The sequence below is a fragment of the Microbacterium esteraromaticum genome (genome assembly GCF_900163815.1).
Lineage (GTDB): Bacteria > Actinomycetota > Actinomycetes > Actinomycetales > Microbacteriaceae > Microbacterium > Microbacterium esteraromaticum_B.
Map to the genome: position 1 here is coordinate 281,271 of NZ_FUKO01000019.1, position 115,343 is coordinate 396,613.

The window sequence follows — 115,343 nt, forward strand, 5'->3', positions numbered from 1 at the left end:
TCGCGCCCCCGCCCCGGTCGATGAAGACATCGATTCCGCAGTCAGCACGTTCATCGCGCCGTCACCGCACGAAGAGCTCGACCGCATCGCCGGAGTGATGCGCGGTTGGCATCTCAGCGAGGGCATCAGCTGGGAGAACATGGCGGTGATCGCCCACGACACGAGGCAAGTGACGCAGCTCGAGACCGAACTCGCTGCTCGCGAGATTCCCACCAGAGCGGCGGGGGTGCAGCGTCCGCTGGGCAGCGAGACGGTGGTCCGCGACATCGTCGGCATCATCGATCTCGCTCTCACCCCGGTGGCCGAGCGCACTCCGCAGCAGTTGGAAGAGGCGCTGCGCACACCGTTCGGCGGGATGGACGCGATCGGGCTGCGCCGACTACGCGCGAGGCTCAGACACCTCGAGCTCGAGCAGGGCGGTTCCACCCCCGCGCGCGAACTGCTGCGCCAGGCGATGGCCCAGCCGACACATCTCACGCTCATCGACGCCCCGGAATCCCGAGTCGCCGAGCGCTTCGCCAATACGCTCGCCGCTGTCGGAGCGGCTGCCGCCGAGGGGGAGACGATCCACGACCTGCTCTGGCGAGTCTGGGATCAGGCGCGCGCCGTCGACGGGCGTCGTCTGCATGCAGCCTGGCGAGAGACAGCGCTGCAGGCCGCCGGCGCGGAGACAGCTCGGGCCCTGGATGCCCTGGTATCGCTGTTCGACGCGGCCAAACGCTTCGTCGAGCGCACCCCCAACGAAACGCCGGATCGTTTCGTTCGCGACATTCTCGACAGCGAAGTTCCCGAGGACTCGCTATCGACTCCTGATCGCCCCGGTCGCGTCACTTTGCTCACACCCGCAACGGCGCTGGGCACGGAATTCGAGGCGGTCGTCGTCGCCGGGGTGCAAGACGGCATCTGGCCGAATGTGCGGCTGCGCGGCGGGATGCTGCAGACCTGGCGCCTTGCAGATGCCATCTCCGCTGCGCGCGGGGGACACCCCGCCACCATCCCCGACTCGCTGGATCGACGTCGCAGCGCACTGCACGATGAGCTGCGCCTGTTCGTCAGAGCGATCTCGCGCGCGGGCGCCCGACTGCTCATCACCGCTGTCGATGACGATGACATGACGCCGAGCCCGTTCTTCGCCTTTTTGCCGAGGCCCGGCCCGCCTGAGCAGCATGCCTCTGCCGAGCATCCGCTCACCCTGCGCGGACTCGTCGCACGCCATCGACGTGTGCTCACCACGGTGCGCTCCGATTCCCCGCGTGCGACCGCTGTGCGCGCGGATGCGGCTGCGCAACTGGCCGTTCTCGCGCGCGAGGGGGTTGCCGGTGCCGACCCGGCAGATTGGTATGGCGTGCGTCCGGTCTCCACCGACGCGCCGCTGCGCGACCTCACTGTCGCCGGCGCTCGAGTGTCGCCATCGAAGATGGAGTCCTTCGAGGAGTGCGGATTGAACTGGGTGATCGCTTCGCTCGGGGGCGACACGGTGATGCCGCCGACCGCCGGCATCGGCACGATCGTGCACGAGGCGATGGAGCGCGTTCCAGACGGAGAAATCGAGCAACTGCGCACGATCTTGGCCGAACACTGGCCCGAACTCGACTTCGAGACCGAGTGGATCGGCCGCAAGGAGCGCCGCCGGGCTGACGTGTTCATCGACCGGCTGCACGCCTACCTCGCAGCTGTCACGGCAGACGGTGGTCGGGTAGTCGGAAGCGAAGCGAAATTCGCGTTCGCCGTGACCTTCGATTCAGGAGAACCCGGTGAAGAACGCTCCGGTGATGACCACAGCGGAGTGGAACAGGGGGTCGAAGCAGCGGTTCCGCGCGTGCACGCTATCGCCGCTGCGGGTGGCGAGAGTGCGGATGCTGAGCTCGGCCCGCACGCGGTCGTGACCGGCTACATCGACCGGGTCGAGGCCTATCCCGCGGCCGCAGGAGAGGACGCGAATGGGCGTGCGCGAGGGTGGGAGAAGATGACGGCCGGTGCGGATGGAGACAGAGTGGTCGTGGTCGATCTGAAGACGGGCAAGCGAGATCCCGAATCCGATTCGGGCGTGCTCGATCATGCACAGCTGGCGGCGTACCAGGTCGCTGTGCAAGAGGGGCTGATCGACGGCGCAGACCCGGCAGCGCTCGCCGGTGCGCGCCTGGTCATCGTGTCCAAGACCCTCGCGAAGAGCGACTACCGCATCGCACACCAGCACACGCTAGACGACGATGCACGCACGGCGTTTCTGCGGCGGGTGGCTGATGCTGCGCGAGGCATGTCGGCGTCGAGCTTCACGGCACAGGTCGAGATGCACTGCGCTGACACGCAGAGCCACGTCAAGCCCTGTCGCATCCACACGATTGCGGCGGTGAGCGCGTGATGCCGTCCGCCGTCACCACCGGCGTCGACGTGTCGACCACATGGGCCGGGACGCTGAACATCTCCGCCACCGACGTCGCCGCGGCTCTCGCCCAACCCTCGCCGACCCCGGCACAGCAGCGAGTCATCGAAGCGCCCCCGACGCCTGCACTCGTCGTGGCGGGTGCGGGCAGCGGTAAGACCGAGACGATGTCGGGTCGGGTGGTCTGGCTCGTTGCGAACGGTCATGTTCGCCGGGACGAGATTCTCGGCCTCACGTTCACACGGAAGGCGGCGGGAGAGCTCTCCGAGCGGATCGCCGCGAGACTGGCCGTGATCGACGAGTTCGGGCGCCGCGGTCTGCTGCCGCACCTTCCCGAGATCATCGCGGCAGGTGCGCTGCGCCGTGTCGACGACGCGGCGCCCGGACGACAGCGCGAACTGGTGCGCCCGCACGTGCTCGATGAGCTCGCGGAGAAGTACGACACAGGCTGGAATCCGGCGGTGCCTCGGGCCGCGCAGGAGCTGCTCATTCGGCCCCGCGTATCGACCTACAACGCCTTCGCCGACGGCATCGTCCGCGAGCATGCGGCCCGCATCGGGCGCGATCCCGACGTGGCGATGCTCAGTCAGGCCGCATCGTGGATGCTCGCCCGAGAAGTGGTGCTGCGTTCCGATCTGCCAGAACTCGAAGGCATCGACTACGCGCTCGGCACCATCATCGACGCCGTGCAGCGCCTCGCCGGAGAAACCCTCGATCATCGCGTCGACCTCGAGCGAGCCGTGCACATCGCCGCCGAGCAGGCGGCGGCGTTCGAGCCGTACCGCAGCAACAAAGACGTTGATAAAGCCGCAGCCAATCTGCTGAGTCTGCCCGTGCTCGCTCAGCTCGTGCGCGACTACATCGCAGAGAAGCAGCGGCGCGGTGTGCTCGACTTCGCCGACCAGGTCTCCGGCGCCTATGACATCGTCGAATCCTCACCCGACGTGCGCGCCGAACTGCGCGAGCAGCATCGCGTCGTTCTGCTGGACGAGTACCAGGACACTTCGGTCATCCAGACGCAGTTCCTCGCCGAGCTGTTCCGAGACTCCGCGGTGATGGCCGTGGGCGATCCGCACCAGTCGATCTACGGCTGGCGCGGTGCCAGCGCTGACAACCTGTATGCGTTCTCGCGCTCATTCGCGCGGACAGAACCCGCTCAGACCTACACCCTGATGACGAGCTGGCGCAATGATCGCCGCATCCTAGATATCGCGAACCGCGTACTCGAGCCGCTGCAGCGGCCCGGTCTGGACGTGCCCGAACTGGAGCCGCGTCCGGCAGCAGGAGCGGGCACCGTCGACGTGCGGTATGCGTTCACGGTCGATGGCGAGGCGGCCGACGTCGCCACATGGTTCGCCGAGCGTCGCGCCGCGCACGATGAACAGGCAGCAGGACGGCCGCATACCGGCGCCATCCTGTTCCGCTCGAAGCGGCACATGCAGACTTTCGCAGCGGCCCTCGCCGGGCGCGGCATTCCGCATCGCATCCTGGGGCTGGGCGGACTGCTGTCGACGCCCGAGGTCGTCGATGTCGTCTCCACGCTGCGCGTGGTGCACGACCCCACCGCGGGGTCGGCGCTGATCCGGCTTCTCACGGGCCCCCGCTTCGGCGTGGGGGTCGCCGATATGGCGGCGCTGTACGACCTCGGTCGCACGCTTGCCGAACGCGACCCCGCCATGTCGCCGCTGCCGGACGAGGTACTGGCACGACTGCGCTCCTCCCGCGGCGCAGACGAAGCGGTATCGATCATCGATGCGGTCGACGTCGTCCGCGCCGTGCGTGATGAGTATCGGATGCTGGCTGGCATCACCGCTGAGGGGCGGGCCCGCATCCGCTGTGTGGGGGAGATGCTGGAACGGCTCCGCCGCGCCTCTTCGCAGCCGATCCCGGATCTCATCCGGCTCATCGAACTCGAGCTGCGGCTGGATATCGAGCTCGCAGCGAATGAGACCCGAGGCCCCGCACGCGTCGCTGCCACACAGCTGCGCGCGTTCTCCGACGAGGTGCGCGCCTTCCTCGCGGCCGACGACCGGGGCTCCATCGGGAGTCTGCTGGCCTGGCTCGACAAGGCAGAGAGCACGGATGAGCTCATGCCGCGGCCCGAACCGCCCGAGCCGGGTGTGGTGCAGCTGCTCACGATCCACGGGTCCAAGGGGCTCGAATGGGATGCCGTCTCAGTGGTGCGCCTCGTCGTGGACGAGTTGCCCGGTCGGGCCTCCGACACCTCAGGCTGGTTCGGCTTCGGCGTGGTGCCGTTCGCGCTGCGCGGCGATCGCGATGCCCTTCCGCGATTCGAGTGGGATCCCGCGGCAATCGCGGCAGACGAGCCGGACCCCGGCAAGCAGCACCGTCTGGTGCAGTCGTCGTTGAGCGCTGGCATCACCAAGGCCCACCCTCACGGCGGGGCGCTGACTCGGTTCAAAGGCGCGTACCGCGACTATCAGCAGCAGGAGGAGCGTCGCCTCGCGTACGTGGCCTTCACTCGTGCCCGCACCGACCTGCTGCTCAGCGGATCGCACTGGGCCGGGCAGAAGAAGCCTCGTTCGGCCAGCCCGTATCTCGTCGAGGCGATGGAGCAGCTCGGTCTCGATCCGATTGCTCCGGTCGATGAGGATGAGAATCCGTATGACGGGCCCGGCGAGACTCTCACCTGGCCGCTCGATCCGCTCGGCGGTCGGCGCGCGGTCGTGACCGCAGCGGCCGAGGCGGTGCGCACGATCGCGGCGGCAACGGAACCGCCGGCACCGTCACCGGAGCTTGCCCGACTGCTCGCAGAACGTGCCGCTCGACAGCGCGGTACCGACGCCGCAGCCCCGACGAGGGTGCCCGCTTCCCGCTTCAAGGACTACGTGACCGACTTCGACGGTACGCTCGCGGCGATCGTGCGTCCGATGCCGGAGCGACCGTATCGGCAGACGCGTTTGGGCACCTTGTTCCACGCCTGGGTGGAGCGGCGGAGCGAGCTCGTCGGCGTCGGCACGCGAATCGATGAAACACTGTGGGAGCTCGACGATGACGAGCCGGATGCCGCTGATGTCTCACCGGCAGATGCTGCGGATCTCACTGTTCTGCAGGACATCTTCGAGCGAAGCGAGTGGGCTGCTCTGCAGCCGCTCTATGTCGAGATCGAGATCGACTTCGCGCTGGGAGCCACCGACGTGGCCGACCGGTCCGAAGGCGACGGGCATATCGTGATCTGCAAGCTCGACGCGGTGTACCAACGCGACGGTCGCATCGAGATCGTCGACTGGAAGACCGGAAAAGCGCCCCGAACAGCGCAAGAACGCGAAGAGCGGATGCTGCAGCTCGCCCTCTACCGGCTCGCATACCATCGTCGATTCGGCGTGCCCCTCGATGAGATCGACGTCGTCTTGTACTACGTGGCCGACGACCTCATCATCCGTGGTGACCGGATCTACTCGGAGTCGGAGCTGGTCCAGCGCTGGAGCGCCGCGCGCGCGGCTCGCTGAGCCTCATCGGCGGATTCCATGTCGCTCGGCTCGCGCTCATCGGGAGCGGCCGCCGAGTCGGCAGGTGCAGAGCCGGTCTCCGGGCGTGAAGAACCGCGCACGCCGGTGACGTCGGTGAGATCCTGCGTCGGCTGCTCCCACGCGGGATGGTCGCCCGCATCGGCATCCGCATCGGCATCCGCATCCGCATCGGCGGTTGGGCCACCGTCTGCCTCAGTCGCCGTGTCCTGATCATCGGCACGATCTTCGTCCTGCCAGAGATCCTCCGGGCGATAGGCGTCGGTCTGCATCGAAGTATCGATCGTTGTCGCAGCGGTATCCGGAACGCGATCCAGCACGTCGAGAGCGGAGTCCACGCCGCCGGTGTACGAGGCGATGACACGCAGGTCGTCGTCGCGCAGGCCTTGGGCAAGAGACTCCAGCAGCGCGGCCGCATCATCCACGATGTCGCTCCTGCGCAATTCGTCGCCGTGCACCAGCCAGCGCGCGAACTCGAGTTCGGCGTGCAGTCGCGCTCGCACCTGCAGCGCATCATCGGCTGCGCGCGACGATGCAGCGACGTAGGCTGCGTGCACATCTGCAGCCGCCTCCGGTGCACCCGACAGCCAGCCGAGATCGTCTGCGGGGTCGCCGACGTTCAGCCCACGCCACCCGAGTACGCCGACCACCTGCGGTCCCGCATCCGGATCGTCTTCGAAGAGGAATGACTGCGACTGCATTCCGCCGAGCGTGACGGCGGTCTCGAATCGCCACAGGTCATCTTCGGCGGCGGCATCGCGCCACCGGACGGTGAGGCGGGCGGGCACCCGACCTGTTGCCGCAGCACGGTCGACGAGTCGAAGGATCTCGGTGCGCACGTCGTCGGCATCCCGCACCGCCAAGCCCGCGGCGCGGACGACCGAGACCGGCAGTGCGTGCACGGCGGCGATCGCTGCGCCGATCGAGGTGGCGGCTCCGCGGCCACCGGGAATCTCAGCAGCATCGACCTGGAAGCCCGGCATCAGATCGGTGACCATCGCACGGCCATCGCCGACACGCGTCTCGCCGATGTGCGTCGGCACCTGGAAGGGCAGCATCTCACGGGCACCGGGCGTGAGCGCACGCAGCGCGAGTGCCTCCTCGGCCAGCTCACGGGCAGCGGCGTCATCGTCGGCGACGCGGATCACGAGCTCGCGACCGTCGGTGAGAGTGGCGACGGCGGAGTCGAATCTCCCGTCGCCGTCCGAGGTCAGTGAGCGTGCGCCCACGACCTCCGCCCCGGGCAGTGCAGCCGTGACCGCCGCCACTAGAGTGAAAGGAGAGCGTGCCATGTTCTCCAGGTTAGGTCTGCACCCGCGAGGGGGCGCCCACGCCACGCCCTTGTCTCGGTTAGTTTCGCGCAGGCAGAGGGGATGAGCGGCACGAGAGCGGGAGAAACGCATGACGGCGGAGCCGGATATCCTCGATCGCGCAGCCGAGCTGCGAGACGAAGACGGGCTCATCGACCGCTTGCGCAGCGATGCGAGAACCCGCGTGATCGTCGTCCGCGGCGGACGACTGCGGGTGGAGTCGGATGCTCTGGTGCGCAGCGACCCTGCCACCGTCGGCGATGCTGACTGGGCTCTCCTGGGACGAGACCGCGACGGCGCGCCCCTTCTGCTGGCCTCGGTCGCTGTTCAGTGCGACAGCATCGACACGGCACCGGAAGAGACCTGGCTCGGGTTGCGTGACGTCGGCGGCCGGCTCGATGCACACGAATCGGAATTGTTCGTGTCGGCGGTCGCGCTGGCATCCTGGCTGGTCGACACCCGCTGCTGCACGGCATGCGGCACCGAGCTGCAGCTGCGGCAGGCGGGGTGGTCCCGGCATTGCACGCGCTGCGACCGCGAGCACTTTCCACGCACCGACCCTGCGGTGATCGTCGCTGTCGAGAGTCCGGACGGCGAACGACTGCTGCTGGGCGCCAACGCGAACTGGCGCGGACGGCTGTATTCCTGCTTCGCCGGCTTCGTCGAGGCGGGGGAGTCGCTGGAGACGACCGTGCATCGGGAGATCGCCGAAGAGGCAGGGGTGCAGCTGGGGAGCATCCGCTATGTCGCCTCGCAGCCGTGGCCCTACCCGCGCTCGCTGATGATCGGCTTCCGCGCCACTGCCGTCGATGAGCACACCGAACCCGACGGTGTGGAGATCATCGACGTGCGCTGGCTGACCCGCGACGAGATCGGCCGGTCACTGGCTGGAGATGGTCCGGTGGGCCTGCCGGGGGAGGCCTCGATCGCGCGCCGACTCATCCGGGAGTGGTACGAGGAGCGGCCGTGAGCGCGCTGGATTCTCTTGACGACAGGCAGCGTGAGGCGGCATCCGTCCTGCGCGGTCCGGTTGCGGTGCTTGCTGGGGCGGGCACCGGAAAGACCCGGGTCATCACGCACCGCATCGCGCACGGCGTCGATACCGGCGCATACACACCCTCTCGCGTGCTCGCGGTCACCTTCACGGCCAAAGCCGCTGGAGAGCTCCGAGGTCGCCTGCGGGAACTGGGTGTGCGCGGAGTGTCTGCGCGCACCTTTCACGCCGCGGCACTCGCGCAGCTGAACTTCTTCTGGCCGACGGTCGCCGGAGACACCGCTCCCAAGATCATCGACAACAAGGTGCGGATGCTGGGGCAAGCCGCCGACGCGATGCGCCTGCGGCCCAGCACGGCGACCCTGCGCGACATCGCCAGCGAGATCGAATGGCGCAAGGTCTCGATGCTGTCGATCGAGCAGTACGCCGAACAGGGGCGGCCGGTCAGCGGCATCCGCCCGGAACAACTCCTGGAACTGCAAGCCTCCTATGAGGCGCTGAAGGACGAGCGTCGTCAACTCGACTTCGAGGACGTGCTGCTGGCGTGCGCGGGCATGCTCGAGGCCGAGCCCCGCGTCGCCACCGCGGTGCACGAGCAGTACCGGCATTTCACCGTCGATGAGTTCCAGGACGTCTCGCCCCTGCAGAACAGGCTTCTCGAGCTCTGGCTCGGCGATCGCAACGACATCTGCGTGGTCGGCGACGCCAGCCAGACGATCTACTCCTTCGCCGGCGCTCAGCAGCGCTACCTGTTGGAGTTCGAACGCAACCATCCAGGGGCGACAGTCGTGCGGCTCGAGAAGAACTATCGCTCGCACGCGCCCATCCTCACTGCAGCCAATGCGCTCATGCGCGGCCGCGCTGGCGCGCTCGACCTCGCCCCTGCTGGAGACGAATCGAACGCCGAGCCGCCGACGGTGACCGCGTATGACAGTGAGCGCGGTGAAGCCGACGGCATCGCCGACACGATCGTGCGGCGGATCGCCGCTGGCACGTCTCCTGCTGAGATCGCCGTGCTCTACCGGGCGCATGCTCAGTCGGCCGTGCTGCAGCAGGCGCTCGCCGCGCGCGGCGTCGCAACCACAGTCCTCGGCGGCACTCGCTTCTTCGACATGCCAGAGGCTCGACAGGCCGTGCTGGCGTTGCGAGGAGCTGCGGTCGCTCCATCCGACGTGGGATTCCTGCCGACGGTGCGCGACGTGCTGCGCGGGCTCGGACTGACAGAGGAACCGCCGCAGGCAGGCGGCGCGCAGCGCGACGGATGGGAGGCGCGCCGCGCGATTCTGCGCCTGGCCGAGGAAGCCCCGGACGGGACGACGCTGCGCGAGTTCGCCGACGACCTCATGGCCCGCGCAAAAGATCAGCACGAGCCGACGCTGCACACGGTCACGCTCTCGACGCTGCACGCCGCAAAGGGACTGGAATGGCCGCATGTACTGATCGCCGGCTGGACCGAGGGCGCGCTGCCGATCTCCTACGCGACCACCTTCGAGCAGATCGATGAGGAGCGGCGACTCGCCTACGTGGGCATCACGCGGGCTGCGCGAACGCTGGCTGTCTCGTGGTCGCGATCGTCGGGACGCGGGGAGCGGGCGCCGTCTCGCTTCCTCGCAGAGATCGGGACGACAGCTCGAGGCACGGGCATTCTGCGTGATGTCGCACCGACCTCCAGACCTGCCGCCCGTCGGGCCTGATTCGCACCATCAGCCCCGAGCCCGGAGTCGGCGTGCGCAGCACGCGGGCGACGAGGCTCGCCGCGCGTGCCACGTGTGCTGAGGTGATCGTCACCCGCTGACCCACCAGCTGAGCGTGCAGCAAGGGCCATGCCGGGTCTCGTCGACGCTCATGGGCATCTCGACACGACAGACATGGCGTCTCGCCGGGGATGACGAGTGGCCCGACCACCGCCGCCTCCTGCTCGAAGCCAACAGGAAGATGCGGAACGTCGTCGCGCAGATATGGCGCCAACTGCAAGGCTGCGGCTGCCCCTGCGACCACGACGACCGCGATGGCGTCGGCATCGCCCCGTGGTGCCTGGGGAATGCCCTCTTCGTGCAATGCCACTCGCATCCGTTCCTGAGCACGGCCATCGGCGACGTTGACATCATCGACCCAGATCGCGGGCGCGGCCGGTGCATCCTCGATGAGCACGGTGCGCAGGTCAGCCAGCATCCGCCGGGCAGCTTCTCGAGGAGCGCCGACGCTGTGTGCAATCACGTCGAAGGCCGTGCGCCGGATGCCGGAGCGCAGACGCATCAGCAGCGGCTCCACCCAGCGGCCATTCGCATCGACACGAAGGACATTCTCGAGCCCGAACTGCACCGTGGACTCATCGCGCCACAGCAGGGGGTATCGCGGGTCCAGGCGAGTGATCGTCGGCGCGGTGAGCGGGCTCATTCCCCGAGTCTGACCGCGCAGCGGACGCCGTGGGGCGCCGCTGCGCGATCTGTGGATGGATTCCCTGAAACGCTCGATTGTGCAGAGGGAATGCTCGGTCCGTGGTTACCGGTCAGACGGGCTGGTCGCCTTCCGGGCGGTCGTCGTCAGACTGGTCGTCGGTCTTCTCGCCCTTCGGCGCATCGTCGTCGGCTGGCGTCGCGTCGTCGGCTGGCGTCGCGTCGTCGGGCTGGACATCTTCGTCCGCTGCGCCGCCGAAGTCATCCCCATCGAGCAGGCGCGCCAGCGCCTCGTCGAACTCGTCGGCGACCGGAGCCTCACCGCGCTGCATCGCCTGCAGCCGTTCGATGAGCGCAGCCGGGTCATCGATATCGGCGGAGCCCGGCATCAGATCGGAGTAGTCCCACAGCGTGTCGCGGGCCGCGATGCCCACGGCATCCGTCACTGCCCGCCACATCGCCGAAGCCTCACGCAGGCGTCGCGGTCGCAGCTTCAACCCGACCAGCGCGCCCAGTGCGTCCTCTGCGGGGCCGCCGACTGCACGGCGCCGGCGCGCAGCCTCCGCCAGGCGTGCGCCATCCGGCAGGCGTGCAATGGCCTCACCGGTCACGACATCCACCCAGCCGTCGATCGTCGCGATGAGGTTCTCCAGACGGGTGAGCGCGTCGCGCTGCGCCTCGGTCTGCGCTGGCAGCAGAGCACCGCCCTCGATGGCGGCCCGCAGCTCTTCAGGGTTGCTCGGGTCGAGCCGGGAAGCCATGTCCTCGAGCGCATCGATGTCGACGGTGACCCCGCGGGCGAAGTCGGTGATCTGCGACAGCACATGCAGGTGCAGCCACTTGGCGTGCCGGTACAGCCGGGCGTACGCGAGTTCGCGCACCGCCAGGTAGAGCGCGATCTGATCTTCGGGAATCTCCAGTCCTTCACCGAAGTCGGCGATGTTCTGCGGGATCACCGCTGCGGTTCCCGGCGGCAGAACCGGAATGCCGACGTCACCGCCGGAGACGACCTCGAGCGAGAGCCGGCCGAGAACCTGACCGAACTGCGAGGCGAACAGTGTGCCTCCGAGTCCGCGCATCAGCTGGCCCGCACCCTGCACCATTCCCTGCATCTCTTCGGGCACCTGCGACTCGAGCGCATCGGTGAGCGCATCCGCGATCGAGGTGGAGACGGGGCTTGCGATCTCCTTCCACACCGGAAGCGTCTTCTGCACCCACTCGCCGCGGGTCATCGCCTGCGGCGCGGAGGAGAGTTCCGAGATCGTGGTCGCTTCGCTCAGCCACAGGTTCGCCAGGCCGAATGCATCGACCACCGACGAGCGAGAGCCGTCCGTGATGCCTTGGCCCTCTCGGTTCGCGATGTGCAGTGCCGACCGCTCGGCGTTCTGCCATGGGTCGCCGCTGAACATTCCCTGCATCTGCGACATGAACCCCGCCATCTGCGTGGGGTCGATGGACATTCCGTCCATGTTCGAGAGCGCGTCGCGCAGTGCCTCGGGGTCGATCTGCCCCCCGGACATCATGCGTCGTAGCATCTCTTCGAAATCCGACGGATCCTGTTCGTCATCTGCCATGCGATCGCCCTCTCAGCATGCCCGTAGCGTGTGCGCTCTACGCTAGTCACACGATCCTGTGCTCAGACCCTGTGAGCGCGGATCGCTCTACGCCGCTCGCGAACGCCCGGAGGACCCGTGTCATCACGCCGCAGTACCGGCACGGTTGTCGGCCTCAGCGCTCTGAGTGTCTCGCTGATCGCCCTCGTCGGCCTCACCTTCGTGCCGACCCAGTACGTGATCCAGCGACCCGGCCCGGTGTTCGACACGCTGGGCACCGCCATCAGTGCCGACGGCGACAAGGTTCCGCTGATCGAGATCGATGGCGCGAAGTCGTACCCCACGGGCGGAACTCTCGATCTGACGACGGTTCAGGTGGTGGGAAACCGCCAGCGCACTCCCACCTGGTTCGAGCTGGCGCTCACCTGGTTCGATCCCACGCGCGCTGTTGTGCCGATCGACACCGTCTTTCCCGAAGGAGTGACCTCAGAGCAGCGTGAGGAGCGCAATGCCGCACTGATGGTGGACTCGCAGCACGAGGCGACAGCGGCAGCCCTTCAGGAACTCGGCTACGACGTCGGAGCGACCGTCAAGGTCGTCGAGGCGATCGCGGATACCCCGGCGGCCGGCAAGCTCGAGGCCGACGACACGATCCTCGCGATCGATGGCGTTGCGGTCGACTCGGCCACCGTGCTGCGCGACACGATCCAAGAGGCGAAGGGCGCCGAGGTCGCGCTGAGCGTGGAGCGAAACGGCGAGACGCAAGATGTCACGATCACGCCGGAGGAGACCACGGATGCTGCCGGTGAGCCGGTCTGGCTGATCGGCATCTCGCTGACCACGGAGTACGACTTCCCGATCGACGTGCAGCTGCAGCTCGACAATGTGGGCGGTCCCAGTGCGGGAATGATGTTCGCGCTCGGAATCGTCGACACGCTGACACCAGGCAAGCTCAACGGCGGGAAGAACGTGGCCGGCACCGGCACCATCGATGCCGCAGGCACGGTGGGCCCGATCGGCGGCATCCGTCAGAAGCTATACGGCGCGCGGGATGCCGGGGCGACGATCTTCCTTGCTCCGGAGAGCAACTGCAATGAGGTCGTCGGCCATGTTCCCGATGGGCTGCAGGTGTTCAGCACCTCGACCCTGGAGCAGTCGCTCGACATTCTCGACGTCATCGCCGAGGGTGGGGACACGTCGAAGCTGCCGGTCTGCACGGTGAAAGCGGGCTGAGAAAGCGCCGCCCTGCGCGAGCAGGAAAGCCCTGTTCAGCGCTGAGCGTACCTGGGGGCCGCACATAGCTGGCCTGCCTAGGATGGAACGGTGACCTCGAACTCTGCGCCCCCTCCGGCCACAGCCCATCCCTCTCGGCGGATTCTCGCAATCTCCGTGGCGATCATCGCCGCGCTGATCGCGGCGTTCTTCGTCTTCGCGTCGCTGTATACGGAGTTCCTCTGGTTCGACCAGCTGAACTTCGCATCGGTGCTGACCACGCAGTGGATCGCTACGGCGACGATGTTCGTGGTCGGGTTCCTGGGCATGGCGCTGCCGATCTTCCTTTGCATCCAGCTGGCCTATCGTCTGCGGCCGGTCTACGTGCGGCTGAGCTCGCAGCTCGACCGCTACCAGGAGGTCATCGAGCCGCTGCGACGCCTCGCCATGTGGGGGATGCCGGTGTTCTTCGGCGTCTTCGCGGGCTTCGCCGCCGCAGGCAACTGGAAGGTCGTCTGGCTCTGGGCCAACGGGGTCGCGACCGGAACCGTCGATCCGGAGTTCGGCGTCGACACCGGCTTCTACCTGTTCGCGATGCCCTTCTACTCGATGCTGCTCGCGTTCGTCTCGGCCGTGCTGCTGCTGAGTCTCGTGATCACCGCGCTCGTGTCGTACCTGTACGGATCGGTGCAGATCGCCGGCCGCGAGCTGCGCATCTCCAAGCCGGCGCGCATCCAGCTCGCGGTGCTGGCCGGTATCTATCTGGCGGTTCAGGCGGTGAGCTTGTGGCTCGATCGCTACCTGACACTCGTGCAGCCGGAAGGCCGCATCACCGGTGCGGCGTACACCGGTGTGAACGCCACGATCCCCGGCCTTGCGATCCTCTCGATCATCGCGGCCGTGGTCGCCGTGCTGTTCTTCGTCACCGCCATCATCGGTCGCTGGCGCTTCCCGCTGGCGGCGACGGCGCTGTTCATCGTCGCGTCACTGGTCGTGGGCATGGGCTACCCCTGGGTGGTCACCACGTTCCAGGTGAAGCCGAACGAGAACTCGTATCAGGCGCAGTACTACGACCGCAGCATCGCCAGCACCAAGGAGGCGTTCGGCGTCGCCGACATGGATGTCACGCCGTTCAAGGCGGTCACCGACACCGAGCCCGGTCAGCTGCGCGCAGATGCCGAGACGACAGCATCCGTTCGCATCATGGACCCGGCGATCATCGGACCCACCGTGCGCCAGCTCGAGCAGTACCGCTCCTACTACCAGTTCTCTCCTGAGCTCGACATCGACCGCTACGAGATCGACGGCAAGACGCAGGACACCGTGGTCTCGGTGCGCGACCTCGACCTGGCCAAGCTCGGCGGCGGAGACAACTGGAACAACCGCGCAGCTGTCTACACGCACGGCTACGGCCTGGTGGCGCTCGCCGGAAACGAGCGGACCAGCGATGGCGAGCCGGTGTTCCTCGAGCGCGGCATCCCGTCCTCCGGCTTCCTCACCAAGACCGAGAAGTTCCAGCCGCGGGTCTACTTCGGCGAGACCTCGCCCGAATACTCGATCGTCGGTGCTCCGAAGGACAGCAAGCCGGTCGAGATCGACTACCCGCGCGGTCAGGATGGCGCGAGCGATACGAAGACCACGTTCGAGGGCAATGGTGGGCCGCGCATCGGCAACACCTTCCGCAAGCTGCTGTACGCGATGAAGTTCCAGTCGGAGCAGATCCTCTTCTCGAACCTCGTGAACGAGGACTCGCAGATCCTGTACGACCGTGACCCGAAGCAGCGCGTGCAGAAGGTCGCTCCGTACCTGACCCTCGACAACGACCCGTACCCCAGCGTCGTCGACGGCCGCATCGTCTGGATCATCGATGGGTTCACGACGAGTGCGACCTACCCGTACTCGACGACGGTGAGCCTGCGGGATGCCATTGCCGATTCGCGCACTCCGGCATCCGTGGTCGCGTTCGACAACATCAACTACATCCGCAACTCCGTCAAGGCCACCGTCGACGCCTATGACGGCTCGGTGACCCTGTACGCCTGGGACGACGAGGATCCGATCCTCAAGGCCTGGCAGAACGTGTACCCGTCGACGGTCAAGCCGTACACCGAGATGTCCGGTGATCTGATGAGTCACGTGCGCTACCCGACGGACCTGTTCAAAGTGCAGCGCTCGGTGCTCGGCGTCTACCACATCGATGATGCGAGCTCCTTCGCGCAGGAGGACAACCGCTGGCAGACGCCGCAGGATCCACGCACGAAGGATAAGGTGCAGCCGCCGTACTACCTCTCGATGAAGATGCCCGGTCAGGATGACCCGCGCTTCTCGATGTTCTCGACGTTCATCCCTGCGGATGGACAGGGTGAGAGCCGCGAGGTGCTCATGGGCTATCTCGCCGTCGACTCCGATGCCGGCTCGAAGGCAGGTGAGAAGTCTGACGGCTACGGCAAGCTCAGACTGTTGGAGATCGATACGGCGACCACTGTGCCCGGCCCCGGCCAAGTGCAGAACACGTTCGACTCCGATACCTCGATCGCCGACAAGCTCAACGTGCTGACGCTCGGTAAATCGGACGTCCGGTATGGAAACCTGCTGACGCTCCCTGTCGGTGGCGGACTGCTGTACGTCCAGCCGGTATACGTGCAGTCGTCCGAGGGCACGAAGCTGCCGAACCTCCGCAAGGTGCTGGTCGCCTTCGGTGATCGCGTCGCGTTCGAAGACACCCTCACCGAGGCTCTCGATGTGCTGTTCGGGGGAGACGCCGGTGCCACGGGTGGCGATGACGACGTGACGCCGACCGATCCGGATACTCCGACCGAACCCGATGAGCCGACGACGCCGGATGAGGGCGGCACCGATGTGCCGGGGCCCGGCAGCGAGATGGCGCAGGCTCTGCAGGACGCCAAGGAGGCGCTCACCGCGCGCGAGGCGGCCCTGAAGTCCGGTGACCTGGAGAAGTTCGCCGCGCAGGACAAGAAGCTCACCGCAGCGATCGAGAAGCTTCTCGCGCTGGAGGACGAAGCCGGCAAGTAATCGGCTGAGCTGTGCAAGAGGGCGTCCCTGAGGGGGCGCCCTCTTCGCGTTGCACGCCGGCGGTCGCTCCGGGGCTATCCGCCCCGCTCCGCAGAGGATGTGGGGACACAAACAAGAAGACCCGGTCTCAATGAGACCGGGTCTTCTTTCACTGGTTGCGGGGGCAGGATTTGAACCTACGACCTCCGGGTTATGAGCCCGGCGAGCTACCGAACTGCTCCACCCCGCGGCACGTTGAATAGCCTAACACGGCTCACAGGGGAGGGCGAATCGAGGCAGGATGGAGGCATGACAGCATCCGCTCTGCCCGTCGCCGTCTGCCAGTTCGCACCCGGAGACACTCCCGAAACCAACCGCGCAAGAGTCGCCGAGCTCGTCGCGGATGCTGCGCGGCGCGGCGCGAAGGTCATCGTGCTGCCGGAGTATTCGAGCTACTTCACCAACCCGATGGACGCGCGGCTCGCAGATCACGCCGAGGAGATCGACGGCGCGTTCGTGCAGGCTCTGCAGGCTCTCGCCCACGAACATGCGGTGGTGGTCGTCGCCGGCCTCGTTGAGCGAGCCGACGCAGGCCGCGTCTTCAACACGGTCGTCGCGGTATCGGATGCCGGAGTGCTGGCCGTCTACCGCAAACAGCACCTGTACGACGCGTTCGGGCAGAGCGAATCGGATTGGATCGCACCCGGACCGCTCGGCGAAGCGTCGGTGTTCGAAGCGGCTGGACTTCGGTTCGGACTGATGACGTGTTATGACCTGCGCTTTCCTGAGGTTGCGCGCACGCTGGCGGATGCCGCGGTCGATGCGATCGTCGTGCCAGCTGAATGGGTGCGCGGCCCCCTGAAGGAGCACCACTGGACGACTCTGCTCGCGGCGCGGGCCATCGAGAATACGGCGTACGTCATCGCGGCAGATCATCCGGGCCCGATCGGCGTCGGACTGTCGCAGATCGTCGATCCACAGGGGCTTGTCGTCGCGGGAGCCAGCTCGGGGGAGGGCATCGCCATGGCATCCGTCGATCCGGTGCTCATCGCGAGCGTGCGTGAGACCAATCCCGCGCTGCGTCTGCGGCGTTACGGGGTCGTTCCGCGAGACTGACTTCCGAGCGGCAACAGGTGCTAACTCAGCGCACTGAGTCGGCGGGCGGCCTCTTCCAGGACATCGACTCGTTTGCACGCCGCGAAACGAACGAGACCGGCGTAGTTCGCGCGGTGCTCGGGTGTGACGAATGCGGTGATCGGAATTGCCACGACTCCCGCGCGTTCCGGCAACTCACGGCAGAACTCCGCGGCATCCGATCCGCCGAGCGCGGTGGCATCCGCGACGGTGAAATACCCGCCCTGCGGCGCGTGTACCTCGAACCCCGCGGAGCGCAGGGCTGACCCCAGTAGCTCGTGTTTTCGAAGCACCGCAGCAGCAGCATCCGCGAAGTAGGAATCCGGCAGCCGCAGCCCCACCGCGATCGCCGGCTGAAATGCGGAGCCGTTGGCGTAGGTGAGGTACTGCTTCACCGTGAGAACGGCCGTGATGAGTTCGGCGGGGCCGTGCACCCAGCCGATCTTCCAGCCGGTCACCGAGAACGTCTTGCCCGCGGAAGAGATCGTGAGCGTGCGTGCTGCAGCCCCCGGCAGAGTCGCGATCGGGGTGTGCGGCTGGTGGAAAGAAAGGTGTTCGTAGACCTCATCTGTGACGATCGTCGCGTCGTGTCGGTCGGCGAGCCGGACGACCTCGCTCAGCACCTCCTGGGCGAACACCGTGCCGGTGGGGTTGTGTGGGTTGTTGACCAGGATGATGCGGGTGCGATCGGACACCGCGGCCGCGAGTTCGTCGAGGTCTGGCTGGAAGTCGGGTGCTCGCAACCGCACGGTGCGCAGCTTCGCGCCTGCCAGTGCGACGGCCGCGGCGTACGAGTCGTAGTACGGCTCGAAGACGACGACCTCGTCGTCTGGAGAGTCGAGCAGCGCGAGCAGTGTGGCGGTCAGCGCTTCGGTCGCGCCGGCGGTGACGATCACTTCGCGGTCGGGATCGACGGTCAGCCCGTAGAAGCGCTGCTGGTGCTCGCTGATCGCCGCGAGCAGATCAGGGATGCCGCGGCCGGGCGGGTACTGATTCGCACCATGCGCGATCGCCTCGCGCGCGGCTTCGAGTACCTCGAACGGCCCGTCTTCATCGGGGAACCCCTGCCCGAGGTTGATCGCTCCGGTTCTCGCCGCGAACGCAGACATCTCTGCGAAGATGGTGGGCGCAACCTCGCCCTGTGGAGAGAGAAGGCCTGCCCCTGAGGCGGTGCGCCGCCAAGCGCCGGGAATGTTATCCATGCAGAACAGGCTAAGACCATAGGAGAATTGCATCCGCACCATATCAAACGCACAGCCTCGGTTGTCACGCTGTTAGGGCGTTGTAAGGAGCAGATCATGAACGAGAACAACAACCACGGCGAAGCCTCGAACCCCGAGGTGCCGAACGCCAGTGCGACTCCGTCGTCCCCCGAATCTCCCCGGGCATCCGCTCCGGATGCTGGCGCGCAGACGCCGGGCAGCCAGGGCGCTCCCACATGGCAGCCTCCGTACGGCGCACCTGCCCAGCAGGGAAGCGCTCCAGGCTATGTCGCGCCGCAGCAGGCAGGCCAGCCTGTCCAGCCTCCGCACCCGGCGCAATCCGGCGCATCGCCGCAGCCGACCCACCCCGGGTACAGCCAGTGGGCCGCGCAGGGCTCGCCGACTCAGCAGTACGGCTCCGCTCCGCAGCCTCCCTCGGGCCAGCCGCTGCACGCTACGTCCGGACAGCCGGCGCTGGGCACCGCGTTCGGGCAGGCCGCGTACGCCACGCAGCCGACCTCTCCGCTGGATCCGTCGCTGCTCACGCCGACCCAAACCCATGCGTCTGAGACGCAGAAGAAGTCCGGTGCGCCGGTGAAGATCGCCGGCCTCATCCTGGCGGCGGCCCTCGTGGGCGGTGTCGCGGGGTTCGGCGGCAGCGCGATCGGCAGTGCAGTGTTCAACCCGCCGACCTCCCAGTCGGCATCCGGCCCCGAGGCAGTGACCGTCAACAACCCCGGTTCGGTCAACGAGACCACCGCGATCGCTGCGGACGTGCTGCCCTCGGTGGTCACGATCGAAGTCGCTGGCAGCAAAGAATCGGGCAGTGGCTCGGGCGTCGTCCTGAACAAGGACGGCTACGTGCTGACCAACACCCACGTCGTCACGCTGGGCGGCGCTGTCGCGGATCCGACGATCCGTGTGACCACGTCCGACGGGCGCATCTACACGGGCACCGTTGTCGGCACCGACCCGATCTACGACCTCGCTGTCATCAAGCTCAAGGGAGCGAAGGATCTCAAGCCGATCGAATTCGCTGATTCCGGCAACCTGAACGTCGGCGACACCGCGGTTGCGGTGGGAGCGCCGCTCGGCCTCGCCAACTCCGTGACGACGGGCATCGTCAGCGCGCTGAATCGGAGCATTCAGGTCGCCTCGTCGGCTCTTCCCGAGCAGGGCACTGAAGACCAGCAGCCCGACCAGCAGGGCGATGGTGGTGAAGGGTCGCAGGGCGGACCGTTCCAGTTCGATATCCCCGGCATGGGCAGCCAGCAGGCCAAGCAGTCGATCTCGATCGCCGTGATCCAGACCGACGCCGCCATCAACCCCGGGAACTCCGGCGGTGCGCTCGTCAACAGTGAAGGCCACCTCATCGGCATCAACGTCGCCATCGCGACCGCGGGCGGCTCATCGTCGTCCAGCGAGTCCGGATCGATCGGTCTCGGGTTCTCGATCCCGTCGAACATCGCCAAGCGAGTGGCCGACGAGATCATCAGCGACGGCTCGGCGACCCACGGTCTCCTCGGCGCCACCGTGCGCGACGCTTCCAGCATGCAGGATGCGACCGTTGCCGGTGCTGTGATCGTCGACCCGACGCCGGGCGGAGCCGCAGCCAAGGAAGGGCTGAAGAAGGGCGACGTCGTCACCGAGTTCAACGGCGTGCCGATCACCAACGCCAGCGACCTCACGGCGCAGGTGCGTGCGGCTGCGGCGGGCAGCAAGGCGACAGTCACGTACGTCCGCTCCGGCAAGTCCTATACGGCGGATGTCACTCTGGGCGAACTGAAGCTCTGATCTCGCTTTCGCGTACCGATTCGGACGTCACCCCGCGATAAGCTCGCGGGGTGGCGTCCTTCTCGTTCGGAACCGGCAACGCGGCGAAGCTGCTCCGGATGCCGATGTATGCCATCGGGCGCATAGGAACGCTGATCGTGCCGCGTGGCCGCACCTGGGTATTCGGATGCGGTGCCGGCATCGGCGACGGAGCGCTTGCGCTTCATCGCGAAGCGACCATGGCCGGGCACCGCACACTGTGGCTGGTGCGGTCGCCGCGAGAGCAGGCCGACGCGCGAGCACTCGGCATCCGCACGCGTAATCGTGATGGCCTGCTCGGATGGTGGGCGACCGCTCGCGCCGGGGTCATCGTTGTGACGCACGGGCTCGGCGACGTGAACCGCTACGCCAGCTCCGGCGGCTTCGTGGTGCAGCTCTGGCATGGCATTCCGCTCAAGCGCATCGGCCTGGATTCTCCGGTGACGGTGCAGGTGCCCGCGGGCATTCCCGCAGCGTCGCTGGTGCGACGCCTCCTGACTTCCGCATACCGGGCAGCCGCTCAGCGCATTCGCGTGCTGCCCGCCGCATCGCATCGATCGCGAGGTCGTCTCGAATCGGCGTTCGGTCTCGGCGATGACCGCGTGGTCGTCACCGGTGAGCCGCGCGTGGATGTGCTGTCAGCGGGCGGCGCGGCGGAGCGACGTGCCGCAGCATCCGCTCTGCTCACCCGCACCGGCCCTCTGCTGCCGTCGCAGCGCACGCTGCTGTATGCCCCGACCTGGCGCGACGGGGCGACAGACCCGGCCGTTCCGCGCGCTGCCGAATGGGTGCGGATCGTGCGGATGCTCGAGGAGCACGACGCCATCCTGTTCATCCGCTCCCACCCGCTGGGCGAGGGCGTGTATTCACCGCCGTGGTCGAGCGGAAGGGTGCGGATGCTGAGCGCTGACCTGCTGCCCGATGCGACACCTGCTCTGCCTCGAATCGACACTCTCATCACCGACTATTCGTCGATGGCATACGACGTCGGACTGCTGGCCATGCCGGTGGTGTACCTTGCTCCGGATGCCGAGGAATACGGTCAAGAGCGGGGTTTCTACGGAAGCTACACCGACGTGGCCGGCGACGACTACGCACGCAGCTGGGAAGAGGCCATCGATCAGCTCGACCAGCTGCTCGGTGACGCCGGATCGATGGCCGCGCGTGCGGCACGCTCCACCGCACTCAGCGCCCAGATTCACGCATACAACGATGGCCACAACACCCGACGGGTATACCAGGCGATCCGCGCGAGAGGCATCTCCGCGCCGAAGGGAGAACGATGACGACTGCCCGGATCGATGAACACGCCGAGACGCTGATAATCGCAGGAACGGGGGAGCGGCCAGCATCCGCTGTGCTCGAGGGGCCACGTGCACGCGTGGTCGCGAAGCTCACCGGCGGCGGCAAGACGTGGAAGGCGACGTTCGTGCTTCGTGCCTCGCGGTGGGGCGGTGCTGACCTGCCGCTGCCTTCGGGAGCGTATGAACTGACTGTCGCGGGCATCGACCTGTCCGGTATCGAGATCGCGCCGACCCTGCTGCCGATTCTGCGCATCGAGGTGCAAGGGAGCAGCGTCGAGATCGCCCCGCCGCTCGCACCGGTCTACGAAACGCCCGAGGGCCAGCGCACCCTCGAGCAGCGGTACGCGTCGCAGATCGGCGCCGGCGAGAACGCGGTGTTCTTCGAGAGCTTCTACGGGCAGACTGCTGGCTGCAACCCGCGGGCGATCGATCGCGTCATCGCCGAACGGGCGCCCGCCGTCACACGCTACTGGAGCGTCACTGATCTCTCTGTAGAGATCCCCGAGGGGGCTGTCGCTGTCGTCGAGGGCGGGCCGGAGTGGTGGCGGGCACGAGCAGAATCGCGGATGCTGATCGTCAACGACTGGCTGCGTCGTCGGTTCGTGCGCAAACCCGGCCAGCGCGTGCTGCAGACCTGGCACGGGACCCCGCTCAAGCGTCTCGCGCTGCACCGCCCGGGTTTCGACCCGAGGCGCATGGCGGCGGTGGTCAAGGAATCGCGCCGATGGGATGTTCTGCTCGCGCAGAACGGATACGCGGCGAACATTCTCAAAAAGGCATATGCGTTCTTCGGAAAGCCGATCTGGACCGAGGGATACCCGCGCAATGACCTGTTCACCACCGGGGACCCGGCGCCGATCCGCGAGGCGCTCGGAATCGGCGAACAGGAGCGGGTGCTGCTGTACGCGCCCACGTGGCGCGATGATCGCTCAGAAATGGTCGACTTCATCGACCCGCAGGAACTCGCGGCCCAGACTGACTCGGTCGTGCTGGTGCGAGGGCATTCGCGCACGATCAAGCCCGGTCGGGACCACACCGGGGCGCGGGTCATCGACGTCACGGGATTCCCCGAGACCGCACGCCTGCTGTTGATCGCGGATGCACTCATCACGGACTACTCCTCGGTGATGTTCGACTTCAGCGTGACAGGACGGCCGATGTATTTCCTCGTGCCGGATCTCGAGCACTACCGGGGCGAGCTGCGCGGCTTCTACTTCGATCTCTCTGAGCGCGCGCCCGGTCCGCTCGTGCACACGCAGGAAGAACTCGTCCGGGCCTTGGAAGAGCCGGAAGTCGCGGTCGCCTACCGCGAACGGTACGCCGCGTGGGTCTCGCAGTTCAACAAGCTCGACGACGGCGACGCCGCGGAGCGCGTGGTCTGCCGCATCCTCGATCAGGGCTGGCTGACGCCCTGAGCCAAGCCGCGATGCTCAGGGCAGCGGTGTGTTGCGATCGCCCAGGCGGGACGCATCGATGGTGTCGCCCGCGCCGCGCATGACTCCGGCGAGGAATCCCATTCCCCAAGAGATGTGCATGGTGGGCAGCGCTGCCATGGTCCACAACCGCTCGCGCATCCCCTTGCCACCGGAGACGCCGACCGCGACGATCAGAATCGCGTAGGCGAGCAGGGGCAGGTAGACCAGTGACGCGACAACACGCGCGATGCCGGAGAGCACGCCGGTCAGTTGCAGTAGTCCGACGACTGCAGCCAGTGCCGTCACGATCACCAGCGCGGGTGGCGCGAAGAAGCGCAGCCCGTTGCTGCGGCCGAATCGACGCACGAGTTCGCCGCGCCAGGCGCCGGTCGCACGGAACTGCCTGGCCAATCGCCACCAGCTCTCACGCGGCCAGTAGGTCACCGAAAGCTGGGGATCGAACCAGACGAGGTGTCCAGCCTGACGAATGCGCAGATTCAGCTCCCAGTCCTCTCCTCTGCGGATTGTCTCGTCGAACAGGCCGACCTCATCGAGAACGTCGCGACGCATCACTCCCAGATAGGCGGATTCTGCTGCGCCCTCACGATCACTGCCGTGGTAGGCGCCGCCGCCGAGCCCGATCGGGGAGTTGTACAGCCTCGCGACAGCGCGTTGGAAAGGTGTGCGCCCTTCGGCGCGCATGACGCCGCCGACGTTCGCGGCCCCCGTGCGGTTGAGCGTGGCCAGAGCCAGGCTGGCGTAGCCGGGGGAGAGCTCGGAGTGCGCATCGACACGGATGATCGTGGGGTAGCGGCTCGCGCGGATGGCAGCGTTCAAGCCGACGGGAATGTGAGCCGCCGGATTGTCGACGAGGCGCAGTCGCTCATCGCCTGCGGCCAGCTGCTGTGCGAGTTCGGTCGTTCCGTCGGTGGAGGGGCCCAGCGCCAGCACGAGCTCCGTCGGACCATCGATGTCCTGTGCGAGCACCGACCGCACAGCATGTTCCAGGTAGTCGCGTTCGTTGAGCACGGGCATGACGAACGACACTCCCTCGGCTTCGGTCCTGTCATTCGCGCTCATCCGTTGATCATGTCATGCGGGCGTGGGTGCAAATGCGAAGGGTATGCAGGATCGCGTGCCAGTCGATCCATAGTGAGAGCGCACGGTCGGCCAGTATTCTGGAGGGATGAGTGTCGTCTCGGATGGAAAGAAGGCATATCGGCTGCTGCGAAAGGCGCTCGCGTCACGCTCAGCGGTGCAGCGGGTCCGACGAACCCTCTCCGGGCAGGGGCCGCACCCGGAAGGTCGTTTCCAGGTCGCGGTGTACTTCGCGGACGGCGACGTGAACATGTACCAGATGCGCCAGTGGTATCGACCGCTGGCTGATCTCGCCGAGCGGTGGCCGGTGGTTGTGCTGGCGCGCAGCGCGACCGCGGCCGAGAAGCTTCTGGCGGAAGACGGGCCGCCGGTGGCTTTCGTGCCCACGGTGCGCAACCTCGAGAAGTTCCTGGCGAAGCAGGATATCCGCGTGGTGCTGTACGTCAACCAGAACACCCGCAACTTTCAGATGTTCCGCTACGGTCGCCGCTGGCACGTGTTCATCAACCACGGCGAGTCCGACAAGACGTACATGACGACGAACCAGTACAAGGCGTACGACTACGCGCTCGTCGCCGGTCAAGCCGCACGCGACCGCCTGACCCGCACCCTCTGGGACTATGACATCGAGCGCAAGACGATCGAGATCGGGCGCCCGCAGGCCGACCACTACTCGGGTGTGCTGCCGTACACGCCCGACGAGCGGATGGTTGTGCTCTACGCCCCGACCTGGGAGGGTGATCGGCCTTCGGCGCACTACGGCTCGGTGGCGACGCACGGTGAGGCGATCGTCAACGGGCTGCTCGGCACGGGCCGGCATCGGGTGATCTACCGGCCGCATCCGCGCAGTGGTGTCGTGGACGATGAGTACGGTGCCGCGCATCGACGCATCCTCGCCGCGATCGCGCAGGCCAATGCCTCCGATCCCGCGGCTCAGCACTTTTACGATCATGGTCCAGAGCTCGGCTGGCAACTCGCGTCGGCTGACGTCGCGATCGTGGATATCTCCGCGATGGTCTATGACCGCTTGGCGGCGGGCAAGCCGCTGCTGATCACCCGTCCTGCCGACGAACGGGCATCCATCGATGTGAAGGGCTACCTGTCGGCCTGCGAATGGCTCACCGTCGGCGGCGCCGCGAACATCGTCGGTGAAGTCGATCGCGTCAGCGTCGATGACGATGCCGTGGCGCGACTGCACACCTGGGTGCAGCACTACTTCGGCGACACCACACAGGGCGTCGCGACCGCGAAATTCCACGCAGCGATTGAGCAGCTCATGCAGAAGTGGGATCAGTGGCATGTGCGCGATGCCGACGACATCGATGTGGATGATGATGACGACGATGATGACGATGCAGATGACGAGGACTGAATGGAACTGACGCGGACGGCATCCATCGCCTCGCACGTGCTGGTTCTCGGTGAGTGCGGCTCGACGAACGCAGAACTGCGTGGCAGGGGAGCGGATGCGGCGGCCTGGCCGCATCTTTCGGTGCTGCTCACCGACAGTCAGACCGCTGGTCGGGGTCGGCTGGATCGGCAGTGGACCACTCCGCCGGGTACGGCGCTCGCCGTCTCGGTGCTGCTTCGCGAACTTCCTGCAGAGATGGAGGCGCGCGGCTGGCTTCCGCTCGCAGCTGGAGTCGCAATGACCGGTGCCGTCGCAGACCAGCTGCCCGGGCGAGACGTGGGGCTCAAATGGCCCAACGACGTGCTCGTCGAGGGGGACAAGATCTGCGGCATCCTCGCGGAGGTCGCGGGGGATGCCGTGATAATCGGCACCGGCGTCAACACGGCGATGACGGCCCCGCAGCTGCCGGTGCCCACGGCGACTTCGTTCGCGGTACTCGGCGTCGAGGTGGACGTCGACCGGCTGCTCGCGGACTACCTGATTCGTCTCGACGGTTTCGTGCGCGCGCTGCGAGGCGAAGAGGACGCCGTCGCCTCGGACCTGCATGCTGCAGCCGTGGCGTGCTGTGTGACCCTGGGGCAGCAGGTGAACGTCTCGCTGCCGGACGGCAGCATCCTCAGCGGACGAGCCCAGCGCCTCGCTGATGACGGCCGCCTCGTCGTCGATGACGGCACCGAAGAGCACATCATCTCCGCCGGTGACGTCGTCCACGCGCGACTCGCCTGACTTCCCGGAGCCACCTACTGGGTCCCGGAGCCACCTACTGGGTCCCTGCGCCTGTCGAAGGGTGCTGCCCAACCCGAAGGACGGCGCGCCGACCATTGTTCCTACATCGCGCAGGCACAATGAAGGTGTGACCCAACCCATGACTCTGGGAGGACGGCCGATGATGCCGCCCCCGGGCGCTCCCGTCGAGGAGCTTCTGGTGGCGCGGTTCCGCGGGCATGCGCGCCGGCTGTTCTGGTCGGCGCTGGTGATGATCGGCGTGTGCGGAGCGACAGCGTTCTTCTACGACAACCTGCCGACTGGTTTCGAGAACTGGATGCTGCTCGCCGCTGCCGCGTTCGTCGTGATGCTGCTGGTCGTCTTTCCGTTTCTCGTATGGTTGTCGCGCACGTACACGGTGACCACACGACGTGTGATCGTGCGCGATGGTCTTGGCGCGCGCCGCCGACGCGAGCTGTCGCACACCCGTGGGTATTCCATCGCCGTTCGTCGCGGGCTCTTCCAGCGGATGTGGGGTGCTGGCACGATCGCACTGAGCAACGGCGTCGATGCGCCGCTGCGCCTGTTAAATGTGCCGAATGCCAGTCTCGTGCACGAGGTTCTCGCTGATCAGATCGAAGTGAATCAGATCCTCGCGCACCGCGACGAGCACTCCAACTTCTCCGCGTGAGCACGGCCCGGTGATCCTGCGTCGCCGAGTGCGCGAGAATAGGTCTGACGAAAGGGGTCGCGGATGACGGTGCGCGTAGGCGTGATCGGCGGAGGACAGCTCGCCAGGATGATGATTGCTCCGGCGGTGGAACTCGGCATCGAGTTGCGGGTTCTCGCTGAAGGCGAAGGCATGTCCGCGCAGCTGGCTGCCACGGCCATCGGCGACTATCGCGACCTGGAGATCGTTCGCGAGTTCGTGCGCGGCGTGGATGTCGTCACGTTCGACCATGAGCATGTGCCGCAGGAGATCATGCGGGCGCTCGTCGCGGACGGCGTGCAGGTGCATCCAGGACCGGATGCCCTGCAGTACGCGCAGGACAAAATCGTCATGCGTGCGCGCCTGGCCGAGCTGGGGGTTCCGCAGCCGGATTGGGCAGCCGTGCAGAACGCCGACCAGCTGCAGGCGTTCATCGACGATCACGGCGGTGGAGCCGTCGTCAAGACGCCACGTGGCGGGTACGACGGCAAGGGTGTGCGCGTGGTGCGTGCCGGCACGGATGCCGCCGACTGGCTCGCCGAGCTTGCGGAAGGCGATGCCCTGCTGGTCGAGGAGCTGGTCTCGTTCACTCGTGAGCTCGCGCAGCAGATCGCGCGGCGCCCGAACGGCGACATGATCGCGTATCCCGTCGTGGAGACCATGCAGCGCGACGGTGTGTGCGCTGAGGTCATCGCGCCGGCGCCGGCGACAAGCGGACGACTCGTGCAGGTCGCCGAGCAGATCGGCTGCCAGATCGCGGCGGGGGTCGGGGTCACCGGGATGCTGGCTGTCGAGCTGTTCGAGACCGACGACGAGCGCATTCTCGTCAATGAGCTGGCGATGCGCCCGCACAACAGCGGCCACTGGAGCCAGGACGGCTCGGTCACCGGTCAGTTCGAGCAGCACCTGCGCGCTGTCGCGGACCTGCCGCTCGGTCGCACCGAGCCGCGCTCGCCGTGGACGGTGATGGTGAACATCCTCGGTGGCCCGCTCGATGGGGCACTGGAGGATCGCTTCGCACAGGCGATGGCCGAGTATCCGGAAGCAAAGATCCACACTTACGGCAAAGCACCGCGCCCCGGCCGCAAGGTCGGTCATGTCAACGTCACCGGGGATGTCCTCGATGATGTCGTCTATGTCGCGCGTGCCGCGGCTGCGCACTTCGACTGAACGCTCGGGGCGTGCCGTTGCGACGTTCTCCCAGCGGCGGGCCGTAGCCTGTCAAGGTGACTGAGCCACTGCACTCCTCGAGCGCGCCCCTGGTCGGTGTCGTGATGGGTTCCGACTCCGATTGGCGGGTCATGAGCGACGCCTCCCAGGCGCTCTCCGACTTCGGCATCCCGCATGAGGTCGAGGTCGTCTCGGCACATCGCACGCCGGAGAAGCTCATGGCCTACGGCCGCGAGGCGCGCGGGCGCGGCATCCGAGTGATCATCGCCGGCGCCGGCGGAGCCGCGCACCTGCCGGGGATGCTGGCATCCGTCACTGCGCTCCCTGTTATCGGCGTGCCCGTCCCGCTGGCATACCTCGACGGCATGGACTCGCTGCTGTCGATCGTGCAGATGCCCGCCGGTATTCCGGTGGCGACGGTCTCCATCGGCGGGGCACGCAACGCGGGGCTTCTGGCCGCGCGCATCCTTGCTACCTCCGATGCCGGTCTCGCCGATCAGGTCGAGGCATACGCAGACGAACTCGAAGCGCAGGTGGAGCAGAAGAACCAGCGGTTGAAGGACTCGCTGTGATCTTGGCGGCTCCGCGCGCCTCCTCAGAGCGCGCGCGCCCGCTCGTCGAGACGAAACCGCTGCGACACCCGGATGCTGCTGATCCTGCGCTGATGGGACGGCGCGCGTGGTGGCTGGTCGTGTGGAACGTACTCGTACCGGGCTCCGCGCAGGTGCTGGCCGGAAATCGTCGACTCGGCCGCTTCGGGCTCGGTGCGACGTTGCTGGGCTGGTTCTTGATCGTCGTCGCCGCAGGGCTCGGCCTTTTCGCACGCGGCGTGCTGGTGTCGATCTTCACCGGCGCACTCTCGTGGATCGTGCTGACGCTCGTGCAACTGCTGCTGATCGGCTACGCCGTGCTGTGGGTCGTGCTGACCATCGATACGGTGCGGCTGGTGCGGCTGGTGAAGGTGCCGCCGATCTCGCGGTGGGCCGTACCAGTGGCATCCGTGCTCGTGCTCGCGCTCATCGGATCAGGAGCCGTCTACGGATCGACGGTCGCCGCGTCGAGCCGGGGGGCGCTCGGCACGATCTTCGGAAACAGCGGGCCGAGCCTGCCGCCCAGCGACGGCTATTACAACATCCTGCTCCTGGGTGCGGACAGCGGCGACGGACGCGACTCGATGCGTTTCGACAGCATCTCGGTCGTGTCAGTGAATGCCGCCAGCGGAGCGGTGACGATCACCGGCATCCCGCGCGAGCTTCCGCACGCACCGTTCAGCGAGGGCAGCCCTATGCGCGAGCTGTACCCGGATGGGTTCCAGGGACACTCCAGCGACACCTGCGGTTGGAATCCGTGGATGAACCTCGTGCGCTATGCGGCCGAGGTGTGCCGTGAGGACGAAGGTGCCAGCCTGTATCCGGATGCCGCCGCGCACGGTTCCGCCCCCGGCATCGAAGCCACGAAGGACGCCGCGGAGGGCGTGCTGGGCATTGAGATCCCGTACTACGTGTTCGTCGACATGAACGGGTTCGCGCAACTCGTCGATGCGCTCGGTGGTGTGCAGATCGAGGTGACTGAGCGGCTGCCGAAGGGTGGCGGACCGGCATACAAGGATCAGCCTGCCGCGGACTGGGCGATCGGCTGGATCGAACCCGGACTGCAGCACATGGATGGCGATACCGCGCAGTGGTACGCGCGGTCACGTTATACGACCAGCGACTGGGACCGCATGAAGCGTCAGCGCGAGCTTCAGGTCGCGATTCTCGACCAGTTCACGCCGGAGAACGTGCTGGCGCGGTTCAACGAGCTCGCATCTGCCGGCACGGTGCTGATCGACACAGATCTGCCCAAGGACAAGCTGCCGGAGTTCTTCGACCTGATGCTGAAGGCGAAGAAGCAGAAGGTGACGCAGATCGAGTTGACGCCCGACAACGGCGTCAGCGAGACGGACCCGGACTACGGGGTGATCCATGAAATGGTGGCTGTGGCGCTGCATCCGCCCAAGAAGGAGACTCCAGCCGAATGAGGGATGCTGATCGGCCCCGCCTCGGGGCGATCGTCGCCGCCGCCGCTACGCTGATTTCATGAGTGTGCAGCTGCGGATCGTGCTCGATCAGGCGGTACAGGTCGTCGACGCTGATCAGGCCAGAGCCGCGATGTCGTTGGCGGCTGGGTTGGTCGCGACGGCCCCGCGCGGATGCGTCGTTTCCGCGTTGACGCCCACGGGCGCTGACCTTCAGATTCCTGGTCTACAGAATGTGCGAGCCCTACACCTCGCGCGACGTGAACTCGCGGCGGCCTGGCAGGTGGGACTCGCACCTGGGGTCGGTGGCGGATTGATCCATGCGCCGAGTCTGATGGCGCCACTGGTGAAACATGATCGTGCGCACGACAGCGACCAGACGACCGTCACGGTGTGGGATCTGCGCGCGTGGGAGTCACCGGAGACTCTCCCGAAGTCGAGCGTGACCTGGCAGCGGGCGATGCTCAAGCGGGCGGTTAAGCATGCGGATGCTGTGGTCGTGCCCACACACGCGATGGCTGAGAAGCTGTCGGACATCACCCGACTGGGCGCACGGATCCGCGTCATCGCCGGCGCGGCACCGCAGGGGTTCCAGGTGCCCGATGACGCCGTCCTGCGCCGCGAAGACCTTCAACTGCCTGAGAACTATGTAGTCGTGACTGGCGATGGTGATTCGCTGGCGGCGGGCTTCCGTGCTGCGGCACGAGCCGATACGGCTGTCGTCATGATCGATGCTGTCGAAGGAACCGAACCTGCTCTGGCGGACGCCGCGTCGGCTGCCGGAGTCCCCGAGCGGCGCGCGCACATCCGTGGCGTGCTTGGAGACAGCGATCGTGCCGCGGTGCTCGGTGGTGCGGCGGCGGTTGTTGCGACGTCGACCGCGAGGGCGTGGCCGTGGCGAGTGATCGAGGCGATGTCGCTCGGTGTTCCGCTGATCGCAGTCGACTCTGGAGTGCATCACGACGTGATCGCCGACGGGGGAGTGGTGGTGGATGCCGGGGAGTTGGATGATGCGCTGGCGGATGCTTTGGGGTCCGGCGAGAACCGCCTTCGGGTGCTGGCATCCGACCGCGCGCGAGCGTTCTCGTGGGCGAGTTCAGCGGAGCGCGTGTGGGCGCTGCATGCCGAGTTGTAGAGACACTGCAGAGGATCGTTGGTTTGCTATGCCGTTGCCACAGTGGCATCATTCTGCATCTTCCGTCACACTAGTCACATGTCTTTGCATGGTTCGCGGTCCCGACGCGCCTTGAAGTCGGCCCGGTGGGCCGCCACCATCACCGCCGTAGTCGCGCTGATCTTCGGCACTGCGGTGCCTGCATCGGCGGCATCCGCACCCGTCGCTGCGAGCTCTGTCGGCGTGTCGTCCACGGTGACAGCGGGTGTTGCGGGCGGACCGGTCAAGACATCACTGGCGGGGTTCAATCCCGGCAACATAATCAGTGATGCGGTGTTCACCGCCAAGTCGTCCATGACGGAGGCGCAGATCCAGGCGTTCTTGAACTCCAAGGTGAGGACGTGCCGGTCCGGCTACACATGTCTGAAGGACCTAAGGATCTCGACGAGGACACGGAGCGGGGACGCGTACTGCAACGGCTATGCCGGTGCCTCGAGCGAGTCCGCCGCGCGCATCATTTACAAGGTCGCCCAGTCCTGCGGTATTAATCCCCAGGTGCTGATCGTCATGTTGCAGAAGGAGCAGGGGCTCGTCTCGCACACCTACCCCAGCCCGGGGCGATATGGCATCGCCATGGGGTTCAATTGTCCGGATACAGCGCCTTGCGACCCGGGTTCTGCAGGTTTCTTCACACAGATGTATGGGGCGGCTCGTCAGATGCAGCTGTACATGGAGGGCAGGTACTTCACGTGGTATGCGCCTGGTAAGACTTGGAACATCCTTTACAACCCGAACACGTCATGCGGTCGAGCTCCCGTGTACGTCGCCAACAAGGCGACTTCTGCTATGTACTACTACACGCCGTATCAGCCGAATGCGGCAGCTCTCGCCGCCGGATACGGGGAAGCCAAACCCTGTGGTGCCTACGGAAACCGCAACTTCTACAACTACTTCACGGACTGGTTCGGCTCGACGCAGGCTGCCGCTAGCCCGAATCAGGGCCTGGTGAAGGTCGGACCTGCCGTGTGGCTGCTTTCCGGCGAAAATCGATATCACGTGACTGCGGTCGCTTATGCGGAGTACAAGCGGGTGTTCGATTCACCGGTGAACGTTGACGCCAATGTTCTGACCCGATACCAGGAAGGGTCGTTCGCGGATCTGTATGTGAAGAACGCGTCGAGTGGTACTGTGGCCATGCTGCAGGATGGGCAGACGCATCGCTTCGCCTCCTGTGGGCTTGTTTCCGACTGGGGCGGAGCCTGCGGCGCCGCTCTTGTCGTACTCACAGACGACGACTTTGGGAGATTCGCGGTTGGCGCGGAGATGACATCCTTCGGGCGTCTGACGACGGGCGGCCGAATTCACGAACTGGCCGGTTCGAAGATCACGCCGCTGTACGACAATGCCGTCGCTAAGCAGCGCAATGGTGGAGAGATACCATACGCAGCCGTGTTGCCAGCAGCGGCGAAGACCGCGAAGGCGATCGACAAGCAGGTGCGATTCTTGCCGGGCATATTTGTGAAAGCCTCCGACGCCCCCGAAGTGTGGTTGCCGGATGAGGACGGCGTACTTCACCATTTAGTATCGTGGCCTCTCGCTGCTGAACTCGGGCTGCCGAGGCAGGTAGGGACGGTAGTTCCGGCTGTCGATCTCACCGGGTACAAGGAAACGACCTCATTGAGCGTGTTCGTGCGATGCGCGGGGAAGGACTATGTGGCCGCCGGTGGCAAGCTGAGTCCGCTGTCAGATGATGTCCCACTCGGTTTCACGACCACAGCACTTACCGATGTAACATGCTCCTACCTCGATCTGACTGGACCGGCTTTGCGCGGTACGGGTGTTTTCGTCCGTTTCGGGGCCTCGAGTGAGGTCTATCTGCTCGCCGGAGGGCAGTATCGCCCGATACCTACCGACGCGCAGCAGCGTGAACTCAACGGCGGCATCGCGCCAACGATACTCACAGCTGGATCCGCGTTTAAGTCACGCGTGTCGATCGGGTCGCGCTATCCCGCAACTGGGACATTCGTCCGCGTCAACGGAACACCCGAGGTGTGGCTCGTTGATTCCGACACGCTGATCCACCTTCCTAACTGGGCTACGGCAGTCGAGTACGGTCTACCATCCCGTGCGGACGTCGTCGCGTCATCGGCCATCGCAGGAATGGAGAAGCGGGCTTCGCTCACACCGTTCGCGAAATGCGGCAATTCGACTTTCGTGGCTGCCGGCGGCAGGCTTCGCGCGGTACCTGAGGCGCGGGTTGCCGGAGGTTCCGTCACCGCGCTCTCTTCGAAAGTCTGCGCTGGACGCATCGGCGGTACAGCAGTCGATGCGCCGGTATTCCTCAGTGATGGGTTACGGACGTCGGTTGCGGTCGGCGGGGGGTTCTCGGCGCTGCCGGACGCTACGGCCGTCAGCAGGGCGGCAGCGGGCACGCCGGTGATCCTGCATCGGGTATCCGCTGCCTATCTGTCGGCTCTACCCGCATCGGACGTCCCTGGCGAGGGCGCCCTGGTCAGGTCATCTGCTGAGTCGGCCGTGACTCTGATAGATGGAGAGTTCCGCATGCACCTGCCGAACTGGGGTGTGGCAGCGGATCTGGGTGTATTGGGGCGCTATCAGGTGGTAGCGCCGGAAGCCATCGCGTCTCGAGCGGTCGGTGGTCCCGCGGTGGGCATCTTCGTCACCTGTGGATCGCAAACTTATACGGCGTCTCGCGGTGAGTTGTACCCCGTTACAAAAGCCGCGATCGGGGGATTTGTGCCGCTTCCGCTGTCCATCGCCACGTGCAAGACCCTTCAGGTGCGTGCTGGATCGCCGGATACAGGCCTGCTGCTCACATCCAGCGACGGAATCGTCTATGCACTCACAGGGGGGAAACTTGTGCCTGCGGCGCGTCCGAACCCCGCAATCCTGTGGCTGACCGTGGATACTCGGACGATCGATGGAATGCCCACGGGGTGATGCGCACGGACTCTCAGGTTGCCCGGACAATATTGGATATACTTTCCGAGTTGCTTTGCGGGTTAGCATGCCGCACACTTGAATAGAAGGGCGGATAAGTTGACGTTTGGTGCGCCCATCGATCTGAGCGGATTCGAGGTCCCCGGTAGAGGCCGAGGCCTGCTCGACGTTTTCACCCGCGGATACCTGTTGCGCCTTCTCATTCGCAAGGGAACCGCCACCCGATACCGCAACTCGCTTCTCGGGTGGATATGGTCCTACGTCAAGCCGGCGGCCCAGTTCGTCATCTATTACTTCGTGATGGGCGTCATCATGAACCAGAACAGGGGAATCGAGAACTTCCCGATCTACCTGTTCGCTGGCGTCGTCGCCGTCAACCTGTTCAACGAGGCATTCGGCAATGCGACGTCGTCGATCGTGGACAATCGTGCCCTCGTCAAGAAGATCTATCTTCCGCGGGAGCTGTTCCCGATCGCGTCGATCATCATCGCGTTCGTGCACTTCCTCCCGCAGGTGGCGATTCTGCTCATCGTCTGCCTGGTCGTCGGCTGGCAGCCGACGATGATGGGCCTCGCAGGGGTCGTTCTCGGCATCGTGATCATCCAGATCTTCTCGCTCGGTCTCGGCCTGTTTTTTGGGGCGATGAACGTCCGGTTCCGCGATGCACAGAACTTCGTCGAATTGATCCGCATGTTCTCCACCTGGACCTCTCCGGTGCTCTATCCTTGGATTCTCGTGCAGGGCGCTCTCTCCAACCACGATTGGTTGTTCACTCTTTACACCTGGAACCCACTGACGGTCGCGGTGGAGCTGTTCCATCAGGGCTTCTGGGCTCCCACAACCGGAACGGGGGACACCACGGACAGCATCATGCCCGACTTCGGCGTCGCTCTGCTGGCTGCCCTGGTGCTCTGTGCGGCCATGCTCGTGATTGGGCAGACGACGTTCCGCCGCTTCGAACGATCTTTTGCGCAGGACCTGTGATGTCGCCTCATATCCCTCAAATGGTCGCTCACCCGAGCATCGTGGTGAGCCATGTCTCCAAGCGCTTCCTGAAGCGCAACACTCACTCGTTCAAAGAAGCCTTCGTCGGCTGGATTCGCGGCAAGAAGGTCCGGGCCGACAGGTTCAGCGCGCTGGAGGACCTGAGTTTCCAGGTGGGACAGGGTGAGGCCGTCGCCGTGATGGGCTTGAACGGCTCGGGTAAGTCGACCACGCTGAAGCTCATTTCGGGTGTGCTCGAACCCGACGACGGCAACGTGTACACGCGGGGACGAGTCGCCGGACTCATCGAGGTCGGTGCAGGATTCCACCCGGAGCTTTCGGGGCGCGAGAACGTCTATCTCAATGCCGCGATACTCGGAATGTCGAAGGACGAGATCGACAGTCGCTTCGACGAGATCGTGGAGTTCTCCGAGATCGGCGAGTTCATCGATCAAGAGGTGAAGCACTACTCGTCCGGTATGTTCATGCGTCTGGCGTTCTCCGTGGCCATCCACGTCGAGCTCGATATCTTGCTGGTCGACGAGGTGCTGTCGGTGGGAGACGCACCGTTCCGTGCGAAATGCGCGGCGAGGATCAAGGAACTGTCCGCCGAGGGGGTCACGATGCTGGTCGTCAGCCACAGCACGAGTATGGTCAAGGAGATGTGCGAGCGCGGAATCGTCCTGAAGAAGGGCACGAAGATCTTCGATGGGCCGATCGACGAAGCGGTAGAGGTTCTGGGCGTCTGATGCAGGTCGACAAGCAACGCATAATCTTGGATCCGTTCACGATCCAGGACGCAGACGTCGTGGATGTCCGGATGGACGGACATCGCGTCTGGTCCGCGCGGGTGCCTTACGCGGAGGACGGCGTCATCGCCCTGGACTGGCCGAAAGCACTGCGCTCGAGGCTCTCAGGCGCCACCTCACTCACGATCGCGGATTCGGCCACGGGGCGCGAACTGGATGCACGCGAGATCCGGTTCGGTCGTTCGCGGCAGCGGCTGGAGCTCACGGACGCCCGCGGACGCTGGCTGGCGATGACCAAGTGGAATCGTCTCGGGCCGGTTCTCGAAGGACGCGATGAGGAGATCGGTCGCCAGCTTCTCGAAAGCGCCCGCCGGCTCGTCGACGACCTGCAGGCGGGCGACTACGAGGTCTATATCGTCGGGGGCACGCTGTTGGGGATCGTCCGCGACGGCGGACTGATGCCGCACGACGATGATGTCGACCTCGCCTTCTACTGCCGGGCCGAGAATCCGATCGACGTCGGCCTGACGTCCTACAAGATGGAGCGTTCGCTTCAGCGGCGCGGCTACACCGTCGTTCGCCACAGCCTGGCGCACCTCGAGATCGAGTTCTTCAACGACGCCGGGGAACCGGATCACTACGTCGACATCTTCACGGGATTCTTCCACGAAGGTCTGTACTGCCAGCCGTTCGCGCTCCGCGGGCCGGAGGTGTCCGAGTCGGATCTGGTTCCCGTCCGTCCGTACACGGTCGATGGCATCGAACTTCCAGGGCCCGCTGTCCCCGAAGCGTGGCTCGGATACGCCTATGGAGAAGGCTGGCGAGTACCGGATCCGACGTTCAAGTTCGAGACACCGCGCCCGACCCGCCGACGTTTCGAGGCGTGGTTCGGCGTGTTCAACAGCGGGCGCGTCTACTGGGACAAGTCGTATCTGGAGAACGAGGACTCGCGCGGGTTCGGTGATGCGCGGCGACCCATCAGGATGTTCCTTCGGAATGTGCCGCCCGACGCTCGCATTCTGGACCTGGGCTGCGGCGACGGTCGCTGGTCGGTGGAGCTCGCAAAGTCCGGACACAGCGTCACCGCGGTGGACTATAGCCACGAAGCGCTACGCCTCGCTCGAGCACACGATGACGAAGGCCTCGTGGACTTCCGCTATCTGAACGTCAACGACTCCGCTTCGCTTCTCGAGTTCGGAGCACGGATGCTCGGCACCGGCGATGAGTGGTTTGTGTTCGCCCACCACTCCGTGCAGGCGCTGCCCAAGGCGGGCCGCCGAGGACTCTACCGTTTCCTCGAATTGGTTCTTCGCGGGCAGGGCTTTGCCGAGATCATCAGCGACTCGACTTTTTCGAAACACTATGAGCACGGTCGCCCCTCCACATGGCATCTGCCGACGGAATGGCTCGAGGACGAGATTCAGGACTGCAGCCTGGCGCTGAACACTCTTCGCCAGGGCTGGCGTATCGACACAGGTCAGGTTCGAAGGGTGGAGACGGTGCGAATCGCCGCCGGTGGTCGCTCTACATCGAACCGGAGGGAGAACTCATGAGGGAGCATCTGAGGAGACTGGCGCGTAAGGTCGCCCCCGGGGCGTACGCCGCGCTAGTGAAGGTCAATAAGCTGGATCTCGACGCGATCGAGGCCGGTTCGTCCGCCGACCTGGTTCTCAAGGTGGCGGAGCTCGAAAGGCAGATCTTCGAGCTCCGTCAGGAGAACCGACGGGTGGCGGAGCTGTACGACCTGGTCTTCGCCAGGCTGCAGGAGGACAACCCTCTCAAGGCATGAGGTCGCGCGGCTCAGCCGTGGCGTCGACCCGTGTGAGACGTTCTGCCGAAACTGCGTAGCCCGTACACCCCACGTGAACCCGGAACGCGTTCTCCGAGGCGGATGCGCATGCTCGCACGCGGTGCGGCCTCGAACTCGAGAAAGCCACGGCCGGACTCGACGTGGAGCACCGCGTCGATTGTGCGCCACCCGCTGCGATCGGTCGTGTGGGCGTTGCGCGGGCGGCGGAGCAGAGAACCGAGCAACGCAGCGGCACGGTGGACTGTGCTTCGCGGGTCGATATCGACCCTGGTGCTGATCCGGGTGTCGACATCCGCGGTTAGGCCCGACAGTTCGATCCGAAGCGTCGTTCCGTCGCGCGTCGGCGCACCGACAGGCTGCAGCAGTCGGACCAGGGTGGACTCGGTCTGATCGAAGTCGAGGATGACGACGCCATCCTGGCGTGCGTACACGGCCATGGCGCCGTCTGCGTCGACATGCACTGCGGGGCGCAACGTCTGCGAGCGAGCCAGCCGATACTGGGACGAACCGGGAAGTGCGCAACGTGCGCCGAGCTCCCACACGGAACGCTCCAGAGGCTGTCCCATCGCGGCGGAAACAGGGTCGACGGTCGCGTGACCCCGCACACCCCAATCGACACCAGTCTTGGCGAGCCATGGGACGCTCTCCGAAGGGACCGCCCACGCCACCTTCGTCCTCACCGATCGAACGAGGAGACTGAGGCTCGAGGCGCGGATCTCATCCGTCATGTCGAGTAGATGGCTTCCAACCACGTCGCCGTAGCGGGGATCGATGTCCCTGAACAAGCGATCGCCTTGACGTCGAAGTCGATAACTGTTTCCGTTCGCGTCTGTCCAGTCGGCCATCGTCTTCAGCCGAAAGGCGCCCTGCTCCCACTTCACCTCGGTGATCCGAGGGCGACCAGGGATGTTCGGATCGTCGACAGTCAGGCGTTCCAAGAGGTGCCGATAACCCCGCCTCAAGAGAATCGCCCGCATTCGCCCACTGGTGCTGAGGGCCTGATCGTAACGTTCGGGGAAGTGCAGCGCCTGGATCCTCCGGGCGCGTTCGAAGATCATCTTCTTCTCGTCGGGAGCCCGCAGTGCATAGCGGTTATTGAAGGTATCGATAAGACGTGAACGGTATTGATGCTCCATCAGTACCGTTCTCTGGGCGAGGAGATGGTCGGAGGTGAGATCGCCCTCGATGGCGACGACCATCTCCTCGAGCCAGCGCCACCATTCCGTCTGCGACCTAAGGAACGACGTCGAGCCGCTTCCTTTCGTGGTGCACCAGTGGTAGTACGGGGTGCCCGCCATTGTCGAGATGACTTCGGCGTACTTGGCGACCAGCACGTTGAAGAAGACATCCTCCCAGAGCACGCGGCCACCCTCGCGGAACCTGATTCCGTGTTGATTGAGGAACTCCCTGCGGTACAGCTTGTGGGGGTTGGTGGGAGAAAGGCAAAACTGTTCGGTGCGGTCGAGCGTCTGCGGCATGTCCATCGGGTACGAGTCGAGAGCCCAGCCGATGTCCGTCGTCCTGGCTTCCTTGCCGTTCAGCGCATCGGCACCATGGGCCTTCGCGAACGCGTAGGCGTCACGGAGTGCGTTCGGGTACAGCTCGTCGTCGTGGTCCATGTAGGCCACGTACTCGCCGAGCGCCAGATCGGTGCCCACGTTGCGAGGTCGGCACGGCCAGCCGGAGTTCTCGATCCGCTCCAGGCGGACGTTCGTCCGATCCGCCTGGATGCGGAGCAGCCGGTCCCAGGTCTCGTCCGGTGAGCCGTCATCCACGAAGATCACCTCCCAGTCCGCAGCAGGAAGCGATTGCGCATCCAAGGATGCGACCAGGCGATCGAGACCACCGCCCGACTTGTAGGTTGCGACGACGACGCTGACCTTGAGCGTTGAGGGCCCGGTCATGTCCGGTCGTTCTCCTCGATGATCAGACGCGCAGTCCCGAGATCCTGAGGAGTGGTGATCTTGATGTTGTTGACGTGCCCGGGCAGAATGCGGGCCCGGGTACTGGTGTACTCATGAACCAGGTCGGCATCATCGCTGACCCGCTGGTACCGATCGGCTACGGCGGACTCGTAGGAGGCGCGAAGCAGATCACGCCGAAACGCTTGAGGCGTCTGCCCCAACCAGGAATGCTCACGATCGAGGGACCCCTGAATGAACCCCTCGTCATCGACCAGTTTCACCTGAACAGTGCTGGGCATGCCGAGCATGGCCGAGCCGTGGTCGATCGCCGAATCGATCACCTTCATGATGAGGTCTTCCGTGACGAAGGGGCGCACGCCATCGTGCACGACGACGATATCGCCCGTGGTCGCCTCCAGACCGTTCATCGCACTGATGTGACGCTCCGCGCCGCCAGGAACAAGCGACACCGGGAGTGCAGCATCATCGATGAGTATGCGCCGGTAGACCTCTTCGTTCTCACTGCTGATGGTTACGATCAGCTCGTCGACCGCCGGCACGAGCATCGCCCTCACCGTACGCTCCAGGATGGTGATTCCGCCGAGTTCGACGAGCAGTTTATTGCTGCCGAACCGCGTTCCCTTTCCCGAGCACGTGACGATGGCGGAGACTTTGTGGTCACGGTACATCAGCGAGTCCCTTCGTCGATTGTGCGCATACCCTGGACGAACCGACTCAGTTGCGCGATCTCCGAGTCCCTGCTGCACAGGTACTCGCCTTCGCCGCCGAATAGTGTCGAGTGCCTGGTGGTCATGTTCCGCGTGTACTGCTGCGCGAAAGGCGATTCTGGTTCAGCGGGAATCTGGCCGGAGAGGTCGAGACCGAACACCTCACGGGCGAGTTCAGCATTGGTGATGGGAGGCGTCGCGACATTCAGGGATTCCAGTCCGGAAGTCAGCGCCGTACTCACATCTCGCCACAGGTTTCGCACGTCGTAATGCTGGTAAGCCGTCTGAGGGCGGATGTACTCGACGCGGTATTCGTTCGCCAGATCGTAGACGACGCCCTTGCGCAGTCTGGATCCGTAGAGTTGAGGCAGGCGGACCACCAGCGTGTCGAACGCCGCTTGCATACGGCGTTCCTGGTGGAGACGGTTCGCTCCGTATGGCGTCAGACCGGAAGCGCTTAGCGGCATCTTCTCATCGGGTGCGCCACCCGCGGGATATACGCAGACCGTGGATATCAGCACGAGCTTGCGGACCCGGGCCTTCTCGACGAGATCGATCAGGGCGTCGATCTCGGCGAGATCGTCAGAGCCATGGTTGTTGATCCGGAATGAATCGGCACGACTGGCTGCAACGACGACGAGGTCGTACTCGCGGCCGACGATGTCCTGGACGTTCGAGGTGTTGTAGAGATCGTCGAACCCCTTGGCGTCGAGAAGGTTCGATCCGACGAAACCTGTGTGGCCGAGTAGCGCGGTGGACATCTCAGTCCTCTCCTGTGAACTCATATGCATGCACGGCTCCATCCTTCCACGAGATCATCGCGACTTCGTGAAGGCACGGTTGCATGAGGCTCTGCTTGGACAGAATCGTGGTCAAATCCGGGTACGCATCACGGAGACTGCACGGATTCGCATCAATCGTGATCACGTTGTATCCGTTGCTGGTGATGTCGATGCCGGGCGCATCGCGCCAGGTGGCGCGGATGCGGCTTCCGCCGCGGTTCCAGGCGTTCTCGGCCGAGCCGGACGGATCCAGGCGCAGCCACTCGGAGCGGACCGGGCCGGACAGCTGCTGCCCCGTGAGCGATGGCATCCCGTTGGCGAGCATCATGGCATCCATGGCGCGGAAGTCGCTGGCCCACACAGAACCGTCGGCTCTCGCGTCGGCAGCGGCCGCAGAGATGTATTCAGCCGGCGCCGAGTCGCGATACGAGCCGACTCCGGTGGAGACGGCGACGGCACCGGCGACCTGGACGAAAGCAAGTGCGGCGACCACGGCGCTGGCCCACATGCTGCGGGGCCAGCGCAAGGCGATGTATACCGCGAGTGCGGTGCCGACTCCTGCCGCCCAGACCCAAAGCGTGGACATGTCGGGGACGGCCAGCCGCTGAAGCAGCGAGGACGCATACAGCGTCACCGTTCCTGCGACGACGGCTGTCACCACGATGCGACAGTTCGAGAGCTGCAGCTCGGGGATCGCCAGGCAGATCGCGAGCACACCGATGATCCCGACGACTTGGGCAGCCCGGAGTGACGGAACCTGCGCGAAGACCGGGAGGCCGGCGCTTAGATCGCCGAACGACAGCACAGACCAGGAGAGCCAGATGAGCCCCCAGACGAGAAGCAGGCTCACCGGAAGCCATCCGCGCCAGGAGCGCCCGGTGAGGTGCGGCCAGATGCGGGTGATCAGCAGCGCGAGCACGACGAAAGATATCGCCCAGGACATGGCGAGCTCGCTGTGGTTGCCGATTCCCGTCAGCGCCTTCCACTGCGGAGAGATCTCGCCGTTTGAGGCTGCGTGGGATGCAGAAGCGCCGAACATCGCCTCGAAAGGCGTGGGACTGGACGGAGTCCTGCGATCACCCGGATAGATCGTCCCGGAAAGAGCCGAGACGCCTCTGCTGACGTCGAGGAACGCGCCTAAAGCGAGGCCGAGCGTTGCGGCTCCGACTGATCCCGCGTATCCCCAGCGGACAGCGACCCGAGTGCTTCGGTCGAGCAGAATCCTGAGTACGCTGACGACGAGCAGCGGAAATCCCAGGATGAGGGACCAGATCAGGTAAGCGGACGGCATGCTGGCCAGGAGGGTGGCGGACAGGACGCCGAAAGGCACGGTTCTGAGGATCTGGCCATTACGAACACGACGGAAGCCGGCCAGAAGGAGAGTACACCCCGCGAGGGTGAAGCCCATGATATTCACCGGCTGAAGGGACCACCACGCGACCGACGGCGACGTGGCAATGATGAGTCCGGCCAGCCAGCCTGCCCGGCTGCTGAAGCCCAGCTGGCGGAACCAGATGGGCAGAGCCCAGAGGAACAGGAACGTCGGCAGCCACCAGTGCAGGCTGAACAGGAGCGGTTCGGGCAGGAACCCGGCGAGGCGGAGAATCGTGCCGTCGAGGAAGACGATGGAGCCGAATACTCCACCCTCGCTGTACCGCATGGCGAGGCCGGCCTGCTCGGCGAGCGGCGAGAGTGATGGCAGCCCATGCGTTGCCATGATCGACATGTAGAGAGGGCTGCCGGACAGGTATTCATCCCATCGGATCTCCTGAGGAGTGCCGAAGAGCACACCCGCACGACCGCCGACGGTCGGCTGCAGATACTCCTGCGTGATGTTTGCCGTCGTCGTGCCGGTCAGCACCAGCACGATGAACAGGAACAGCAGCAGGACGCGCGCCCATCGATCGTCATCGCGCAACCAGTGCAGGAACCGATCAGAGCGGATGCTCCGTGCGGCCCTCATCCAGAGTTCTCAAGGTAGACGGACAGCGCAGCCGATCCACCCGGTGAGTAGCCGGTTTCTTCGATCTTGCTGAGATCCAGCGTACTGTTCCGCGGCCGCACCGCGATCGGGCCTGACGCGCTCGAGTAGTAGGCAGCTGTACTCACGGGGCTGACGCGCGCGGGGTCGTGTCCGGTGGCCTCGAACACCGCCTCAGCGATGTCCGCCCAGCTGACGGTGTCACCACCGCTGGTCAAGTTGTACGTGCCGTACGGAGCGTCGGCATCAAGGAGATGGCGGATGCCGCGCGCGAGGTCCGCAGTGAAGGTGAGACGCCCGAACTGGTCATCCACGACCTTCGGATCGATGCCGCGTTCGGCGAGGGACACCATCGTCCGCACGAAGTTGTCGCCGTCGCCGATCACCCAGGACGTGCGGACGATGTAGTGTCGCGGTGCGGTCGCGACAGCGAGGTCGCCGGCCGCCTTCGACTGGCCGTAGACGCCGAGCGGGGTCATAGGGTCATCCTCGCGGTAGGGGCGCTCAGACGATCCGTCGAAGACGTAGTCGCTGGAGACATGGACGAGGATGATGCGGTTCTCTGCGGCGATGCGAGCCAACGATGCGGGTGCGGCTGCGTTCGCGGCCCAGGCCGACAACCGTCCTTCGGCCGTCTCAGCCTCATCGACGGAGGTATGTGCTGCGGCGTTGATGATGACGCCGTAGTCGCGCCATCTGCGGGCGGACTCCAGGCCACGTGCGGTGACGTCGAGGTCCGCGCGACTCATGTATTCGATGTGTCCTGCATCTCCGAACTCCGCGCGCAGCGACCGGCCGAGCTGACCGTTCGCACCCAGAACGAGGATTTTGCGGGGTGCGATGGGAGCCACGGACGCGAGGCGGGGATGATCCCTGTCCTTGTTCGAGATCTCGACCTGATCGAGCGGGATCGGCCATTCGATCTCCACGGTCTCGTCAGCAAGATTGAGGAATGCGTAGTCGGTGCCTTCCGCAGCCCAGTGATCGTTGACGAGGTAGACGTATGCCGTGTCCGCTTCAAGCGTCTGGTAAGCGTTCCCGACGCCTCGCGGCACGAAGATCGCGCGTGAGGGATCGATCTCGGTGGTGAACACCGTGCCGAATGTCGGACCCTCGCGCAGATCCACCCAGGCACCGAAGATGCAGCCGGTCGCGACCGAGACATACTTGTCCCACGGCTCGGCGTGGATGCCGCGCGTGGTTCCCATAGCATCGTTGAACGAGATGTTGTTCTGCACTGGCCCGAAGTCCGGCAGCCCGGCGGCGACCATCTTCTCGCGTTGCCAGTTCTCCTTGAACCAGCCCCGCCTGTCGCCATGGACGGGAAGATCGATCACCGTGAGCCCGGGGATCGTCGTCGGCGCGGAGCTGAGGGTCTTGCCGAAGTCGATGCTCATTGCCTCTTCTCCGCATAGAAGGCTTCGGTGGCCTCCTTGGCTGGTGCCCACCAGTTCTCGTTCTCCCTATACCACTCGATGGTTGCGCGCAGCCCTGCTTCGAAGTCGCCGTACTGCGGCATCCAGCGGAGCTCTTCGCGGAGCTTGGTGGAGTCGATGGCATAGCGCAGATCGTGTCCCGGTCGGTCCGTCACGTGATCGTACGCATCGGCTGGTTCGCCCATTAGCGTGAGGATGAGCTCGATGACGGACCTGTTGTCCTTCTCGCCGTCGGCGCCAATTAGGTAGGTCTCACCGAGGCGTCCCTTCTCGAGGATCGTCAGCACAGCAGAGGAGTGATCATCCGCGTGAATCCAGTCCCGGACATTGTGACCGGCTCCGTACAGCTTCGGGCGGACGCCGCGGAGCACGTTCGTGATCTGGCGTGGGATGAACTTCTCGACATGTTGGTACGGGCCATAGTTGTTCGAGCAGTTCGAGATCGTGGCTCTCACCCCGAACGAGCGCACCCACGCGCGCACCAGCAGATCGGAGCTCGCTTTGGTTGAGGAGTACGGCGAAGACGGGTTGTACGCTGTCTGCTCGGTGAAGCGCTGCGGATCATCGAGTTCCAAGTCCCCGTACACCTCATCCGTGGAGATGTGGTGGAACCGCGTATTGTGCCGCCGGACGGCCTCCAGCAGTGTGTAAGTTCCGATGATGTTCGTGTCGAGGAAAGGACGCGGATCGTGCAGGGAGTTGTCGTTGTGCGACTCCGCTGCGTAGTGCACGACCGCGTCTGAGTCGGCCACAAGTGAGTCTACCAAGGCGGAATCCGCGATGTCACCCTCGATGAATTCGACCCGATCCTCGGGAAGCCCCGCCAGGGACTCACGATTGCCGGCGTAGGTGAGCTTGTCCAGGACGGTCGCTGTGTGATCCGTGCGAGCGATCACGTGGTGCACGAAATTCGAGCCGATGAATCCGGCGCCGCCTGTGATCAGCAGATGGGTCATGAGCGTCCTCGCTTCAACAGGTCGAGCAGATAGGAGCCGTACCCAGATTTGACCAGTGTGTTGGCGCGTTCCCGAAGCTCATCGTCGTTCAAGAACCCCTTGCGCCACGCGACCTCTTCCGGCACCCCGATCTTCATGCCCGTGCGTCGCTCCATCGTGCGGACGTACTCCGCGGCATCGAGCATCTGATCGAAAGTGCCGGTGTCCAGCCAGGCGGTGCCCCGGGGCAGCACCTCCACCTGCAGCCTTCCACGCTCCAGGTATGCCCGGTTTACATCTGTGATCTCGAGCTCACCTCTCTCGCTCGGTTCCAGAGTCTTGGCGATCTCGACCACGTCGTTGTCATAGAAATACAGTCCGGGCACCGCGTAATTGCTGCGCGGCTGCTGCGGCTTCTCCTCGAGCGACACTGCAGCGCCGCCGACATCGAACTCGACGACTCCGTATGCGGACGGCTCCGCGACCCAGTATGCGAATACAGCGCCGCCATCCACCTCTGCGTAGCGCTCGAGCTGCGTTCCCAGCCCCGGGCCGTAAAGGAGATTGTCCCCGAGCACCAGAGCCACGCTGTCGGCTCCGATGAAATCAGCACCGATCGTGAACGCCTGAGCCAGTCCGTCCGGCGACGGCTGCTGAGCGAACGACAGAGAGATGCCGAACTGCGAGCCGTCGCCGAGGAGCCGTTCAAAGTGCTCTGCATCGTGAGGTGTTGTGATCACCAGCACCTCACGCACGCCTGCGAGCATCAGAGTCGACAGTGGGTAGTACACCATCGGCTTATCGAACACCGGGACCAGCTGCTTCGACACACCGAGTGTGATCGGATGCAGACGAGTCCCTGAACCTCCCGCAAGAATAATGCCCTTCACAAGAGAATCCTCTCATGCGGGGCGCGGAAAGCCGATTCACGCGGTGCCAGTGCGGCGCAGCAAAGACACCAGATGCACCGAGATGCCCGCTATCGCAGGGACGACTATGGCGATGCTCACCTTCAGCAGGATTTCGAGCGGAAACAACAGACACAGCATCGTCAGCGCCGCGGCGACGGCCCAGCCGATGAGGTTCGCGGTATGCCGTCTCGCGGCGATGAGTGCGGGACCACTGATGCACATGATGGCCACGAGGCCGCCACTGAGCACGATGATCGCCATCATCCCGGGCGAGACCTCGAACCTGCCCGCGGAGACCAGCTGGATGATCCAAGGGCCGATGAGGGAAGCGAGCCCGGCGAGGACGACGATCCCCACGAGCGCGAGCAGCAGCAGGCGCACCACGATCCTCGGAGCGGGGTGCGGGCGACCGCGGAAGATCGCCGAGATGAGAAAGCTCTGCAGGGCGATCACCGGGACCACGATCGGGGCGCGCGTGAGTGTGATCGCGAGTATCACTGCGCCCAGCACTGCCTCTGCCGAGGATCCCTTCGTCAGGCCGATGAGCAGAGGGAGCCCACTGATCATCGCACCCATACACGCCGCAGCCGCGACAGTCCGCAGGATGTTTCCGACCAGCTCCATGAACGAGACATCGAGGATGTGGCCGCCGGTGATGCGGCTCCTCACGATCAGCCACACCGCCGCGGGGGCCAGCACGAAGGGAAAGCTGATCACGAGCGCGAGCACCTCGATCGGCATCTGGAAAGCGAATGCGAGCGTCAACGCCGCGGCGCGGAGAGTCGCATCGAGGATCACCAGTGCGGCCACCTGGCGCCAAAGCGCGAGGCCGTAAAGGACCCCGGTGAGCACCGTGGTAATGAGGTATCCAACCAGTGCGATCCCCACTGCGCCGGACAGGGCCATAAGATCACCGGGTACGACCGAGAGCGCGAGTCCCGCCCCGGTGAGCAGTCCGATCAGGACTGCGACAATCCCAGCCCCCCATGTGAATGACCGTAGTGGCGAATCGACGATGCGCTCGAGCGCGGGATGTACGGCGCGACTGATCTCCTGCTGTACGCCGGACATCGCGGAGCCGCACAGATACACGGCAGACCACAGGACGGAGAACGCGATATACGTGCCGCGGTCCACGAGCAGCGCGGGAGCGAGCACCTGCACGGCATAACCGAGTATCCCTGCGACAGCGGTCGCCAGCACTACCCATCCGAGACCGCCGCGTACACCCTGTGCGGGAGGCGTCATCGGCTGTTCCGACCGACGGCGGATGGCCATCGCCAGACACGGCACTGTCGATCAGTGATGTGTGAGGCTGTGGCAAGGCCGAGCATGCATCCATCGTTTCACATCGTTCGGACTGTCAGCCGTCGCGCCCTATCCTTGGCGTGGCAACGTCGAAGGGATGCGCCTACATGGAATTGATCGGCCTGGTCTGCCCAGCCCTTGCGCTCGTCGGCTGCTACGCCGGACTCGGGCTTCCGCTCGCCATGCTGATCGGGCTGAGAGGGCTCTGGGCCGCCGCTCTCACACCGCTGCTGGCCACATCGGTGATCGGCATCTCCGCCACTGTCGCGGGTTGGGTCGGGTTCCGCTGGTCCTTGCTGCCACCCGTCATCGTCGCCCTGATCATCGCCGCCGGAATCGTCGTCGTCAGAGGCCTGAGCGGCTCCCGAGGCACGGTCTGCTTTCCCGCGCGCCACAGATGGTGGACGTGGGGAGTCGCAGCCGTGGCGGGGATCGTCCTCGCTGTCGCCGCAGGCAGCGTAATCGGACGCCCGGAGGCGCTTTCGCAGACGTTCGATAACATCTTCCACCTGAACGCCATCCGGTACGCGCTGGACACCGGGGATGTCTCGCCATTGGCGATCGGCCGGATGACCAGCTTCGAAGCGACGCCGCAGTTCTACCCCACGGGATGGCACTCGACCGCAGCCCTCGTAGTCCAACTGTCCGGATCCAGCATCCTCGCTGCAGTGAACGCGCAGACCATCATCATCGCAGCGGTGATCTGGCCTCTTGGAGCGATCCTGCTCTCACGCGTGCTGATAGGGACCACTCCAGCCGTGATCGTCGCTGCGGGAGTCGTGGCGGTGTCCGTGCCGGCGTTCCCTCTGCTGATGATGGACTACGGGGTTCTCTATCCATACCAGCTCGCGCTGGCACTGCTGCCGGCGACGCTTGCGGTGACGGCCTGTCTGCTCGGCATCGGAGACCGCGGATCGGTGACACCAGGCTACTGGGGGCTGCTGCTCGTCGGAGCCCTTCCAGGAATCGTCATCGCGCACCCGGGTGGCTTCGTGGGTTGGATGGCGTTGTCCTTGCCGATGGTGCTGGCATTCGCAGCCGAGCTGTGGCGACGAGCCCCTGGGCGAGGGATCCGAGCGTGGATAGTGGCGATGCTGCTCGCGTACGCCATCCTCGGCATCCTGCTGCTGCGTGTTCTGCGCCCGCCGCTGTCCACGCGAGGCTGGCCCACGGTGACCGATTTGCCGACGGCGGCGATGCGAGCCCTGATGGTCCAGGTGGGCTATCCGTCCGCAGCCTGGCTCGTCGGTCTGTCCGTGTTGATCGGCCTCGCCTGGGTGCTGCGCGAACAGTCGTCGAGAGGGTTCGTCGTGGCAGGCATCTGGCTGGTGGGGGCGACATTGTTTGTCGTCGTGTCGGCGGTCATCTGGCAGACGCTGCGAGATGCGCTCACGGGCAGCTGGTACAACAACTGGCCGCGGTTGGCCTCCCTGTTCGTCATCGCTCTCGTTCCGCTCGCGGCGCTCGGAATCGCACGCACGGCTGAGGCGGTGCACACGATATTGAGGCGGATGGCCGTTCCTGCTTACGGTCGCTTCGCGGTCGGCGTTCTCGCGACGGTGCTCGCGGTGCCTGCGTTCGCTTCTCAGGCGCTGCCCGATGCGGAACAGCAGGCAGCCGAGTCATTCGCCTTGGGGGCTGACTCCCCTCTGCTGAGCGTGGACGAGCTGACGCTCCTGAAACGGCTCGACAAGCACGTGCCCACAGGTGCTGTAGTGGCGGGCAACCCCTACACGGGCACAAGTCTCGCATTCGCGATCGCGAACCGCAGGGTGCTCATGCCGCATGTACTCATGGAGAGTGCGCCGGATGTGGATGTGATCAACGAGAACCTCGATGACGCCGCACGCGTGCCGCAGGTGTGTGAAGCCGTCGATCGCCTGGGCGTCGGTTACGTGCTCGATTTCGGGGAGCGCGAGGTGCATGGCGGGAGTCATCCGCTGCCGGGACTGCAGGGGCTCTCAGGCTCAACGGCCGTACGTCTCGTCGACAGCGAGGGCTATGCGAGACTGTATGAGGTGGTTGCGTGCGGTTGACGAAACGGAGAGGGACCTGATGACGGCGATGGACGATCGGGTTCTGGTTCTGGTTCCGGCGTGGAACGAGGAACACAACGTCGGCAAGACCGTCCGTGAGATCTACGCCGCATCAGCTCAATACGACGTCGTCGTCATCGACGACGGCTCGACCGACGACACCGGCAGTGTCGCGCGCCAAGCCGGGGCGACGGTGCTCGGGCTTCCTTTCAACCTCGGAGTGGGCGGAGCCATGCGCGCGGGATTCACCTACGCTCAGCGACACGGATATCGCCGGGTCATTCAGGTGGACGCCGATGGGCAGCACGACCCGGAAGACATCGCGAACGTGCTCGCCGGTCTCGACCACGCCGACATCTCCATCGGCGCGCGCTTTGCCGACACCGGCACCTACAGTGTGCGCGGGCCGCGCAGGTGGGCGATGGTCGTATTGGCGCGCGTGGTCTCTCGGATCTCCAAGGCGCGTCTCACGGATGTCACCAGCGGCTTTCGGGCGGCGAACACCCGGGCGATAGATCAGTATGTGCGTTACTATCCGGCCGAGTATCTCGGCGACACCCTGGACTCGCTGGTGACAGCCGTTCATGCCGGCCTCACGGTCACGCAGATCCCTGTCGCGATGCGGCCCCGGCAACATGGACGGCCTAGTCAGGGCGCGTTCGGTGCGACGGTGTATCTGATGCGCAGCGTGTTCGCGCTGGGTCTCGCGATCCTGCGCCGTCCGCGAAGCAGAGAGGAAGCCTCCGCATGATCGTCGTGCTCGGCGTGATTGGGGCGCTCAGCATCCTCACGATCGTCACCTGGATGCTTCTCACCCGACGACTCCGCGAGAAATACGCGGTGCTCTGGATCGCTGTTGCGCTCGCTGTAATCATCGTCGGGATCTTCCCCGATCTGCTCCTGAGGCTCACGGAGTTGCTGGGCGTGCAGCTACCCTCGAATCTCCTCTTCGCGATGGCGATTCTGCTCCTCTTGGGAGTCGCTCTTCATCTGTCCTGGGAGCTTAGCTCCGCTGAGGACGAGGTTCGTCGTCTCGCAGAGGAGACTGCCATCGCTTATACGAACGTGGAGCAGCTCGAGGATCGCGTCTCCGCCCTCGAGGATCAGTACCGCGCCGCGGGCGACTGAATCCGGAGATTCACCCGCCGAAGATATGGCGCAGAGCGGAGCGCCGTCCTGCCTGTGTACCGCGCCGCAACACGGCGGGCAGTTGCGTGAAGGCGTGAAGTCGGGCGAAGACCCTGATCCTCGCCGCCCGCGCGGCTTTGCGCCAACCGGCCTCTCGCGACCGTGTCGCAGCTTCGTCAAAGAATCTTCGATCGTCGGCGAACCTCGATCCGTCCAGCAGAGACCTCTGCGAGGCGCTCGCTCCATGGCGTCGATACGAGAAGACCGTCTCCGGCATCGCGACCAAGGAGCCGCCGTCGAACACTATGTCGAGAATGATCGCGAGATCCAGGATGACCGGAAGATCGTCCCGGAAATCGTGTCGGCGTATTGCGGCAGTCCGGAACACCAGGGACGGCCAATACAGCCAATTGCCGCGTAAAAGACTCGACGCGAGGGCCTCGCCTTGCAGGACGACGTCTCCGTGAGTCGCCTTCGGACGCAGGATACGCTGCTTTACCCAGTCGACCGGGGGCTCGCTCGGCTGTCCTTCTCCGTCGACGACGACGACACCGGGTTGAAAGATATCGGCGTCGGGGTGCCGCTCGATCCGAGCGTGGACTGCGCGAACGTAGCCCGGGTGCAGTAGGTCGTCGCTACCGAGGACTACGAGGTACTCGGCTTCAGCAGCCTCCACGCTCGCCCGGAAGTTCTCGACTATCCCCAGATTGCGTTCGTTGCGTCGATACTGCACACGGGAATCCTGCACGGCTTCGAACCACGGGGCGACCGAGTCGTCGGGGTATCCGTCATCCAGGACCAACAGCCGCCAGTCGGGGTCGTCTTGGCGGAGCACGGAGGTCACGGTCTCGAACAGAAGTCGAGGCTCGCCCCAGAACGGCAGCATAATGTCGATGGTCACTGCACCAAGCATACGAATCCGGCGTGCGCCGCGCACGCCGATAGGATTAAGCCATGGATCTTCTCGTAGTCGGATCGGGTTTCTTCGGCCTCACCGTCGCTGAGCGTGCGGCAGCAGCCGGACGCAAGGTGATCGTCATCGACCGTCGCCCGCACATCGGCGGCAACGCCTACAGCGAAGCGGAGCCTGAGACCGGGATCGAGGTGCACCGCTACGGTGCGCACCTGTTCCACACGTCCAACCCGACGGTGTGGGAGTACGTGAACCGCTTCACGACCTTCACTAGTTACGTGCACCGGGTCTACACGCACCACAAGGACGTCGTGTACCCGATGCCGGTGAACCTCGGCACGATCAACCAGTTCTTTCAGGCGGCCTACTCGCCGAGCGAGGCGCGCGCGCTCATCAAGGAGCAGGCGGGCGAGTTCGACGTGAAGACCGCGCAGAACTTCGAGGAGAAGGGCATCGCCCTGGTGGGGCGCCCGCTGTTCGAGGCGTTCTTCCGCGACTACACGGCCAAGCAGTGGCAGACCGACCCGCACAAGCTCTCCGGCGATATCGTCAGCCGCCTTCCGGTGCGCTACACATACGACAACCGGTACTTCAACGACACGTGGGAGGGTCTGCCGACCGAGGGCTACACGGCATGGCTGGAGCGGATGGCCGATCACCCGAACATCGATGTGAAGCTCGGCGTCGACTACTTCGACGAGTCGCAGCCGCTCAACAGGCGGGCCACCGTCGGACAGCTTCCGATCGTCTACACCGGTCCCGTCGACCGCTACTTCGACTATGCAGAGGGCGCACTCAGTTGGCGCACCCTCGACTTCGAGCAGGAGGTGCTGAATACCAGCGACTTCCAGGGCACCAGCGTCATGAACTACCCCGATCTGGACGCGCCTTTCACCCGCATCCACGAGTTCAAGCACTTCCATCCCGAACGCAAGGAGATCTTCGCTCAGGATAAGACCGTCATCATGCGGGAATTCTCGCGCTTCGCGAACCGAGACGACGAACCCTACTACCCGGTGAACACCTCGGCCGACCGCGACGGTCTGCTGGCCTACCGCGAGCTCGCCAAGGGCGAGCAGGACGTGCACTTCGGTGGGCGCTTGGGCACTTACCAGTACCTCGACATGCACATGGCCATCGGCTCCGCGCTGTCGATGTGGCGCAACGACCTCGCCGTCCAAGACGACTGACGCACGGATGAGCAGGTCTTCAGTCGGAGCCCCTGGCACGCCACAGCGCTACGCACATTCCTTATGGCTGCTCTCGGCCCGCGATCTGAAGGTGCGCTACTCCACGAGCGTGCTCGGCTACTTGTGGTCGGTGCTCGACCCACTCGTGATGAGTGCGATTTACTGGTTCGTCTTCACCCGTGTGTTTCAACGCGATGTCGGCGAGGACCCATACATCATCTTTCTGATCAGCGGCCTGCTGCCATGGGTGTGGTTCAACTCCTGCGTTTCCGACTTCACGAAAGCCTTCAAACGTGACTCCAGACTGGTCCGCTCCACCGCGATTCCGCGGTCCATCTGGGTAACTCGCATTGTGCTGAGCAAAGGGATTGAGTTCCTGTTCTCGCTGCCGGTGCTCGCCATATTCGTCATCATCAACATGTTGGTCGAGACGGATACTGCCCAGCACGCGCACATCGGGTGGGGAATTCTTTGGTTGCCGGTGGCAGTTGTGCTGCAGACGATTCTGCTGGTCGGCCTGGGGCTGCTCGTCGCTCCGCTGTGCGCACTGTACGCCGACCTCGAGCGCACCACGGGACTCATCCTGCGTGCGCTGTTCTACGCCACGCCGATCATCTACAACGTCTCGAATCTGCCCGGCGTGTTCGAGACGCTCGGCGCCTTCAACCCGCTTGCGGGAATCTTCACCCTGTACCGGATGGCGTTCTTTCCCGACCAGTGGCACGCCTTGACGGTCGTCATCAGCGTTGTCATGAGCCTGCTTATTCTGGGGTTGGGAGCTTGGGTCTTCCGGAAGCTCGAACGTCCTGTCCTTAAGGAGCTGTGATGTCGGCTGCCATCGAGGTGAACGGACTAGGGGTGCACTTCCGCCGCAATCGGCGTGGACGCCGAAGCTTCAAGGATCTGTTCGCCGGGGCATCCCGACGGTCGCGTCCGGAGGAGTTCTGGATCCTGAGGAACGTGAGTTTCTCGGTGCAGCCTGGAGAGTCAATTGGCGTCGTCGGACGGAACGGTCAGGGAAAGTCGACGCTGCTCCGGCTGGTCGCAGGAGTTCTGCTCGCCGACGAGGGCGATGTCGAGGTGCACGGAGGGGTGGCGCCGCTCATCGAGCTGACCGGCGGCTTCGTCGGTGACCTCACTGTGCGCGAGAACGTTAAGATGACCGCCGGTCTGCACGGGATGTCCCGGGCCGAGGTTGCCAGACGCTACGACGACATCATCGCCTTCGCCGAACTCGCCGGGTTCGAGGACACGCCCTACAAACACCTCTCCAACGGCATGAAAGTACGGCTAGCGTTCTCGGTCGTGTCGCAGCTCGACGAGCCCATCCTGCTCGTCGACGAGGTGCTTGCCGTCGGCGACAAGGCCTTCCGCGAGAAGTGCTATAAGCGAATCGACGAGCTGCTCGCCGAGGGGCGCACTCTGTTCTTCGTCAGCCACAACGAGCGCGACTTGCGTCGATTCTGTACTCGTGGCCTCTATCTCGACAGAGGTTCCCTCGTGCTCGATGCGAGCATCACGGAAGTTCTCGATCGTTACAACACCGACTACAACAGCTAGGTTCAGAGTCCGGCGACGGCTCGGAGCGCTTCGACGCTGGCGCGAGCGGAAACCATGGCGTCCGCTGAATCGGCGCCGCTCGATACAGCGGTTCGCAGAACTTCCAGGTGCTGCGAGTAAGCGGTCAGGTGATCTTGCCAGTCCGTGCCGATCGACGCGGGAACTTGGGCGTCCGCCAACCTTTGTGCGTCACCGCGCAGTGAATCGACGATCGAGGCAGCCTCCTCGGGGCCCGAATCGGTGAGAAAACTGAGTCCAGTCAGGGCATCGTCGAGCCAAGGTCGCACCTGCTCGCGGAATCCCGACAGATCGGGCTCCGGGGGAGTGGGTGGTGTCTCGACAGGAGCAGGCTCCGGTGTCATCGGTGGCGTCGACGATGCCGATGGGATCGCGGTAGGCGTCGCGCTGGTTGTCGTAGTGGGGTCCGCGCTCGGCGCGCCTGGACGCAGGAACAGCCAAAATGCGACAGTTGCGATCAGGACGGCCACGACGGCAAGTCCGACGATCAGCCAAACGCGGCCGCGCCTGGGCTTCTCATCCGAGTACGCCCAGACGTACTCGGGCTGTGGATCGGTCATTTTGCCTCCAATGCCGGCATCGGCCGCCAGCTGTTGTCGCGCCCGATCCTTCCACCGTCGCGGAGGCCTCGGATCAGGTTACTGGTGCCGCGTAGGGTGCGCTCGACGAAGACCAGCCGGATGAGTTCCTTGAAGAAGGTGGCTGTGGTCCCGAGTCCGAACAGCACCGGATTGTATGTGTCGTGCACGCGATAGTAGTGCTTGATGAACGCGCGATTGCGCATGATGTAGTACCGGTACGCATTGCTGGAGGCGTTCATGTGCCGGATCCCCATGTCCCACTGTCTGATTTCGCGGGTGCGGCGCAGCACGAACTCATCGACGATCACCGCTGTGGTCAATCGCGAGGCCAGCCAGCCGTACATCTGGTCATCCCAGTAGATGAAGAACCGCGGGTCTGGCAGCCCGATCTGCTGCACGATCGAACGGTGGATGAACATGCCCTCGAAGCATCCGCTGTTCATCTCCCGGTAACCGGAAGCATCGAACTTCGACGGCGCGAACGGGATCGGGATGGCCATCCGATCGGCAATGCGGTACTGCCAATAGAATTCACTGCCGTCGTAGTCGTAGCGGCGTCCCTGGATGCTCTTGAAGCGGCGCGACCAGTGGCCCATCCGGGCGAGTCCGTCCGGGAGCACTTCGACGTCGTCATCCATCATCCAAATCCACTCGGCACCCAGATCGTATGCCGTGCGCATCCCCTCGCTGAATCCCCCCGATCCGCCGGTGTTGGTCGCGAGACGCCGATACACGATCTCGGTGCCGATGTCCGCTCGGAATGACTCGACGACCTCTGTGGTGTCGTCGGCAGAGGCGTTGTCGATGATCACGACCCGTCCGGGCTTCGGGTCCATTGAGCGGATACTGGTGAGCAGCCCGCTCAGCAGGTGCGAGCGGTTGAAAGTGACGATGACGATCGTCGCGGACGCGGGATCGAACTCAGCGGGGGTCATGCCTGCTCCTCGAAGGTCTTCTGCCAGGAGGCGTCCGAGACGAGGTCCGGAAGCGCCGCGCGGTACTGACTCCGTAGCGTGGGCCAGTTGCGCCGCAGGCGCCGATGCAGCAGGAACGAGTCGCGCAGCATCCGGCGGTATTGTGCGCGGTCCCGAGTGTAGACGTTCTTGCCGGACCCGTCAGCCGCGCTGACCAGTGCGCTGTCGAAAGAGGGGATGCGCCACCACTGCGCGTCGCTCTTGCCGAACTCGACCTCCGGACGCTCGACGTTCTCAGGGGCGGGGGAGTGCAGCCAATGCAACAGCAGTGTGCGAACAGTGAAGAGGCGCAGGCGCAGTCCGGTCGGGCTGTCGAGCTGGTGCGATTTCAGTGGCGGAAAGACCTGTCGTCCGCGCCGTGAGTGCAGCACTGTGCTCGGGTCGCGGTGCACCACGGTCTCGGCGAATGCTGCTGCGAGTGTGCGAGCTTCCGGCATCGCCGTGGCGAGGTTCCTGCGCATGTGCTCGGGCCCCGAGAGGACATCCCGCAGGGCTTTCGCGCGCAGGGCGACGGGGTAGTACTGCATCATCATCAGATGCTTGAGATCCACGCGCAGGCTGTGCTTGAGCAACCGTCCGCCCTGCGGTGCGTTCGAATGCAGCAGTGCCGCCACGATGCGGTTGCGGGCGTGGAAGTACGCCTGCCAGTCGATGGTGTCGTCCTTGTTCACCCAGGAGACGTGCCAGAGGGCGACTCCGGGCAGCGACACGGTCGAGAACCCCGCTTCGCCGGCGCGCAGACAGAACTCCGCATCATCCCACTTGATGAACGCGGGAAGGGACAGGCCCACTTTCCGGATGGCGTCGAGAGGAATCAGACACATCCACCAGCCGTTGTAGTCGGCGTCCATGCGCATGTGCAGCAGGGGGGACTGGCGCAGATTCGCAACGCCGAAATCGTGCGGCATTTTCTCCTGGTACAGGTTGCGCCACATGAACGGAACCTCGTCCACGACCTCGGCCCAGCCGTGCAGCTTGGGGCGATCGAGCAGATCGAACATGTGGCCGCCGACGAGCACCGGAGTCGTCGCGTACCGCGCGAAGACGATCGAGCGGCGCAACGACTCCGGCTCGAGGCGCACATCATCGTCGAGCAGTTGCACGAAGTCGCTCTCCGAGCGCTGGAGCGCTTCGTGCATCGAACGGGCAAAGCCACCGGAACCGCCGAGATTCGGCTGACGGATCACCTGTAGCGTGTCTCCGAGTTCCGCCGCAACCAGGTCGTACCCGTCCTGGTCCGCGACGAGCTGCGTTCCCTGATCGACAAGGAAGATGCGGTCCACGAACTCCAGAGCGTCCGGCGAGTTCGCCAAGGCGCGCAGCGTGTCGATGCAGTAGTCGGGCTTGTTGTAGGTCGTGATGCCCAGAGAGGCTTTGCCGTCGCGCGCGGGCTCCTGCTCGGTCGTCCACTCCGCGCCTTCCAGGATGACGTGCTTCTCATCGGCGACAACGTCGAACCAGATCCATCCTCCGTCGCTGTACTCGGTCAGCGAGAGGTTGAATGAGGTGCTGGTGTCGCCGCTCACCTCACGGGTGTCGATCCGCTGGCGCACGCCGGCGCCATTTGAACGGTAGATCAAGACGGTAGCCGGGCCGCTGGTGTGCACCGTCAGGGTGATCTGGCGGACGCTCGTCCAGTGTTGCCAGTACGAGGCGGGGAAGGCATTGAAATATGTCCCCAGTGACACGCGTCGTCCCGACACGACGCGCGCGCGATTGCGGCCGAGTATATTGCCCAGGTGGGCACGATTGGAAACCCGCACCGGCTCCTCATCGATTACCGACCAGGTCTCCGGGGCGGCATACAGCGGGAGCAGATCGGGGTCTCGATCGAGCGGAAAGACGACGTTCTGCAGCACGTGGGTCACGAGGTGACAGCATACCGGTGACTACCTTGGGAACGTCGCAAAGCGAGTGCGTGGTGCCGCATATCCGTTTGCAGGGTCGGGCGTGAGCATGGGACGGATGAAGGTAATGATCACCGGCGGCGCCCGCTATATCGGATCCACTGTGGCGAGCGCGTGCCTCGACGCCGGGATTCGGGTGGTCGTCCTCGATGATTTATCCACGGGACGAGCAGAGTTCGGTGCCGAGCGCAATCTGTATCGAGGCGATATTGCCGATGCAACACTCCTGGAGCGCATCGTCAAGGAGCATCCTGATATCAATCTGGTGATTCACTGCGCTGCACGAATTGTCGTTCCTGATTCCGTGGCTGAGCCACTCGACTACTACGACGTCAACGTCGGACGCACACTGACGATGGTTCGCCTACTCGCCGCTCTCGGAGTCTCTCGAGTGCTGTTCAGTTCGTCAGCGGCCATTTATAGCGGGGATTCGGGGGGAGGCGTCGACGAGGACGCAGAGATCGCCCCCGGCAGCCCCTACGCGAGCACCAAATGGATGGTCGAGCAGATCCTGCGGGATTCGGCGCAAGCAGGTAAAATTCGTGCCGTCGCGTTGCGCTACTTCAACCCGATCGGTGCGGACCCGCGGTTGCGCACGGGGTTGCAGAGCCTGGCGCCGTCGCATGCTCTCGGGAAGATCATGACGGCCCGAGCCACCGCCACACCATTCACACTCACAGGGACCGATTGGAACACTCGCGACGGATCAGGTCTGCGGGACTATATCCATGTATGGGATTTAGCGCGCGCACACGTCGCGGCCGTGCAGCGTTTTGATGGGATTGTGAATGCTGATGACCCTTATTCGGCGATGAATATCGGGACTGGCCACGGTGTCACTGTGCGTGAACTCGTATCAGCGTTCGAGGCGGTGACCGGCGAGCCGCTCGAGGTCATTGAAAGTGGTCGCCGCCCAGGCGACCAGGCGGGAGCTTTTGCGCTCGTAGGTCGTGCCGAAGCCGGACTCGGCTGGAAGGCAGACCGCTCGGTGGAGGACGGCGTGCGTGACGCACTTGCGTGGGCCGAGAAACTGAAAACGCTGAACCGATCCTGAGTTACGTCTCAAACCGTTCGTGTCCGAGCGTCGGGATCGCACCCGTGTGCGCCGCGTCCATGCTCTCGCGCCAAGATCGGCTCTGCCCGGCCCGCAGCGCGCACAGCACCAGCAGCACCCAGCCGATGCCGGTGAGAGTGAAGCTCTCGAACATCGACTCCACCGCGAGCGTCACCAGCACCAGCGGCGTCCACGCATAGACGACCGAGCGTCGCACACTGGCGACCAGCCACGACCGCACGAGTGCGACCCCGCCGAGGGCGGCGAACAGCGCAAGACCGATCCACCCCAGTTGCAGCAGAGTGTCGAAATACGCGTTCAGTGCCGACTGGTGGTGATCGTCGAGCAGGAAGTTGATGTAGATGAACGGGTAGTCACTGCCCACCCAGGGCCCGAACCAGCCGTACCCGGTGACCGGCTGTTGCGCGATGAAGTCGAGCAGGGCGTTCCACAGATCGGCGCGGGTCGAGAAGTCAGAGCCGGCATCCAGAATGCGGATGATCTGATGCCGCAGCACGAACGCGATGACCAACCCCGCCGTCACGAGTCCGCCGAGCACCCACTGCACCGTGAGTCGGTTGGTCGGCTTCGCATGTCGCACGATCGTGAGCGCGACCGTGGCGATTCCGACAGCGGCGGCGAGCACGACCACGGTCGGTGAAGCGGACAGCAGCGCCAGGAAGCCACCCAGTGCGATCGAGAGCACTCCGACGACACGGTTGATCGACTGAGTCCGCCATTCGATCACGAACGTGATCAGCGCGATCACCGCGATGAAGCCGAGCATGTTGCGGGTGCCGAAGATTCCCTGCACCGGCCCGCCGTTCGCGAGATCTCCCGCGATATCCAGCACGGAAAGCGGCGTATCGAGCAGGATGCCGGAGAGGATCTCCAGTGCCAGCGAGAGGCCGAGCAGCCAGCGCAGCGTATCGCCGATGGCGCGCACAGTCTGCAGCGTGTCGCGCACATGGCCGATCGTGATCGCGATGACAGCGTATCCGAGCAGAGTCGCCCAACCCGCCAGCGATTGCGAGCGATCAGAGCTCCACATGACGCTGATCAGCGCAAGCGCCAGAAAACCGAGCAGCGAGGTCGGTGCGAAGCGCAGCAGCGACAATTCGGCGCGACGTGCGATCAGCATCGCAGCACCGATGAGTGCGAGCAGGATGATGATCGTCGTTAACGTCGTGGTCGACGTCAGCCGCTCGATCGCGAACGAGGCGAACGCCGCAGTCAGGCCCGTGAGCGCATAGGCGCGGGCGAACTCCGCCGAACCGATCAGCGAGACGACGTAGCGCCGGGGCGTCATGGCACCTGCCGCGCCCTCGGTCCGTGGGAGATCACCGGCGTGCGCTCACTGACGCCGACACCCACCAGCGGAACCGACTTCATTTTGAAAGACAGCAGGATCAACAGCAGCCAGCCCCACAGCATGATCGGTGCGGACTCGGCCAGCCCTTCGACCAGCAGCACCGCCACCAGAAGAATCGGCAGCAGCGATACCGGCGAATACGTGCGGCTGGCATCCAGATCCCACCGTGGACGATCCACAGCGAAGAACCACGCACGCCACGTGACCGCGAGCCAGGCGATGGCAATCAGGGCCACGCCGACGATGCCCAGCTGCAGGAACACGTCGAGCCACATGTTGTGGGCATGGAACACCGTCAGCCCATGATTGAGGATCCACCCCTGGAACGCCGGATCCCATGGCACCCATGGCGAGGAGAAGCCGTTGCCGAAGACCGGACGCGAGATCGCCCTCTCCCAGACCGCCTGCCAGATCTCGATGCGACCGGTGAGGTCGGAGTCTTTTCCGAACAGCCCGAGCAGGCGATCACGCAGAACCACTCCGGCGATGACGCCGAGCACTCCGATGGCGGCGAAGACCGTGTAGACGAGGCGGCGCTGGTCGGGTTTCTGCGCAGCGCGAGCGATCAGAGCAGCGGCGAGAACTGCGAGCACGACGGCCACGCTCAGGTAAACGGTCGCAGACGCGGCCTCGACCATCAGCACGACGGCCAGCACGGCCCAGCCGATGAGCAACCCGCGGCGACGTGCGCGAGCCGCGTACAGCACGGCGAAGATGATCAGCGCGAACAGGCACATCATCGCCATCTGATGCGCATTGCCGACGACGCCTTGAATGCGGCCCTCGTTGAAGAGGTTGCCCCGCACCCAGTACAGGTGCGGGTCGATCTTTCCCTCAGGCGCGTCGACGAAGTTCGGCAGCAGCGGATGCCGGAGAATCAGCACGACCCACAGCTCGATCGCCAGCGACAAGCCCAGGATCAGCTTCATCGCTGTGGACAGCGCACGAACGATCTCGTCCCAGGTGAGCACCGTCGCCACGAGCATGGCCGTCACGGTCACGGCCAGCAGCAGCATCCAGGTCAAGAGGGTCGCAGCCGGCCAGCGCGACCACAGCGTCGATACCCCCGCCAGTGCGGCGTACCCCAGAGCCACCCAGGGCAGGCGGCGCCAGCGGAATCGAATCGGATCGCGCACGATCACCGGAATCCAGATCCCGAGTGCGCCGAGAGTCAGCACGACGATGACGATTACGGAGCCGACCGGGCCCACGAGGTTGTACACGGCGGTGTGCGCGAAGATCGCGAACAGAGTGAGCACGCTGTAACCGCGCACCAAGAGGTGACCCGTCGTCTCGCGCGCGGGGGCGGCGGGTGGCGCTGCCACCGGATGTCTGGAGTACACGGCCATCGGCTTCAGGCTACCGCGCCGCGTGCCCCTCGCCGCTGAGAGACACCGCACGACCTACGCTGGGGGCATGCTGCTCTCGATCACGAATGAGCCCCGCGATTACGCCTGGGGGTCTACAACGCTGATAGCCGGTCTCGAAGGACGCGCGCCGTCTGCCGCGCCCGAAGCCGAAGTATGGTTCGGGGACCACCCCTCCGACCCGGCGGATGTCGCCGGCGGCGGAACGCTCGACGCGCATACCGGCGGCAAGCTGCCCTATCTCTTGAAGCTGCTGGCCGCGGCCGCACCGCTGTCCATCCAGGTGCACCCCACTCGCCCGCAGGCCCAGGAGGGGTTCGCCCGCGAGAGAGGGATGGATGCTGCCGACCCCACGCGCAATTATCGGGACGCTAATCACAAGCCCGAGCTCATGGTCGCGCTCAGCGATCGCTTCGAAGCGCTCAGCGGGTTGCGCCCGCTGGTCGACACCAAGCGGCTGCTGGCGTCCTTCCCCGACACGAATGGTGTGATCGCGCTGCGCGCGCGCCTCGATGTCGGATCGGATGCTGATGCACTGCGCGAAACACTGGCATGGCTGTTGTCCGGTTCTGCCCAGGCCGAGGTCGACGACATCATTGCAGCCCTCGGCGAGGCGCAATCTACCGAGTTCGGGGAGGCCCTCTCGGCCATTCGTCAGATTGCCGAGCACAACCCCGGCGATCCTGGCGTGGTCGTCGCACTGCTGATGAATTTCATCGTGCTGCGACCCGGCGAAGCGATCTTCTTGCGCGCAGGCCTTCTGCACGCCTACGTGTCAGGACTCGGCGTCGAGATCATGGCCGCGAGCGACAATGTGCTGCGCGGCGGGCTCACCCCGAAGCACATCGACGTCACCGAACTGCTCGCGATCGTCGACACCGAGCCTGGCGCGGTCCCGGTGCAGAGGTCTTCCGGCGCGATCACGACGTATGACGTGCCGGTGGCGGACTTCGCGCTGCGTCGCGTGCAGGTGGACGGAGAGCAGCGACTGTCGGTCGCGGGCCCGGCCATGGTGCTGGCCACCTCGGGAGTGGTGGCTGTGTCGACCGCGGGGGGACACGCGCTGCCGGTGAAGATCGGAACCGCCGTCTTCGCCACCGCCGATGAGCGCGAACTGGTCGTGCGCGGACAGGGCGAGATCTTCATCGCCGAGCCCGGTCGTTCTTGAGCTCTGTCGGCGGAGTCCACTGCGCGACACGCCGGTAACGCGCCAATGAACCTTAAATCTGCCATTGAGGGTTTACCATCTGCGACTTGACCACAGCGAATGACACGGGTGTAATTAGGTGAAAGCACGGCCCGTGGGGGGCAAAGTCAGGGGTTGGGAGATCAAGATGACGGGTTATCGTTCAGACGTTCCCGAAAATTGGTTCGTCGATCCAGTTAATCTCGGCGTACCAGGCGTTCGTCGAGTCGAGGCAGAAGACGGCGGTGCACTGGCCTGGCAGGCCGATGCACTGTGCGCACAGACGGATCCAGAGGCGTTCTTCCCCGAGAAGGGCGGCTCCACCCGCGACGCGAAGCGCATCTGCACGACGTGCGATGTGCGCGGCGAATGCCTCGAGTACGCGCTGAACAACGACGAGCGTTTCGGGATCTGGGGCGGACTCAGCGAACGCGAGCGCCGCAAGCTCAAGCGCCGCGCGAGTTGACCGCGGTTTTCGGCCGGTCGAGTTTCTCCGACCGGCCGAACGCTTCGCGGCAGCGGCTCGACGCGGTGGCTGATTCTTGGTGGGCGCGCCGAGCCCACTGACGGACAGCGCGCATCAGCGGCTTAGGCTGGCTGTTGCCATGCCAGCCCGAGTCCATGCCATCATCGTCGCGCGTTCCGGTGAATCAGCCAGCGCACAGCTCGCCCGAACCCTTGAGGCTCTGCGCGCGCAGAGCATCCCTCCTGCGGCGATGACCGTGGTCGTGCAGGGCGATGCCTCTCGCATCCGCAGCCTTCCCGGCATCGGGCACGCGGTCGAGGCGATCATCGAAGCGCGTCCCAGCACCAGCTACTCAGAGTCGGTGGCGCTCGCCGCGCCTCGCGTTGCGGAGGGCCGCTCTGTCTGGCTGCTCGCTCACGACACGGTTCCCGAGCGCAATACGCTGCGACAGCTCACCGGCGCACTGGAGCGCTCGCCTTCCGCCGCGATCGCCGCACCCAAACTCGTTCGCGCCGACGACGATCGCGAGATCGTCTCTATGGGCGTCAGCATGACCCGCTTCGGGCGGACGGTCGAGTTGGCCGCCGAGGAACTCGATCAGGGTCAGCACGACTCCACCGAAGACGCACTCGGCGCAGACGTGCGCGGCCTGCTCATCCGCGGGGAGGCCCCACGGGTGCTGCGCCCTGACACCGCACTGGCCGGAGCCGATGAGGGCCTCGATCTCGGTGTGCGGGCGCGCCTCGGTGGCGCTCGCCTCGTGCTCGTCCCGAAGGCGCGCATCGGAGTGCGCCCCAACGGCCCGGCAGCCGTGCCGCTGAGCCCGGTTGCGCGTGCATGGGCGACCCGTCGCGCGCAGCTGCACCGTCGGCTTGCGTATGCGCCCGCTCTGGCCGTGCCGCTGCACTGGCTGAGCCTGCTTCCCCTGGCGCTGTGGCGCTCCATCACGCATCTCATCGCCAAGCGCCCAGCCGAGGTCGCACCTGAGTGGGGGGCGGCTCTCGCAACGATGCTGCGCCTGGGTGCTCTTGCCCGCTCGCGGTCTGCGATCCGCTCATTCCGCTCTGCTTCCTGGGCGAGCATCGCCGCGCTGCGGGTGACGCGAGAACAGCTCAAGCAGCGACTCGACGACGGCCACGGCAGCGAACGCGGTGTGGTCAGCGAACTGAACTTCTTCAGCGGCGGCGGCGCCTGGGCGGTGCTCGCGGCGCTGGTCGTGAGTGTTGCCGCATTCGTGTCGATGCTGGCCTGGCCGGCGCTCGGTGGCGGAGAGCTCCTTCCGCTGCAGCAGACCGTTGCAGCACTCTGGAGCGACACGACCTGGGGGCTGCGTGACGTCGGCCTGGGCATCATCGGTCCGGCTGATCCCTTCGCCGCGGTGATCGCCGTACTCGGCACGCTCTGGCCGGCTGCGCCCTCCTTCTCTCTCGTGCTGCTGTGGCTTGCGGCACTGCCGTTGGGTGTTCTGGGCGGCTGGTTCGCCGCGACCCGCATCACCGACCGGGCGGGTCTGCGCATCCTCGGTGGCGTGCTCTGGGCTCTCGCGCCGACGTTCCTCACCGCCCTCGTGCAAGGCCGCCCCGCCGCAGTTCTGCTGCACCTCCTGCTGCCGTGGGTCTTCCACTCCGCAGTGGTGGCACACCGCTCGTGGGGGGCAGCCGGAGCCGCGTCGCTGCTCACTGCCGCGGCCCTGGCGTGCGCTCCATCGCTTGCACCGGCTTTCGTTCTGCTTTGGGCGCTCTCGCTGATCATCATGCTGACCACCGGTCGTCTGCGGGGCGCTGCCCGGCTGTTCTGGGTGCTCATTCCCAGTGCGGTGATGTTCGCACCGCTGGTCATCTGGCAGCTCCGACATGGCAATCCCTGGGCCCTGCTCGCCGATCCGGGTGCGGTCAGCATCCTCGACCAGGCCGGGGCGGATGCTGCCGGTCGCGCTGTCATCGCATCCGGTTTCCCCTCACCCGACCGGGCTGGCTGGGAGTGGTTCGCCGGCACCGGGTTCTCGGCCTGGGTCTCCCTGCTGCTCGCACCGGTCGCCCTGCTGGCGCTGATGTCCGCGCTGTCGCCGCGCTGGCGTGCTGGCTTCGCAATGCTGGCCACCGGACTGGCAGGTCTCGCGACGGCGCTGGCCGCTGCGCGCGTGGTCGTCTCTTTCGCGGACGGCATCGGTGTTGCCATCTGGCCGGGAACCGGCCTCAGCCTGGCCTGGCTCGGCGTGGCGGGGGCGGCGCTGGTCACACTCGACACTGTTGTCGCCGCGGCGCCGCTGCGGATCACCGCCGCCTTCGTCGCCGGTGTCGCAGTCGGCGTCTGCGCACTGCCGGCACTGCTGGCGGTGAACGACGGCAACACGGAGTTGCAGAACGGGCCGAAGAGCACGTTGCCCGCTCTCGTCGCGGCGCAAGCAGGCTCCGATTCCGACCAGGCCACGCTCGTCATGACCGCGCTGAACGACGGCTCGCTGTCGATCGATCTGGTCTGGGGCAGCAGCGCCACGTTGGGCGCGCAGTCCACTCTGCACAGCACCGCGACGCGACCCGCAGGCACAGATATCTCCGTCACCGCCGTCGATCTGCTCTCGGCGCGCAGCTTCGACGCCGCACAGGCGCTCGCTGACCACAGCATCAGCTTCGTTCTGCTCGCGCAGACGGCAGATGAGAAGGATCGCGCGCGGATGATGCGTGAGCAGGCCACCACCGCGATCGATCAGCGCTCGGGCTTCGTCAAGGCCGGTGACACCGCTCGCGGGACGCTGTGGCGCGTCGACGACGCTCTTGCGGAGATCACCATCGCCGAGCGCGCGCAGCCGAGCGACGGACAGCAGGCGATTTCGCGGACAGTCGCGCTCGCGCAGGCCATCATTCTGCTCGCCGCCCTGTTGCTGGCCATTCCCACTCGTGCGTCGCGCCGCGCCGCACGCGCGAAGTCGCGGGTGGTCGGCAGAACTCCCGAAGAATCGCTTGCCTCACGCAGCCTGCGAGCTCGAAACGATGACGACGAGTTGGCGGAACCCCCAGCGGCAGTCAGCGAGCCGCGTGCCGAGACCGAGCAGAATGCCGATGCCGACTCTCCACCCGCGACCGCAGAGCCGCAGGAATCAGCACCGGAGCGTGGCACAGCACTAGAGCGTGACACAGGACAGGCCGACACCGAGCCGGCCGACACGGAACCGTCGTCGAGCGGCACGGAGGGGGCACGATGAAGCAGCGGACGATTCATCTGGCCGCCACCGGTGCTCGCGTCGCCACGGGGGCGGTGGTGGCAGCCGCGTGCGTCCTTGGCGTCGTCGCGGCGGTGGCCGCTCCCTGGCCCGAGGTGCAGAGCACATCGGCGCATACGACGGTGACTCCCGTGCCCGGTGACGCACTGGTGGTGTGCAACGGCTCTTTTCGCATCCTCGGGCGTGATTCCAGCAAGGCAGGCTCGATGTACTCCGCGGGCGCCCCAAGACTGCGAGTCGACGGCGCTGCCGACGATGCGGATGCGACGGACCTGAACATGCCCGACATCACTGGCGGCGCGGGAGCACAGGCGATCATCGCCAAGGTGAAGGATCGCGAGGCGCCGCTGATCGCAGCATCCGAATCGATGCAGCTGTCCGATGAAGACGCCCGCGGATTCGCTGCGGCTCCTTGCCGCGAAGCCTCTATGCGGAGCTGGCTCGTCGGGGGAGACGTGACCACCGGTGCGTCAGACATCATTCTGCTTTCGAACCCCGGCAGCGTGCCCGCGACCGTTGACCTCAGTATCTACGGCGAGAAGCGTGCCGCGTCGACCGTGGTCGTGCCGCCGATGACCCAGATCGGCGTGCCTTTGGCATCCGTCGCGGCCGGCGAGCGGCGCCCCGTCATCGATGTCGTCAGCACCGGTGCGCCGGTGCGCGCGACCCTGCAGTCGACGCTCGTGCGCACCCTGGATGCTGTCGGCGCGGACCTGCAGGATGGCGTCAGCGGAGCCCAGCGGGACGTGCTGCTGCTCGGGGTGCGCTCATCGCAGGCAGCCGACGGCGACGATTCGACCGGCATCGTCGTGCGGATGCTGGCACCAGATGCGGATGCTCAGGCCGTCGTGACCGTGCGCAACGCCGTGTCGGGTGCACTCGTCGACGAGTACGAGGTCGAGCTGGAAGGCGCGAAGCCGATGGAGATCGCTCTCGCCGGCAGCGCGAGCAGCGCGTACGACATCGAGATCGCGGCCTCCGAGCCGATCGTCGCCGGCGCTCGGCAGACCGCGCGATCCGGCTCGAAGGAAGACTTCGCGTGGATGCTGCCGGCGCCGGAACTCGCCGCCGATGCCCCGATGATGTTCTCGGTCCCCAACGGTCCGCAGGCGACGCTCTATCTGCGGAACACCGCCGACGAGCCGATCACGGTCACCATCGACGGTCCCGACGGCCGGACGGTGGAGCTGGCCGCATCGGCTTCGACCGCAGTGCCGCTGAAGACCGGTGGTCACACGCTTCAGTCGACCGGGCATCTGCATGCCGCGATCAGCATGCAGGGCGGTCAGGGGTCGGCGTCGATTGCCGGTTGGCCGCTGTGGGCGGGGGCTGCGACCCAGCATCCGATCGTCGTGCGGCCCTGACAGGGACTTAGCGCTCGCGCCGTCAGCCGCGCAGCCACGCACTGATGCGCGACTGCACAGGGCTCAGTAGTCGCGGATTTCCGGGCCCAATTCCCAGGGTTCACGGCCGACGTACTCAGCGGCGGCATGGAAGACGGCGCTCTCGATGGCGATTCGGCGGTGCAGTGCGTCGTCGTGCCCCTTCGGCAGCATCCGCTCGATGGGAACCCGATACAGCGAAACCCGGCGTGCAGCATGGTCGACCCGCCAGCGCGGGATGCCGTCGTCGCGATCATGCGTCGGCATCGCCGTGATGTCGAAGGTCACCTCACGGAGCTCTTCCCATGCGCTGCGCAGGAACTCGACCGCGCTGCCGACGGTGATCTCGAAGCGATCCAGCCGCCCATCCAACGGCGCGAGAGGCGGGCGCACGACTTCGCTGCGCCCCAAGCGGCCATGTCGGCCGTGGCGTGCTGCGCGGGGCCGATCGGCGTGCAGCGGGCGACGAGGGGACATGTCCGAAAGTCTAGGCGCTGCCGCGCGGCAGCAGGGCATCTGACGGCTCGCCGCCTACGCTGAGAGAGATGGACGAGAGACTGTGCTCAAAGGTGGCCTGTGCCCGCGAGGCCGTGGCGACGCTGACGTTCGACTACGGTGACCAGATGGCCGCTCTCGGCCCGCTCGGCCCCGGCGGTGATCCGCACGCGCATGATCTGTGCGCCCAGCACGCCGATCGTCTCTCGGTCCCGGCAGGCTGGCTCGTCGTGCGCCACGAGGCGCTGCGCAGCTGAAATCAGATCCGGATGCGGCGGCCGGTCAGACGCTCAGCCCGGTCATCGGCGATGGTCAAGGCGCGCTGCTCGCGCTGACGGCGCAGCACGGTCACACCCAGCAGAAGCTCTTCGGGAGAGACCGCAGGGATGGGCGACACGAACGCGCTCACCTCGGTGGCGAGGCTCTGAGCGACGCGCACCCGTGCTGAGGGCGAGAGCCGAGGTGCACTGGCGAGGAACTGCGAGATGCGTCGCGCCAGCCGATCAGGCAGACGCGCCACATCGGCGATGGGGGCCCACTCCGACAGCGATGCGGGCAGGTAGGGCTGATGATCGGGGAGAGCCGGCGTGCGCACGCGCTGCGAATAGGTGCCGGCGACGAGATCGCCGAGGCGCTGTGACCGCGACGTGAGCGCTCCGGTGATCACCGCGGCGCCGCCGAACGTGAAATAGATCTCGAGCACGCCGATCAGCGCGCGGATGAACGTGTGCCGGAAGGTGATGGCGCCGCCGTCGATGCGCACGATGCGACCGCCGACCGCGAGCTTGCCCACGCTGCGGCCGCGCATCGCCATCTCGACGGTGATCGGCAGCACCAGGAAGCTCACCACGACCGCCCAGATCGAGAACATGGCGAACAGGTCTTCGTCCATCAGACGCTGCGCCATCAGCCAGATCTGCAGGAAGATGAACGCGAGGAAGACCGCGAAGCTGATCAGCATGTCGATCAGCGCGCCGCCCGCGCGAAGGATGAACCCCACTGGCTGCACGTCGATCGCGACGGCTTCTCCGGAGAGGATCTCCTGTTCATCGGCAATCGCTGTGGACATGAGTACAGTAAATCAGGTGGATGCCGATGCCTTGACCGATGCGCGCCGACCCGAGTGGGAACGGCTGGATGCGCTCAGCCGAAAGCGCGATCTCAGCGGGGCGGAGGTGGACGAGCTGATCATGCGGTATCGCGCAGCATCCGCGGATCTGGCCGAGCTGAAGACCTCGGTCGGCGATTCACCGCAGGGCGCCTATCTCTCGACCATTCTGGCAGCGGCGCGTCTGCGCTTCACCGGTGCGTCCGACAACTTCCTCGCGCAAGCCGCGCGCTTCTTCACCCTGCAGCTGCCGGCGGCGCTGTACCGCATCCGCTGGACGACAGCGGTGATCGCCGTGGCCTTCGTGCTGACGATCGTGCTGACGGCCGCGTGGATCGCCTCGGATCCGTCGCGGATCGCGGCGCTCGGCGAACCGGAGGTGCTGAAGAAATACGCCGAAGAGGACTTCGTGAACTATTACGAGCCGATGGCCTCGTTCGCGGGAGTGGTGTGGTTCAACAACGCCTGGATCGCCATGCAGTGCGTGCTCTTCGGGGTCACGGGGCTGTGGCCGCTGTGGATGCTGATGCAGAACGCCGTCGGTCTCGGCGTCTCCACCGCGGTGATGTCCGCGTATGGACAGCTCGACACGATGATCCTGCACATCCTGCCGCACGGGATGCTGGAGCTCACGGCGATCTTCGTCGCGGCGGCAGCCGGTCTGCATGTCTTCTGGGCATGGGCCGTGCCTGGACGGCGCACTCGGGGTGAGGCCCTGGCCGCCGAGGGGCGGGCACTCGCGACCGTCGCGATCGGACTGGTCTTCGTCTTGCTGCTCTCCGGTCTCGTCGAAGGATTCGTGACCGGTTCTGCGCTGCCGTGGCCCGTGAAGATCGGCATCGGCGCGGCCGCACTCGCGGTGTTCCTCGGCTACATGCTCATCATCGGGCGGCGTGCTGTCCGCGGCGGCGAGAGTGGAGACCTGATCGAATACGAGGCGGGCACACCGACCCTCACGGCCGGCTGAGGTCGACGCCCGAGCCCGCGAGATCAGTCGATCGGCTTGCTGTCGAACAGCGCCTTGTAGGCGAAGCCGGCGAGCATCGCACCGACGACGGGGAACACCAGGAACACCCACAGCTGCGACAGCGGCTCCACTCCGCCGTAGATGGCGGTGGCGATCGAGCGAGCAGGGTTCACCGAGCTGAAATCCACCGGCAGAGAGACCAGGTGGATCAGCGTCAGCGTCAGACCGATGGCGATGCCGGCGAACGGCGTGCCGCGCTCCGGATGCGTCACGCCAAGAAAAACCAGCAGGAAGAAGCCGGTGAGGATGACTTCGATGATGATCGCCGCCAGCATCCCGAACCCGCCCGGCGAGAGCGGGCCCCAGCCGTTGCTGGCGAATCCGGCATCCTGCGCGGTGGTCAGCCACGCGTCGGGACCGAACATGCCGATCAGGTTCAACGCCGTCGAGGCGATCACTCCGCCGACGACCTGCGACACGATGTAGGGTGCGGCGTCGCGCCACGGAATCCGCCCGGAGGCTGCCGCCCCCAGGGTGACTGCAGGGTTGAAATGACCGCCCGAGAGCGGTGCGAACGCGTAGAAGGCGACGAGGAGCGCGAGACCGAAGGCCAGTGCGATCGCAACGTAGACCGCAGAGTTCGCACCGGGATCGGTGAAGTGCTTCGAGGCGAACAGAGCTGTGCCGACGCCGCCGAAGACGAGCAGAAATGTGCCGAACCCCTCAGCGGCGAGCTTCGCGCCGAGCGAGGGGACAGCCGCGGCGGTGGATGACACAGACATCTCTTCGTGTTCCTCTCATGCGCACTCGGCGGGTGTCGAGCACCATCACATCGTGGCCCATCGTCATCGGCCTCCGCCGCGGACACGCCGAAGCGCCCTCCGCCGCGCGGTGCGGGAGAAGGGCGCTTCGGATCGTTTGGGTGACTCAGTCGCCGACACCGACCGGCTCGGGCTCGCCGACCGGTGCGCCCGCGAGAGCACGCAGCTGCTGGCCGAGCTGCTCGTCGACCTGGCCCCAGTACCAGAAGAAGCGCTCCTGGATGGCGGGGACGGTCAGGGCGTTGTACTGGCCGACCAGGGTTTGGACGAAGCGCTCACGCTGCTCATCGTCGAAGACCTCGCGGTACAGCGTGCCGGGCTGGCCGAAGTCATCGTCTTCGGGACGCAGCGTGGCAGCAGAGCGGACGAGGTCGCCGTCGCTCTCCCAGCTGGCCTCCACCCCGCGGGCCGGATCGGCCTCGGGGCCGCCAGCGGCGCCGTAGGAGTTCGGCGTGTACACGCGGTGCGCAGGCCCATTGAAGTGGTACTGCATCTGGCCCTCGTGCATGTAGTTGCTGACCTCAGCCGCGTGCGGCTGGTTCACCGGCAGCTGGTTGAAGTTCGCACCGATGCGGTAGCGCTGCGCGTCAGCGTAGGAGAACACACGAGCCATCAGCATCTTGTCGGGAGAGATGCCGGTGCCGGGCACCTGGTTGCCGGGGGAGAATGCCGCCTGCTCGATCTGGGCGAAGAAGTTCTCCGGGTTGCGGTTCAGAGTGAACGTGCCCACCTTGATGCGCGGGTAGTCCTTCTTCGACCAGGTCTTGGTCAGGTCGAACGGGTTGAAGCGGTAGGTCTTCGCCTCTTCATAGGGCATGACCTGCACGTAGACGTCCCACTTCGGGAAGTCGCCGCGGTCGATCGCATCGAAGAGGTCACGACGGTAGTAGTCGGAGTCCTCACCGGCGATGCGCTCGGCTTCGCCGGCCGACATCCGCTCGACGCCCTGCTGGGAGAGGAAGTGGTACTTGACCCAGAAGCGCTCGCCTTCGGCGTTGACCCACTGGTAGGTGTGCGAGCCGTAGCCGTTCAGGTGACGCCAGCTCTGCGAGAGGCCGCGGTCGCCCATGACGTACGTCACCTGGTGTGCGGATTCGGGGGAGAGGGTCCAGAAGTCCCACTGCATGTCGGCGTTGCGCAGCCCAGAGTCGCCCAGTCGCTTCTGCGAGTGGATGAAGTCCGGGAACTTGATCGCGTCGCGGAGGAAGAACGTCGGGGTGTTGTTGCCGACGATGTCGAGGTTGCCCTCGCTCGTGTAGAAGCGCAGCGAGAAGCCGCGCACGTCGCGCCACGTGTCCGGAGAGCCCTGCTCGCCGGCGACGGAGGAGAAGCGCAGCAGCGTCTCTGCCTTGGCGCCCGGCTGGAACACGGCCGCACGGGTGTACTGCGAGACGTCTTCGGTCACCTCGAACTCGCCGAATGCGCCGCCGCCCTTGGCGTGCGGGTTGCGCTCGGGCACGCGCTCGCGGTTGAACGAGGCGAGCTTTTCGACCAGGTACCGGTCGTGCAGCGCCGTGACGCCGTCGGCGCCGACGGTGAGCGAATGAGCATCGCTCGCGACGGGAGTGCCTGTCTGTGTGGTGGTTGCGGGCTTGTCAGCCATTGCCGTTCCTTTCGCATTCGGGACAGAGAGCTCGGTAGGTCACCGCGGCTTCGAGGATTCGCATGCCGTGGTCGTGAGAGGGGTGCAGGCAGGGGGCCGCGCCCACCGCGCAGGCCACGTCTTCGACGCGGCCGCAGCTGACGCACTGCACATGGTGGTGATTGTCGTCGTGCTGCAGCTCGTAGAGCGCGCTGCCGACGTCGGGAAGGCTCACTCGGCGCACGATGCCAGCGCTAGTGAGGTCGTTGAGGATGCCGTGCACAGTGGCCTGCGCGATCCCGGGCAGGGAATGGCGGATGCCGGAGAAGACGGCTTCTGCGGAGGCATGCGGCTGCTGATGCAGCGCACTGAGCACATGCACCCGCTGATTTGTCACGCGCAGTCCTGCCCCGCGCAGCTGCGTGGGAAAGTCGATGACGGTGTCGGCGGGCATGCCTCCACCTTAGCTTATTCTGACTAATTCGTAAAAAGGAACGATTCCGATCAGAGCCGCCCGGCTGCCTTCAGCTCGAGGTAGCGATCGGCGATCTTCGGCGGCAGCTGGTCGGGATCAGAAGCGATGGCCTCGCCGCCCGCGCGGCGGATCGCATCCGCGACGTTCTGCGCGTCACGCATGGTCTGCTCGGCGGCCGCAGCGAGATAGACGTCGATCCGAGAGTCGCGTTGGCGCGCCAGGTCCCCGATCGAATCGTCAGTGACGGAGCCGACCAGCACGGTCGTGGCACGAGAGGCATCGGGAAAAGCACCGAGGAATCCGCGCGCTGATTCCGCTGCATCCTGCGCGGTCAGCACCACGATCAGCGACGGCCGGGTCGTCAGAGTGCGGATCGCGGCGAACGCCCCCGACCAATCCGTGTCGACCAGGCGCGCATGCACAGGCGACATCGCATCGGTGAGCGCCGGCAGCAGCGCGACGCCGTCCACACCCGTGACACGGGCGCGCGGTACGCGGTCATACATCAGCAGGTGCACATGATCACCCGCGCGTGAGGCGAGTGCAGCAAGCAGCAGTGCGGCCTCGAGCGAGGCGTCCAGGCGCGTGCCGTCGCCGACGCGGGCAGCGGCCGTGCGCCCGGTGTCGATGAGGATGACCACGTGCCGGTCGCGCTCCGGTCGCCAGGTGCGCAGCATCGTCGTGCCTGCGCGCGCGGTCGCCCGCCAATCGATCGATCGGATGTCATCACCGCGCACGTACTCGCGCAGCGAATCGAACTCGGTGCCCTGGCCGCGCACCTGGATCGACGTGTTCCCATCCAGCTCGCGCAGCCGGGCGAGCCTCGAAGGCAGATGCTTGCGCGAGGTGAACGCGGGCAGCACCCGCAGCGGACCCCGCACATCATGCCGCGCCTGACGGCCGGCGATGCCGAGCGGCCCGCGTGCGCGCAGAACGACGAAGTCGCTCGTCAGTTCACCGCGACGCCGGGGGAGCAGCGGCACCTGCACGCGAGTGCGCTCACCGACGGGAACAGTGATCTGCTCTCGACGCTGCGGGGCGCCGGCGGTGGGCTGCCATGCATCCCGCAGCTGCCCGCGGATGGTGCGGCTGCCGATGTTTTGCACGGCGACGCTGGTCATCACCGGCTCTCCCAGCCGTGCACGCGTGGGAACCCGCCGGGTGATCACGACGGTGCGCGGACTGGCAGCGAGGACGACATCCAGTGTGACCAGCACCGCGCACAGCAGCATCCAGAGACCGAACACCGCCCACGCCGGCACGCCGGCCGCGCTCAGCAGCACGGTCGGAACGATCCCCAGCGCGATCAGCGGCGCCAGCAAGGCAGTGACGTACATCTCAGATCGGCACCCGCGTCTGCTGCACGACCGACTGCAGCACCGCATCCGCTGACACGCCTTCCATCTGCGCATCGGGCCGCAGCTGCAGACGGTGCCGCCAGGTGGGCATCAGCATTGTCTGGACGTGGTCGGGGGTAACCGCGGACGAGGCGTTCAGCCATGCCCACGCCTTCGCGGCGGCGAGGAGTGCCGTGGACGCGCGCGGGCTGGCGCCGAGCTCGACCGAGGGCGACAGCCGCGTGGCGCGCGCGAGGTCGACGACGTAGCCGAGCACATCGTCGGTGACGCGCACCCGTGCCGCCGCATCCTGCGCGGCGCGGATCTCATCGCCGCTGACGACGGCCTCGATGCCGGTCAGCAGCCGGGGCGAGAAGCCTCCGGCGTGCAGCCGCAGCACCTCTACCTCGGCATCGCGCTCTGGCATGCCGACGACGAGTTTCATCATGAAGCGGTCGAGTTGCGCTTCGGGAAGCGTGTAGGTGCCCTCGTGCTCGACCGGGTTCTGCGTCGCGGCGACGAGGAACGGGTCCGGCAGCGGACGGCTCAGGCCATCGGCGGAGACCTGTCGCTCCTCCATGGCCTCCAGGAGCGCCGCCTGCGTCTTCGGCGGAGTGCGGTTGATCTCATCGGCGAGGAGGATATTCGTGAATACCGGTCCGGCGCGGAACTCGAACTCGCCGGTGCGTGCGTCGTACACCAGCGAGCCGGTGACGTCGCCTGGCATCAGGTCGGGAGTGAACTGCACGCGTTTCGTGTCGAGCCCGATCGCCCGCGCGAAACTGCGCACGAGAAGGGTCTTGGCAACGCCTGGCACCCCCTCCAACAGCACGTGGCCACGGGCGAGCAGCGCAACGAGGAGACCGGTGACGGTGCCGGCCTGGCCGATTACAGCTTTGTCGACCTCGCTTCTGACGCGGTGCATCGCCTGACGCAGCGCCTCGTCGTCGGCGGGGGTGGCGGAGGGAATGCTCTCGTCGCTCACGGGCGGTTCCTTTCGGTGTGGACGGTGTTCTCGACCGCAGTCTCGAGTTCGGCGAGCTTGCGGGCGAGGTCGATGAGGTCACGGTCGCTCTGCGGCAGCGGGCCGCCGAGCAGGTCGTACAGCGAGCCGCGCGGAACACCCAGACGATCGGATGCCGCATCGGCCACCTCCTGCGCGGTGGCGCGCGGGCTCAGGGCCAGGCGCGTGGCGAGGCGGGTCTGTGTTCCGGCGCGGATGGCTTCGGCCGCGTGGGGCGCGTCGGCCGCTTTCGCCGTCAGCCGGGCGCGCCCGTGCATGGTCTCCGACGCGCGCACGGTGACGGGCAGCGACTCGGCGACGAGGGCGCCGAAGCGTCGACCGCGCCACCAGATGGCCGCGAGCCCTGCCAGCAGCAGTAGCAGGATCGCCGGCGTCACCCAGTCCGGGGTGAGGGTGCCGAGCGTGTCGGGCGCGTCATCGGAACGGTCGGTGTCCTGGAACGAGGGGACGTACCAGACGACGTGATCGGTCTGCGCCAGCAGTGCAAGCCCGAGCGCAGCGTTGCCGTTCTCGGCAAGATGCTCGTTGGAGAGCAGTGAGCCGCCCTCCAGCAGAGTGAGTGTGCGGCCCTCCTGGCTGGTGCGCAGCACGGCGGCATCACCCGCGCTGTCGCGGAAGCAGCCGTCAACGCCCGCGGCTGGTGTGAACAGGCGAGTCGCGTCGATGTCGCCGACACGGCTGAACTCCGGAAGATTGCACTGTGCGTCGACGGCATCGGCGTTGAACACCGTTTCGCCGAGGTCGAGGAGGCGCAGCATCCGCGAACTGCTGGTGAGGATCACCACGCGATCGGCGCTCTCGACCAGCTGCAGCGCAGCCTCGTCGCTGAGCGCCAGCGGGTCGGTCAGCACCAGTGTTGTATCGGTGCCGATCATCGCTTCGGCCTGCGTGCGACTGCGGGTGATCTCGATGTCGGTGCCCTGCTGGCGAACGATCTCCGCCAGTGCCTTCGCTCCGGACGGGCCGGGACTCTCCGGGTTGAGGGTGCCGCCGAGCTCGGGCGCTGCGGCGACGAAACGCGTGGCGAGCAGTGCTATTCCGATGAGGAGTGCGATCACGAAGACCCAGCCGAGGATGCGTCCTGTTCGGCCTCGGGGCCGGGGAGCCGCAGTGGAAGCCGGTGGTCTCTGGTCGGCGTCGGATGCCGATGACGCGAGTGGCTGAAGGGTCGGACCGGGGACGGTCATGCCAGCACCGCCTGTGGCGCGGACGCAGGGATCGCGGGTGCGGCAGACCGCAGCGCATCATCGGCTGCGGCCAATTCCCGATAGTCGGATTCACTGGCGGGCGAGCGCAGATACCGCACAGCATCGAAAGATGTGGCGGCGGCGTGCAGACGATCGCTGAAGCCGGGGAACGGGCCGGCGGCCTCGCGGGCGATGCCCTGCGCGGTTGCGCCAGGCGCTGGATCGATCTGATCGCGCTCCAGAAGAGACCGTGCGAGCGCGCGGAAACGCAGGATGACGGCGCCATCCCAGTCGCCTTCCTTCACACACCGCTCCGCTTCGGCGCGCAGCTGGGCAGCTGTGCGGTCATCGCGCTCGCCGAGAAGGTCTGCCCGTCGACGCACCGCTCGCGACGCACGCGGGCGACCCCAGACCAGCAGCGCGACGACGAGGGCCGCGATGACGACGATCACGACCACAGTGATGGCCACGGGCGCCGTGCTGCCGGCTCCATCCTCGCTGAACAGACTCATGAACCATTCGATGACGTTGGCGATCATCTGGTCGAACCAGGTCGGCTTCGCGGCCTGGTAACTGGACTTCGACAGCTCATCCTGCGCCCATTGTCGGGCTTCGTCCCCGTCGGGGATGAAGACGGCGGGCAATGCGATCATGTGCTTCCACCGGGCGGAGCCCAGGGATCCGGGCCCGGTGCTGCCGGCGGTACCGGCGGTGCTGCGGCCGGAGTCGAGGGCGTCGCGTCCGGCGCTGCGGGATTCGCTGCGATCGGGTCCGGGGCCGCGGGCTGCGGTGCGTATCCGGGCTGTGGTGCGTACCCGGGCTGTGGTGCGTAGCCGGGCTGTGGTGCGTATCCGGGCTGTGGTGCGTATCCGGGTTGTGGTGCGTATCCGGGTTGTGGTGCGTAGCCCGGCTGTGGCGCGTAGCCCGGCTGTGGTGCGTAGCCCGGCTGTGGCGCGTAGCCCGGAGGCTGCGCATACCCTGGTTGCGTCCCGTATCCGACGTAACCCGGAACCACGGGAGTCTGCTTGGGTGGTGGGGCACTGGAGACGGCACGCTCGGCGTCGACTTCATACGGGTCACCGAGGTCGGCATCCGCCGTGCCCAGTTCGCTGCGCTCCACATAGCTGATCAATGTCTGATCGAGGCCTTCGTATCGCATGCGACTGTCGAGATAGATGAGAGTCGCGCCGGTGCCTTGGACCACCAGCGTGATGGCCTGCAGAGCGAACACGAGAATCTGCGGAAGCACTGTCGCGGCCAGAACCGCGACGACGGCTGCCGGGTCGTCGGCACCCGTCGGGGCAATCACGCCGCCGAGCACAGCCGAGAGGAGCGACCCGGGGATGCTCACGACCTGCGCGGCGAGTCCCATGATCGCGCCGATGAGGAACATCACCCCGAGTGCGGGCCAGAAGCGGCCGCGGATCAGCCGCCACGACCGCACGATGGCCGATCGGAGTGACGCGTGCTCGAGCACCAGCACCGACGGCACCACGAGCAGTTTGGTCGAGAGCCACACGAACAGCGGCACGCTGGCCAGACCGAACAGCACGGCGAGGAGGACGCCGATGGCGATGCCAGTGCCGACGAAATCTGTGGCGGCGATCACGCCGATCACGATGCCCGCGCCGATGGCGAACCACACGATCGCAGCCAGCGCTTGCAGCAGCGCGTACGCGAACAGGCGCCAGAAGGCCGGGCGGACCCGGCTCCACAGCATCCGCAGCGAACCCTTCCGCCTGATGGCGGCGAAAGAGACGTCCGCGGCGACGAGGCCCTGCACGACGGCCGTGAACGCGACGCTGGCCAGAGCCACGATGACGCCGACGAGGATGCCGAGTGCGACTGAGCCCGCCACAATCGGCCCGTAGTCGGGCGACCCGACCGGGACGGTTGCGATCCGCTGCGCGGTGAAGGCGCCGACCAGCAGAGCGACGCCGACGGCGACGACTGAGACGCCGAACTGCACCGCGATGGCGAATCCGAACAGCACCTTGGGGTTGTGGCGCAACGCGCTGAACGACTTGCCGAGGATCATCCCGAAGGTCATCGGATGCAGTGGAATGGCGCCTTTCTTCGGCGCCGGGGTCCAGATCTGACCGCTCATTCGCACTCCCTCCCGTGTGCCATCCCATCGTGGCATATCCACCCCCTCCATCCACACGCCCACGCCCTCTGGGTTCTCAGGGACTTTCTCAAGTAGGCTGAACCGAGTTGCGGGCGAGCTGGGAGAATCACCGACCGCATCGAAGAGAAAGCTGAGGCTGGGCAGAACATGACCTCTCGAATCCTCGTGGTCGATGACGATACGGCTCTGGCCGAGATGATCGGCATCGTGCTGCGCACAGAGGGGTTCGAAGCGCTGTTCTGCGCCGATGGCGCCCGTGCCGTCGACGAGTGGCGCGCGACCCGACCCGATCTCGTTCTGCTGGATCTGATGCTGCCCGGAATGGACGGGATCGAGATCTGCACCCGCATCCGCGCGGAATCCGGTGTGCCGGTGATCATGCTCACCGCTCGCACTGACACCGCCGATGTCGTGCGCGGCCTCGAAGTCGGGGCTGACGACTACATCGTCAAGCCCTTCAACCCCAAAGAACTCGTCGCCCGCATCCGCACGCGACTGCGGCCCACCCCGCAGAGCGTCGCCGAGGTGCTGCGCGTGGGCGATCTGACCATCGATGTCGACGCGCATGAAGTCCGCCGAGGCACGGCGCCGATAGCGCTGACTCCGCTGGAGTTCCAGCTGCTGGTAGCACTGGCGTCCAGGCCGCAGCAGGTGTTCTCGCGGGAGATGCTCCTGGAGCAGGTGTGGGGCTACCACTACAAGGCCGATACCCGTCTCGTGAACGTGCACGTGCAGCGGCTGCGTGCCAAGGTCGAGCTCGATCCCGACAACCCCAAGATCGTGATGACTGTGCGCGGCGTGGGGTACCGAGCCGGCAGCATCGGCTAGGAGCACGAGGTGATCGCGACGAACGCGACGCGCGTGCAGGTCGCCATCTGGCGCGACCCACGGCAGTGGGCTGATGCGCTGGCGACTATTTGGCGACGCTCGATGCGGTTTCGCACCATCGCCATCACACTGCTGCTCACTTCGCTCGCGATCTTCATCACCTGTGTGATCATGGCGCTGGTGATTCGCAACGACCTCTTCGAATCGCGCAAGGACGAGGCGCTGCACAACGCCCGGGCTGCTGTCTCCCAGGCGCAGACTCTGCTCGATTCCGGTCAGTCCGGCGACGACCGATCGAAGAAGCTGGCGCTGTGGCGCGAAGCGCAGAACGTTCTCGCCCGTACCGCGTCGTCGAATCGCATCGCCGGATTCCCCGCGACGCTCGATGGCGACGGCTTCGCGCCTCCGGGGTTCGTTAACAAGCTCTCCAGCGAGCAGCTCAGCAACGAGCTGCGCACCCGCGTGATCAAGGTGCCCGGACGACAGGCATGGCAGTCCATTGCACTGCCGCAGGACGACGGCACCACCACCGCCGGTATCGTCGTCGGCCAGCAGCTCGTGGTGCCAGACGCCGGCAGCTATGACGTATACATCGCGTACGACCTCGCGGATGCCGATGAAACGCTGATCTTCGTGCAGCGCACTCTGTGGCTGGCGGGCATCTCGCTGGTCGCGATCCTGGCTGCCATATCCTGGCTGGTGCTCAGATCGGTGTCGACCCCGATCATCGAGGCGGCCGAGACCAGTGCCCGCCTCGCAGCCGGAGATCTGGAAGTGCGGCTCCCCGTGCGAGGCGAAGACGAGCTGGCGACACTCGCACGCTCGTTCAACGCGATGGCCGACAGCATCGAGAGTCAGATCGGCGAACTCGCCGAGCTGTCTCTGGTGCAGCAGCGTTTCGTCTCCGACGTCTCGCACGAACTGCGCACCCCGCTGACGACGATCCGGCTGGCGGCGGAGATGATCAACGACAACAGAGACGAGTTCGACCCGACCACAGCGCGCACCGCAGAGCTGCTGCACACTCAGGTGCAGCGGTTCGAGACGCTGCTGACCGACTTGTTGGAGATCAGTCGCTACGACGCGGGTTCCGTGCAGCTCGAGGTCGAGGCGACCAGCCTCGCGCAGCTGGCGGAGGAGATCGTCGAACAGCTGCGCCCGTTGGCTGCGACGCACGAAACCGAGCTGCGGATGGTCGCGCCCGGGGGATACTCGCCGGTGGATATGGACCCTCGGCGGGTGCGGCGGGTGCTGCGCAACCTCGTCGGCAACGCCATCGAGCACGGAGAGGGACAGCCGATCGTCGTCACGGTGGACAGCAACCAGCACGCTGTGGCGATCGGCGTGCGGGACTTCGGGCTGGGCATGCGCTCGGAAGACGCCGCGCACGTGTTCGACCGGTTCTGGCGGGCCGACCCGTCGCGCAAGCGCACCATCGGCGGCACCGGCCTCGGGCTGTCGATCGCGCTCGGCGACGCGAAGCTGCACGGCGGTACCCTGGCCGTGTGGTCGGAGCTGGGCGTCGGCACGAACTTCGTGCTGACGCTGCCGCGCGGGGGCGGCGATCTCAGCGGTCCGAGCCCGGTACCGCTGGAGCCGCAGGAGTCGATTCTGGACATTGCGAACGTCACCGAGCCGATCGTGCTGCGGCGCGATGATGATGCCCCTTCTGCAGGATCGAGGGGGCTGTCATGAGGGTCGCACGCAGCATCCGCCTCGCCGCCGCCGCCGCGATGGTGCTCCTGCTCACCGCCTGTACCGGGCTGCCGACGTCCGGGTCGCCGAACGCGGGACTTCAGATCGGCGAGGAGAGTGACCCTGTCGACTTCACTCCGATCGCGAAGGCGCCGCTGCCAGGCGGCAGCCCGGAGGAGATCGTTGCCGGCTTCCTCGAAGCATCCATCACCCCGGCAGGCAACTGGGAGATCGCGCAGGAATTCCTCACGGACGATTTCGCCCACGTGTGGAACCCGAATGTGGGAGTCGCGATCGACGACTCCGTCCTCAATCGCGAGTTCGCCTCGAGTGCCGATCCCGAAGACGAGTCCGCGACCTCTGCCGACGTGCGTGTGCAATGGAACCAGATCGCGAGCATCGATGCGGATGGAGCGTACAGCGCCGCCAGCGGAACGGCGAAGGCCGTGTACCGCGTGGTGCGGGAGCCGGGCGGGGAATGGCGCATCTCCAAAGCGAAGGATGGCATCGTGCTCGATGCCGACAACCTGAACCAGGTGTATCGCAAATACTCGTTGAAGTACTTCGATCAGAGCTGGACGCACTTGGTACCGGATGTGCGCTGGTTCCCGCGTCGGGTGGCGATGGCGACCACGATCACGCGGGCGGTGCTCTCGGGTGAGCCCAGTGGATGGCTGGCTCCGGCCGTTCGCACGGCATTCCCGCCGGATGTGGTGCTGGTCGGTGATGCGGTCCCGGTCGATCCGTCCCAGGTCGCGTCGGTCTCGCTCAGTCGGACAGCGCTGGCAGCATCCGGCTCGGTTCTTGCGCGCATGCGCACCCAGCTGGAGGCGAGTCTGGCCGGGGCGGGCGTCGCAGAAGTGCGCTTCACCGTCGATGGTGCACCCTTGCTCGCCGAGACCGTGAAGGTGGACGAAGCGATCGTCGACCCGGGGGTTCTGGTGCTCGATGACGAGATGTTCGGTGCCGCGTCGGCGGGTGGCGACATCATGCCGGTGACCGGGCTGACGGCGCAGATCGCGAAGATCTCGAACCCGATCTCTGCGATCGATGTGTCCATCGACGGCACGCTGGCGGCCGTGCAACTGGCCGATGGTGGTGTCTGGGCCGTCAAGGACGGCAACTCGGATGAGCTTGACAGTCGGCCCGGGCTCGTCAGCCCAACCCTTGATCCGTTCGGCTTCACGTGGACTGTCCCGCGCGACGACCCACAAGCCCTGAGCGCGTGGGATTCGCAGGTCGTGCAGCACGAGGTAGCCGATGCGTGGCCCGATGCCGGCTCGGTCAGTCATCTGCGCGTCTCGGCGGACGGCGCGCGCGTCGCAGCAGTGGTCACCCGGGGCGGACACCGTCGACTGGTCATCGCGGCGATCCTCCGCGATGAGAACTCCGTGCCGGTGGGCTTGGGGGACATATATGAGATCGCTCGCCTGGACGGTGCGGCCCAGGGCTTGGCGTGGGTGGGATCGGACTCGCTCGCAGTGCTGTCTGCGGCGCCGGATCCGGTGCTGACGACCTACATCGTCGGTGGACCGTCAACGTCATCGCCCGCGCCCGCCGGGGCGACGGCTCTGGCTGGGGCCAAGACCACGACCGGACTGCGCGTTCTGGCCTCCGATGGAAGCGTGTACGCGCTGCGTGGTTCGTCGTGGCAGGTATCGATCTCAGACATTCTGGTACTGGGCACGCGCGCGGGTTATTGAGTCATCGGCTCGCGGCACAGCAGAGGCGCCCTCCCGGTGGGAGGGCGCCTCTGCTCAGTTCAGGAGGCCAGCGCCTCGGTCGGCGGAGCCTGCGTGGTCAGTGAGATCACACCGTAGTCCCAGCCCTTGCGGCGATACACGACACTCGGGTGGTCGGTGCGCACATCGACGAAGAGGAAGAAGTCGTGGCCCACCAGCTCCATGCGGTCGACGGCCTCTTCGACGGTCATCCATTCCGCACCGAAGTTCTTGGTGCGGATGACGACGGGGGAGTAGTCCTCTTCGTCGTCTTCGTGCACAGGGATCGCTCCGGTGGCGACGGCCTGCAGCACATCGGCCGATGCAGGTTGCACGTCGATGCCGGCGAGGGATCCGGTGCCCTTCTCGAAGTGCGGGCCGCGGGTCTGATTGCGCCCGTCGATGCGCTTCTCCTTCGCCCGGCGAAGCTGCTCGGTGAGCTTGTCGAGCGCCATGTCCAAGGCGGCGAACTTGTCTGAATCGACAGCTTCTGCGCGTACCACGGGCCCCTTGCCCAGAAGCGTGAGCTCAACAGTCTCGTCGGGGACCCTGCCGCCTCGGTAAGCCCGGTGAGTGACTTTGATCTCGAGTTGCAGTGCTCGCGGTGCGAGCGTTTCGATACGTGCTGTCTTCTCTTCGACTACTGTCCGGAAACGATCGGAGATGCTCACTCCGACGCCAACGATGCTTGTTTCCATCACTGCCTCCTTGTCCCGGTCCTCCCGGCCAAGGGCGGACCGCGGTCGCCTTGTGACCCCCTACGCTAGTCGCCTGATCGGCCCATGTCACTACCCGACGGCATCGGATTTCGGCGTGTCGCAATGCCGCGGCGTCGCAGCGAGCGTGACAGCGCGAACCGATCGGAAACCGGCTGCCCGTAGTGCCCGCGCGGCTTCATCGAGCGTCGCGCCGGTGGTCACCACATCATCGACGATCACTACCGGGCGACCGCGTTCGGCAGGGCTTCGGGTGCGGATGCTGCCCGATACGTTGCGAGCGCGCTCGTCGCGGCTGAGGCCGCGCTGATCGCCGGTGGCGCGCGCGGGGAGCAGCATCCGCTGAGCAGCGAAGCCAGCGCGGCGCACGAGAAGCTCTGGCACCCGGAACCCGCGGCGGCGGAAGGCGGCGCGGCTGGTCGGCACGGTCGCGATGAGCGCGCCGCCGGCAGCGGCGGGCGCGAGAACCGTCGCGAGCGCCCTCCCGAGTGGCCGGGCGAGCATCGTCGCGCCCTCTTCTTTGACCCGGCGGATGCTGCGCGCCACCACGCCCTGATAGCTCAGGGCGGACTGCACGCGCAGACCTCCGGGTGTGATCACCTCGGTCGGTGCGGCGGTCAGGGCCGAGTGGCATTGTTCGCAGAGCAGGGTGCCGGTGCGATCGCATCCGGGGCAGCTGGCCGCCAGCAAGAACGCAAGTATCTCCTGTCCGATCTCGGTCCATTGGCGCGCATTCATGGTCTGAGAATGGCGGATGCCGGCCGTCCCCGTGGGGGCCGACACCGCTATCCGTGCACAACTGCTCGGCTCCGGGCACAGTGCAGGGCAAAGCGCGCCGCGCTGCTCGGAGGAGTTCTCGCCGTTCGGAGGAGGAATGCTGCGGGAATCTCCTCCGCAGCGCGCGTTGTCCTCCGGACGCTGCCAGTGGTCAGTCGAAGATGCCGTCGAGGATGCTGCCGATGACCAGGCCGCCGAGCACGCCGCTGACGATATCGCCCCCGCCACCGCGTCGGCCACCGCCGCCCCAGCCGTCGCCGCCCCAGCCCTGATTCTGGGGCCGTGACGAGTCGATGTCGTGCTGGGCGAGCTGCAGGGCCTCGGACGCCAGCTGCGCGACGCGACGTGAAGAAGACAGCGCGAGCTCGCGAGTGTCTTCGGAAGGCAGCATCCCGGGCACGTCGACGCGCAGCCTCTCGGCCTCGGCGAGCCTCGTGCGCGCATCGGCGCCGATCCAGCCGCGGTGGCCGGAGATCAGACTGCGCGCGACGCCGAGCTGCCGGTCGGCGTCATCGAGCGAGTGCTGCACCTGATCGAGAGAGGGCAGTGGATGCTGCGCCCGGTACTGCGCCTTGTCGATCGCGGAATCCAATGCGCTGTTCGCCGTGCGCAGCTGCGTGAGCTCAGCGAAGGGATCATTGTGCACGCCGGCAGGCGCGAGCGCATTCAGCGCCTGTTCGAGCTGCGCGGCCGCGGCGACCACCTCGGGAGTCTGCGGAGCGGAGCGCGCGGCGACGATGTCACCTCGGGAGTCGGCGACGACATCAGCGAGCGTGGATTCCGCGCGCAGCGCTTCGATCTCGAAGTCCTCCACGGTGTCGAGGATGCTCGTCGTCCGGCGCACTGCCTCGGTGGCGGTCTCCAATGCGAGATTCGCCTCGTCGTTGCGGTGTGCCGTGCGGCGGCGCTCGCAGACGTCAGCGCCGTGCAGTGCGAAGGCGATCAGCTGCTCGGCCTCATCGGCCGACGCGGCGATGCGTCGCATGGCCGACTCGGCGTATCGACCAGTGAGCCGCTCGATGGTGGTGCGGGCCTGCGGGATGCGGGTGGTCAGCTCTTCAGCATCCCGCCGCACCTGCGCGATCACCTCTGGGGCACGACGCACCTTCGCGACGTTGTCGGCCAGTACGGCTGTCTTCTCGTCGAGCAGGTCTTCGGCCCAGTCGCACAGCTGAGCGATGCGCGCATTGCGGGTGCGCAGCTCTTCGAGAGTGTCGGGGATCTCATCATGATTGAGCTGATGCAGCTGGAATGCCTCGCCGAGGTGCGTCCGCACGGCGCCCAGCGCCGCTTTCAGATCAGATGTCAGCGAGTCGCCGAGCTCGGCCTGTGCGAATGCCAGCTCATCGGAGGTCGTGCGGATGCGCTCATCGGCCGCTACCAGGGCCCGCTCGGCGCGGCGGGCGAGATCAGCATCCTGCGCGGCAAGTTCTTCCTGCTCACGTTTGCATCTGCCCCAGAATCCGGCCATGGGTTGATCCTACTTTCGCGGCGCGTGCGGATGCTGTGGATGCGATGCGATGCGATTCGGCGAACAGCGCCTTCGCCGACACCCCGCCGTATCGCCGACACCCGCCATATCGCCGACACCCCGTCCTGTGGACGTCCACAAGACGGGGTGTCGATGGCAGCACGGGGTGTCGGCGCGTGGTGTGTGGTGTCAGGCGATCGCGGTGCGGTGTGTGAGGTCCGGATGCGGGGGGCGGATCAGCAGAGATACCAGCGCGATCACGGTGGGCAGGCCGATCGCGATGCCCAGCAGCCACAGCACCGGTGCATCGCTCAGGCGGGATCCGGAAATGGCCTGCGTGAGAGCCCACGCACCGGCGAGACCCAGCAGCACGCCGATCACGCACCCTACGCCGGCGATGATGATCGCCTGCCATGCCGCGACCCGACGCCGCAGTGCCGTCGTGGCGCCGACGGCGGCGAGAGTGGCGTCGTCCTCCCGGCGTTCGATGCGGGCCAGGCCCAGGCTGATGGTCGCCGCCGCGACGACGATGATGCTGAGGATGCCCAGTACCAGAGCCAGCCACGGTAGCGACGAGTCCGGCCCGTTCTCCACGCGCACGTCGAACACCGCCCCTCCCGTGCTGGCAGTCTCAGCGTCCGCTCGCAGCCGGTCCATCATGGCGTCCGAAGGCGGATCGTCGAACAGCGCTACCCAGCTGCTCACGTGCGTCTTCACGTCGTACTCCTCCGCGGCGGCGGGGGAGAGGATCAGTGGGTAGGCCGTACTGGTGCCGACATGCACCTGCACGGACAAGGCCTCGGTGCGCACCGGTTCCGGCGATTCCCCCGTGTAGAGATCCTTCGCATCCCAGAACGCGAGCCGTGCCTTGTCGTCGTCGTCGATGTACTCGGCGAACCCCTGCGGGACCGGACGCTGCAGGAACGACGCTATCGCGGCGCCTTCCGCGAACTCGCGCTGCTCCGCATCGCTGAGAACGAGACCGGTCAGAGTCTCGACGTCATCGGGTTCCACGATCGTCACGGGCTGGCCGGGCACGTCGATCCAGCCTCCCGTCTCCTTCGCCCACATCGACGTGTAGGCGACCTCCGAGGGCGGCTCCGACGCGTCCTCCGTGTCGATGACGGGATCGACGGAGGACGACACCGGGATGATCCGGTCCGGATGTGCGTCCGAGAGGAACGCCGGAGCCTGCGACGGTGATGCCTCCCCCCAGCTGGAGACGATGACCGCGCCCTTCGGTGCCGCCCACGCCCAGCTGCGCGCCGACTGCGCCTGCGGGATGGCGATCGCGCACAGCACGAAGACCGCGACGGCGGTGCTGGCGGCGATCGACACGAACGCGGGAACGGTCCGAGGCGAGTTGGCAACGGCATCCCTGGATGCGAGCCGGGCCGCCGAGCCGAACCGCGCCAGCATTCCGGCCAGGAGGGCGAGGACCCCCTGCCCGCTGAGCGTGACACTCAGTAGAAGCAGCAGCACGCCGATGATCGATGCCCACAGTGCAGTCGTCTGCAGCCCCTGGTTCCACGCGTCGGTTGCCGCGAGAACGCCGAAGAGCACGCCTCCGGCCACGACCGAGCCGGCGCCGATCATTCCTACGAGGATGCCCACGACAGGACGCCGCAGCGACATGCTGACCGGACGGCGTGCGCCGCGCAAAGCCGCGAGTGCGTCGCCACGGGTGGCGCTGCGCGCAGGAATGACGGATGCGGCGAGTCCCACGAGGACGGCGAAGACGACGACGCCCGCAACCGACCAAGGAACCTTCAGCCCCCACGTCGACCAGAAGGTGTTCTTGACGCCGGGGTCCGTCATCGCATTCAACACTGCGACCCCGCCGATGCCGATCACCGTGCCGATTAGACCACCGGCCAGGCCCAGCAACGCGCCCTGCATGAGTACCGTGCGGAACACATCGCGACGACGTGCGCCTACTGTCGCCAGCACCGCCAGCGAGCGCTGCTGGCGACGAGCGCTGACCGCCATCGCAGCCGCGCCCAGCAGACCGACGAGCAGCCCGCCGAACACCAGACCGAGCGAGACCAGCATGAGCGTCACCCACGCGGAATCGGTCTGCCCGCGCATCATGGTGGCCGATGTCTCGGCCCCCGACGGCGGATCCAGCACGAGATCACGGGCGTAGGCGACGTAACCGGCGTGGTTCAGATCGGCGAGTTCGGCGGGATCAGGCTGCCAGTCCGGCAGGAACCAGATCGTGTCCGGCCGTGACGGTGGAGCCTCCTGCTCCGCGGGCATCGCTCTCGCCGGAAGGAAGAGCGGCATGCGATAGGTGCCGCCGTCCATCGCGCGAAGGGTTCCTACTACCCGCACGCTCACTCCGCGATCGGGCAGCTCGATGTCGTCACCGACGGCCCTTCCCAGTCGCTGCAGCAGTTCAGGGGAGGCCATCGCCTCATCAGAGGCCTGTGGAACTCGACCCGAGCTCATCTCGAACCTGCCGGTAAGGCGCGGATCCCACGCGTTGCCGTAGATGACGGGGAACCCGGCGATCCCGGTCCTCGTGGTCAGACGCTCATAGCCCTCGGTGAGCGGGATCGCCTCGGTGCCCGCGGGCAACTGCGCAACGCTCAGATCGGTCGGCGGCGGGAGCTCAGGATTCGTCGCCGAGCCGTTGTCATCGCGTTCGATCCAGGTCATGAACGGGGCATCGACCGCCTGCACTCGCGACGGATCCGCCCCGCCCTCGATCCGGATCCAGGATTGCGTGGCGCCGAGTTCGTAGTGCACCGTCTGTGCTGTGCTCGGGGTACGCCCTTCGATGAAGGTCAGGACTCCGGCGGCTCCCGCCACCGGGGCGGCGATCAGCGCCGCCACCAGCACCGACGACCCTTTCGTCCGCAGCAGTTGCCGCCAGGCCAGCTTGAGCGTCACGCTCGGCCGGGCGCGCCTGCTCATGTGCGCGCCGCCAGGATGGTCTCGGCGGAATCACGCCGCGACTCGTCGATGATGCGTCCGTCGCGCAGACACACGATCCGGTCCGCCCAAGCGGCGTGGCGCGGGTCGTGCGTGACCAGGATGCCAGCGGCGCCGGCGTCGATCCGGTTGCGGATGGTCTTCATCACCTGCTCGCCGGTGACCGAGTCCAGTGCGCCGGTGGGCTCATCGGCGAGGATCAGCCGGCGTCCGCCGATGATGGCCCGCGCGATCGCGATACGCTGCTGCTGGCCGCCGGACAGGTCATCTGGATACGCGTCGCCGCGCTCGGCCAGGCCCACCATACTCAGCGCATCCCGACCGGCCCTTCGTACCGTGCGCCGGCTGACGCCGTCCAACTCCATCGGCAGGGTGACGTTCTCCATCGCGGTCAGGGTGGGGATGAGGTTGTAGTCCTGGAACACGAATCCCACAGATCGGCGGCGCAATGCCGAGAGCTGATCGGGCTTTGCCGTGCTCAGGTGCTCGCCATCGATCACGACCTCGCCGGAGGTGGGCGTCTGCAGCCCGCCCGCGATCGACAGCAGAGTGGACTTGCCGGATCCGGATGCGCCCATCACCGCGACCAGTTCACCGGGTGCGACTTCCAGGTCGATGCCGCTCAGCGCCGATACTGCGAGTTCTCCTGCGCCGTACTGCTGGGAGACGCCCACCAGTCGCAGGATCGCCTCGCTCATGCGCGTGCCTTCGCCGGGCGGCCGCGCTTGGGACGCTCGGTGGAGAGCTCGAGTTCCAGCGCTCGTTGCGGATGCAGGCTCAGGCGCTGCTCCGTGTGGTCGAGCCAGCGCACTTCGGCTTCTGCGGCGAAGATCATCGAATCGACCACGAGGGTCCAGGCCAACTCCTCCGGGCCATCGGGATCCGCTCCGGCATACTTGGCGCGGTTCAGCTCCTGCAGCTGCGCGAGCGATGCGCGGCGTTGATTGTGGATGACAGTGGCCACATCCACGCCGGGCAAGGTAGCGGCGACAGCGAGCTTGATCGCCAGCTCATCGCGCGTTCCGGACTGCCGCGGCACGGGAGAGTCCAGCCACTCCCGCACCTCGCCACGCCCGGCTTCCGTGATCTCGTAATAGACGTGTCCCTGCTCGTTCACGTCGCCCTTTTCGACGAGCCCATCGCGTTCGAGGCGCTCCAGGGTGTTGTAGATCTGGCCGACGTTCAACGGCCACGTCGAACCGGTGCGGCGGTCGAACTCGGTGCGCAGCTGATAGCCGTAGCACGGACCCTGATCGAGAATGGCGAGCAGGCTCTGGCGAACTGACATGTGATCTCCCTCATGCGTTTCCGGGTATTGCGTTTCTGAGTATATGCATGTCGGGAAATAAATCACCAGCATTCGGCATCCGCGTGTTCGTTCGCGCTCAGCGTCACCACGCGGCGCCGGGCGCACAGCGGACGCAGGTCACGGGCCGGTAACATGGCACAGTATGTCCGGCGGCTACCCTCGCCGGCACCCGAAAATCAAGGGAGACATCCGTGGCGAATCCTCTCGAGAAGATGCTTCGTGCAGGCGAAGGACGCATCCTTCGTCGGCTCAGGCAGGTCGTCAAGGCCGTGAACGCGCTGGAAGACGACTTCGAGAAGCTCACCGATGAAGAGCTGCGCGGCGAGACCGAAGAGCTGCGCGCGCGCTTCGAAAAGGGCGAGACCCTCGATCAGCTCATGCCCGAGGCCTTCGCTGCGGTGCGCGAGGCTGCTCGCCGCACGCTCGGCATGCGCGCCTACGACGTGCAGATCATGGGCGGCGCGGCACTGCACTCAGGCGCCATCGCCGAGATGAAGACCGGTGAGGGCAAGACGCTCGTCGCGGCGTTCCCGTCGTACCTGAATGCCATCGCCGGCAAGGGCGTGCACATCATCACGGTGAACGACTTCCTGGCGTCGTACCAATCGGAGCTGATGGGCCGCGTGCACCGCGCGCTGGGCATGACCACCGGCACCATCGTCTCCGGTCAGAACCCCGAGGTGCGCCGCGCGCAGTATGCCGCCGACATCACCTACGGCACCAACAACGAGTTCGGCTTCGACTACCTGCGCGACAACATGGCCTGGCGCAAGGAAGACCTCGTTCAGCGCGAGCACTTCTACGCCATCGTCGACGAGGTCGACTCGATCCTCATCGACGAGGCGCGCACGCCGCTGATCATCTCCGGCCCCTCCTCGGGCGAGGCGAACCGCTGGTTCACCGAGTTCGCCAAGATCTCCCGCACGCTCGAAGCCGGCGTGGACTTCGAGGTCGACGAGAAGAAGCGCACCATCGGCGTGCTCGAGCCGGGCATCGAGAAGGTCGAAGACTATCTCGGCATCGAGAACCTGTACGAGTCAGCGAACACCCCGCTCATCTCGTTCCTGAACAACTCGATCAAGGCGATCGCACTGTTCAAGAAGGACACCGACTACGTCGTGATGAACGACGAGGTCATGATCGTGGACGAGCACACCGGTCGTATCCTGGTCGGACGCCGCTACAACGAGGGCATCCACCAGGCCATCGAGGCCAAAGAGAACGTGCCGGTCAAGGCCGAGAACCAGACTCTCGCCACTGTGACGCTGCAGAACTACTTCCGCCTCTACGGCAAGCTCGCCGGCATGACCGGTACCGCTGAAACCGAAGCGGCCGAATTCATGTCGACCTATGAGCTCGGCGTCGTGCCGATCCCGACGAACCGGCCGATGATCCGCAAGGACCAGGCCGACCTCGTCTACAAGAACGAGCAGGCCAAGTTCGCCCAGGTCGTGGAAGACATCGCGGAGCGCCACAGCGAGGGCCAGCCGGTGCTCGTCGGAACGGTCAGTGTCGAGAAGAGCGAATACCTCTCGCGCCTGCTCGCGAAGAAGGGCATCAAGCACGAGGTGCTCAACGCGAAGAACCACGCGCGGGAGGCCGATATCGTCGCGCTGGCCGGAAAGCTCGGCGCCGTCACCGTCGCCACGAACATGGCCGGACGAGGCACCGACATCATGCTCGGCGGAAACGCCGAGTTCCTCGCCGTACAGGAACTTAAGGCCAAGGGGCTCGACCCGGAGGAGACTCCGGAAGAATACGAGGCCGCGTGGGACGAGACCTACGAGGTGATGAAGAAGCAGGTCGCCGAGGACAGCGAGAAGGTCATCGCCGCGGGTGGCCTGTACGTGTTGGGCACCGAGCGCCACGAATCGCGGCGCATCGACAACCAGCTGCGTGGCCGTTCTGGCCGTCAGGGCGACCCCGGTGAGAGCCGCTTCTACCTGAGCCTCACCGATGACCTGATGCGACTGTTCCAGTCCGGTGCCGCTGAGGCGATCCTCGCGCGCACGAACTTCCCGGATGACGTGCCGATCGAGTCGGGCCTCGTCAGCCGCGCGATTCGCAGTGCGCAGTCGCAGGTCGAGGCGCGCAACGCCGAGATGCGCAAGAACGTCCTCAAGTACGACGACGTCCTCAACCGCCAGCGCGAGGCGATCTATGCCGACCGCCGTCAGATTCTGCACGGTGACGACATCGCCGATCGCGTGCACCACTTCATCGAAGACGCCATCGCAGGTGTCGTGGACGACCACACCGGCGAAGGCCACACCGAGAGCTGGGACTTCGACGCGCTCTGGACCGAGCTCAAGACGCTGTACCCGATGGATGTCAGCATCGACGAGGTCGTCTCGGAGGCAGGTGACCGCCGCGGCGGCATCAACGCGGAAGCACTCAAGCGGGAATTGCTCTCCGATGCGCTGATCGCATATGAGAAGCGCGAGGAGATGCTCGGTGAGGCGGCCACGCGTGAGCTGGAGCGCCGCGTGGTGCTACAGGTTCTCGACCGCCGCTGGCGTGATCACCTCTACGAGATGGACTATCTGAAGGACGGCATCGGCCTGCGTGCGATGGCACAGCGCGATCCGCTCATCGAGTACCAGCGCGAGGGCTACGCGATGTTCCAGTCGATGATGGGGCAGATCAAGGAGGAGTCGGTCGGCTACCTCTACAACCTCGAGGTCGAGGTGCGCCGTGCCGGCGACGATCAGACCGAGGTCGAGGCGAAGGGTCTCGTCGATCAGCAGCCCGAGCAGAAGCTCGAGTACTCGGCGCCGAACGATTCCGGCGACGTCGAGGTGCGCAATGAGCGCGGCCAGGTGCAGCAGGCGGCAACCGCCCGTGAGCGCAAGACCGCCGATGCGGCGGAGGCACCGCGCGGTGCCTTCGGACAGAAGACGGATGCTGCCGCCGACGCGCCCGCGGGCAACCGCGAGCAGCGTCGCGCGCAGAACCGCAAGAAGAAGTAGGCGGTCAGCGGGGTCGCGCGGCAGCGGTGGTCGAGGGGGCAAGGACGATCCTGTGAGCGGAGCAGACGAACGAGAGCTCGGATCCAGCCGCGTTGCGGCGTGGCTGCGCGACGCGATTCTGGACGGGGTCCGTACCCCGGACAGCAAGCTGATCGAGCGAGACCTCGCCGCCGAGTTCGGTGTGAGCCGAATCCCGGTGCGCGACGCGTTGAAGATGCTCGACGGCGAGGGACTTGTAGAGTTGCGCCCGCGCACGTGGGCCGTCGTTCGCGAGTTCACCGCGACTGACCTCGCAGACCTTGACGAGGTCAGACTGGTGCTCGAGCCGATGGCGTTCCGCCTTGCAGCAGAGCGTCGTCGCAGCGATGGGCTCGCTCGGCTACAGGCGGCAGTCGTTCTCGAGCAGGAAGGCGCTCGCCTCGGCGACAAGATGTTGTCCAGGCAGGCTGCGGTCGATTTCCATGAGATCGTCGTCGAGGTCGCCGGAAACCGTCTGCTGGCAGAGCTGATGGGCAGCATCCGCAGCCGCATGCGCTGGTCTCTCGTGCAGCACGACGACCTGCAGCACATCACCGCCGAACACGCCGCCCTCTACCAGGCAGTGCATGACCAGGATGGTGATCGTGCGAGCGCGCTGGCCATCGAGCACGTGGAGAGCAGCCGCCGAGTGCGTCGTGCATACCGGGAGCGCGCCGGGGGTGACCGTCGCACCGCGGACGCTGACCGTTCGCCGACCGGTATCCTGGGCGGATGACCCGGCGCACACTGGACCAGTCCTCGAAGCTGAAGAACGTTCTCTATGAGATCCGCGGCAAGGCACTCGTCGAGGCGGCCCGGCTCGAGGCTGAGGGGCATCAGATCCTGAAGCTGCACACCGGCAACCCGGCCGTGTTCGGTTTCGAAGCACCGCACCAGATCGTGCGCGACATGCTCGCCGCGCTGCCGACGGCGCATGGCTACAGCGACAGCAAGGGCATCATCTCGGCCCGCCGTGCGGTGGTGAGCCGCTACGAGGAGATCGACGATTTCCCGCGCTTCGACCCTGATGACGTCTATCTCGGCAATGGGGTGTCCGAGCTGATCACCATGGTGATGCAGTCGCTGCTCGACGAGGGGGACGAGGTTCTCATTCCCGCGCCGGACTACCCGCTGTGGACGGCGATGACCTCGCTGGCCGGCGGCACACCGGTGCACTACGTCTGCGACGAGGAGAACGGCTGGCAACCGGATCTCGAGGACATCCGCGCGCGAGTGACGCCGCAGACGAAGGCCATCGTCATCATCAACCCCAACAACCCCACCGGTGCGGTGTACTCGCGCGAAGTGCTGGAAGGCATCGTGCAGATCGCCCGGGAGAATCAACTGCTGCTGCTTTCGGATGAGATCTACGACCGCATCCTCTTCGACGAGGCAGTGCACATCCCCACGGCGACCCTCGCTCCAGACCTGCTGTGCCTGACGTTCAACGGCCTGTCCAAGACCTATCGCGTTGCTGGCTACCGCTCTGGCTGGCTGGTGGTCACCGGTCCGAAGTCGCATGCGAAGGGTTTTCTCGAGGGCATCACGCTGTTGGCCTCCACCCGACTGTGCCCCAACGTGCCGGCCCAGTTCGCTGTGCAGGCGGCACTGGGCGGAGTGCAGTCCATCGACGCGCTCATCGCCCCCACCGGGCGGCTGCACGAGCAGCGCGACATTGCCTGGGAAGGCCTGGAAGCCATTCCCGGCGTCAGCTGCGTGAAGCCGGAAGGGGCGCTCTACGCGTTCCCGAGGCTCGATCCGAACGTGCATGAGATCCGCGATGACGAGAAGCTCGTGTACGACCTGCTGATGTCCGAGAAGATCCTGCTCGTGCAGGGCACCGGCTTCAACTGGCCGACACCCGACCATCTGCGCGTGGTGACTCTGCCCGAGGCGCGGGTGCTCAGCGAAGCCGTCGAGCGGCTCGGGAACTTCCTCGCGAGCTATCGGCAGTGACCGCGGCTCGCGCGCCGAGGGCTGAGCACACTCGACCCACGGCAGATACGAGCTGCGAACGCGGCGCGACGTCGGCGATGGCGCGTGCGTGCAGCGCGGATGCATCTGCGCCGCGCTGATCGTAGGGGACGAAGGCGACGTCCTCGATCCCGGCGAACCGATTGAGCGTGCGCCGGATCTGCCCGCGCGCATCGATGCCGAGCGGACCGGGGCGCACGCGGTTTGCGACGACGGTGACTGGCGTACCGCCGAGAAGGTGCCGCAGCTCGGCGTACCCGCGGAGGAAGCGGCTGACGCCGAGCGGGTCCGCAGAGAGAACCGCCACCACGGCATCGACCTCCAGTAGCGTGGCCGTGGTGGCGGCGTGCCGCGCAGAGGGGCCGGGGTCGAGCGGGTCGTCGTCTTCATCGAATGCTGCAGAGACGTCGACGACGGTCTCGTCGAGCCAATGTCGGCATGCGGCCAGTGTCGTGCGCAGCCGACTGGCACCCAGCTCGGGCCATCGACTGGGGCGGTTCAGGCCGCCGAGCACCTCGAGGGTGCCACCTGATGTCTCCACCGGGGTGGACAGCCGCGCCAACTCAGCGACGTCCAGGCTGCCGAGTTCCGCACGTCGGCAGGCGGCTGCGAGACCGGGAGACTCGTCGCCGAGTCCGAGCTGAAGGGCGATGGAGGGGGCGACGCTATCCGCGTCGACGAGACCGGTGCGGCGCCCCGCGCGGCTCAACTCAACGGCGAGCTGGATAGCAAGGGTCGACCGCCCAGGCGCCCCGTGCGGACCCCAGACCGCGATCACTCGCGCCGGGTGATCGGGCGCGGCTGCGGCCGGCACCGCGCTCTCTGACAGGGACTGGATGATCTGCCAGGCGGGGGTGTCATAGGGGAGTGGCGCAGGCAATCCGAAACGAGAGACTGCTCGGGAATCGGCGGTGCCGATCGGCAGCAGGCGCACCCCAGCGCGATCGCACGCGCTGACCACTTCGGCCGTCAGTGCGTCGCGCGTCGGCACGATCAGCATCGCGTCGACCCCATCGAGGGCGACGTCAGGCAGCGTCTGCGGCTCGACCATTCGGACCTCGACTCCCTCGAGTTCCAGATCGGATGCCAGCATTCCCGCATCTTCGCGCGCAGCGGCGATGATGACCGTGGTCACGAGCCGCCCCCTGCGGGAATGATCGAGATCACGGAGCCGCCGGTGATCGCGGTGAGCACATCGGCGACCTCGGCGCGGTCGATCACCAGTTCGACGTCGGTTCGATTCTGGCTGAGCATGCCGTCTGCCTCGGCGACGGTGGCGACGGTCGCGTCTCCGACCAGGATGCGGGGCTTGTCGAAGGTGCGCCCATCCTTCAGCAGTGGCGTGTGCCACAGCTCGACGACGGTGCCCGGACCGACGCCGGCGGGGATGGCCGTGCTGTTGACCACCACCGTGGTTGTTCGCGAGCGACTGGCATCGCCGACGGCGGATGCGGGTACCAGCTCCCCTTTCGCGAGCGTGCGGGTGGCTACCGAACCGGGCTCGAGATCCTGCGGGGCGACGTAGCTGTCGGCGAGGGCGCCGAGCCCGACTTCGACCACCTGCAGGTCGGCGGAGCTGATCGTCTCACCCGGCACCACCGTGCGCGTCGCCTGCAGGACCGGCGTGGTCTGGCGCGACGTCGAGACGAGGAACCACACTCCGGCGATGGATGCGATGACCAGGACGATGCCGATCAGGAAGCGGATGTCGCCGAAGACGGGACGGCGGGCACGGGAGCGCGTCATGCAGCAATCGTCACAGATTCCGCTTCCGCGCCGAAAAAGTTATCCACAGGGAGTGTTCCCCGTCCTCCCTGGTCCCCAGGCGGGAGACAATGAATGCATGCCCGAAGCCTCCGATGCCACGCCTCGCTTTCTCGCGCCCGCCCAGGTCGCGGAGTTGCTGAGCATCGAAGTCGATGAAGTGATCGCTCTCGTGCATGAAGGGCGTCTGCGGGGTTCGCAACTCGGCTCCCCGCCGCGGTGGCGGATCGAAGAATCCAGCCTCGCTGATTATCTGTCGGCGCAGTCAGAAGAAGCGCGGCGCATGGCACTCTGGCGTCAAGCCCAGGAGGCGAGCTTCCCCGAGGTCTGGGGCACGACTCCTTATGGCCGAGACTGATTCACGCGCTCACAGCGCGGTGGAGGCTCCGCCTTCTATCCGCACCCACGCGATCGCCGTGAAGGGGATCATCCGGAAGCCGCGCACAGAGCGGGTGCGACGCGGTTCGCTCAGATCGTGCAGCGCGAGATCCAGGTGGTCTGCTCCCGCGCGATCGATCGTGCCCTGAACGGGATCTGCTCCGCGGGTACCGATCGTGACGGGCCCGCGGCGTCGGGCGAGGTCGCGCAGGATGAAACCGAACGACATCCGTGCGCGCAGCCCGGGCTCGACCCGTGTGTCGGCCACGCTCGACAGCAGGGTGCCATGATCGACGGCTGCGGATTCGATCGCGGTCACCGGGATGAGGCGCAGCCGTCGGTCATCGCCCGCGCAGACGCCGATCCAGTCGGCGCCGATGGTCTGCATGGAGGCATCCCACCGCTCTCCTCCGGTCAGTTCGAGCAGGAGTCTGCTCTGATCGCCGGCCATCGAGCGCAGCCGCTCGTGCAGGCTCAGCTTTGAGATGCGCAGCCGCTCGGACTCTGCATCCAGCGCTGCGCGCTCTGCATCCCACTCGGCAGCGAGTTGACCCTCCAGGTCATCGAAGAGGTGCTCCCATTCCACTTGATCGACAGTAGGGGATCACGAGCGCTGTACGAGAAGTTATCCACAGATTTTGCTGTCTTCCTTCCCGCCCCGGTGCTCGATGAGGTATTTTTTCTGGGAGTTCGCTACGTATTTCAGATATCGAGACGCACCACGGCCCGGGGGGATCGCGGAATGACAACGACGACATTGAGTGAGTACTTCGCACCGCAGCCCACGCCGGCATCACAGCTTCCGGACCCCGTCCCGCTGCTGCGAAGTCTGACGCAGGGCGTGCTGGAGGTTCTCGCCGGAGTCCGCGAAGTCGATCAACTCGCGCGCTGGTTCAGCGAAGACGCATTCCGAGTGCTCGTCACCCGCGCAAATCTTTCTGCCCGCGCGCGCAGCGCCCGAGGAATCGCTCCCGCGCGGCCGAACTTTCAGATCCTGTCGATTCGCGAAAGCGCACCGGCAGACGGCGTGATCGAGGCGGCGATCGTCGTCGCCGGGCCCGGCCGCACCCGCGCTGTCGCCGTGCGCCTCGAGGGCCTCGACGGCCGCTGGCGGGCCAGCTCCCTCGCCGTGCTCTGACCCCGCTGTCGGTGCCGGCTTCAGCCACGCTCTAGGCTTGGAGGGTGTCCACGCTCAGTGATCTCGTCCACGCCCAGGGCCGCCTGACCGATGCCGATGTCGAATGGCTGCATCGCCTCGCGGGGGACGGCCAGTTGCTCGCCGATCTCGCATCCGCGGATATCGTGCTGTGGATCGAGACCTCGGATGGGTCATTCATCGCCGTCACGCACTCGCGGCCGAGCGGTGCAGCGACGCTGTTCTACCGCGACATCGTGAGCGAGAAAGTCCGCCCCCAGTGGCGCACCCAGGTGCAGGCGGCCTTCGAATCGGGCGAGATCGTCGACTCCTCGTCTCCGGACTGGTTCGAGGAGACGCCGACGCGTGTGCGCGCGGTGCCGATCGTGCGCGATCAGGGCGAGCGAGTCGTGCTCGGTGTGCTCACCCGGCACACGAACCTCGGTGAGGCGCGGATGCCATCGCGTCAGCAGATCAGCTTCGATGAGTGCGCCAACGACCTGATGCGCATGATCTCGTCGGGGGAGTTCCCCGACCTGTCCGCCCCCACGGCTCCCCGCCGCGGGGCCCCGCGTGCGTCGGATGGGCTGATCCGGCTGGATGTCGACGGCATCAGCACTTTCGCGAGCCCGAATGCGCTGTCCGCCTTCAACCGGATGGGCTTCGAGGATGAGCTGGAGGGCGAGTCCCTCGCCGAGGTGACAACGCGGATCATCCCGCCGTCCAGGCAGGTCGATGAGTCGCTTCCCGTTGTCGTCACCGGTCGCGCGCCATGGCGCACCGATATCGAGGCACGGGGCGTCACCGTCTCGCTGCGAGCGATCCCGCTGAAGGATCATGGAACGCGGGTCGGGGCGATCGTGCTCTGCCGTGACGTGTCAGAGCTGCGCCACCAGGAGCAGGAGCTGATCACCAAGGATGCGACGATCCGCGAGATCCACCACCGGGTCAAGAACAATCTGCAGACGGTGGGCTCGCTGCTGCGCATCCAAGCCCGCCGCACGCACTCCGACGAGGCCCGCGATGCGCTGACCCAGGCCATGCGGCGGGTCGAGGCGATTGCCGTCGTGCACGACACCCTCGCCAGCGGACTGTCGCAGACGGTCGATTTCGACGAGGTCTTCGACCGTGTGCTCAAACTCGTCGCCGAGGTGGCCGCGGCTCCCAACACACGGGCCCGCACCCAGCTCGAAGGACGCTTCGGCGTGCTCCCCAGCGAATACGCGACCCCGCTCGCCCTTGCGCTCACCGAGGTAGTGACCAATGCGGTCGAGCACGGACTCGCCGGGCAAGAGGGCATCGTCAGCATCGCCGCCGAGCGCACCGATGAGATTCTTCGGGTGACAGTCAGCGACAGCGGGCATGGGCTCGCCGAGGGGCGAGTCGGTCAGGGACTCGGCACGCAGATCGTTCGAACACTGATTCAGGGCGAGCTGAGCGGCAGCATCGACTGGAAGGGCAGCCCGGGCGAGGGCACGCAGGTGACCATCGAGATTCCGATGCGATGGATTCTCGCCTGATCGGATGCAGAAACGCGGGCCGCGCCGAAGCGGGGCCCGCGCAGGTGCGTGCGGTCGGCGGTGAGTCAGCCGGCGCGGCGTGCGCGCGCAGCGCGACGCTTGAGGGCGCGACGCTCGTCTTCGGAGAGACCGCCCCACACGCCCGAGTCCTGACCGGACTCCAGTGCGTACTGCAGACAGATCTCGGTCACGGTGCAGGTGGCGCACACGGCTTTCGCCTTCTCGATCTGATCGACGGCCGGTCCGGTGTTCCCCACGGGGAAGAACAGCTCGGGGTCGACAGTCAGGCAGGCAGCTTTATCGCGCCAATCCATTTACGGGCTCCTCAGATATCGTTTCGGTGTGGGCGTCCACTTTCGCGGCGCTCGAATTCGGGAGCCGATCGGGGTCGGCTACCCTGGTGATGCGAGCTTTACGCTCGCCCCACTCCGATGTGGGAGCACATGGCCTTGACCATTGTGTTACATAAACCATCTGAAATCAAGGGTTTTTTGCCAGCTCTTGGGAGGAGTGCACGTGCGCGCATCGGGACCCGCTGTTGCGGCGGCGATCGTCTTGGCGGCAGAGGGCATCGCCCTCGCCGTCGTCTGCCTGCTCGAGCTCTTCGCGCTCGGCGCGGGGGAGGCCTCATCGACGGTCGGGGGCATCGCGATGATCGTGCTGACCCTCCTCGCAGCCGGTGCGCTCATCGCATTCGCGTATGGCACGCTGCGCCGCGCATCGTGGGCGCGCTCGGGCGCGATCGTCTTCCAGGTGCTCGGCATCGCGCTCGGATTGGCATCACTGAGCATCGACCCCGTTCCCTGGCTGTTCACCCTCGCAGTCGGGGGCACGGGCGTGGTCGGACTGGTGCTGCTGATCGCCGCAGTCCGCAGAGACGGCGGGTCAGACCCGCGCCTGCAGAGCCGCGGCTACGACGGGCACGACGACCTCGACGACTGACACGGCTTCGACCGTGAACAACTCGGCCGTGCGCGGCGCCGGTGGAGCGATCAGGCGTCGAGGCCCAGCGTCTTGCGCAGTCGTGCGACGTGTCCGGTCGCCTTCACGTTGTACTGAGCGTGTTCGATGATGCCCTGCTCGTCGAGCACGAAGGTGGAGCGGATGACGCCCTCGACGACCTTGCCGTAGTTCATCTTCTCGCCCCAGACGCCATACGCCGCGTGCACGGCGTGGTCGGGATCGCTGAGCAGATCGAAGGGCAGCCCATCGCGCTCGCGGAACTCGCGCAGCTTGGCCGGTTCATCGCGGGATACGCCCACCACCGTGTAGCCCGCGCCCTGCAGCGACGCGATGCTGTCGCGAAAATCGCATGCCTGCGTGGTGCAGCCGGGCGTCATCGCAGCGGGGTAGAAGTACAGGATGACTTTCTGACCGCGCAGATCGGCGAGCGAGACGGTCTTGTCGTCCTGGTTGAGCAGGGCGAAGTCAGGGGCGGGGGTACCGGGCTCAAGGCGTGTATTCGTCACCCTTTCACCCTAGCCGCGGAACGTCGTCAGCAGTCGCTGCAGGGACTCCAGCCGTGACCGGCCGATCTCGTTCAACCGTCCGTCGGCTGCGGCCTCGTTGAGCGCGCAGTCGGCGGCGTCGGCAAGGTGCGTGCATCCGCGCGGGCATTCTTCAGCGATCGTCGCGAGCTCGGTGTACGCGGCGAGGATGTTGGCGGGATCGACATGGCCGAGTCCGAACGAGCGCACACCGGGTGTATCGATCACCCAGCCGTTCCCTTCCTGACCCGAGTATCGAAGCGAGACGGTGGACGACGAGGTGTGGCGTCCACGCCCGGTCACCTCATTCACATGCCCGGTGGCACGATCGGCGGTGGGGACCAGCGCATTGACGAGCGTCGATTTACCCACGCCCGAGTGCCCCACGAAGACCGTGGAGTGACCGACCAGTGCGGCCCCGATCTCATCGACGGGCATCTGCTCACGGGCGCTGGTGAAAACCGTCAGATCGAGCCCGTCGAAGTGGGCGAGGAAGGGCGCCGGATCGGCGAGGTCGGTTTTCGTGACCACGAGAAGCGGGCGGATGCCGGCATCCAGCGCGGCGACCAGATAGCGATCCACGAGGCGGGCGCGCGGTTCGGGATCAGCGGCAGCCACCACTATCAGCATCTGATCGGCATTGGCGACGATCACCCGTTCGACCTGGTCGGTGTCGTCGGCGCTGCGCCGCAGCAGCGATGTGCGCTCGACGATGCCGACGATGCGCGAGAGCGTGCCGGCGTCGCCCGACGTGTCGCCGACGATACGTGCACGGTCGCCGGTGACGATCGGCGTGCGTCGCAGCTCGCGGGCGCGTGTGGCCGTCGCGGTGTGCTCGTCCGGCTCGTCCTCGCCGAGCAGCACGTTGTAGCGGCCTCGGTCGACACCGAGGATCCGGGCGATCTTGGCATCCTCATGCGCCGGCCGGCGCTTGGTGCGCGGCCGGTTCGCCTTCGGATTCGGGCGAGTGCGGATGCTGTTCTCGTCGAACTCATCGAATTCGTCGAGGTCATCGTCGTCGCCCAGCCAGCTCACGCGTTCGCGCCCTTCAGCATCCGCTCCCAGAGAAGCGTGAACTCGGGCAGCGTCTTCGCCGTCGTGCCGATATCGTCGATCTCGACGCCGGGCACGCGCAGACCGATGACCGCTCCGGTGGTCGCCATCCGGTGATCGTGGTGTGCTGGCCATGCGCCGCCGTGCAGCGGCTTGGGGAAGATGCGCAGACCGTCCGGAAGCTCCTCGGCCTCTCCGCCGAGCGCCCGCAGGTTGCCGATCAGAGCGGCGATGCGGTCGGTCTCGTGCGTGCGGATGTGGCCGACGCCGCGGATCGTCGTCGGACCGTCGGCGAACGCCGCCAACCCGACGATCGTCGGAGTCAGCTCGCTCGCCGCCGATAGGTCGAGGTCGAGTCCGCGGATGCTGTCTCCGGCGCGCACGGTGAGCGCGCCGCTGTGACGGCTCGTGTGCGCGCCCATGGCGTGCAGGATCTCGGGCAGGAGCGCGCCCGGCTGGGTGGAATGCAAGGGCCAGCCTGCGATCGTGACCTCGCCGCCGGTCACCATCGCCGACGCCAGGAATGGTGCGGCGTTGGACAGGTCGGGCTCGATCGCGATGTCCTTCGCCCGAGGAATGCCGGCCTCGACGAGCCATTCGCCGACGGCGGGACGTTCGATGCGGATGCCGCGGCGACTGAGGCACTCGATGGTCATGTCGATGTGCGGCAGGCTCGGCAGATGGTCGCCGGTGTGCACGAGGTGTAGGCCCACATCGAAGCGGGGTGCAGCCAGCAGCAGGCCGGACACGAACTGACTCGATTCCGAAGCATCGATCTCGACGCGACCGCCGCGCACGCGGCCGTGACCGCGCACAGTGAACGGGAGCGACCAGGTGCCCTCGTCATCGACGTCGACGCCGAGATCGCGCAGACCGCTGATCAGGGCTCCCATCGGGCGGTGCAGCGCGTTGGCGTCTGCGGTGATGTGCACGTCGTCGGACGCCAGACCTGCCAGCGGCGCGATGAAGCGCATGACGGTGCCTGCCTGGCCGCAGTCGACGGTCGCGCCGCCCCGCAGCGGGGCCGGGGTGATGATCAGGTCCGGCCCGAACTCACCATCCGATGCCGCTTCTTCGATTCCGACGCCGAGCAGTCGAAGCGCGTCGATCATGCGACGCGAATCATCGGAGTGCAGCGGGCCCAGCAGACGTCCGGGCCCATCGGCGATCGCCGCGATCATCAGCTCGCGGTTGGTGAGAGATTTCGACCCTGGGATCGTCACGGAGGCGTGCACAGGCAGGTCGACATCCGGCGCGCGGTACGAACCGCGGGCGGGGGCAGGGGAATACCGTTCAGTGCTCATCGGTTCTTAGCCTAGTGAAGGCTGCGACACGCGGAGAAAGAGGTGACAGATGTCAGTGATGGTCCTGAACCCGCGGGCCACTCTCTCCGCTGTCGAGACGCTGGCCCGCCTAGACTGGCCAGTGATGGACGAAACAGCTCCCAGTGACCCTCGACGCGACTTCGAGGAGCAGGCGATCCCCTTCATGGATCAGCTCTATGCGGCGGCGATGCGCATGACGCGCAATCCCGCTGATGCGGCTGACCTCGTGCAGGAGACGTTCGTGAAGGCGTACGGCGCATGGTCGTCGTTCACCCAGGGCACGAACCTGAAGGCGTGGCTCTACCGCATCCTGACGAACACGTACATCAACATCTACCGCAAGCGTCAGCGCGAGCCGTACCAGGGCACCATCGACGAACTCGAGGACTGGCAGATGGGCGGTGCGGAGTCGACGACGGCATCGCACAGTCGATCGGCAGAGGCTGAAGCGATCGATCACATGCCGGCATCCGTCGTGAAGGATGCGCTGCAGGAGGTGCCCGAAGACTTCCGTCTCGCGGTGTACCTCGCCGACGTGGAGGGGTTCTCCTACCAAGAGATCGCCGACATCATGAAAACCCCCATCGGCACCGTGATGAGCCGTCTGCACCGTGGCAGGCGGATGCTGCGGGAGCTGCTGGCCGACTACGCCGCGGAGCGAGGAATCGTCGCGGCCGAACCGAGGAGCACGAAATGAGCGACTGCGGCTGCGAGAAGGCGCGTCGGGATCTGGAGGAGTACCTCCGCAATGAGGTGTGCAACACCGAGCACACCGAGATCCGTGAGCATCTGGAGAACTGCGTCTCCTGCACTGACGAGGCCCTGGTCGCCAAGACCCTCACCGAAGTCGTGGCCCGCGCCTGCAGGGAGACGGCTCCCGAAGAGCTCCGTGATCAGGTTTTTGCGCGCTTGCGAGCACTGCAGAGCGCCGCGCACTGAGCGATATCTGTCGTCACCCCCGTAGTCTGGGATGATGACAGCACCGGAAGATCGCTCCGTTCCCGTCGACCCAGAATCGCAGCGCCGCCTGCGCGACCTCGGCCTGGATTACCGCATCGCCGACATGGCGATAGATGCGGATGCCGAAGGTTTCCTCCGTGCAGATGCCCGTGGCTTCCTCGATGAAGACCCGACGGATGCCGCCGCGGCAGAGCTGCGCGAGACGATGCGCGCGCGCCGCAACATCGGCGTCTACGACGAGACTGCCGGCTCCTGGCCGATCGCCACCGTCAACGGCTGGCGGACGGCGATGACCGTGCCCGGTGGTGAGATCGACATGTGGGCGATCAGCTCGGTCACCGTATCCGGCACGCACCGGCGCCGGGGCATCGCGAGAGCACTGCTGGAGGGGGAGCTGCGGGCGGCATCCGCTGCGGGCATCCCTCTGGTGGGGCTCACCGTGTCCGAGGCCACGATCTACAGCCGGTACGGGTTCGGATCCGCCGTTCCTGTTGCGAACCTGACGATCGACACGCAGCAGACCGGATGGGTCGGTGCGCCCGTGCCTGGCCGCCTTCTCTACACCGACAGGGCGACTCTCGCAGATGACCTCGAGCGTCTGCACGAGGCTGCTCGCTCCTCTCGCTCCGGTCAGGTTCAGGGGTGGCGCGGCAGGTGGGAGCGGATGGCGGGGCTCTCCGTCGCCGACAAGGACGCCAGCAAGGTGCGCGGCGTCCACTATCTGGATGCCGACGGAACGGTGCGCGGCGCGATGGCCTATACCGTCGACGAGATGCCTGGCACGTTCCGCTCCGAGCTGAAGATCCGCACGATCATCACGGAGACGGATGAGGCGCTGCGCGCTCTCTGGCAGTTCGTCGTCCAGCATGACCTCGTCGACCGGGCGAGTGTCGACCTCAGGCCGACCGACGACCCGGTGCACTGGCTGGTCGCCAATCAGCGAGCGATCACCACCCGTGTGCACGATCACGGCTGGCTCCGGGTGCTCGACGTGCCCGCCGCGATCGAGGCGCGCTCGTACAACGCCGCCGCCGACGTCGTCGTCCGCGTACAGGATGCGCTGGGCTTCGCCGACGGCACCTGGCGGGTGCGCATCGCCGACGGCGCGGCGACGGTCGAGGCGACGGATGCCGCACCGCAGGTCACACTCGGAGTGGTCGAGCTCTCGGCCGTCTACGCCGGTGGAGAGCCGCTGCTGCGTCTCGCCGCGGCCGGACGCGTGCAGGGCGACAGCGACGCTGTCGCCTCGCTCAGCCGGGCATTCCGGGCTGATGCGGCTCCGCTGCTCGGCATCTGGTACTGACGCGCACTCCCTCGTCGAACAGCGGATGCCGCGCCTCCCGTTCGGGAAGTGCGGCATCCGCTTCTGTTCTGCGACTGCTCAGTCGAGCGTCAGCGCCTCCTTGAGCAGGGCCGCCTGCTCGACGGCATGCACCTTCGACGACCCGGTGGCCGGGGATGCCGCCGCTGCGCGGCAGACCGCGCGGAATTCACGGTCGCCAGGGACCTCGGCGAACTCAAGCGCCAGGAACGGCCATGCGCCCTGGTTCTCCGGCTCGTCCTGAACCCACACCAGTTCGGCGTTCGGGTATGTGTCGGTGATCGCCTTCAGCTCATCGATCGGGGTCGGGTACAGCTGCTCGACCCGCACCAGAGCGATCTCTGGGTTCGGGTTCTTGTCCAGCTCGCTGCGCAGATCCCAGTGGATCTTGCCGGAGTGCACCAGCACGCGCTTGACTGCGGCGCGGTCGAGTCCGCGGTCGTCGTCGAAGACCGGCTCGAAACGACCTTGGGTGAAGTCCTCGACCGCGCTGGTGGCTCCGCGCAGGCGCAGCATGGCCTTCGGGGTGAACACGATCAGCGGCCGGCGCGGACGGGCATATGCCTGCCGGCGCAGGAGGTGGAAGTACGACGCCGGCGTCGACGGGCGAGCGACGGTCATGTTCTGCTGCGCGCACAGCTGCAGGAATCGCTCGATGCGTGCCGACGAGTGATCCGGGCCCTGGCCCTCGTAGCCGTGCGGCAGCAGCATCACGACGCCTGACTGCTGGCCCCACTTCTGCTCCGCCGCCGAGACGTACTCGTCGATCACGGACTGGGCGCCGTTCGCGAAGTCGCCGAACTGCGCCTCCCACAGCACCAGCGCTTCAGTGTTCTCCACCGAGTAGCCGTACTCGAAACCGAGTGCGGCGTACTCGCTGAGCAGCGAGTCGTAGACGAAGAAGCGCCCCTGGCTGTCGGACAGGTTCGCCAGCGGCAGCCATTCCTGGCCGTTCGCACGGTCGTGCAGCACAGCGTGGCGCTGCACGAATGTGCCGCGGCGCGAGTCCTGCCCGGCCAGGCGCACTGGAGTGCCCTCGACGAGCAGCGAGCCGAAGGCGAGCAGCTCGCCGAAGCCCCAGTCGATGCCGCCGTCACGACTCATGCTCACGCGCTTGTCGAGCTGCTGCTGCAGCTTCGAGTGCACGGTGAAACCATCGGGCTTGTTGGCGTGAGCGTCGCCGATGAGATGGATGACCTCGAGCGGCACCCCGGTGACATCGGGGGACCCGATCTGGTCATCGACCGCGTTCAGCTCGGGCGCGATGGGGGTCGCGCCGGTCTCCGCGGCGTGCGTCTCTGCGAAGGCGACTTCCAGACGACCCTGGAAGTCTTCCTTGGCCTGAGCGTATTCCTCTTCGGTGATGTCACCGCGTCCGACCAGAGCCTCGGTGTACAGCTTGCGCACCGAGCGCTTTGCCTGAATCAGATCGGTCATCAGCGGCTGCGTCATCGAGGGGTCGTCGCCCTCGTTGTGGCCGCGGCGGCGGTAGCAGATCAGGTCGATGACGACGTCGCTGTGGAAGCGCTCGCGGTATTCGAACGCGAGCTTGGCGACGTGGATGACCGACTCCGGGTCGTCGCCGTTCACGTGGAAGATCGGCGCCTGAATCGTCTTCGCGACATCGGTGGCGTAGATGGAGGTGCGCGAGTCGGTCGGAAGCGTCGTGAAGCCGACCTGGTTGTTCACCACGACGTGCACGGTGCCACCGGTGCGGTAGCCGCGCAGCTGTGACATCTGCAGGGTCTCGACGACCACGCCCTGACCGGCGAACGCCGCGTCGCCGTGCACGAGGATGGGCAGCCATGCGAATGTGCCGATGGGCTTGCGGTCCTGCTTGGCCCGCACGATGCCCTCGAGCACTCCGTCGACGGTCTCGAGGTGCGAGGGGTTGGCGGCCAGGTGGATCGGCAGTTCTGAGCCGTCCTCGGCGATGAAGGTGCCTTCGGTGCCGAGGTGGTACTTCACGTCGCCAGAGCCGCGCTGATTGCCGGGCGTGAGGGAACCCTCGAACTCGCGGAACACCTGCCCGTACGTCTTACCGGCGATGTTCGTCAGCACGTTCAGCCGACCGCGGTGGGCCATGCCGATCGCTGCGCCCTCGAGCCCGGCGGTCGCCGCACCCTGCAGGATCTCATCGAGCAGCGGAATCAGCGACTCGCCGCCCTCGAGCGAGAATCGCTTCTGGCCGACGAACTTCGTCTGCAGGAAGGTCTCGAACGCCTCGGCCTCGTTGAGCTTGCGCAGCACGCGCAGCTGCTCGCCGTGGCCGGGCTTGACGTATTTGACTTCGACCTTCTCCTGGAACCAGCGGCGCTGCCCTGGATCCTGGATGTGCATGTACTCGATGCCGAGTGTGCGGCAGTACGAGTCGCGCAGCACGCCGAGGATGTCGCGGAGCTTCATCACGCGCTTGCCGCCGAAGCCGCCGGTGACGAACTCGCGGTCGAGATCCCAGAAAGTGAGACCGTGGCTCTCGATCTCGAGGTCGGGGTGCGAGCGCTGCACGTACTCGAGCGGGTCGATGTCTGCCATCAGGTGGCCGCGCACGCGGTAGGAGTTGATGAGCTCCTGCACGCGGGACTGCTTGTCCACCCGCTCGGCCAGGTCGACGGCGATATCGGAGTTCCAGCGAATCGGCTGGTAGGGGATGCGCAGCGCCGCGAAGATCTCGTCGTAGAAGCCGCGCTCGCCGATCAGCAGCTCGTGCACCTTCTTGAGGAACTCGCCGGAGCCGGCGCCCTGGATGACGCGGTGGTCGTAGGTGCTGGTGAGCGTGATGGTCTTGCCGATGCCCAGCTCAGTGAGCGTCCTCCCGCTGGAGCCCTGGAACTCGGCCGGATAGTTGAGGGCGCCAGCGCCGATGATGCAGCCCTGCCCCTTCATCAAACGCGGGACAGAATGGACCGTGCCGATGCCGCCCGGGTTGGTCAGCGAAACGGTCGTGCCGGAGAAGTCGTCAGCTGTGAGCTTGTTGTTGCGCGCGCGGAAGATGATCTCTTCATATGCGACGAGGTATTCGCTGAAGCTCATCGAATCCGCGCGCTTGATGCTGGGCACCAGCAGTGCACGAGTGCCGTCTGCCTTGGGCACGTCGACCGCGATCCCGAGGTTCACATTCGCGGGCGCGACGACCGACGCCTTGCCGTCGATCTCGGCGTAGAAGACGTTCTGGCTGGGGAATTCCTTGAGGGTCTTGATCAGCGCCCAGCCGATGAGGTGGGTGAAGCTGACCTTGCCACCGCGAGTGCGCGCCATGTGGTTGTTGATGACGATGCGGTTGTCGATCATCAGTTTGGCCGGGATCGTGCGAACACTCGTTGCAGTCGGAACGGTGAGGGACTGATCCATGTTCGCCGCGAGAGCCTTGGGCATGCCGCGCAGCGTCGTGACCTTCTCCTGCTCGGGGGCGGGAGCGTCTTCCTTGGGCGGCTGCGGCTTGGGAGCCTGAGCGGGGATCGGGGCGCGTTTGGCGGGCTTCGCGGTAGTGCGGGCCACGGGCTTCGATCCGATGACCGGGATGGGAGCCGTCACCGGGTTCGCGTTCTGCGCCGCGGCAGCAGAAGCGTCGGACTGACTGGCAGCATCCGGAACATAGTTCTCGAGGATCGGCCACCATTCCTTGTCGACGGAATTGCGGTCCTGTTTGAACTGCTGGTACAGCTCGTCCACGAGCCACGAATTGGCTCCGAACCCCCCGCCGCCCTCGACGCCGGTTACCTGGTTCGACACGCTCGATCGCCCTCTTTCGTCGTTGAAGCTGTGCATGCGACTCGACGACGACTGCACATCGAGACGCACATGTTGTTACAGTCCTCAAGCCTAACGCCATTCCACCTCTCGATTGCGTGGCAGGCAGGCCGTTTCGGAAGGCACGCGGAGTAGCCTGACGGGCATGAAGTTCTCCGGTGAGCGCCCCGCGGTGGATCTGACGTATTCGGATGTCTTTCTGGTGCCCCAGCGCTCGGACGTGGGCAGCCGTCTGCAGGTCGATCTTGCCCCGTGCGATGGCACGCCCGCCACGCTGCCGCTCGTGGCGTCGAATATGAACTCGGTGACGGGCCCACGGCTGGCCGCAGGCCTCGCCCGCCGAGGCGGCCTCGGGGTGCTTCCTCAGGATCTGCCGCTGCAGGAACTCGATGCGGCGATCCGCTGGGTGAAGCAGCAGCCGGTCCGGTGGGACAGCCCGCTCGTGCTCTCGGCGAAGGCGACGGCCGCTGACGCGCTGCGACTGCTTCCACCGGTGTCCGGCCACGGCGTCGTCGTCGCCGACTCGTCGTCGGGGATGCCGCTGCGGCGCGAAGACGTCCGCGGCATCCTCCCGGCCACCAGACTCGCTACGGCGCTGCCGGATGCTGCCCTCGGCGACCTCGTCCGTGGGAATGCGCACGCGATCGCCGTCGACGAGGTCGGTGAGGGACGTGGCGCTTTCGATGCGATCGATGCGGCGGATGCCGAGATGGTCCTCGTCCTCGACCGCGGCCACCTGGTGGGCACGCTCACCGCACGCACCGCCCTGCGCACGAACCTGTACCGGCCAGCGGTCGACGCCGATGGACGCCTGGCGGTGGCGGCTGCGGTGGGCATCAACGGCGATGTGGCCGGCAAGGCGCGCGCTCTGGCATCCGCTGGCGTCGATGTGCTCGTCGTCGACACCGCGCACGGCCATCAGGAGAGCATGCTGCGCGCTCTTGCGGCAGTGGCCGCGCTCGGCCTCGGCATTCCGATCGTCGCCGGCAACGTCGTCACCGCCGCGGGAGTGAATGACCTCGTCAGCGCGGGCGCCGACATCATCAAGATCGGAGTGGGGCCGGGAGCGATGTGCACCACCCGGATGATGACGGCGGTGGGGCGGCCGCAGTTCTCTGCGGTGCTGGAGACGGCAGAGGCCGCTCGCGCGCTCGGCGCGCACGTGTGGGCGGACGGCGGGGTGCGCTATCCGCGGGATGTCGCCCTCGCGCTCGCCGCGGGAGCCGCCTCCGTCATGATCGGGTCGTGGTTCGCGGGAACCATCGAGGCTCCGGGCGAACTGCACCACGACTCCGACGGTCGTGCGTACAAGGAATCCTGGGGCATGGCGTCGACCAAGGCCGTGCATGCCCGCTTCGAGCGGTTGGACCCGTACGAGCGGGCCCGCAAGGAACTCTTCGCGGAGGGCATCTCGTCATCGAAGATCTACCTCGACCCGCTGCGACCAGGCCTCGAGGATCTGCTCGACATGATCACGTCCGGCGTGCGCTCGTCGTTCACCTATGCGGGAGCCGCGACTGTGCCGGACTTCCACGACCGGGCCGTCGTCGGTCTGCAGTCCGCTGCCGGGTATGAAGAGGGCAAGGCGCTGCCCGTCAGCTGGTGACGGCCGGCGCCGCGCCGCGCCGCGCGGGAGCGTCCTGCCCGGCATCCGCTACACTCTTTCGCATCCGCGCCATCGATCGATGCAGCGGATGCATCAATCTGCAGCGGATGCTGAGATTCGTTCAGACTGCACAATGGCTATCCGCGGTGAGTTGTTCGCGCGGGCAGGGAAAACAGGGCTGCAAGGCAGCGCTGCTCGCGCAGGATGCTGAGCATGCCCGAACAAGCGCGACCCGCAGAACTCGAAATCCGCCGTGTCCGCGATCTCGGCGAGCGCCCTGATTACCGCAAAGTCCGCAGGGCGCTTGAGACCGCGCGGGTACACCGGATCTCACCCGGGGCTTACGCACCGAACTCGGCGTGGCAAGCGCTGCCTCCGCGCGAGCGACATCGGCTGAAGGTCGTCGAAGCGACCGCCCGGATGCAGCATCCTGCTGTCATCTCGCACTTCGCCGCCGCGAGTGTGCACGGCATCGAGATTCTGGGGGCGTGGCCGTCGCGCATCGATGTGCGGGTGGCGGCCGGTCGCGGCGGCAGGTCGTCCGGGCTGATCCGTCGGCACGGGATAGGTGTCGTCGACGTGGATGCACTCGACTGGGGTGTGCATCGGATCACGACTCCTGCCCAGACAGCGATCGATATCGCCGCTGTAGCGGACCATGAACTCGCCGTCGTCGTATTCGATCAGGTGCTGTGGGCGCGGCGTCCCGGAGGTGCCTTGGCAACGATGGCGGAATTGCGGATGCTGGCCGAGCGACGATCATCGCCTAAAGGCGCAGCCCGGATCCGGCGCGCGCTCGAGGTAGCCACATCACTCTCGGATTCGGTGCGCGAGTCTCAAAGCCGAGTGCTGCTGAAGAGACTCGGGTTCCCGGAGCCGGTGCTGCAGCATCCGTTTCAGCTTCCGGATGGCTCGACCGCGCGGACGGACTTCTTCTTTCCGGAGCAGAATCACGTCGGTGAGTTCGATGGAATCGGCAAGTACCTCGACCCCGAGCTGCTGCAGGGGCGCAGCCCGGAGGCGGCGCTGATTGCGGAGAAGGACCGCGCGGATGCGATCTCCCGCCTGGTCGGTCGGGTATCGCGATGGCGCACGCCGAACCTTCGTCGCCCGCGGGAGCTCTACGACATCCTGATCGCCGACGGACTCCCGAGTAGCCTTCCGCCGCCTCCGCGCAGCCTGCGCCTGCCGCGATGAGGGTGAAGTCATATCCGCTGCACCTTTTGTCATCCGCGCCATCGATCGATGTAGCGGATGCATCAACCTGCAGCGGATGCTGAGAGCCATGAATCTTGCAAGGGCACGCGCCTGACTCACAGTCGGATTCGGTATCATCGGAACCACAATGGACGACCCTCCTTCTAGTAGTACATCGCCCCACTTCCCGCTCCTCGCAGTTCTCGAGGAGAACAGCTGATGGAATTCGTGCTGTTGGGCGTGGGGCTTCTGCTCATCGTGGGCACCGGGCTCTTCGTGGCCAGTGAGTTCGCGCTCGTCAATCTCGATCGAGCCGATCTGGAAGCACGTCAGGCTCGCGGGGAAACCCGCCTGAACCTGACCATCCGCGCGCTGAAGATCACCTCGACTCATCTGTCCTCAGCACAGCTGGGCATCACGCTCACGACCCTGCTCACCGGATACACGATGGAACCGGCGATCTCGAAGCTGCTGGCACCACTGCTCGATGGCTGGGGCGTGCCCGACAGCGTGTCCGTTCCGATTTCGGTCACGGTCGCGATGATCATCGCCACGGTGCTGTCGATGATTCTCGGCGAACTGGTGCCGAAGAACTTTGCGCTCGCCTTGCCGCGCGCAACAGCCAAGCTCGTGATGCCGTTCCAGACCGCTTTCACCGCCGTATTCAAGCCGGCCGTCGTCGCACTCAATGGCAGCGCGAACGCGATGCTGCGCGCAATGGGCATCGAGCCGAAGGAAGAGCTCTCCGGCGCACGCAGCGCGGAGGAGCTGTCGTCGCTGGTGCGCCGCTCTGCCAGTCAAGGCGTGCTCGAGAAGGACACAGCCACGCTCCTCGACCGCACCCTGACCTTCGCGCGGCTCACCGCCGACGACATCATGACCGCGCGGCCGAGCATGCACGCGATCTTCGTGGGCGATTCCGCCGATGACGTCATCCAGCTCGCTCGTCGCACCGGCCACAGTCGCTTTCCGGTCTACGACGATGACCTCGACGACATCACCGGCGTCGTGCACGTCAAAGCCGCCGTGTCGGTGCCCCGCGAGAAGCGCACCGACGTGCCGGTCGGCGCGCTCAGTACCGAGCCGCTGCGCGTTCCCGAGACCGTGCACCTCGATGTGCTCGTCGCTGAGCTGCGCACGAAGGGGTACCAGATGGCGGTCGTCGTCGACGAGTACGGCGGCACTGCCGGCATCGTCACCCTGGAAGACCTCATCGAGGAGATCGTCGGCGAGGTGTCCGATGAGCACGACCGCTCGCGTGCAGGCATCGTGCGCCGCGGCGACTCGGTCACCTTTCCGGGCGAGTTCCGTCCGGATGAGCTCCGCGGGCGCACTGGCATCGAGGTGCCGGAAGGCGACGTCTACGACACCGTCGGCGGCTACATGATGAGTCTGCTCGAGCGCGTACCGGTGCTGGGCGACGAAGTGCGCGTCGAGACCGGCACGCTGACGGTCGTGCGGATGGACGGGCGGCGGATCGACCGCATCCGCTATACCGCCGACCCGGTCGAGCCCGAGCCGGAGGTCGAACGATGAACGATTGGGCAGGCCTGTTCTGGCTGGTCGTGCTGCTGGCGGCCAACGCCTTCTTCGTCGGCGGCGAGTTCGCCGTCATCTCTGCGCGCCGCTCGCAGATCGAGCCGCTCGCCGAGCGTGGATCGCGCGCGGCGAAGACCGCGCTGTATGCGATGGAGCACGCCACGCTCATGCTGGCGACCTCGCAGCTGGGCATCACGATCTGCTCGCTGCTGATCCTGAATGTCTCAGAGCCCGCGATCCACCACCTGCTCGAGATCCCGATGCACGCGCTCGGGTGGGATGAGACCGTCGTCGCGGTGACCTCGTTCATCATCACCCTGGCGCTGGTCTCGTTCCTGCACGTCGTATTCGGTGAGATGGTGCCGAAGAACCTCGCGTTCTCGATTCCAGATCGTGCGGTACTGGTGCTGGCGCCGCCGCTGGTGTGGGTGTCACGGGTGTTCCGGCACATCATCTGGGCCCTCAACGGCAGCGCGAACGCGGTGCT

At 66.1% G+C, this 115,343-nt stretch carries 94 protein-coding genes and 1 tRNA gene (2 of these 95 cut by a window edge); 52 read left to right on the forward strand and 43 right to left on the reverse strand.

Features of this window, described 5'->3' with window-relative positions; all coding sequences use genetic code 11:
- Positions 1-2,362, forward strand: partial view of an ATP-dependent DNA helicase gene (locus FM104_RS06835; protein WP_179206706.1) — the 3' portion only. The gene continues 947 nt to the left of window position 1, outside the view; 2,362 of the gene's 3,309 nt are visible here — the last part of the coding sequence; its start codon lies beyond the left edge, outside the window; it ends in the stop codon at positions 2,360-2,362.
- On the forward strand, positions 2,362-5,853 hold the full coding sequence (locus FM104_RS06840) for an ATP-dependent DNA helicase (protein WP_087130689.1): 3,492 nt from the start codon (positions 2,362-2,364) through the stop codon (positions 5,851-5,853). Before FM104_RS06835 ends, FM104_RS06840 begins: the two co-directional genes overlap by 1 nt.
- Here FM104_RS06840 and FM104_RS06845 read toward each other — a convergent pair.
- Complete coding sequence (locus FM104_RS06845; RefSeq protein ID WP_087130690.1) at positions 5,799-7,163, reverse strand: hypothetical protein; 1,365 nt, start codon at positions 7,161-7,163, stop codon at positions 5,799-5,801. The genes FM104_RS06840 and FM104_RS06845 overlap by 55 nt on opposite strands.
- Before the next feature lie 109 nt (positions 7,164-7,272).
- Between FM104_RS06845 and nudC the strand changes: the two genes are divergently transcribed.
- Both nudC and FM104_RS06855 read left to right on the forward strand, forming a co-directional pair.
- On the forward strand, positions 7,273-8,151 hold the full coding sequence (gene nudC / locus FM104_RS06850; protein ID WP_087130691.1) for an NAD(+) diphosphatase: 879 nt from the start codon (positions 7,273-7,275) through the stop codon (positions 8,149-8,151).
- Positions 8,148-9,869, forward strand: a complete 1,722-nt coding sequence (locus tag FM104_RS06855) for an ATP-dependent helicase (protein ID WP_087130692.1) — start codon at positions 8,148-8,150, stop codon at positions 9,867-9,869. The genes nudC and FM104_RS06855 overlap by 4 nt, the downstream gene beginning before the upstream one ends.
- Positions 9,870-10,684: 815 nt before the next feature.
- Here FM104_RS06855 and FM104_RS06860 read toward each other — a convergent pair.
- On the reverse strand, positions 10,685-12,145 hold the full coding sequence (locus tag FM104_RS06860; protein ID WP_087130693.1) for a zinc-dependent metalloprotease: 1,461 nt from the start codon (positions 12,143-12,145) through the stop codon (positions 10,685-10,687).
- Between the two features lie 117 nt (positions 12,146-12,262).
- Here FM104_RS06860 and FM104_RS06865 point away from each other — a divergent pair, with 117 nt between their 5' ends.
- Positions 12,263-13,357 (forward strand): YlbL family protein, encoded by a 1,095-nt coding sequence (locus FM104_RS06865; protein WP_256971550.1) that lies wholly within the window; start codon positions 12,263-12,265, stop codon positions 13,355-13,357.
- A 90-nt stretch (positions 13,358-13,447) separates the two neighbouring features.
- Positions 13,448-16,369: a UPF0182 family membrane protein gene (locus FM104_RS06870; protein WP_087130695.1), complete on the forward strand. Its 2,922-nt coding sequence runs from the start codon at positions 13,448-13,450 to the stop codon at positions 16,367-16,369.
- Positions 16,370-16,521: 152 nt separating this feature from the next.
- Here the strand turns inward: FM104_RS06870 and FM104_RS06875 are convergent.
- Positions 16,522-16,598 (reverse strand) — tRNA-Met (locus tag FM104_RS06875).
- Between the two features lie 59 nt (positions 16,599-16,657).
- On the opposite strand from FM104_RS06875, the gene FM104_RS06880 reads away from it, so the two are divergent.
- Entirely contained in the window at positions 16,658-17,464 is an 807-nt protein-coding gene (locus FM104_RS06880; RefSeq protein ID WP_087130696.1) for a carbon-nitrogen hydrolase family protein, read from the forward strand.
- 20 nt (positions 17,465-17,484) lie between these two features.
- On the opposite strand, the gene FM104_RS06885 is transcribed toward FM104_RS06880, so the two are convergent.
- Positions 17,485-18,684: an aminotransferase class I/II-fold pyridoxal phosphate-dependent enzyme gene (locus tag FM104_RS06885; protein WP_087130697.1), complete on the reverse strand. Its 1,200-nt coding sequence runs from the start codon at positions 18,682-18,684 to the stop codon at positions 17,485-17,487.
- A gap of 96 nt (positions 18,685-18,780) precedes the next feature.
- Between FM104_RS06885 and FM104_RS06890 the strand changes: the two genes are divergently transcribed.
- The 3 genes from FM104_RS06890 to FM104_RS06900 are packed head-to-tail and all read left to right on the forward strand — an operon-like array spanning position 18,781 to position 23,215.
- The gene (locus FM104_RS06890) at positions 18,781-20,478 is read left to right on the forward strand and encodes a S1C family serine protease (RefSeq protein ID WP_087130698.1); all 1,698 of its coding nucleotides are present in this window, start codon (positions 18,781-18,783) and stop codon (positions 20,476-20,478) included.
- Positions 20,479-20,528: 50 nt separating this feature from the next.
- The gene (locus tag FM104_RS06895; protein ID WP_087130699.1) at positions 20,529-21,782 is read left to right on the forward strand and encodes a CDP-glycerol glycerophosphotransferase family protein; all 1,254 of its coding nucleotides are present in this window, start codon (positions 20,529-20,531) and stop codon (positions 21,780-21,782) included.
- Complete coding sequence (locus tag FM104_RS06900) at positions 21,779-23,215, forward strand: CDP-glycerol glycerophosphotransferase family protein (RefSeq protein ID WP_087130700.1); 1,437 nt, start codon at positions 21,779-21,781, stop codon at positions 23,213-23,215. The genes FM104_RS06895 and FM104_RS06900 overlap by 4 nt, the downstream gene beginning before the upstream one ends.
- 15 nt (positions 23,216-23,230) lie before the next feature.
- On the opposite strand, the gene FM104_RS06905 is transcribed toward FM104_RS06900, so the two are convergent.
- Positions 23,231-24,295, reverse strand: a complete 1,065-nt coding sequence (locus tag FM104_RS06905; RefSeq protein ID WP_087130701.1) for a glycosyltransferase family 2 protein — start codon at positions 24,293-24,295, stop codon at positions 23,231-23,233.
- Between the two features lie 106 nt (positions 24,296-24,401).
- Here FM104_RS06905 and FM104_RS06910 point away from each other — a divergent pair, with 106 nt between their 5' ends.
- The 12 genes from FM104_RS06910 (at position 24,402) to FM104_RS06965 (ending at position 37,922) form a co-directional block, all read left to right on the forward strand.
- Positions 24,402-25,685, forward strand: coding sequence for a CDP-glycerol glycerophosphotransferase family protein (locus FM104_RS06910; RefSeq protein WP_087130702.1), 1,284 nt, complete (start codon positions 24,402-24,404; stop codon positions 25,683-25,685).
- Positions 25,686-26,450: a biotin--[acetyl-CoA-carboxylase] ligase gene (locus FM104_RS06915; protein WP_087130703.1), complete on the forward strand. Its 765-nt coding sequence runs from the start codon at positions 25,686-25,688 to the stop codon at positions 26,448-26,450.
- Positions 26,451-26,589: 139 nt separating this feature from the next.
- Positions 26,590-27,120, forward strand: a complete 531-nt coding sequence (locus FM104_RS06920; protein WP_087130704.1) for a PH domain-containing protein — start codon at positions 26,590-26,592, stop codon at positions 27,118-27,120.
- A 63-nt stretch (positions 27,121-27,183) separates the two neighbouring features.
- The gene (locus FM104_RS06925; RefSeq protein WP_087130705.1) at positions 27,184-28,308 is read left to right on the forward strand and encodes a 5-(carboxyamino)imidazole ribonucleotide synthase; all 1,125 of its coding nucleotides are present in this window, start codon (positions 27,184-27,186) and stop codon (positions 28,306-28,308) included.
- Positions 28,309-28,412: 104 nt separating this feature from the next.
- Positions 28,413-28,880: a 5-(carboxyamino)imidazole ribonucleotide mutase gene (gene purE / locus FM104_RS06930; RefSeq protein ID WP_087130706.1), complete on the forward strand. Its 468-nt coding sequence runs from the start codon at positions 28,413-28,415 to the stop codon at positions 28,878-28,880.
- Positions 28,877-30,328 carry an LCP family protein gene (locus FM104_RS06935; RefSeq protein WP_087130707.1) on the forward strand — a complete coding sequence of 484 codons (1,452 nt, stop codon included), beginning with the start codon at positions 28,877-28,879 and terminating at the stop codon, positions 30,326-30,328. Before purE ends, FM104_RS06935 begins: the two co-directional genes overlap by 4 nt.
- A 58-nt stretch (positions 30,329-30,386) precedes the next feature.
- A complete protein-coding gene (locus FM104_RS06940) occupies positions 30,387-31,460 on the forward strand; it encodes a glycosyltransferase (RefSeq protein ID WP_087130708.1) in 1,074 nt (357 codons plus the stop codon).
- A gap of 78 nt (positions 31,461-31,538) precedes the next feature.
- Positions 31,539-34,400, forward strand: coding sequence for a hypothetical protein (locus tag FM104_RS16485; RefSeq protein WP_179206707.1), 2,862 nt, complete (start codon positions 31,539-31,541; stop codon positions 34,398-34,400).
- A gap of 189 nt (positions 34,401-34,589) precedes the next feature.
- Positions 34,590-35,384 carry an ABC transporter permease gene (locus FM104_RS06950; protein WP_256971551.1) on the forward strand — a complete coding sequence of 265 codons (795 nt, stop codon included), beginning with the start codon at positions 34,590-34,592 and terminating at the stop codon, positions 35,382-35,384.
- Positions 35,384-36,133 (forward strand): ABC transporter ATP-binding protein, encoded by a 750-nt coding sequence (locus FM104_RS06955; protein WP_256971552.1) that lies wholly within the window; start codon positions 35,384-35,386, stop codon positions 36,131-36,133. The genes FM104_RS06950 and FM104_RS06955 overlap by 1 nt, the downstream gene beginning before the upstream one ends.
- A 71-nt stretch (positions 36,134-36,204) precedes the next feature.
- A complete protein-coding gene (locus tag FM104_RS06960; protein WP_179206708.1) occupies positions 36,205-37,686 on the forward strand; it encodes a class I SAM-dependent methyltransferase in 1,482 nt (493 codons plus the stop codon).
- Complete coding sequence (locus FM104_RS06965; protein ID WP_087130712.1) at positions 37,683-37,922, forward strand: DUF6752 domain-containing protein; 240 nt, start codon at positions 37,683-37,685, stop codon at positions 37,920-37,922. Before FM104_RS06960 ends, FM104_RS06965 begins: the two co-directional genes overlap by 4 nt.
- 11 nt (positions 37,923-37,933) lie before the next feature.
- Here FM104_RS06965 and FM104_RS06970 read toward each other — a convergent pair whose 3' ends face one another.
- The 8 genes from FM104_RS06970 to FM104_RS07005 are packed head-to-tail and all read right to left on the reverse strand — an operon-like array spanning position 37,934 to position 47,868.
- Complete coding sequence (locus FM104_RS06970) at positions 37,934-39,847, reverse strand: glycosyltransferase family 2 protein (RefSeq protein WP_087130713.1); 1,914 nt, start codon at positions 39,845-39,847, stop codon at positions 37,934-37,936.
- Complete coding sequence (locus FM104_RS06975; protein WP_087130714.1) at positions 39,844-40,536, reverse strand: IspD/TarI family cytidylyltransferase; 693 nt, start codon at positions 40,534-40,536, stop codon at positions 39,844-39,846. The genes FM104_RS06970 and FM104_RS06975 overlap by 4 nt, the downstream gene beginning before the upstream one ends.
- Complete coding sequence (locus FM104_RS06980) at positions 40,536-41,336, reverse strand: NAD-dependent epimerase/dehydratase family protein (RefSeq protein ID WP_179206709.1); 801 nt, start codon at positions 41,334-41,336, stop codon at positions 40,536-40,538. Before FM104_RS06980 ends, FM104_RS06975 begins: the two co-directional genes overlap by 1 nt.
- Before the next feature lies 1 nt (position 41,337).
- Positions 41,338-43,320: a DUF7657 domain-containing protein gene (locus tag FM104_RS06985; protein WP_087130716.1), complete on the reverse strand. Its 1,983-nt coding sequence runs from the start codon at positions 43,318-43,320 to the stop codon at positions 41,338-41,340.
- Complete coding sequence (locus FM104_RS06990; RefSeq protein ID WP_087130717.1) at positions 43,317-44,735, reverse strand: sugar nucleotide-binding protein; 1,419 nt, start codon at positions 44,733-44,735, stop codon at positions 43,317-43,319. Before FM104_RS06990 ends, FM104_RS06985 begins: the two co-directional genes overlap by 4 nt.
- Complete coding sequence (gene rfbB / locus FM104_RS06995) at positions 44,732-45,730, reverse strand: dTDP-glucose 4,6-dehydratase (RefSeq protein ID WP_087130718.1); 999 nt, start codon at positions 45,728-45,730, stop codon at positions 44,732-44,734. The genes FM104_RS06990 and rfbB overlap by 4 nt, the downstream gene beginning before the upstream one ends.
- On the reverse strand, positions 45,727-46,599 hold the full coding sequence (rfbA, locus tag FM104_RS07000) for a glucose-1-phosphate thymidylyltransferase RfbA (protein ID WP_087130719.1): 873 nt from the start codon (positions 46,597-46,599) through the stop codon (positions 45,727-45,729). The genes rfbB and rfbA overlap by 4 nt, the downstream gene beginning before the upstream one ends.
- A gap of 36 nt (positions 46,600-46,635) precedes the next feature.
- The gene (locus tag FM104_RS07005) at positions 46,636-47,868 is read right to left on the reverse strand and encodes a hypothetical protein (protein ID WP_143738270.1); all 1,233 of its coding nucleotides are present in this window, start codon (positions 47,866-47,868) and stop codon (positions 46,636-46,638) included.
- A gap of 140 nt (positions 47,869-48,008) precedes the next feature.
- Between FM104_RS07005 and FM104_RS07010 the strand changes: the two genes are divergently transcribed.
- Genes FM104_RS07010 through FM104_RS07020 form a run of 3 tightly spaced genes read left to right on the forward strand, consistent with a single transcriptional unit; the run spans position 48,009 to position 51,092 of the window.
- Positions 48,009-49,964: a DUF6541 family protein gene (locus FM104_RS07010; protein WP_143738272.1), complete on the forward strand. Its 1,956-nt coding sequence runs from the start codon at positions 48,009-48,011 to the stop codon at positions 49,962-49,964.
- Between the two features lie 19 nt (positions 49,965-49,983).
- On the forward strand, positions 49,984-50,715 hold the full coding sequence (locus tag FM104_RS07015) for a glycosyltransferase family 2 protein (RefSeq protein ID WP_087130722.1): 732 nt from the start codon (positions 49,984-49,986) through the stop codon (positions 50,713-50,715).
- A complete protein-coding gene (locus tag FM104_RS07020) occupies positions 50,712-51,092 on the forward strand; it encodes a DUF2304 domain-containing protein (RefSeq protein WP_087130723.1) in 381 nt (126 codons plus the stop codon). Before FM104_RS07015 ends, FM104_RS07020 begins: the two co-directional genes overlap by 4 nt.
- 10 nt (positions 51,093-51,102) lie before the next feature.
- Here the strand turns inward: FM104_RS07020 and FM104_RS07025 are convergent, their stop codons facing one another.
- Positions 51,103-51,993: a glycosyltransferase family 2 protein gene (locus FM104_RS07025; RefSeq protein ID WP_087131177.1), complete on the reverse strand. Its 891-nt coding sequence runs from the start codon at positions 51,991-51,993 to the stop codon at positions 51,103-51,105.
- Between the two features lie 53 nt (positions 51,994-52,046).
- On the opposite strand from FM104_RS07025, the gene glf reads away from it, so the two are divergent.
- The 3 genes from glf to FM104_RS07040 are packed head-to-tail and all read left to right on the forward strand — an operon-like array spanning position 52,047 to position 54,755.
- A complete protein-coding gene (gene glf, locus FM104_RS07030; protein ID WP_087130724.1) occupies positions 52,047-53,195 on the forward strand; it encodes a UDP-galactopyranose mutase in 1,149 nt (382 codons plus the stop codon).
- Between the two features lie 7 nt (positions 53,196-53,202).
- Complete coding sequence (locus tag FM104_RS07035; RefSeq protein ID WP_087130725.1) at positions 53,203-54,021, forward strand: ABC transporter permease; 819 nt, start codon at positions 53,203-53,205, stop codon at positions 54,019-54,021.
- A complete protein-coding gene (locus FM104_RS07040; RefSeq protein ID WP_087130726.1) occupies positions 54,021-54,755 on the forward strand; it encodes an ABC transporter ATP-binding protein in 735 nt (244 codons plus the stop codon). The genes FM104_RS07035 and FM104_RS07040 overlap by 1 nt, the downstream gene beginning before the upstream one ends.
- Before the next feature lie 2 nt (positions 54,756-54,757).
- On the opposite strand, the gene FM104_RS07045 is transcribed toward FM104_RS07040, so the two are convergent.
- The 3 genes from FM104_RS07045 to FM104_RS07055 are packed head-to-tail and all read right to left on the reverse strand — an operon-like array spanning position 54,758 to position 58,196.
- Positions 54,758-55,333, reverse strand: coding sequence for a hypothetical protein (locus FM104_RS07045; RefSeq protein WP_087130727.1), 576 nt, complete (start codon positions 55,331-55,333; stop codon positions 54,758-54,760).
- Positions 55,330-56,289, reverse strand: coding sequence for a glycosyltransferase (locus FM104_RS07050; protein WP_087130728.1), 960 nt, complete (start codon positions 56,287-56,289; stop codon positions 55,330-55,332). The genes FM104_RS07045 and FM104_RS07050 overlap by 4 nt, the downstream gene beginning before the upstream one ends.
- On the reverse strand, positions 56,286-58,196 hold the full coding sequence (locus tag FM104_RS07055; RefSeq protein WP_087130729.1) for a glycosyltransferase: 1,911 nt from the start codon (positions 58,194-58,196) through the stop codon (positions 56,286-56,288). The genes FM104_RS07050 and FM104_RS07055 overlap by 4 nt, the downstream gene beginning before the upstream one ends.
- A 97-nt stretch (positions 58,197-58,293) precedes the next feature.
- Between FM104_RS07055 and galE the strand changes: the two genes are divergently transcribed.
- Entirely contained in the window at positions 58,294-59,289 is a 996-nt protein-coding gene (gene galE, locus FM104_RS07060; protein WP_087130730.1) for a UDP-glucose 4-epimerase GalE, read from the forward strand.
- Between the two features lies 1 nt (position 59,290).
- Here galE and FM104_RS07065 read toward each other — a convergent pair whose 3' ends face one another.
- Both FM104_RS07065 and FM104_RS07070 read right to left on the reverse strand, forming a co-directional pair.
- A complete protein-coding gene (locus FM104_RS07065) occupies positions 59,291-60,598 on the reverse strand; it encodes an O-antigen ligase family protein (RefSeq protein ID WP_087130731.1) in 1,308 nt (435 codons plus the stop codon).
- Positions 60,595-62,010, reverse strand: a complete 1,416-nt coding sequence (locus FM104_RS07070) for an O-antigen ligase family protein (RefSeq protein WP_087130732.1) — start codon at positions 62,008-62,010, stop codon at positions 60,595-60,597. Before FM104_RS07070 ends, FM104_RS07065 begins: the two co-directional genes overlap by 4 nt.
- A 67-nt stretch (positions 62,011-62,077) precedes the next feature.
- Here FM104_RS07070 and manA point away from each other — a divergent pair, with 67 nt between their 5' ends.
- The 4 genes from manA to FM104_RS07090 all read left to right on the forward strand — a co-directional run bounded on the left by manA (position 62,078) and on the right by FM104_RS07090 (position 68,264).
- A complete protein-coding gene (gene manA / locus FM104_RS07075; RefSeq protein ID WP_087130733.1) occupies positions 62,078-63,196 on the forward strand; it encodes a mannose-6-phosphate isomerase, class I in 1,119 nt (372 codons plus the stop codon).
- Positions 63,197-63,362: 166 nt separating this feature from the next.
- The gene (locus FM104_RS07080) at positions 63,363-63,680 is read left to right on the forward strand and encodes a WhiB family transcriptional regulator (RefSeq protein WP_087130734.1); all 318 of its coding nucleotides are present in this window, start codon (positions 63,363-63,365) and stop codon (positions 63,678-63,680) included.
- 139 nt (positions 63,681-63,819) lie between these two features.
- Positions 63,820-66,882, forward strand: coding sequence for a glycosyltransferase family 2 protein (locus FM104_RS07085; protein ID WP_087130735.1), 3,063 nt, complete (start codon positions 63,820-63,822; stop codon positions 66,880-66,882).
- Positions 66,879-68,264 carry a DUF5719 family protein gene (locus FM104_RS07090; RefSeq protein ID WP_087130736.1) on the forward strand — a complete coding sequence of 462 codons (1,386 nt, stop codon included), beginning with the start codon at positions 66,879-66,881 and terminating at the stop codon, positions 68,262-68,264. Before FM104_RS07085 ends, FM104_RS07090 begins: the two co-directional genes overlap by 4 nt.
- 63 nt (positions 68,265-68,327) lie before the next feature.
- On the opposite strand, the gene FM104_RS07095 is transcribed toward FM104_RS07090, so the two are convergent.
- The gene (locus FM104_RS07095; protein ID WP_256971553.1) at positions 68,328-68,759 is read right to left on the reverse strand and encodes a hypothetical protein; all 432 of its coding nucleotides are present in this window, start codon (positions 68,757-68,759) and stop codon (positions 68,328-68,330) included.
- Positions 68,760-68,827: 68 nt separating this feature from the next.
- Here FM104_RS07095 and FM104_RS07100 point away from each other — a divergent pair, with 68 nt between their 5' ends.
- A complete protein-coding gene (locus FM104_RS07100; protein WP_087130738.1) occupies positions 68,828-69,034 on the forward strand; it encodes a DUF3499 family protein in 207 nt (68 codons plus the stop codon).
- Positions 69,035-69,036: 2 nt separating this feature from the next.
- Here FM104_RS07100 and FM104_RS07105 read toward each other — a convergent pair whose 3' ends face one another.
- Entirely contained in the window at positions 69,037-69,846 is an 810-nt protein-coding gene (locus FM104_RS07105) for an RDD family protein (protein ID WP_087130739.1), read from the reverse strand.
- Positions 69,847-69,862: 16 nt separating this feature from the next.
- Here FM104_RS07105 and FM104_RS07110 point away from each other — a divergent pair, with 16 nt between their 5' ends.
- A complete protein-coding gene (locus tag FM104_RS07110) occupies positions 69,863-70,852 on the forward strand; it encodes a stage II sporulation protein M (RefSeq protein ID WP_087130740.1) in 990 nt (329 codons plus the stop codon).
- Positions 70,853-70,875: 23 nt separating this feature from the next.
- On the opposite strand, the gene FM104_RS07115 is transcribed toward FM104_RS07110, so the two are convergent.
- From FM104_RS07115 to FM104_RS16490, 8 genes are all read right to left on the reverse strand, one after another.
- Positions 70,876-71,634 carry an aquaporin gene (locus tag FM104_RS07115; protein WP_087130741.1) on the reverse strand — a complete coding sequence of 253 codons (759 nt, stop codon included), beginning with the start codon at positions 71,632-71,634 and terminating at the stop codon, positions 70,876-70,878.
- A gap of 145 nt (positions 71,635-71,779) precedes the next feature.
- Positions 71,780-73,276, reverse strand: a complete 1,497-nt coding sequence (locus FM104_RS07120; RefSeq protein WP_087130742.1) for a catalase — start codon at positions 73,274-73,276, stop codon at positions 71,780-71,782.
- Positions 73,269-73,709 carry a Fur family transcriptional regulator gene (locus FM104_RS07125; protein ID WP_087130743.1) on the reverse strand — a complete coding sequence of 147 codons (441 nt, stop codon included), beginning with the start codon at positions 73,707-73,709 and terminating at the stop codon, positions 73,269-73,271. The genes FM104_RS07120 and FM104_RS07125 overlap by 8 nt, the downstream gene beginning before the upstream one ends.
- A 50-nt stretch (positions 73,710-73,759) precedes the next feature.
- Positions 73,760-75,067, reverse strand: a complete 1,308-nt coding sequence (locus FM104_RS07130) for a DUF58 domain-containing protein (RefSeq protein ID WP_087130744.1) — start codon at positions 75,065-75,067, stop codon at positions 73,760-73,762.
- 1 nt (position 75,068) lies between these two features.
- The gene (locus FM104_RS07135; protein ID WP_087131180.1) at positions 75,069-75,992 is read right to left on the reverse strand and encodes an AAA family ATPase; all 924 of its coding nucleotides are present in this window, start codon (positions 75,990-75,992) and stop codon (positions 75,069-75,071) included.
- A 56-nt stretch (positions 75,993-76,048) separates the two neighbouring features.
- Positions 76,049-77,278, reverse strand: a complete 1,230-nt coding sequence (locus FM104_RS07140) for a DUF4350 domain-containing protein (RefSeq protein ID WP_087130745.1) — start codon at positions 77,276-77,278, stop codon at positions 76,049-76,051.
- Positions 77,275-77,931: a DUF4129 domain-containing protein gene (locus FM104_RS07145; RefSeq protein WP_087130746.1), complete on the reverse strand. Its 657-nt coding sequence runs from the start codon at positions 77,929-77,931 to the stop codon at positions 77,275-77,277. The genes FM104_RS07140 and FM104_RS07145 overlap by 4 nt, the downstream gene beginning before the upstream one ends.
- Positions 77,928-79,385: a glycerophosphoryl diester phosphodiesterase membrane domain-containing protein gene (locus FM104_RS16490; RefSeq protein ID WP_179206710.1), complete on the reverse strand. Its 1,458-nt coding sequence runs from the start codon at positions 79,383-79,385 to the stop codon at positions 77,928-77,930. The genes FM104_RS07145 and FM104_RS16490 overlap by 4 nt, the downstream gene beginning before the upstream one ends.
- Positions 79,386-79,553: 168 nt before the next feature.
- Between FM104_RS16490 and mtrA the strand changes: the two genes are divergently transcribed.
- The 3 genes from mtrA to FM104_RS07165 are packed head-to-tail and all read left to right on the forward strand — an operon-like array spanning position 79,554 to position 83,632.
- Positions 79,554-80,234, forward strand: a complete 681-nt coding sequence (gene mtrA, locus FM104_RS07155; RefSeq protein WP_087130747.1) for an MtrAB system response regulator MtrA — start codon at positions 79,554-79,556, stop codon at positions 80,232-80,234.
- Between the two features lie 9 nt (positions 80,235-80,243).
- The gene (gene mtrB / locus FM104_RS07160) at positions 80,244-81,929 is read left to right on the forward strand and encodes an MtrAB system histidine kinase MtrB (RefSeq protein WP_256971554.1); all 1,686 of its coding nucleotides are present in this window, start codon (positions 80,244-80,246) and stop codon (positions 81,927-81,929) included.
- Complete coding sequence (locus tag FM104_RS07165) at positions 81,926-83,632, forward strand: LpqB family beta-propeller domain-containing protein (protein WP_087130748.1); 1,707 nt, start codon at positions 81,926-81,928, stop codon at positions 83,630-83,632. The genes mtrB and FM104_RS07165 overlap by 4 nt, the downstream gene beginning before the upstream one ends.
- A gap of 59 nt (positions 83,633-83,691) precedes the next feature.
- Here the strand turns inward: FM104_RS07165 and hpf are convergent, their stop codons facing one another.
- The 6 genes from hpf to FM104_RS07195 all read right to left on the reverse strand — a co-directional run bounded on the left by hpf (position 83,692) and on the right by FM104_RS07195 (position 90,839).
- Entirely contained in the window at positions 83,692-84,348 is a 657-nt protein-coding gene (gene hpf, locus FM104_RS07170; protein WP_087130749.1) for a ribosome hibernation-promoting factor, HPF/YfiA family, read from the reverse strand.
- 90 nt (positions 84,349-84,438) lie between these two features.
- Positions 84,439-85,104: a ComF family protein gene (locus FM104_RS07175; RefSeq protein ID WP_087131186.1), complete on the reverse strand. Its 666-nt coding sequence runs from the start codon at positions 85,102-85,104 to the stop codon at positions 84,439-84,441.
- Between the two features lie 190 nt (positions 85,105-85,294).
- Positions 85,295-86,614, reverse strand: coding sequence for a hypothetical protein (locus FM104_RS07180; protein WP_087130750.1), 1,320 nt, complete (start codon positions 86,612-86,614; stop codon positions 85,295-85,297).
- A gap of 189 nt (positions 86,615-86,803) precedes the next feature.
- Positions 86,804-89,533 (reverse strand): FtsX-like permease family protein, encoded by a 2,730-nt coding sequence (locus FM104_RS07185; RefSeq protein ID WP_087130751.1) that lies wholly within the window; start codon positions 89,531-89,533, stop codon positions 86,804-86,806.
- Positions 89,530-90,249: an ABC transporter ATP-binding protein gene (locus FM104_RS07190; protein ID WP_087130752.1), complete on the reverse strand. Its 720-nt coding sequence runs from the start codon at positions 90,247-90,249 to the stop codon at positions 89,530-89,532. Before FM104_RS07190 ends, FM104_RS07185 begins: the two co-directional genes overlap by 4 nt.
- Positions 90,246-90,839: a PadR family transcriptional regulator gene (locus tag FM104_RS07195; protein ID WP_087130753.1), complete on the reverse strand. Its 594-nt coding sequence runs from the start codon at positions 90,837-90,839 to the stop codon at positions 90,246-90,248. Before FM104_RS07195 ends, FM104_RS07190 begins: the two co-directional genes overlap by 4 nt.
- 212 nt (positions 90,840-91,051) lie before the next feature.
- On the opposite strand from FM104_RS07195, the gene secA reads away from it, so the two are divergent.
- From secA to FM104_RS07210, 3 genes are read left to right on the forward strand one after another with little or no spacing between them, the layout of a single operon-like run.
- The gene (secA, locus tag FM104_RS07200) at positions 91,052-93,829 is read left to right on the forward strand and encodes a preprotein translocase subunit SecA (RefSeq protein WP_087130754.1); all 2,778 of its coding nucleotides are present in this window, start codon (positions 91,052-91,054) and stop codon (positions 93,827-93,829) included.
- Between the two features lie 52 nt (positions 93,830-93,881).
- Complete coding sequence (locus FM104_RS07205) at positions 93,882-94,583, forward strand: GntR family transcriptional regulator (protein WP_306298513.1); 702 nt, start codon at positions 93,882-93,884, stop codon at positions 94,581-94,583.
- Positions 94,580-95,803, forward strand: coding sequence for a pyridoxal phosphate-dependent aminotransferase (locus FM104_RS07210; protein ID WP_087130756.1), 1,224 nt, complete (start codon positions 94,580-94,582; stop codon positions 95,801-95,803). The genes FM104_RS07205 and FM104_RS07210 overlap by 4 nt, the downstream gene beginning before the upstream one ends.
- On the opposite strand, the gene FM104_RS07215 is transcribed toward FM104_RS07210, so the two are convergent.
- On the reverse strand, positions 95,751-96,956 hold the full coding sequence (locus FM104_RS07215; RefSeq protein WP_087130757.1) for an AAA family ATPase: 1,206 nt from the start codon (positions 96,954-96,956) through the stop codon (positions 95,751-95,753). The genes FM104_RS07210 and FM104_RS07215 overlap by 53 nt on opposite strands.
- Positions 96,953-97,567, reverse strand: a complete 615-nt coding sequence (locus FM104_RS07220; protein WP_087130758.1) for an SAF domain-containing protein — start codon at positions 97,565-97,567, stop codon at positions 96,953-96,955. The genes FM104_RS07215 and FM104_RS07220 overlap by 4 nt, the downstream gene beginning before the upstream one ends.
- A gap of 97 nt (positions 97,568-97,664) precedes the next feature.
- On the opposite strand from FM104_RS07220, the gene FM104_RS07225 reads away from it, so the two are divergent.
- Positions 97,665-97,943, forward strand: a complete 279-nt coding sequence (locus tag FM104_RS07225; RefSeq protein ID WP_087130759.1) for a helix-turn-helix domain-containing protein — start codon at positions 97,665-97,667, stop codon at positions 97,941-97,943.
- A gap of 9 nt (positions 97,944-97,952) precedes the next feature.
- On the opposite strand, the gene FM104_RS07230 is transcribed toward FM104_RS07225, so the two are convergent.
- Positions 97,953-98,549: a hypothetical protein gene (locus FM104_RS07230; RefSeq protein ID WP_087130760.1), complete on the reverse strand. Its 597-nt coding sequence runs from the start codon at positions 98,547-98,549 to the stop codon at positions 97,953-97,955.
- A 156-nt stretch (positions 98,550-98,705) separates the two neighbouring features.
- Here FM104_RS07230 and FM104_RS07235 point away from each other — a divergent pair, with 156 nt between their 5' ends.
- A complete protein-coding gene (locus FM104_RS07235; protein ID WP_087130761.1) occupies positions 98,706-99,101 on the forward strand; it encodes an Rv3235 family protein in 396 nt (131 codons plus the stop codon).
- Between the two features lie 44 nt (positions 99,102-99,145).
- Positions 99,146-100,618 carry a sensor histidine kinase gene (locus FM104_RS07240; protein WP_087130762.1) on the forward strand — a complete coding sequence of 491 codons (1,473 nt, stop codon included), beginning with the start codon at positions 99,146-99,148 and terminating at the stop codon, positions 100,616-100,618.
- A gap of 65 nt (positions 100,619-100,683) precedes the next feature.
- On the opposite strand, the gene FM104_RS07245 is transcribed toward FM104_RS07240, so the two are convergent.
- Entirely contained in the window at positions 100,684-100,932 is a 249-nt protein-coding gene (locus FM104_RS07245; protein WP_071641453.1) for a WhiB family transcriptional regulator, read from the reverse strand.
- A gap of 202 nt (positions 100,933-101,134) precedes the next feature.
- Between FM104_RS07245 and FM104_RS07250 the strand changes: the two genes are divergently transcribed.
- Entirely contained in the window at positions 101,135-101,560 is a 426-nt protein-coding gene (locus FM104_RS07250; RefSeq protein ID WP_087130763.1) for a hypothetical protein, read from the forward strand.
- Positions 101,561-101,610: 50 nt separating this feature from the next.
- On the opposite strand, the gene bcp is transcribed toward FM104_RS07250, so the two are convergent.
- From bcp to aroA, 3 genes are read right to left on the reverse strand one after another with little or no spacing between them, the layout of a single operon-like run.
- A complete protein-coding gene (gene bcp / locus FM104_RS07255) occupies positions 101,611-102,087 on the reverse strand; it encodes a thioredoxin-dependent thiol peroxidase (RefSeq protein WP_087130764.1) in 477 nt (158 codons plus the stop codon).
- 9 nt (positions 102,088-102,096) lie between these two features.
- Complete coding sequence (gene rsgA, locus FM104_RS07260) at positions 102,097-103,140, reverse strand: ribosome small subunit-dependent GTPase A (RefSeq protein WP_087130765.1); 1,044 nt, start codon at positions 103,138-103,140, stop codon at positions 102,097-102,099.
- Entirely contained in the window at positions 103,137-104,462 is a 1,326-nt protein-coding gene (gene aroA, locus FM104_RS07265) for a 3-phosphoshikimate 1-carboxyvinyltransferase (protein ID WP_087130766.1), read from the reverse strand. The genes rsgA and aroA overlap by 4 nt, the downstream gene beginning before the upstream one ends.
- A 124-nt stretch (positions 104,463-104,586) precedes the next feature.
- Between aroA and FM104_RS07270 the strand changes: the two genes are divergently transcribed.
- Genes FM104_RS07270 through FM104_RS07280 form a run of 3 tightly spaced genes read left to right on the forward strand, consistent with a single transcriptional unit; the run spans position 104,587 to position 106,746 of the window.
- Complete coding sequence (locus tag FM104_RS07270) at positions 104,587-105,180, forward strand: sigma-70 family RNA polymerase sigma factor (RefSeq protein WP_087131188.1); 594 nt, start codon at positions 104,587-104,589, stop codon at positions 105,178-105,180.
- Complete coding sequence (locus FM104_RS07275) at positions 105,177-105,422, forward strand: zf-HC2 domain-containing protein (protein ID WP_087130767.1); 246 nt, start codon at positions 105,177-105,179, stop codon at positions 105,420-105,422. Before FM104_RS07270 ends, FM104_RS07275 begins: the two co-directional genes overlap by 4 nt.
- 34 nt (positions 105,423-105,456) lie before the next feature.
- Positions 105,457-106,746 (forward strand): GNAT family N-acetyltransferase, encoded by a 1,290-nt coding sequence (locus tag FM104_RS07280; protein WP_087130768.1) that lies wholly within the window; start codon positions 105,457-105,459, stop codon positions 106,744-106,746.
- A 78-nt stretch (positions 106,747-106,824) separates the two neighbouring features.
- On the opposite strand, the gene FM104_RS07285 is transcribed toward FM104_RS07280, so the two are convergent.
- Positions 106,825-110,496: a multifunctional oxoglutarate decarboxylase/oxoglutarate dehydrogenase thiamine pyrophosphate-binding subunit/dihydrolipoyllysine-residue succinyltransferase subunit gene (locus FM104_RS07285; RefSeq protein WP_179206711.1), complete on the reverse strand. Its 3,672-nt coding sequence runs from the start codon at positions 110,494-110,496 to the stop codon at positions 106,825-106,827.
- Positions 110,497-110,659: 163 nt separating this feature from the next.
- On the opposite strand from FM104_RS07285, the gene FM104_RS07290 reads away from it, so the two are divergent.
- The 4 genes from FM104_RS07290 to FM104_RS07305 all read left to right on the forward strand — a co-directional run.
- Positions 110,660-112,120 (forward strand): GuaB1 family IMP dehydrogenase-related protein, encoded by a 1,461-nt coding sequence (locus FM104_RS07290; RefSeq protein WP_087130769.1) that lies wholly within the window; start codon positions 110,660-110,662, stop codon positions 112,118-112,120.
- 213 nt (positions 112,121-112,333) lie between these two features.
- The gene (locus FM104_RS07295; RefSeq protein ID WP_087130770.1) at positions 112,334-113,317 is read left to right on the forward strand and encodes a hypothetical protein; all 984 of its coding nucleotides are present in this window, start codon (positions 112,334-112,336) and stop codon (positions 113,315-113,317) included.
- A 219-nt stretch (positions 113,318-113,536) separates the two neighbouring features.
- Positions 113,537-114,853, forward strand: coding sequence for a hemolysin family protein (locus tag FM104_RS07300; RefSeq protein WP_087130771.1), 1,317 nt, complete (start codon positions 113,537-113,539; stop codon positions 114,851-114,853).
- Positions 114,850-115,343, forward strand: the beginning of a protein-coding gene (locus tag FM104_RS07305) for a hemolysin family protein (RefSeq protein ID WP_087130772.1). 571 nt of this gene lie beyond the right edge of the window; only the first 494 of its 1,065 coding nucleotides appear in the window; it begins with the start codon at positions 114,850-114,852; the stop codon falls past the right edge of the window. The genes FM104_RS07300 and FM104_RS07305 overlap by 4 nt, the downstream gene beginning before the upstream one ends.

Bases quoted from the DNA above. Each gene is read 5' to 3' on its own strand.
- FM104_RS06915 (WP_087130703.1), top strand. From the start codon at position 25,686: ATGGAACTGACGCGGACGGCATCCATCGCCTCGCACGTGCTGGTTCTC.
- FM104_RS07035 (WP_087130725.1), top strand. From the start codon at position 53,203: ATGAGCAGGTCTTCAGTCGGAGCCCCTGGCACGCCACAGCGCTACGCA.
- FM104_RS07065 (WP_087130731.1), bottom strand. From the start codon at position 60,598: ATGACGCCCCGGCGCTACGTCGTCTCGCTGATCGGTTCGGCGGAGTTC.
- glf (WP_087130724.1), top strand. From the start codon at position 52,047: ATGGATCTTCTCGTAGTCGGATCGGGTTTCTTCGGCCTCACCGTCGCT.
- FM104_RS07145 (WP_087130746.1), bottom strand. From the start codon at position 77,931: ATGATCGCATTGCCCGCCGTCTTCATCCCCGACGGGGACGAAGCCCGA.
- FM104_RS06910 (WP_087130702.1), top strand. From the start codon at position 24,402: ATGAGTGTCGTCTCGGATGGAAAGAAGGCATATCGGCTGCTGCGAAAG.
- FM104_RS07100 (WP_087130738.1), top strand. From the start codon at position 68,828: ATGGACGAGAGACTGTGCTCAAAGGTGGCCTGTGCCCGCGAGGCCGTG.
- FM104_RS06980 (WP_179206709.1), bottom strand. From the start codon at position 41,336: ATGTCCACCGCGCTACTCGGCCACACAGGTTTCGTCGGATCGAACCTT.
- FM104_RS06985 (WP_087130716.1), bottom strand. From the start codon at position 43,320: ATGAGGGCCGCACGGAGCATCCGCTCTGATCGGTTCCTGCACTGGTTG.
- FM104_RS07090 (WP_087130736.1), top strand. From the start codon at position 66,879: ATGAAGCAGCGGACGATTCATCTGGCCGCCACCGGTGCTCGCGTCGCC.
- FM104_RS06975 (WP_087130714.1), bottom strand. From the start codon at position 40,536: ATGTACCGTGACCACAAAGTCTCCGCCATCGTCACGTGCTCGGGAAAG.
- FM104_RS07220 (WP_087130758.1), bottom strand. From the start codon at position 97,567: ATGACGCGCTCCCGTGCCCGCCGTCCCGTCTTCGGCGACATCCGCTTC.
- FM104_RS07175 (WP_087131186.1), bottom strand. From the start codon at position 85,104: ATGAATGCGCGCCAATGGACCGAGATCGGACAGGAGATACTTGCGTTC.
- FM104_RS07165 (WP_087130748.1), top strand. From the start codon at position 81,926: ATGAGGGTCGCACGCAGCATCCGCCTCGCCGCCGCCGCCGCGATGGTG.
- FM104_RS06960 (WP_179206708.1), top strand. From the start codon at position 36,205: ATGGACGGACATCGCGTCTGGTCCGCGCGGGTGCCTTACGCGGAGGAC.
- manA (WP_087130733.1), top strand. From the start codon at position 62,078: ATGCTGCTCTCGATCACGAATGAGCCCCGCGATTACGCCTGGGGGTCT.
- FM104_RS07070 (WP_087130732.1), bottom strand. From the start codon at position 62,010: ATGGCCGTGTACTCCAGACATCCGGTGGCAGCGCCACCCGCCGCCCCC.
- FM104_RS07290 (WP_087130769.1), top strand. From the start codon at position 110,660: ATGAAGTTCTCCGGTGAGCGCCCCGCGGTGGATCTGACGTATTCGGAT.
- FM104_RS07120 (WP_087130742.1), bottom strand. From the start codon at position 73,276: ATGGCTGACAAGCCCGCAACCACCACACAGACAGGCACTCCCGTCGCG.
- FM104_RS06920 (WP_087130704.1), top strand. From the start codon at position 26,590: ATGACTCTGGGAGGACGGCCGATGATGCCGCCCCCGGGCGCTCCCGTC.
- FM104_RS16490 (WP_179206710.1), bottom strand. From the start codon at position 79,385: ATGAGCGGTCAGATCTGGACCCCGGCGCCGAAGAAAGGCGCCATTCCA.
- FM104_RS07180 (WP_087130750.1), bottom strand. From the start codon at position 86,614: ATGGCCGGATTCTGGGGCAGATGCAAACGTGAGCAGGAAGAACTTGCC.
- FM104_RS07135 (WP_087131180.1), bottom strand. From the start codon at position 75,992: ATGCACCGCGTCAGAAGCGAGGTCGACAAAGCTGTAATCGGCCAGGCC.
- FM104_RS07045 (WP_087130727.1), bottom strand. From the start codon at position 55,333: ATGACCGATCCACAGCCCGAGTACGTCTGGGCGTACTCGGATGAGAAG.
- FM104_RS06900 (WP_087130700.1), top strand. From the start codon at position 21,779: ATGACGACTGCCCGGATCGATGAACACGCCGAGACGCTGATAATCGCA.
- FM104_RS07130 (WP_087130744.1), bottom strand. From the start codon at position 75,067: ATGTACGTCACTGCCTTGCTGGCGCCGCTGATCGCGCTGGGGATCGTT.
- FM104_RS07195 (WP_087130753.1), bottom strand. From the start codon at position 90,839: ATGTCAGTTCGCCAGAGCCTGCTCGCCATTCTCGATCAGGGTCCGTGC.
- rfbB (WP_087130718.1), bottom strand. From the start codon at position 45,730: ATGACCCATCTGCTGATCACAGGCGGCGCCGGATTCATCGGCTCGAAT.
- FM104_RS06885 (WP_087130697.1), bottom strand. From the start codon at position 18,684: ATGGATAACATTCCCGGCGCTTGGCGGCGCACCGCCTCAGGGGCAGGC.
- FM104_RS06965 (WP_087130712.1), top strand. From the start codon at position 37,683: ATGAGGGAGCATCTGAGGAGACTGGCGCGTAAGGTCGCCCCCGGGGCG.
- FM104_RS07275 (WP_087130767.1), top strand. From the start codon at position 105,177: ATGAGCGACTGCGGCTGCGAGAAGGCGCGTCGGGATCTGGAGGAGTAC.
- FM104_RS07050 (WP_087130728.1), bottom strand. From the start codon at position 56,289: ATGACCCCCGCTGAGTTCGATCCCGCGTCCGCGACGATCGTCATCGTC.
- FM104_RS06990 (WP_087130717.1), bottom strand. From the start codon at position 44,735: ATGAGCATCGACTTCGGCAAGACCCTCAGCTCCGCGCCGACGACGATC.
- FM104_RS07005 (WP_143738270.1), bottom strand. From the start codon at position 47,868: ATGACGCCTCCCGCACAGGGTGTACGCGGCGGTCTCGGATGGGTAGTG.
- FM104_RS07280 (WP_087130768.1), top strand. From the start codon at position 105,457: ATGACAGCACCGGAAGATCGCTCCGTTCCCGTCGACCCAGAATCGCAG.
- FM104_RS07115 (WP_087130741.1), bottom strand. From the start codon at position 71,634: ATGTCTGTGTCATCCACCGCCGCGGCTGTCCCCTCGCTCGGCGCGAAG.
- FM104_RS07020 (WP_087130723.1), top strand. From the start codon at position 50,712: ATGATCGTCGTGCTCGGCGTGATTGGGGCGCTCAGCATCCTCACGATC.
- FM104_RS06905 (WP_087130701.1), bottom strand. From the start codon at position 24,295: ATGAGCGCGAATGACAGGACCGAAGCCGAGGGAGTGTCGTTCGTCATG.
- FM104_RS07015 (WP_087130722.1), top strand. From the start codon at position 49,984: ATGACGGCGATGGACGATCGGGTTCTGGTTCTGGTTCCGGCGTGGAAC.
- FM104_RS07245 (WP_071641453.1), bottom strand. From the start codon at position 100,932: ATGGATTGGCGCGATAAAGCTGCCTGCCTGACTGTCGACCCCGAGCTG.
- FM104_RS07085 (WP_087130735.1), top strand. From the start codon at position 63,820: ATGCCAGCCCGAGTCCATGCCATCATCGTCGCGCGTTCCGGTGAATCA.
- FM104_RS07080 (WP_087130734.1), top strand. From the start codon at position 63,363: ATGACGGGTTATCGTTCAGACGTTCCCGAAAATTGGTTCGTCGATCCA.
- FM104_RS07095 (WP_256971553.1), bottom strand. From the start codon at position 68,759: ATGTCCCCTCGTCGCCCGCTGCACGCCGATCGGCCCCGCGCAGCACGC.
- FM104_RS06940 (WP_087130708.1), top strand. From the start codon at position 30,387: ATGAGTGTGCAGCTGCGGATCGTGCTCGATCAGGCGGTACAGGTCGTC.
- FM104_RS07225 (WP_087130759.1), top strand. From the start codon at position 97,665: ATGCCCGAAGCCTCCGATGCCACGCCTCGCTTTCTCGCGCCCGCCCAG.
- FM104_RS06845 (WP_087130690.1), bottom strand. From the start codon at position 7,163: ATGGCACGCTCTCCTTTCACTCTAGTGGCGGCGGTCACGGCTGCACTG.
- FM104_RS06925 (WP_087130705.1), top strand. From the start codon at position 27,184: ATGACGGTGCGCGTAGGCGTGATCGGCGGAGGACAGCTCGCCAGGATG.
- FM104_RS07190 (WP_087130752.1), bottom strand. From the start codon at position 90,249: ATGAGCGAGGCGATCCTGCGACTGGTGGGCGTCTCCCAGCAGTACGGC.
- FM104_RS07185 (WP_087130751.1), bottom strand. From the start codon at position 89,533: ATGAGCAGGCGCGCCCGGCCGAGCGTGACGCTCAAGCTGGCCTGGCGG.
- FM104_RS06880 (WP_087130696.1), top strand. From the start codon at position 16,658: ATGACAGCATCCGCTCTGCCCGTCGCCGTCTGCCAGTTCGCACCCGGA.
- FM104_RS06955 (WP_256971552.1), top strand. From the start codon at position 35,384: ATGTCGCCTCATATCCCTCAAATGGTCGCTCACCCGAGCATCGTGGTG.
- hpf (WP_087130749.1), bottom strand. From the start codon at position 84,348: ATGGAAACAAGCATCGTTGGCGTCGGAGTGAGCATCTCCGATCGTTTC.
- galE (WP_087130730.1), top strand. From the start codon at position 58,294: ATGAAGGTAATGATCACCGGCGGCGCCCGCTATATCGGATCCACTGTG.
- aroA (WP_087130766.1), bottom strand. From the start codon at position 104,462: ATGAGCACTGAACGGTATTCCCCTGCCCCCGCCCGCGGTTCGTACCGC.
- FM104_RS07295 (WP_087130770.1), top strand. From the start codon at position 112,334: ATGCCCGAACAAGCGCGACCCGCAGAACTCGAAATCCGCCGTGTCCGC.
- FM104_RS07105 (WP_087130739.1), bottom strand. From the start codon at position 69,846: ATGTCCACAGCGATTGCCGATGAACAGGAGATCCTCTCCGGAGAAGCC.
- FM104_RS06890 (WP_087130698.1), top strand. From the start codon at position 18,781: ATGAACGAGAACAACAACCACGGCGAAGCCTCGAACCCCGAGGTGCCG.
- FM104_RS07210 (WP_087130756.1), top strand. From the start codon at position 94,580: ATGACCCGGCGCACACTGGACCAGTCCTCGAAGCTGAAGAACGTTCTC.
- FM104_RS07040 (WP_087130726.1), top strand. From the start codon at position 54,021: ATGTCGGCTGCCATCGAGGTGAACGGACTAGGGGTGCACTTCCGCCGC.
- FM104_RS07300 (WP_087130771.1), top strand. From the start codon at position 113,537: ATGGAATTCGTGCTGTTGGGCGTGGGGCTTCTGCTCATCGTGGGCACC.
- FM104_RS06860 (WP_087130693.1), bottom strand. From the start codon at position 12,145: ATGGCAGATGACGAACAGGATCCGTCGGATTTCGAAGAGATGCTACGA.
- FM104_RS07235 (WP_087130761.1), top strand. From the start codon at position 98,706: ATGACAACGACGACATTGAGTGAGTACTTCGCACCGCAGCCCACGCCG.
- FM104_RS07270 (WP_087131188.1), top strand. From the start codon at position 104,587: ATGGACGAAACAGCTCCCAGTGACCCTCGACGCGACTTCGAGGAGCAG.
- FM104_RS06970 (WP_087130713.1), bottom strand. From the start codon at position 39,847: ATGACCGGGCCCTCAACGCTCAAGGTCAGCGTCGTCGTCGCAACCTAC.
- FM104_RS07140 (WP_087130745.1), bottom strand. From the start codon at position 77,278: ATGACCGTCCCCGGTCCGACCCTTCAGCCACTCGCGTCATCGGCATCC.
- FM104_RS16485 (WP_179206707.1), top strand. From the start codon at position 31,539: ATGTCTTTGCATGGTTCGCGGTCCCGACGCGCCTTGAAGTCGGCCCGG.
- mtrA (WP_087130747.1), top strand. From the start codon at position 79,554: ATGACCTCTCGAATCCTCGTGGTCGATGACGATACGGCTCTGGCCGAG.
- FM104_RS07125 (WP_087130743.1), bottom strand. From the start codon at position 73,709: ATGCCCGCCGACACCGTCATCGACTTTCCCACGCAGCTGCGCGGGGCA.
- nudC (WP_087130691.1), top strand. From the start codon at position 7,273: ATGACGGCGGAGCCGGATATCCTCGATCGCGCAGCCGAGCTGCGAGAC.
- purE (WP_087130706.1), top strand. From the start codon at position 28,413: ATGGGTTCCGACTCCGATTGGCGGGTCATGAGCGACGCCTCCCAGGCG.
- FM104_RS06840 (WP_087130689.1), top strand. From the start codon at position 2,362: ATGCCGTCCGCCGTCACCACCGGCGTCGACGTGTCGACCACATGGGCC.